The following is a 97172-nucleotide window of genomic DNA, read 5'->3' as shown; positions in this document are numbered from 1 at the left end:
GGCGGGCGGCGTTGGCCGCCGCGCTCAAGCCGTCCTGAGACGGCAGTCGTCCGGCCGGTGCCGGGGCCGGCGCACGGCGAAGGGCCCGGGAGCACGTGCTCCCGGGCCCTTCGCCGTGCGTGCGAGCCGGCTCAGACGGTCTTGACGACCTCGTCGTAGGCGAGACGCGGCAGACGCGGGAACCAGGCGTCCTCGCCCGGCTTGCCGATGTTGACGACCATCAGCAGGCTGTGGTCGCCGTCCAGGAACTCCTTCTCGATGCCCGCGGCGTCGAAGCCGGTCATCGGGCCGGCGGCCAGGCCGGCGGCGCGGACGCCGATGATGAAGTACGCGGCCTGCAGGGCGGCGTTCAGCGAGGCGGCCGACTCACGGACCGGGCGCTCGGAGAAGAACGCGTCCTTGGCCTGCGGGAAGTGCGGCAGCAGGGCCGGGAGCTCCTCGTGGAACTCGTTGTCGGCGGCCAGGATCGCGACCAGCGGGGCGGTGGAGGTCTTCGGCTGGTTGCCCTCGGCCATGTGCTTCACGAGGCGCGCGCGGGCGTCGTCGGAGCGGACCAGGACGACGCGCAGCGGCGACTGGTTGAAGGCGGTGGGGCCGTACTTGACCAGGTCGTAGATCGCCTGGACCTGCTCCTCGGAGACCGGCTCGTCGGTGAAGGTGTTGGCGGTGCGGGCCTCGCGGAAGAGGAGGTCCTGGGCAGCGGGGTCAAGAGCGAGGGACATCTTGCGAAAACCTTCCGGGACATACGGGGGATCAAGCGGTACGACGACCGTAACCGAGCGGTAGGTTAACTTTCAACTAAAACCTGCCCCGGGTGATCCACCGCACAAAGATGCGGTGGGGTTCGTGCCCGGTTGGTGACTGTCGACGAGGCCCACAACCACCGGGCCCGCCTGATTCATTCCGGCGCCGGTCCGGCTCAGCCGGCGGCGTCGCCCTGCCCCTCCGGCTGCTCCGTCCCCGGCCGGGCGAGGGCCTCGTCCAGGCGGGCGCGGGCACCCTCCAGCCAGCGCCGGCACACCTTGGCCAGCTCCTCGCCGCGCTCCCACAGCGCCAGGGACTCCTCCAGCGTCGTGCCGCCCGCCTCCAGGCGCCGCACGACCTCGATCAGCTCGTCCCGCGCCTGCTCGTACCCGAGCGTGTCCGTGGCGGCAGCCGCCGTTGTCGCGTCGTCCGTCATGTGATCCACCCTATGTGTGAGCTACGACAACAGATCCGGGCGCGCGAGCACCCGGGCGGCAGGTGCGTCATTCGGCGACCCGCACGGTGAACTCGCCCTCCGACACCCGCGCCCGCAGCTCCTCGCCGGGCGCCCCGGCATCCGCGGGGGAGCGGACCACGTGTCCGTCCGGCCGCTGCAGCACCGCGTACCCGCGCTCCAGCGTCGCCGCGGGCGACAGCGCGACCACACGCGCCCGGGTGTGGGCGAGCTCCGAGTCCGCGCGGTCCAGCAGGTGCCCCAGTACCCGGCGGCTGCGACCGATCAGGGCGTCGACCTCCGCCGCACGCTCGTCGACCATCCGCTGCGGCTGCTGCATGGCCGGCCGGCCGAGCGCATGTGCCAGTCCCCGCTCCTCACGGTCCAGCAGCCCCCGTAGGGTCCGCAGCGCGCGGTCCCGCAGCTGCTGCACCCGGTCCAGCTCCTCGCCGACATCCGGCACCACCTTCTTCGCCGCGTCCGTCGGCGTGGACGCCCGCAGATCCGCGACCAGGTCGAGCAGCGGGGAGTCCGGCTCGTGGCCGATCGCGGAGACCACCGGCGTGCGGCACCCGGCGACCGTACGGATCAGCTGCTCGTCCGAGAACGGCAGCAGGTCCTCCACGCTGCCGCCGCCGCGCGCCACGATGATCACGTCGACGTCCGGCAGCCCGTCCAGCTCCTTCACCGCCTGGACCACCTGGTTCACCGCGTGCACACCCTGCACCGCGGTGTTGCGGACCTCGAACCGCACCGCGGGCCAGCGCCGCCGCGCGTTCTCCAGGACATCACGCTCGGCCGCCGACGCACGCCCGCAGACCAGACCGATCAGCTGCGGCAGGAACGGCAGCGGCCTCTTCCGGTCCAGGGCGAAGAGTCCCTCGGCGGCCAGGGATTTCTTCAGCTGCTCCAGCCGGACCAGCAGCTCCCCGATGCCCACCGGCCGTATCTCCGTGGCCCGCAGCGACAGCTGCCCGCGGGGCGCGTACCACTCGGGCTTGGCGAGGACGACGACCCGTGCACCCTCCGTCACCACGTCCGCGATCCGGTCGAAGACCTGTCGGAAGCAGGTCACGCTCACGGAGATGTCGTGCGACGGGTCGCGCAGCGTCAGGAACACCACCCCGGCGCCCGGCCGCCGCGACAGCTGGGTGATCTGTCCCTCGACCCAGACGGCACCGAGCCGGTCGATCCATCCGCCGATGAGCCGTGACACCTCGCCGACGGGCAGCGGAGCTTCCGCGGACGTATTGAGAGCCATGCGGGCGAGCGTATCCGCCGGTACGGACAACGCGGCAGTCCGACGGCGCGCGACAGGACGCCCCTATACGACCGGGCGGCGCCCCATTTGCAACGCCAGCACCACCAACCCCACAGCGAACCAGCAGACCCCCACCACCTGCGCGCTCGCGGACGCCTCCACGATCACCGCGATCAGCACCCCCGCGCCCACCACCGGCATCAGCACATGCCGCCACCAGCTCGGCGGACCCTCCATCCGGCGTACGGCGAACCAGCCGACCACCGACGCGTGCAGCAGCACGAACGCCGTCAGCGCACCGATGTCGACCACCGACACCAGATGGTCGAGACCGTCGTCGCGTCGCGCCGCCCAGACCGCCGCCACCAGCGTCACCGCCGCGGCCGCGAGGATCGCGGCCCGCGGCACCCCGGACCGCCCGTCGACCCGGGCCAGCAGCCCGGGCAGCCGCCGCTCCCGGGCCATCGCGAACAGCAGCCGCCCCGCGGCCGCCTGCCCGGCCAGCGCCGCGAACGCCGCCCCGATCGCCTTGCTGGCCGCCACCAGATCGTGCAGCCAGCTGCCGACCGCGAAGTCCACCGTGTCGTAGAACGCAGCCCCCTGCGCGGCCGGGTGGGCGGCCAGCTCCGCCGACGGCACCGGCTCCAGCAGGGCCGCCAGATAGCCCTGCGCCACGAACAGCACACCGGTCAGCACCAGGCAGAACAGCACCGCGCGCGCCACCTTCTCCGACCCTCCCGTGACCTCCTCCGCGAACGAGGCGATGGCGTCGAAGCCCAGATACGACAGCACGGCCACCGACACCGCGCCCAGCACCGCCGACGCGGAGAAGCCGGAGTCGCCGGTGAACGGCGTCCACCAGCCGCGCTGGGCGCCGTGCCGGACGAGCACCACCACCGCCGACACCACGAACACCACCAGCACCGCGGACTCCATCGCGAGCACCGCGAACCCGACCCGGGCGGCGGCCCGCACCCCCCACAGATTGAGCAGCGTGGTGACGACCACCGCGAGCGCCGTCCACACCCAGCGCGACACCGACGGCACCAGTGCGTTCATCGCGATCCCCGAGAAGAGATAGGCGACCGCCGGGATCAGCAGGTAGTCGAGCATCGCCATCCACCCGGCGACGAACCCCGGACCCTCCCCGAGCCCCTTGCGGGCATAGGCGAAGACCGAACCGGCCAGCGGGGCGACCCGCACCATCTGCGCGTAGCTGAACGCGGTGAAGGCCATGACGGCCGTCGCCGCGACGTAGACGAGCGCCACCGCGCCGCCCGACTTCGCGTCGAGCGTCCCGAAGACCCCGACGGGCGCCATCGGGGCGATGAACAGCAGTCCGTAGACCACCAGATCCCGGAACCCGAGCGTGCGCCGCAGCGCCGCACCGCCCGTACCGCTGCCGGCCATGAACCCTCCGTCGTCCGCACGGGCACGGTCGCGCACGCGGTGTGCGTCGCGCACGGATCAGTCTGGCCACCCGGCCGATCCCGCGCCTGTTCGGTACGGCCTTACGATGGGACGCATGACTGCTACGCCCAGCCCGTCGCCCGCCACCGGCCCGAGCGCAGCCGCCGCTCACCGCGGTGACGCCCGCCGAGTCCTGCTCGCCGCGCCCCGTGGCTACTGCGCGGGCGTGGACCGTGCCGTGATCGCCGTCGAGAAGGCCCTGGAGCAGTACGGGGCCCCGATCTACGTCCGCCACGAGATCGTGCACAACAAGTACGTCGTGCAGACGCTGGAGAAGAAGGGCGCGATCTTCGTCGACGTCACCGCGGAGGTCCCCGAGGGCTCCATCGTGATGTTCTCCGCGCACGGCGTCGCACCGACCGTCCACGCCGAGGCGGCCGAGCGCAGGCTCGCCACCATCGACGCGACGTGCCCGCTGGTGACCAAGGTGCACAAGGAAGCCGTCCGGTTCGCCAAGGAGGACTACGACATCCTCCTGATCGGCCACGAGGGCCACGAGGAAGTCATCGGCACGAGCGGCGAGGCACCCGACCACATCACGCTGGTCGACGGCCCCGAGGACGTCGCCCGTGTCTCCGTGCGCGACGAGTCGAAGGTCGTCTGGCTCTCCCAGACCACCCTCTCGGTCGACGAGACGATGGAGACGGTGGACGCGCTGAAGCAGAAGTTCCCGCAGCTGCTCTCGCCGCCCAGCGACGACATCTGCTACGCCACGCAGAACCGCCAGATCGCGGTGAAGAAGCTGGCCGAGGACGCCGAGCTGGTCATCGTGGTCGGCTCCAAGAACTCCTCGAACTCCATCCGCATGGTCGAGGTCGCCCTCGACGCCGGCGCCCCCGCGGCGTACCTGGTGGACTTCGCCACCGAGATCGACGAGGCGTGGCTGGACGGCGTCACCACCGTCGGCGTCACCTCCGGCGCCTCCGTCCCCGACGTACTGGTCGACGGTGTACTGGAGTGGCTGGCCGAGCGCGGCTACGCGGACGTCGAAACGGTGAAGACGGCCGACGAGTCGATCACCTTCTCGCTGCCCAAGGAGCTCCGCCGCGACCTGCGCGCCGAGGCCGCGGCACTCTCCGCGCAGTAGCCCGCACAATCACCCGGGGCGCGGCCGGTGCCCCGGGAAGTGGCGCGCGGCGCGGCGCGGGCCCGTACCGTGGATCACATGCAGATCTTCGGCGTGGACATCGGCGGATCCGGGATCAAGGGTGCTCCCGTGGACCTGGACCGTGGAGACCTGGCGCAGGAGCGCCACAAAGTACTGACACCGCACCCGGCCACGCCCCAGGACGTGGCCGAGAGCGTGGCCGAGGTGGTCGGCCACTTCGACTGGTCGGGACCGGTCGGCATCACCTTCCCCGGCGTCGTCACCGGCGGAGTCACCCGGTCCGCGGCCAATGTGGACAAGGCGTGGGTCGACACCGACGCCCGCGCCCTGCTCGCCAACCGGCTGGGCCTCCCGGTGACCGTCCTCAACGACGCCGACGCGGCAGGCGTCGCCGAGATGAAGTTCGGCGCGGGCCGCGGCCGCAAGGGCGCCGTGATCATGCTGACCTTCGGTACGGGGATCGGCAGCGCGCTCTTCGTCGACGGGCAGCTCGTCCCCAACACCGAGCTCGGCCACCTGGAGCTGAACGGCCACGAAGCCGAGAAGCACGCCTCCACGAAGGCCAAGGAGGACGAGGACCTGAGCTGGCACCACTGGGCGCACCGGGTGCAGAAGTACCTGGCCCATGTGGAGATGCTCTTCTCGCCCGAGCTCTTCATCATCGGCGGCGGAGTCAGCCGCAAGGCGGACAAGTTCCTGCCGCTCATCGATCACGTACGGGCCGAGATGGTCCCCGCGGAGCTGCAGAACAACGCGGGCATCGTCGGCGCGGCCATGGCGGCGGCAGGCAGCTGACCCGGCGGGCCGCAGGCGCTACCCTCTCGGACGCCGGGAGGGCCGCGCCGTCTGCGCGGCCAGCAGCATCCGCCGCTGGCGCTCCCGCATCAGCCGGACCTTCCGTACGGTGGCGATCAGCCCGGCGATGAGCGTGCCGCCGTACAGCCACCCGGCGTGGACGGCGAGCGCCGTGACGACGGCCATGGTCTGCCCGCCGATGCCGCCCGTGCCGCCGGAGATCGGAATCACACCGACGGCGAACGCGATCGGCACGCTGATCGGCGCCGTCACCAGGTCCGCGGGACCCACCCACAGCGCGGTCAGCGCGCTGACCGGCAGGAACAGTGCCCCGTACACGACCGAAGAGCCGTCGAACAGCAGCCAGTCGAGGCAGGCCAGCGCGAACATGACGGCGGCGGCGAACAGCCCCGCGCCGATGCCGGTGAGCCGCGGATTGGGCAGCCTGCGCAGCGCGAGGACGGCGGGCGGCACGGGCCGCGTCCGCCCTCCGGTCGCGTTCACCACCCGGTAGACGGTGGCTCCGTCGTCGAGGGTGCCCTGCGGGGACAGCGGGGCCTGCTGCGACGGCTGCCTGCGTTGACGGGGACGTGTCCTGGGCTGCTCCACCGGGACAAGGTAGGTCGCAATGCGGCAGGAAGGATGCGTTGGACACGCCCTTTGTATGACCTTCGCAATGAGTTCGATGCCACATGGCCGAACGGGCACCCGGCCACTCCCCGGCAGGACACGTCACTGCCCGGTTGTCCCCGCCCGTAAACTGGAGAATCGGCCCACCCATCCTTACTGCAGGAAGTCGCCAACGTGTCGCTCACGATCGGAATCGTCGGTCTGCCGAATGTCGGCAAGTCGACCCTGTTCAACGCCCTGACCAAGAACGACGTGCTGGCGGCCAACTACCCGTTCGCCACGATCGAGCCGAACGTCGGTGTCGTCGGCGTACCCGACTCGCGCCTGAACACGCTCGCGGAGATCTTCAACTCCCAGAAGCTGCTGCCCGCCACCGTCGACTTCGTCGACATCGCCGGCATCGTGCGCGGTGCGAGCGAGGGCGAAGGCCTCGGCAACAAGTTCCTCGCGAACATCCGTGAGTCCGACGCGATCTGCCAGGTCATCCGCGCCTTCAAGGACGAGAACGTCGTCCACGTGGACGGCAAGGTCTCGCCCAAGGACGACATCGAGACGATCAACACCGAGCTGATCCTCGCCGACCTCCAGTCCGTCGAGAAGGCCGTCCCGCGCCTCACCAAGGAGTCCCGCCTCCAGAAGGAGAAGGTCGCGGTCCTCGCCGCGGTCGAGGAGGCCCAGAAGATCCTCGAGTCCGGCCAGACCCTCTTCGCCGCGGGCATCACCGCGGGCACCGAGAAGGGCAGGCTCCTCCACGAGCTGCACCTCCTGACCACCAAGCCCTTCCTCTACGTCTTCAACGTCGACGAGGACGAGCTGGTCGACGAGGAGTTCAAGAACGAGCAGCGCGCCCTGGTCGCCCCCGCCGAGGCGATCTTCCTCAACGCGAAGATCGAGTCCGAGCTCATCGAACTCGACGACGACGAGGCCCTCGAACTCCTCCAGTCCATGGGTCAGGAGGAGCCCGGCCTCGCCACCCTCGGCCGCGTCGGCTTCGACACCCTGGGCCTGCAGACCTACCTCACGGCAGGCCCGAAGGAAACCCGCGCCTGGACGATCAAGAAGGGCGCCACGGCCCCCGAGGCGGCCGGTGTGATCCACACCGACTTCCAGAAGGGCTTCATCAAGGCGGAGATCGTCTCCTTCGAGGACCTGGTCGAGACGGGCTCGGTCGCCGAGGCCCGCGCGAAGGGCAAGGCCCGCATGGAGGGCAAGGAGTACGTGATGCAGGACGGCGACGTGGTGGAGTTCCGCTTCAACGTGTAGCGGCTGGCGTATCACCACGTCGCTGATCTCGCAAACATGCAGGTCAGATGGGGTCCGACTCTTCGGAGTCGGGCCCTTAGTTTTTTCCCGTGCTGGGATGGTGCTGGGATGGCTGACCCCTCGTCACCTGTCGTCATCCCTGGTCATCCGTACCGTGCTGGGATTGTGCTGGGACGCGGATGCGCTGCCGGTGCTGGGATCCACACCGGTGAGTGGCTGAACTGTGGAACGGTGGCTGCTGGCTCTGGCAAAGTGATCGGCACTGTTAGACGATTCTCGTGAGGAACTTGTGAGCACGCTCGGTCGCTTCATCTGGTCGATCGCTGACCAGCTTCGGGGCCCCTATCGCCCCAACCAGTACGGGACAGTGGTCCTCCCGTTCACGATCCTGAGGCGGCTCGACTGCATCCTTAAGCCTGATCATGCGACGGTGCGAGAGCTGGCAACGAAGTTCGAGAACCCGAACCGGCTCAAGGTCGAGGTCAAGAAGGCCACAGGGCGGACCTTCTACAACACCTCCAACTACTCGTTCGCAAACTTGCTGGAGGACGCGGACGGGCTGGCGGACAACCTGGCCGACTACATCGACCGGTTCTCCGCCGACGTGGACGTGTTCGAGTACTTCGACTTCAAGAAGGAGATCCTGGCCTTGGAGAAGGCCGGGCTCCTGCGCGAGATCGTCAAGTCATTCGGCAAGGTCGATCTCCACCCAGATGTGGTGTCGAACGCCGACATGGGCGACGCCTTCGAATACATCATCCGCAAGTTCAATGAGGCAGCGAACGAGACCTCCGGCGACCACTACACACCCCGCGACGCGATCCGACTGCTGGTCGACCTGCTCTTCGCGGAGAGGGACGTCGACCTCACCGAGGGCAGCATCATCCGATCGCTGTACGACCCCACCGCCGGCACCGGCGGCATGCTCTCCCTGGCAGAGGAGCACCTGCTCGCTGGGAACCCTGACGCGAAGCTGGGCCTGTACGGCCAGGAGTACAACCCGCAGTCGTACGCCATCTGCAAGTCCGACCTGCTCGCCAAGGGCCACTACGCGACCAACATCGCCTTCGGTAACACGCTCACTGACGACGCCTTCAAGGGCCGCCAGTTCGACTACTGCATGTCCAACCCGCCCTACGGCGTGGACTGGAAGCAGTACGCCAAGGCGATCAAGGAGGAGCGCGACTCGGCCGGCCCCTACGGCCGCTTCGCACCGGGCCTCCCCGCAACGTCCGACGGGCAGATGCTCTTCCTGCTCCACCTGGCCCACAAGATGCGCGCACCCGAGGACGGCGGCGGCCGCGTCGGCATCGTCATGAACGGCTCTCCGCTCTTCAACGGCGCCGCCGAATCCGGCCCCTCCAACATCCGCCGGTGGCTGCTGAAGAACGACCTCGTCGAAGCGATCGTCGCCCTGCCGACCAACATGTTCTTCAACACTGGCATCGCCACCTACATCTGGATCCTGGACAACACCAAGCACCCCGCCCGCCAGGGCAAGGTGCAACTGATCGACGGCACGTCGTTCTGGACCAAGATGCGCAAGAACCTCGGAGCCAAGGGACGCGAGATCAGCGACGCCGACCGCGCCGAGGTCGTGCGGCTCTACGCCGACTTTGAGGACGCCGATCCCGACTTCTCCAAGGTGCTGCGCAATGACGAGTTCGGCTACTGGACGGTCACCGTCGAGCGCCCCCTGCTGGACGAGGGCGGGAATCCCGTCGTCAACCGCAAGGGTGATCCGAAGCCCGACTCGAAGAAGCGCGACACCGAGAACGTGCCCTTCACCTACGGCGGCTCGACTGCTGGCGCGGCAGCGGAGCGCGAGGTCATCCAGGCGTACTTCGACGCGGAGGTGAAGCCGCACGTTCCCGATGCCTGGATTGACTGGGCCAAGACCAAGACGGGGTACGAGATCCCCTTCACCCGCCAGTTCTACAAGTACGTACCACCCCGCCCGCTCGCCGAGATCGACGCCGACCTGGAAAAGCAGGTCGCCAAGATCCTCGACCTGTTGCGGGAGGTGGAGCAGTGACGACCAAGCCGCCGCCCGACTGGCGTGAGACAACGGTGCGGCGTGTGTTGCGACCGCTGGACCGACCTGCCCGGTCGGGGCTCGGTGTCATCACCGCCTACCGGGATGGCACGGTCACTCTGCGTTCAAACCGCCGCGAGGACGGCTACACGTTCTCGGATACCGAGAACGGCTATCAGGAGATCCGGCCCGGCGACCTGGTCTTCCACGCCCTCGACGGTTTTGCTGGCGCCGTCGGCGTCTCTGACAGTCAGGGCAACGGTTCACCCGTCTACCACGTCTGTGAGCCTGTGGCGGGCGATGATCCCGCTTACCTTGCTCGTCTGCTGCGCCTCCTAGGCACCTCCGGCTTTCTCGCAACCCAGGCGCCGAACGTCCGCGAGCGCAGCGTTGACTTCCGTAACTGGGGCACCTTCGCTCGCATGCCTCTGGTACTGCCCCCTGCCGACGAGCAGCGTTCAATCGTCGACTACCTTGACCGCGAGACGGACCGCATCGACACGCTCATCGAGGAGCAGCAGCGGCTGATCGAGTTGCTCCACGAGCGCCGCCACGCGCTTGTTGACAGAGCCTTCGATACCCGGCCGCCCAATACCCGACTACAGCACGCATGCACGGATGTCGTCGACTGCCCACATACGACGCCGGAGGTTGCGGATGATGGCGTGTACGAGGCAGTCCGAACCGCCTCGGTCAGGAATGGAAAGTTTCGGCCGGGAAACGGCCTGCCCGTCAGTGCGGAGACTTGGGAGGCCCGGAACGCTGGAGGTGCACCGTCCGTCGGCGACGTGTTGTTCACCCGTGAGGCGCCAGCCGGTGAGGCATGCATGGTGCCAAATGAGCAGATTTGCCTTGGCCAGCGGATGGTCCTGCTTCGGATCAACGACGCAGTTTGCGTAGGAGAGTTCCTGCTGTGGCAGATCTACTCGGACCGTGTACAGGACCACTTCCTGCTCTCGGCAAACGGCTCGACAGTGGCAAACGTTCGGCTTCCGATCTTGCGCACAACACCGATCTGGCTGCCGAGTCTCGCGGAGCAACGCCAGATCGTTACGTACCTCGACGAGCAAACGACCAAGATTGACGAACTCGTTTCGGAGACTGAGCAGTTCATTGAACTCGCCAGGGAGCGGCGGTCGGCGGTGATCACGGCGGCCGTGACAGGACAGATCGACGTACGAGAGGCGGCGGCGTAATGGCCGACCACAACGAGGCGGTCTTCGAGAAGGAGATTTGCGAGTACCTCGAGGCGCGCGGCTGGCTGTACTCGGTGAACGACCACGACGGCGGCGAGTACGACCGTGAGCGGGCGTTGTTCCCGTCGGATCTGTTCGAGTGGCTGAAGGACACGCAGAAACCGGCGTACGAGAAGGCGCTGAAGGCAGCGGGGTCACAGGCGAAGTTCCTCGACGTGCTGACCGCGGCGCTGGACAAGCCGCTGGAGCACGGCGGTGGGACGCTGAATATTCTCCGCAACGGGGTGCAGTACATCGGTGGCGGCCGGTTGAAGATGGCACAGTTCCGCCCCGATACCTCGCTCAACGCGACCACTACAGCGCGCTACGAGGCCATGCGGGTGCGGGTGGTGCGGCAGGTGCATTTCTCGACTGCCGACCAGCGCACCATCGATCTGGTGTTCTTCGTCAACGGGCTCCCGGTGGCCACGGTGGAGCTGAAGACCGACTTCACCCAGTCGCTGGACGAGGCGATCAACCAGTACAAGCACGACCGCAACCCGCTGACGAACGGGCGCCCGGAGCCGCTGCTGTCGTTCGGTCACCGGGCGCTGGTGCACTTCGCGGTCTCCAACGGCCTAGCGGCCATGACCACGAAGCTGGAGGGGGACAAGACCCACTTCCTGCCGTTCAACATCGGCTTCGAAAGTGGTGCCGGCAACCCGCCTGGCGTGGACGACGGGTCGGCGACGGCGTACCTATGGGAACGCGTCTGGGAGAAGCACGCGTGGCTGAACGTCATCGGGCGGCTGATGATCGTGCAGACCAAGGAGGAGTGGGACGTCACCACCGGCACCTCGGTGCGGCGTACGAGCATGCTCTTCCCGCGCTTCCACCAGTGGGAGGCCGTCACGAGCATCGTCGCCGCAGTGAAGGAGGAGGGTGTCGGACACCGGTACTTGATCGAGCACTCGGCCGGGTCAGGAAAGACGAACACCATCGCCTGGACCGCCCACGGGCTGGCCCGACTGCATGATGCCGACGACAAGAAGGTCTTCGACTCCGTCATCGTGGTCGTGGACCGTACCGTGCTCGACTCCCAGCTGCAGGATGCGATCCGGCAGATCGACGGGAACAAGAAGATTGTCGCGACGATCAGTCCCCAGGACGTCCGCAAGGCCGGCGCGAAGTCGAAGTCGGGTCTGCTGGCGCAGGCGTTGAAGAGCGGCGAGCTCATCATCGCGGTGACAGTGCAGACCTTCCCGCACGCCCTGGAAGAGATCCGGACCGACGCCAGCCTGAAGGGCAAGCGATTCGCCGTGATCGCTGATGAGGCGCATTCCTCTCAGTCGGGGCAGATCTCCTCGAAGCTGAAGCAGGTACTGACGGCCGAGGAGCTCAAGGAGATCGAGGAGGGCGGGGATGTCGATGTGGAGTCGGTGCTGGCCTCGGAGATGACCGAGCGGGCCGAATCGGAGAACATCTCCTACTTTGCGTTCACCGCGACGCCGAAGAACAAGACCCTCGAACTGTTCGGCCGCAAGGGCCCCGACGGCAAGCCGCGCGAGTTCCACCTGTACTCGATGAAGCAGGCGATCGAGGAGGGCTACATCCTCGACGTCCTCAAGGGCTACCAGTCCTACGACACCGCGCTGCAGATCGCCGGCAAGGCCGAGGTCGGTGACGGAGGCGAGGTCGAGGAGGCTGCCGCCCGCAAGGGGCTGATGAGGTGGGTTCAGCTCCACCCGACGAACGTCAGCCAGAAGGTGCAGATCGTCGTCGAGCACTTCCACGCCAACGTCGCCTACCTCCTCGAAGGCAAGGCGAAGGCCATGGTGGTGACCGACTCCCGCAAGTCCGCGGTGAAGTACAAGCTGGCGATAGACGCCTACATCGCTAAGCGCCGAGCCGAGGACGCCTCGTACAACTACCGCACCCTGGTCGCCTTTTCGGGCGGGGTGACCATGCCCGAGGACGAGACCTGGCACAGCGACTGGGGCCCGCAGCCGTCGAAGGACGATGAATTTACCGAGGCCAACATGAACCCCGGCGCCGGGGCTGATCTGGCGGCCGCGTTCAAGGGCGACACTTACAAGATCATGCTGGTCGCCAACAAGTTCCAGACCGGCTTCGACCAGCCCCTGCTCTCGGCGATGTACGTCGACAAGAAGTTGTCCGGGGTCACCGCGGTACAGACGCTCTCGCGCCTCAACCGCACCCACCGCACCGCTGGTGGGGAGCAGAAGCGCAAGACGTTCGTCATCGACTTCGCCAACAAGCCCGAGGACATCAAGACGGCCTTCGAGCCGTACTTCAAGAACGCGACTCTGGAGACCGAGACCGACCCGTATGTCGTCGTCCACCTGGCCAATAAGCTCGCCCAGGCCGGGATCTACACCGAGGACGACGTCCGCAAGGTCGCCGAACTGTGGGTGACGCGGAAGGGCAACAATGCTCTCTCCGCGGCGATCAGCCCGGCGCAGCACGACTTCCGGCGCCGCTACGCGCGGGCCATCGAAGTGGAGGACAAGGTCAAGCTCCAAGAGCTCGACCTGTTCCGCAAGGACGTCTCCACCTACGTACGGCTTTACGACTTCATGTCCCAGATCGTCGACTACGGCGATCCCTACATGGAGATGCTCTCGATCTTCCTGCGTCTGCTGGAGAAGGTGATTGCCGAGTCCGCCTGGGCGGCCGACGTAGACCTCTCCGACGTGGTGCTGGTCGGGGTCAAGCACAACAAGGCGATTCCGGTCGACATCTCACTCGTGGGTGACGGGCAGCTGAAGGGCATCAGCGCCGCCGGTACGGGAGCGAAGAAGGATCCGAAGTACGTCGCGCTTCAGGTCGTCATAGACAAGATGAACGACCTCTTCGGTGCCGAGACGTTCGCTGCTTCCCAGATCAGGGAGTTCGTACAGGGCCTCTTGCAACTGCTGCTTGCCGACCCGAACCTGGTCCGGCAAACCAAGGTGAACTCTAAGAAGCAGTTCCTGGAGTCACAGGACTTCCAAGCCGCCGTCACGGAGGCAGTCGCTGACAACCAGGACGCTCACAACACGATGGCTGACTACTTCTTCACCGACGGGCCGGCGATCAACTCGATCATCGTGGCCCTCGCGGATGCCTTCTACGAAGCAGCGGTCGAGCCCTATGCAGTCGCCGGTAGCGTGGTTGCGGTTGACGTGGCACCTCCGGCGCCTTCGGCACCGCCACGCTGCCGAGCGCATCTGACGCTCTTGGACGACAACCCCAGTGTGGGGACTCCAGTACACGTGACACTGAAGCTGGTCGCTGAGTCCCAGCATCCCTGGGCTCGCCCCGGTGAGCGGCCCGCGCTGGACATCGTGGCCGTGCCGTTGAGCGGCGCGGAGGTTGCACCAGCCACGATGGCGTACCACCCTGGAGACACCGAATCCGGGCAGTTCCGCTTCACGGCCCTGGAGCCCGGCACACACCGGATCCGGTTCACCCTGGTGCATCACGACACAGGCACCGTCTTGCAGCAGGTGGAGTCCGACCTGTCCATCACGGAGACGAAGCCCAGTGGGTCGGGAAATAGACAGCCGCGGCCACGCACGGGGAGGGCCTGACTCATGCCCCGTGAATTGACCACCCGCATTGTTCAGGACCCCAGCGACGGCTTCCGCTTCTTGCCGCACCTGACGACGGAGGCTCCCGACCTCCGCGTCAGCTTCGACGTCCTTGGCGGAGGTCGGATCCGGGCGCGGATGTCAGGATCGGCCGTTCCGGCACTCCACGGCACCGAGCATAAGGTTGACCTGCATGCCCGGCCCGATGAGGTCCATGGGGCGGCGGCCCGGCTCCGTGCCCGATGGAAATCGGAGTTCGTTGATTTCCAGCCGGTCGACGATCTGGGTCGGCCTCTACAGGGCCGACGGCGCCCGTACGCAACGAACGCGGACCTCAGTGCCGAACCTGAGGAGGAGCTGCGCCGGATAGTGGCCGATCTGGCTCGAAGCGGGGAATCACTGCTGTTTAGCACTCTGCTGCGCGGTGACGACGATCCGACCAAGATGTTCCGCAACTCCCTGCGTTCGGCCCTGTCCCAGGAGGGGCTGCGGGTGCGGTTCGACTCCGATCTACATTTGCCCTGGCCATTGCTGTGCACAACCGAAGATTCCACCGTGCCTGCAACCTTGGAGGTTCTCTTCACTCGCTTCCTCGGCCATCGGCATCAGATCGAGCACACCGGTGATGCCTACGCGTGGATCGGGCCGCCCGGAGCAGCCCACGAGCGGCCCTCGGTCAGCCTGAACCACGACGTCCGCGTGGGCAGCGCCACCCGTGCGGATGAAGTCGCGAAGGCACTGGCGTCGGGCACGGAGTACACCGTGCGAACGACTTATGAGGAGCTCGTCCGCGATCTGGGGAAGCCCGAGCTGGACGAGCAGTTGACGTACTTCTGGTGCCACGGAGAGTTCGTCGGCAACCTTCCCGAACCCCCGACTCTGGTCGTCAGGCTCACCGACGGCACCCCCTTCGACGGCCACACCGTACGTGAGCTAAGGGCAAACTACCGGCACGGTTGTTTCCGACCGCTTGTCCTACTCAACGCCTGCCACACCGGGGTCTCCGAGGCGAGTGCGGACCGAGCGTTCCTTGGGAGCATGTTCATCGAGCACGGCGCGCAGGGAGTGCTCGGGCCGCAGATCGCGATGCCGCAGGCGTTTGCTGCCGAGTACGCGCTCGAGTTCGTCACCCGCTACTTGCGCGGGTCGGCGACCGCTGGCCAGATCACTCATGAGTTGGCCCGGGACTTCGCCGCCCGATACCGAAATCCCCTGGGGTTCGCCTACGGTCTGCACTGTGGCATGGATGCTCGTCTGGATCGGACAAGTGGAGGCGAGGCATGAGCCGAGTCGGCACGGTGGAGGTCGTTGACCTGGATGCGGCGGGCTGGCTGCTCGACGCTGACACGGGTAAGCCTGTGCCCGAGGCCTGGCTGCGCCATTACTTCGCGGAGCGCCTCGCCCCGCCTGTCTGGGCGACGGACATACTCGTCTATGTCCATGGTTGGCAGACCTCGCCCGACTCCGCCTACCGCACCGCTGAGCGACTGTTGTCTCTGATGCAAGACGTCTTTGTAACAGCCCCGGCCCGGTATCCGACCCTAGCGGCCCAGGGCTTCAGCCCATGGTGTGTCGTCGTGCGCTGGCCATCATCGAGCCTGGTCACCCCCACCGGCTACCGCAGGATCCGGGACCGTGCGCACGCTATGGGCGCACGCGAAGGAGGAGGCCACGCCGCCCACATCCTGGGCCGACTCCTCGGCTATCTGGACGCCGAGCGCGCCGACCCTGAAGCAGCGCCCGTGCTCGCCAACCGAGACGGGCAGTACCTCCACCTCGTCGGGCACTCCTTCGGCTGCCGCTTCCTGTGCGAGGCGGTCCAATGGTCGGCAGACGCTCGCCTTGATGACACACTCGGCTGGAGCGTGACGGACCACTCTCCATCCCGCCCGTTTACCGCCGACAGCATGCTGCTATTCCAGATGGCGGCAAGCCGGGACGCGTTCCTCTCGCTCTTTCCGAACATTATGCCGAGCGAGGCGCATGACGGCGCTCCGATGAGGGGCCCCGTCGTCGCCACTTACTCCCGTCACGACCGGGCGACGGGGTTCTGGCACCTGCGGGCCGAGCAGCAACCCGGCATCGGACACTCCGGAATTGGTCCGGCCCCAGCGCCCATGTTCACCACACCCCTGTTGCCACTCGACGAGCGGTATCCGCACTCCGCGCTCGACCACCGTTTCGTCAACATCGACGCCTCCGATGTGTATGTTCGCGGGCGCCACCTCAATCCGGCAGGTGCCCATTCCGATCACGTGCGCGCTGAGTCGGCACACCTGCTACTCACTCTCGCGGACTACTCGCGCTGAGGAGACGGTCCAAGGTCCCCATCGCCAGAGGAGCTGCATCGTCGCGCAACTCGTGTACGCCGCCACCGCTGATCCGCTATGTCTCGCGCAGCCGACCGTGGCACCGCTCACTGAACCTCGACCCTCCCGGGCCCTTCAAAATGACCCCACGGGGTTCGTTGGGCATAGCCGCGGGATCGGAGAGACAGCGCTCGTGATCAATACACCTAGTGCGCGATCGCGAACCTGAAGCGCGTGCGGCCCTTGCTCACCAGGCGCTCCACTCAAGCGGAGACGGCCGAGTAACACTGCGCCGACCGGTTCGGGGAGGCGTGCGCACACCTCCCCGAACCGGTTCTCAGCGTTCTACGCGTGCGACCTTCCGGCCGACCACTCCGCACGACAAAGCCGCTTGACGGAATTTCGGCGTTCCTGGAATTCGCCGGAGGTGCAGAGCGCTGACGGCAGTAGCGACGGCAACGCCACGAATTACAGCGAACGAGCACGAACACCGAATCGCTGTCAACTCGCATCCTGGCAAGCGAAGTTGCAGCATCATCCCCCTTGACCGCCGGTTCGTCGCGCAGCGCCTGCAAGGCCATCAGTCCGGCGAGCGGGAGCCCAGCCGCCCCGGTGAAGTCCAGCGACTGCGGCATCTTCGCCACGCAGCGGCGAGCGCCGAGATCCGCCGGGCGGGCCGCCGCCGGGGTGTCGGCTACCGCTACCTGTTCATGCACCCCAGCGGAGCCGACCTCGAAGTACTGGCGGGCCTCGTCAACAAGGGCACCCCCAAGACCGTCACCGACCGCGTCTTCCCTTCGAGCAGATCGCCGACGCCTTCGCCTACCTGGAACGGGGTCACGCCAAGGGCAAGGTCGTCGTCCAGATGTCGTGATCCAGTCACGATCAGCAGGTGGATTCAAGATGAGTGAACGCCGAGGTCAGACGTCCTTGATCTGTACGCGGTCGCCGCACAGTTTCGACCAGTCGTCGCGATCCGAGGTCAGTACGAGGGTAGGTGCCGGGGAGCGAAGCGCCATCGCGGCGACGAGGGCATCGATGGCGTACTTGTGGCCGTGTAGACCGCCGGCGTCGCTCAGCAACTGCACCGCGGCGAGGCTGTCCGCCTGGGTGACGTCCTGGACCTGAAGGCGGGAGAGTACCCAGCGCAGCCGGGCGCTATCGGTCTTCCCGTAGACGGCCTCCACCACTGTCAGGGCCGACACGAGGACGGGCACGCCTACGCGCCGAGCGGCCTCGATCCGGGCGATCATCTGACGGTCGTTGCGCAGCAGCAGCGACAGTGCCTGGGAGTCCAGGACCAGGGTCCTGGCCGCGGGCTCTTTCATGCGGCGCTGTCGTTCGACGCGTAGGGCGCCGGTGCGTCACCAAACAGTTCGCTCTGCGCGGCCTGGACCTCGGCATCGCTCAGCGGCTCGTGCTCGGCTTCGTAGGCAGCCACGATCTCGGCGAGGCCGTCCATGGCGAGCTGATGCCGGACCGCCGCCGTCACGTATGCGGACACGCCGCGCTTACCGGTACGGGTGCGCAGGGCACCGAGGAGTTCGGAGGGCATCGACACGGAGATGTTCTCCGTGCCACCGGGGCGGGATGACTTCATGGCCACAAGTCTAGTACAGAAACTATTACAGCGTCTGGAGTGCTGTGCGGCCTGTATCCGGGGCGGGCGTTGATGCGTAGTCTTGGCGCTTCTGGAGCTTCTTGTACTTTGCAGGGAATCCCGTGCTGGGATGGTGCTGGGATGTGCCTGTATAACCGCAGGTCAGAGTAGTTGTGGTGGAGTTCAGGTTCAACGTCTGACGTTCCATCAAAGATGGCACCCGGCCCGCTTGTTGGAGGGCCGGGCGCAGGCGGCTGTCCGCGGGGAGTCCTCGTCCGGGAAGTGCTGTGGCTGACTGCCGACCTGGTCGGCGTGGCTGTTGCCGGCGCTTCAGACCTTGACGACCTCTACGGAAGGGCCGCACAGGAGCGTCAGGTCCTCGGGGTCGGAAGTGAGGACGGTGACCGGCTGGGGCGCGTTGCGGGCGATGACGGCGAAGGCGGCGTCGATGGCGTACTTGTGGCCGTGGAGGTGATGGACGCGAAGGAGGGCGGCGGCTTCGTCGGTGGCCTCTCTGGTGACGTCGTGAACGTCGACGCGGGAGAGGGCCCACTTGATGCGGGCCGGGTGGATCCGCTCGTAATCGGCCTCAAGAGTGGTCATGGCGCTGGTGGCCACGCGGATGCCTTCCTCTGATGCCGCCTGGACCAGCGCTACGACGGTGCGGTCCTTGCGGTAGAGCTTGGAGAGTCCTTCGCTGTCGAGCAGCAGGGTGCCGGGCATCAGGCGGCGGCACCGCCGACCTGTCGGTGGTCATGGCGCAGCAGCGCGCGGGCGGCCTCGACCTCCTCGCGGGTGAGCTTGTCGTTGTCGGTCTCGAAGTCGGCGACGATCTCCCGAAGCTTGTCCATGGCGACCCGTTGTTCCAGGGCTTCGGCGACGTAGGCGGAGAAGCCACCGGGTCCGACATGGGCGCGTACGGCCTCGGCAAGGTCCTCGGGCAGGCTGACGGAGTACTTTCTGCTACTGCTCATGGTGTCGATCCTACCGGCGGTCGTAACTTTGTGGGTGTGCAAGTCATGGCAGCGCGGGGGAGGCGGCTCGGGGCTCCACCCTCCGCCTTGCGGGAGGTCGCCCGGTCCGCAGACAGTCCGCAGGACGCTCGTAAGTGCTCGCCGGGGGCCAACGCAACCAAACGGCGAAATCCCAGGTCGGTGGCCTGGACGGTGCTACGCCGCAGGTCAGGATCGGCCCGCAGGCATTCCGCTTCAACGTGTAGTGGGCGCGATGCGGTACGTCACTGATCTGCAAAAGTGCAGGTCGGAAAGGGCCCGGCTCTTCGGAGTCGGGCCCCTGGGTTTTCCCCGTTCGATACATCAGGGCGCGAGGTGAAGTAAGATTCAATCTACGTAAGAATCTATCTACGTTAAATGTCCACGGGGTGCGTTGTGGAGTTTCAAGGTCGGGCCGGAGATCTTGAGCTGCTGGCTGAGCAGTACCGGACAGTGGCAGACGGGGTTGGAGCCACTCGGGGGCGGGCTGTGATCATGACGGGCCGGCGCCGAGTAGGGAAGTCGCGACTGGTCCAGGAGTTCTGCGACCGCTCGGGAGCGCCGTACGTGGTGTTTCAGGCCACCCGTGGGCGCAACCCCGTGACGGAGCGCGCCGACTTTGCCGCGACGCTCGCGCAGTCGCTACTGCCTGGGGCGGAGCTGGTCGCCGGCCTTCAGGCGCAGGACTGGAATCAGGCCCTGCGCTCGCTGGCGCTCGCGGTACCCGATGACTCACCCAGCATCGCGGTGATCGACGAGGTGCCCTGGCTGGTCGAGCAGGATCAGGAATTCGAGGGCGCACTCCAGACTGTCTGGGACCGTCACTTGTCCTCCAAGCCCGTGCTTCTGCTGCTGGTTGGCAGCGATACATCGGTGATGGAGGCACTGCAGTCGTACGGACGCCCGTTCTTCGGTCGGGCAGCGAAAATGACCGTCCACCCCCTGAACCTGGCCGACGTGCAGGCCATGACCGAACTCGACGCCGCAGGGGCTGTCGACGCCCAGTTGATCACTGGCGGATTCCCCGAGATCGTGCAGTCGTGGCGGCCGGGAATGGGGCGTACAGCCTTCTTGCAGGCGTCGGTCGCCAATCCTCTCTCGCCCCTGCTGGTGGCCGGCGAGCTGTCCCTGCTGGGAGAATTCCCCGTGGCTTCGCACTCACGGGCCGTACTGGAAGCGGTCGGCAGCGGTGAGCGCACGTTCAGTGCGATCGCAGCCCAGGCCGGCGGCGCCAGCGCTCTGCCGTCCGGCACGCTCTCCCCGCTGCTGGCCATGCTGCAGGCCAAGCGAGTCCTGGCTGCTGATCTCCCCCTGTCGGTCAAGCCGGACAGCAAGAACAAGCGCTACCGGATCGCCGACCCGTATCTGCGGTTCTGGCTGGCGTTCCTGGCACGCGCGATCCCACTCATCGAGCGAGGCCGCGGTGACTTGGCACTGGAACGCATCGAGCGGTCATGGACCAGTTGGCGCGGGCGAGCGGTCGAGCCACTGATCCGCGAGTCCTTGCTGCGTCTGATGCCCAATGATGAGTGGCCCGAGACCGAGGCCATCGGTGGTTGGTGGAACCGTCAGAACAACCCCGAGATCGACCTCATCGGTGCAGACCGCGAGCCGGTGGCCCGGCAGGTGTCCTTCGTCGGGTCAGTCAAGTGGCTGGAGACCCATCCCTTCGGCCGTCATGAGTACGACGCCTTGGTGCGCGACATGCTCGCCGTCCCCGGTACCGCCCCGGATACTCCGCTGGTCGCGGTCTCCCGCTGTGGGGTGACCGATGATCTGCCGCTCACCGCGCACTGGGGGCCGGAGGACCTCGTACGGGCGTGGCAGCCCCGATAGCCGCGAAGTCCGGGGATCTCTCACGTCGTGAGTGATCCGGCGGAGCCCCGCACAGGAGCACCGTCAGCAATGCGCTCCGACTCGCACCTTGCGAGATGAGCGCGGCGACGAGGTCTACCTCGGCCGGATCGGCCCCACTGGTTGGATCCAGCCCCGATACGTTCCGCTTGTCGGCGGGTCGGGCGATGACGGCGAAGGCGGCGTCGCCGACGTGCTCGTGGCCGTGGAGGTGATGGGCGCGAAGGAGGACGGCGGCTTCGTCGGTGGCCTCTCTGGCGACGTCGTGAACGTCGACGCGGGAGAGGACCCACTTGATGCGGGCCGGGTGGATCCGCTCGTAATCGGCCTCAAGAGTGGTCATGGCGCTGGTGGCCAGGCGGATGCCAGTCGGCGGAGCAGTCGGAGCGACCCCGTCCGCATGCCTGGCGCTCATGCTCGACGCGTTCGCGCCGGCCCGCGCGGGCCGAAGGGGCGGCGCCGGGGTGCCGTCGCCGGTCGATGACGGGCCGGCGACGAGCAGCTGTTCCGGCCGGCCGGTCAGGAAGGTGCGCCGGCGAGGACTTCCACCTTGCCGGTGTCGAGCGAGTAGTAGGCGCCGACCACGGCGAGGGCGTGCTTCGCCACGAGGGGGGCCAGGTCCCTGTTGGAGCGCAGGTCGGCCGCGGTCAGCTTCACCTGGGCGCGGGCCATGGTCTCGACCGGGTCCGCGCCGCCTTCCCGGGCCGCCTGCGCGTACGCAGGCCGCAGGGCCTTGGCGAGCGCCTCCAGGTTCCCCGGCAGCGGTTTGCCGTCCCGGATGGACTTGTATGCGGCCTCGACGGCGCCGCACCGCTGATGTCCCAGGACCACGATGAGCGGAGTGCCGCTCGTCATCGGGCCGTACTCGACGGAACCCGTGACCACCGGGCCGATGGCCTCCCCGCCGGTGCGCATCACGTAGAGGTCGCCCAGTCCGGTGTCGAAGAGGAGCTCGGGCGGGACCCGGGAGTCGATGCACGCGAGAACCGACCCGAAGGGTTCCTGTGTCTGGGCCACGATCTGACGCCGGGTCGGATCCCGGTCCGGATGCTGAAGGTCTCCGCTCACCCAGCGCGCGTTGCCGTCCATCAGTCTCGCGAACGCCGCGGCGGGCGTGGTCGGCCGCGCCTCCGGCGAGGCGCCGGCCGCCGTCGGGGCGGCGTTCGTCGATGAACACCCCGTGAGCGCGGCCGTGGCGACCGCGAGTCCGCCCGTGAGCAGGACTCTGCGATCCGGATGTCCGGTTCGGTTCATCGGTGGTTCCCCTCGGTCCGCTGAGGCTCGGGTGCACTTCTCGGCCAGAGCGATTGTTCAGCGCCACGCGGGATCCCCGCGGCAGGCACGAGCGGAGGCGGCCCGCTGTGCCACCGACGGCCCACGCTGCCGGCCGAGGGTCCGGAGCTCCTGCTCGGATCCGCGTCCGGCGCCCGTCATCCGATGGGGCCGCTTCCCGGCGGCGAGCCGTCCTGCGTGGCCCCGGTCGCGGCCAGACCGAGCATGTGGAGCATGACGGGGACGGGCAGCGCCGGATTCGTCACGGCAGCGCCCGCCGTGGCCGTGTCCCGCAGCAGCCGGATCAGGGTGCGGGCCGGCAGCCGTGGGTGTCTCGCCGCGGCATGGCGCACCGAATCCCGTGGATCGTCGAGCAGGCGCACCGCGGAGGCGGGCGACAGACGCGGGTCGGTGGCCGCCCGGTGGCGTACGTCCTGGTGGCTGTCCCGGCTGAAGCGTTCCACCAGCTCCGCCGTCGACTCCGGGTCGTCCAGGGCCAATTGGCGCATGCGCGGGTCCGGGTCCGCGGCGTGGCGCAGAAGGCTGCGGCGGGGAAAGTTCGGGTGGCCGCGCGGGCGGTCGGGGTACGTGAAGCTGCCCGACCACCATCGCCACACCTCCAGAAGCAGCTCGGCGGGCGCGTCGTCGCACGACTCGGCCAGGAAGAGGCGTACGACACGGTCCTCGTCCCGGGCGAGGAGTTCCACGACGTCCGGCGGCAGACGCCTGGCGCGGGCGGCGCCGCTGCGCAGCAGCAGATGCGACGAGGTGGCGCAGCGGCGCATCGCCTCCGGGTCGTCGTGGAGCGCCGCGATCCAGGGCAGCTCCCGGCGCATCAGGTGCGGATCGATGTCGACACGGATGGACGCCCTCTGTTCCTCGGTGAGTTCGGGGCGTACGGAGACCGCGAGCCGTACGTCGTCGTCCGGATCGCCGGCCAGGACGGCGACCAGCTCCCGCGTCAGGTGCGGATTGGCGGCGAGTGCACGACGGCGGGACGGATCCGGGTGCACGGAGAGCTGTTCGGCGAGCTCCTGGTCCAGGCAGTACGTCTGCGCCGCGTGATCGCCGTGGGGCAGTCCGTCGTAGACCGACCGGGGCATCGGGTGGTCCTCGTAGTGCCGGAACAGCGCTGCCGTGCGGACGCTGCCGTCGGGGTCGGCGAGCAGACCGTCCCGCACCCGTGGGGCGAGGTGCGGCCAGGCGTGCGGGGCGGCCGCTGACCGGACGCGGGGATCGGGGTCGGCCGCCAGGGCGGTCAGCAGCCGTTCGGGCAGGCCGGGGAAGCGGGCGGCGCTCGCTCGGTCGTGGGGGTCGGGGGAGGTGGCGAGCCGCTCGTACCCCGCGTCGGTGAGCTCGGCGCCCCGGTCCGCGGCGAGTTCGGCGAGGAGGACGCGGCGTGCACCGCCCGGCTCGTTCAGGACGAGCCGGGTCCACTGCTCCGATGTCAGCTCCGCCGGCGACTCCGCAGCCCGGGCCCGTACCTTCCGGTCGGGGTGGTTCACGGCCGCGTCGACCACCGCAGCAGGCGGCTTGCGCCAGAGCAGGTGCGTGGCTGTTCCGAGCAGCCGGATCAGCACCTCGTCGGGCGCGGCCCGGTTGTACTGCAGGCCGTCGATCCACGCCTCACGCAGCCGCTCCGGTGGCCGCGGCTGCCGGAGGAACGCCGCCCAGGCGGCCTCGCACTGATCCGAAGTCTCCTGCGCCTCCGACAGGGCCCCCTCCGCCAGCCGCTCCTTCACGCCGTCGACCGCGACGAGCCATGTCTCGTACTCCTCGGACGTCGCCCCCAGCAGGGCGACGCCGTCCACGGAGACGGTGATGAACTCGGGGCGTCCCGGACGGTCCGCGAGTACCCCGGCGAGGTCCCACCGCCCGGTGAGCCGTACCCGGGTCCACCGGCGCGGCCCGCGGCCACGGCCTGCTCCGGCGGCGGCATGGACGAGAAAGGCGCCGTCCCCGCCGATCACCCCGTGCTCGGTGGCGAGCCGGTGCCACTGCGCGTTCACTTCGGCGACGAGGTCGGGACGGTCCTCCCGTACGGCCACGGCCGGCGCCGCATCGAAAGCCGCGACCGGGCGCCAGGCGGCCGACGGCGGAACCACATCCTCGTCCCGTCCGTCCCCCACGACCTCCAGCCCCGCGCGCCTCAACAGCTCCGCGTAGCCGTCCCCCTGGTTCGTCATGGCGCCCATCCTGCCGGAGCGGCCCCGCCTCGCATCCCCTTCCCCTCGACCACTCGCACCCCGGGATTCCGCACGGCGCCCGGTCCATGCACAATCGCGCCATGAGCGATGAGTCGATACGGAACTACCTTGCGTCGGTCGAGAGCCGGCTGGCGGCCGACGGCTGCGCGCCGCACTGGGTGGACTGGGCGGGCGTCCCCGTACTCGTCGGCCGACGGGCCGACTTCCGGATGCGGTGGGCGGCCACCAACCTGCACCTGTTCACCGTGGCCGCCGCGGTGCCCGAGATCACCGTCCCGGTCGTCGACACGTTCACCACCCAGGTGCTCACGTACGCCAAGGCGAACAAGGGCGGGCTGCCCGTCGGCATGCAGACCGGCGTCGCCTGTTTCCCCGTCCTGGTCAGCGACCGTATCGACCCGGCCGCGATGGCCTGGGCGGAGGAGAAGCAGCGCAACATGTTCGCCTGCTTCGCGCGTCCGGTCGTCGTCGACGCGGCGCAGGGGTACGTCGGGATGTACAACGGGAAGCCGGCCATCGGGCGCGCCTACGCAGGGCATCTCATCGAGAAGGGAGCCCTGTACTTCCAGCCGCGGCAGCGGGGCTGAGCGGCCACCGCCGCGCCTGGGGATCCCGGTTGTCGACCGGGCCGGCGGGGAGCCCGCACGCGGCGGGTGGGGCCGGGGCGGAGGTTCGGGGGCGAGCGACGCGGTGGGGAAGAAGTGCGGCCCGTCCGGGCGGGGAGGACCGTGAGGGGGAGGGGCGCACCGGGGCACGCACGGAGACCCGGCGCCGCGGTCCGGTGGGCGACGTGCGGTGGACCGCGGGCGCTCCGGCCGACGAAGGAGGGACGCATGTCGTACCCCGAACCGGTGTATACGGAAGGTAGCGGCCGGATCAGCGCGGAGTACCGGCCCGCGAGCACGGCGCCGAACCTGCTGACCGGAAACGGCGGCAGCACCCACTACCTGGCGACGGCCGAGTCGACGCACGGCGAGTTCGGGCTGTACCGGATGAACCTGGGGCCCGGGGCCGGCGGCCCGGCCACGCATTTCCACCGGACGATCTCTGAGTCGTTCTTCATCCTCGACGGGACCGTGCGGATCTTCGACGGGGAGCGGTGGACCGACGCCACGCAGGGCGACTTCGTCCGTGTGCCGCAGGGTGGGCTGCACGCCTTCCGGAACGATGCCGACGCACCGGCGTCGATGCTTCTCCTGTTCACCCCTGGCGCGCCGCGCGAGGAGTACTTCGAGAAGCTGGTGGAGGTCGCGCAGTGGCCGGAGGAGGAGCGGGCCGAGTTCTTCATCAAGCACGACACCTACTGGACGGACTGAACCCGGCCGCGCCGACTCCCTCGACGAGCCCTGACTCAGGCGGCCAGCCCGGTCTTGAGGCCCGCGCCGCACAGCGGTACGACGATGCTCCGGTCCGTCCAGCCGCCGACCGCTGCCCAGCAGGCGACACCGGTGGTCTCGACGTAGAAGCCACGGGCCGCCAGATCTCTTTGGGCCGTGCGGATCTGACCCTCAGTCACGGTGAGGAAGGTGCCGCCCGACTCCCTCACCGCCGCCAGGATCTGGCGGGCGCGGGGCGGGCGGGGGATGGCGATGCCCTCCGCGAGCGTGGGCGCGGTCGGCGCGGGCCCGTCGGGCAGGTCGTCCGCGCCCCGGTGGAAGGCTGCGGCCAGCGGTGACACGGCCTCGGCCTGTACGGCGACGAGGGCCGGACGGGTGTCGATCAACCCCTGCGCGTGGAGCTCGGCGGTGGCCAGGGCCGCCCCGAGGAGCAGTGTGCCGTTGCCGACCGGTACGGCGATGGCGTCGGGGAGCCGCCCGCCGAGGTCCTCCCACAGCTCGTGGACATAGGTCTTCGTGCCGTGCAGGAAGTACGGGTTGAAGACGTGCGAGGCGTAGAAGGTGCCGGGGGAGTCCGCCGCGGCGCGGGCGGCCAGCGCGGTGGCCTCACGGTCGCCGGGGACGATCTCCAGTCGGGCGCCGTGGGCCCGGATCTGCTCGGTCTTCTTCGGGGACGTGCCGTGGGGGACGTACACCGTGCAGGGCAGCCCGGCCCGTGCACAGTACGCGGCGACGGCCGTTCCCGCGTTGCCGCTGCTGTCCGCGACCACGCGTGCGGGGGAGAGACGGCGAGCCAGTTCGGCGAGCATCACGGCGCCGCGGTCCTTGAAGGAGAGCGTCGGCATCAGGAAGTCGAGCTTGGCGGAGACCGTGCCGGTCAGCGGCACGAGCGGCGTGCGGCCTTCACCGAGGCTGGTCGTGGGCGAGGAGAGCGGCAGTACCTCTTCGTAGCGCCACAGTGAATTCACGCGCCTGGCGAGGGAGTTGAGCGAGAGAGGTCCGGTGGGCTCCGATTCGAGGTCCCAGGGGCCGCGGCAGACCGGACAGCACCAGGTCAGGGACGTGGTCGCGGCACGGGCGCCGTCCCGCGGGCAGAAGTAGGTGGCCATGCCGGCCAGCATGTCAGGCGTGCGGCGGATCCACGGTGACGCTGTGGTGAACCCCGTGCCGGGTGCCGGTGGGAGCACCGCGGCCGGCGGAGGAGGGTCAACTGACCGGTTCCGCTGCGGAGATACGTGGACGCGGCGCAGATGGGCGGCTGGGGGTGGTCCGTGGACGGAGGGCGGGTGTGGGTGCGCCGACGTCCCGGCGCACCCACACCCTCTCCTGCTAGCGCCTGCCCAGGCCCTGGTCGACGGCGGTCATCAGCTCGCCGTCGTCCGTGTCCCCGTCCAGCGACCAGAACATCGCACCGCCGAGACCGTGTGCGCGGATGTACGAGGTCTTGGTGCGCAGCACCTGCGGGTCGTCGTACGTCCACAGAGTGGTGCCGTCGAACAGCCAGGCGTTGCCGTTCCGCAGGTCCCGGTGGACCTTGTACGTGCCGGATTCGGCCAGCTTCTTGAGGGCCTTGTAGTCCTCGTAGCCCGCCGCCCAGGTGGCGGGAGCGGGTGCCGAGGCCGGCTGGCCGAGACCGTCGCCGCCCCCCGTCACACCGGTCCAGCCCTGGCCGTAGAACGGCATGCCCATCACCAGCTTGCGAGCCGGGGCCCCGCGCCTGATCCAGTCGCGGACGGTCTGGTCGACGCTGAAGTCACCCTTGGCGTACAGCGCGGACTGCTGCGCGGTCGTCGCCTCGCCGGATACATGGAAGTCGTAACCCTGAAGGTTCACGAAGTCGAAGTCCCGCATGATGCGCGGGACGTCGAAGCCCGCATCGATCTTGGCGGGGGCGGTCGGCACGAACGCCGACAGGTCGTAGTGCTTGGGCTTGGCGGCGTGCCCGTGGCCCCTGCCCGCCGCGGAGCTCTTCGCGTACGCGTCGAGCTGGGTGCGGAACTCGTGCACCAACGCGGCGAAGTTCTGCTTGTCCTCGGGGCGGTAGACCGTGTCCGTGTCACCGGCGGAGCCGGGCCACTCCCAGTCGATGTCGACGCCGTCGAAGAGCCCGGCGGCCGCTCCGTCGCCGCCGCGCGCCCCGTCCACCGGCAGGTTGCCCTTGATGTACAGGTCGATGCAGGAGGAGACGAACGCCTTGCGCGAGGCGGCGGTGCGGGCCGCGTCCGAGAAGTGGGTGGACCAGCTCCAGCCGCCCAGGGAGATCATCACCTTCAGGCCGGGGTGCTTGGCCTTGAGCTCGCGGAGCTGGTTGAAGTTGCCCGCGAGCGGTTGGGTGTCGGTGTCCGCGACGCCGTCCACCGACCCTGCGGCGTCCAGCGGGCGGACGTAGTCCGCCCAGGCGTCCGCCTCGCCGGGCACGTTGCCGGCCAGACACTTACCGTCCGGACCGGCGTTGCCGAAGGCGTAGTTGATGTGGGTGAGCTTGGCGGCGGCGCCACTCGTCTCCAGGTCCTTGACCTGGAAGTCGCGTCCGTAGACGCCCCATTGGGTGAAGTAGCCGACGCGCTTGTAGGCGGGGGCGGTGGCATGGGTGCCGGTGCGACGGCCGTTGCCGCCGGGTGCGCTGTGGCCGGCGGTTGCGGAGGCGGGGGCGATGCCGGCCGCCAGCGAGAGGGCGCAGGCGGCAATGGCCAGTCCGGACAGGGTTCTTCGACGCATGAGGCCCGTTCCTGTGCTTGTGCTGGTAGGTGCGAGAGCCGTGCTGTGTGCTGTGCGGTGTGCCGTGCTGTGTGGAGAGGAAGTTATTGGTCTGGACCAAAATGGGTCAAGGGGTTGGCGACGATCGGGGGTGATTCGAGGAGATCGGAGAGGATCGGAGGGGATCGGGGAACGCATATGCCCAGCACGACGCCCAATCATCACTTCGAGTGAAACTTTGGCCCGTGCTTGCGGTGCGCAACCGACGGTTGCCAGTCTGTTGCAGACTGTCAACCTGTTGGGAGTGGCCTGTGACTTTCGGTGAGCAGCCCGCCTATCTACGCGTTGCGGGCGATCTGAGGGAGAAGATCGCCAACGGTTCGCTGCCGCCGCATACGCGGCTGCCCTCGCAAGCCCGTATCCGCGAGGAGTACGGGGTCTCGGACACGGTCGCGCTGGAGGCACGCAAGGTGCTGATGGCCGAGGGGCTGGTCGAGGGACGCTCGGGATCCGGTACGTATGTGCGTGAGCGGCCTGTTCCCCGCAGCATCGCCCGCTCCGGATACCTCCCGGGCGCCGGGGCCAGTCCGTTCCGTCAGGAACAGACGGCGGACGGGGTGCGCGGAACATGGGAATCCCGCAGCGAGCAGGAGGGGGCGAGCCCGGAGATCGCCGAACGCCTCGACATCGAGCCGGGTGACCGGGTGATGCGTACGAGATACGTCTTCCGGGAGGCGGGGGAGCCGATGATGCTCTCCACCTCCTGGGAGCCCCTCGCCATCACGGGTCGCACCCCGGTGATGCTGCCGGAGGAGGGCCCGCTGGGTGGTTGCGGGGTCGTCGAGCGGATGGCCGCGATCGATGTCGTCGTGGACAACGTCGCCGAGCAGGTGGGCGCGCGCCCGGGGCTGGCGGAGGAGCTCCTGGCGCTCGGCGGCGTGCCGGGCCATGTGGTGATGGTGATCGGGCGTACGTACTACGCGTCGGGGCGGCCGGTCGAGACGGCGGATGTGGTGGTGCCGGCCGATCGCTACCGGATCGCCTACCACCTTCCTGTCAGATGACCGGCGCTCCGGTCCCTCGTCGCGGGCCGGGTCCGCCGGGGCGCCCGCCGCGTGTCGCGGCTCCGCCCGCCCGTCGGTGCCGGGTCTTCCGGCCTGATGCCGGGCTCCGGCCTCTCGGGGTCCCTGCCGGGCGGTCGGCCCAGGGGTCTGTTGCCGGGCGGCCGGGACTCCGGGCTGCTGCCGAGCAGTCGGCGCTCCGGACCGCTGCCGGGCGGCCGGAGCCCAGCACTTCCTGTCGGGCGACCGATACCCGGACGGCCTGTCCGTTGCCCGTGACGACGAGTTAACGTCCCGTCGGTTTCCTTAACCGACGGGCAACCGGCGACCACGACGCATTGTCATGTCCTGCTCGTAACTTCCGTTCGTAGCCGCACACCGGACCGACGAACGGGAAGTCACCGATGACGGACACAGCCACCCCCGCGACTGCCGGGGCCCCGGAGGCTGCCCCCGACGGGGCGCCCAGGGTCTCCGGGGCGTCGGGCGCCGCGATGCCGCCCCCGACGCGCAGCTACGCCAAGCTCGCCGCCGACGAGAGCCGGGAGGACTACTCCCTCCGCTACGCGCCGCACTCCTTCCGCCGCTGGTCGCCCTCGATGGTCGCGGGCACCGCGCTCGGTGGGATCGCGTACCTCGCCGACTTCGCGATCGGCGCCTCGATCGTCTTCACCTACGGCTTCACCAGCGGTTTCGCCTCGATCCTCACCGCCGCGACGATCATCTTCCTCACCGGGATCCCGATCGCCCGGGCCTGTGCGACATACGGCCTGGACATGGACCTGGTCACCCGCGGAGCGGGCTTCGGCTACTTCGGCTCCACGCTGACCTCGTTGATCTACGCGTCCTTCACCTTCATCTTCTTCGCCCTCGAAGGCTCGATCATGGCGCAGGCCATGCACCAGGCCGTCGGGCTGCCGGTCGAAGTCGGCTATCTGGTGACCACGTTGATCGTCATCCCGATCGTCTTCCGGGGCATGGGGGCACTCGCCAAGGTGCAGGCCTGGACGCAGCCGGTATGGATCATCGGCCTGGTCCTGCCGTTCGTCGTGCTCGCCTTCGAAGCCCCGGACGCCTGGGGCGCGTTCGGTTCCTTCGGCGGTACGGAGGGTGCCGGATCCGGCTTCTCCTGGATCGGCTTCGGGCTCGGCACGGGCGTGGCCCTCTCGCTCATCGCCCAGATCGGCGAGCAGGCCGACTATCTGCGTTTCATGCCTGCGAGGACCGAGGCCAACAAGCGACGGTGGAACCTCGCGGTGCTCGCCGCGGGCCCCGGCTGGGTCATCATCGGGGCGGCGAAACAACTCGGTGGCGCGCTGCTCGCCTTTGTCGCGCTCGATGCGGTCGGCAAGACGCACGCGCTGGAGCCCATCGCGCCACAGATCGAGGCGCTGAGGCCGTGGCTCGGCTCGTTCGCCCTGCCCGCCGCCGCGGTCTTCGTGATCGTCTCCCAGGTCAAGATCAATGTGACCAACGCCTACAGCGGCTCGCTCTCCTGGTCGAACTTCTTCTCCCGGATCACCCACAGGCACCCGGGCCGGGTCTGGTACATCTTCCTCAACCTCGCCATCGCGCTCACGCTGATGGAAATGAACATGTTCGCGGCCCTCAACAAGCTGCTGGGCTTCTACTCGAACGTGGGCATCGCGTGGATCGCCGCCGTCGCCGCCGACCTGGTCGTCAACAAGAGGATCGGACTGAGTCCGCGGTACATCGAGTTCAAGCGTGCCTATCTGTACGCCGTGAACCCGGCCGGATTCGGAGCGATGGTGATCGCCTCGACCGTCTCGATCCTCGCCTTCTTCGGGCTCTTCGGCACATACGCCGAGGCGTTCTCGACCTTCATCGCCGCAGGGCTGTCCCTGACGCTCTGCCCGTTCATCGCCTGGGTGACGAAGGGGAAGTACTACCTGGCCCGTCCGAACCCGGTGAACGGACCGGGCGTCGAGATCCAGGACATCACCGCCACCCACACCTGCTCGGTCTGCGAGACCGCCTACGAACTCCCGGACATCGCCGACTGCCCGGTCCGGTCGGGGCCGATCTGCTCGCTGTGCTGTTCGCTGGACACCGAGTGCGGGGACGTCTGCCGTAAGGAGCCGACGTCCGGCCCGGTCCTCATGCCGATGCCCACGATGCCCACGGCACAGGCGGCACCCGAGGTGGCGCCGGCGGCCGGCCCGGCCGCACACGCTCCGGAGGCGTGAGCGACAGAAGAGGGCAGAGGTGGTCGGCGGACACGAGGGGGCGCATCCGACAGGGTGCGCCCCCCTTCGTGATGGCCGGATCGGTATCTCTTTGTGTAATTACGTATTCGTTGCGTGAAGGTCAGGCGTACGCTCGGGCATATGCGTACTGCGGTTTCCTGGGGATCCTTAGAGACGTGCACGCCGTTCAGGGGAGGGGCCCAATGCTCGGGAGGGACACGATGAGCGACGGCGGTGCCGTGCTCCCTTGGCTGGTGATACGGCAGGACGACAACGGCAACCGGTACCGCGTGGGCAGGTATGCCACGCGGGACGAGGCGCAGCAGATCGCCGACAAGCTCGACGGCCGCGGACACAAGCAGCTCTACTGGGTGGAGCGCATCGGGCAGAGTGCCCGGCCCTGACCCGGGGGCCGTCGTGGGGGCGGGGGTGACCGCGGGAGGGTGGAGCAGGGACTGCCGAGGGCGTATCCGCGGGATGACGGCGATGCGCGCGCCGGCGGCGCATCGCCGAGATATCGGCGGCGTGGCGGGGGCTACGCTCCGGCGTATGAACGATCGCGTGGTGGTGGCCGGAGCCGTCTATGACCAGGGGCGCCTGCTGGCGGCGCGTCGCAGTGCCCCGCCCGAGCTGGCCGGCCGCTGGGAGTTGCCCGGCGGCAAGCTGGAACCGGGGGAGAGCGGTGAGCAGGCGCTCGTACGCGAACTCCGTGAGGAGCTCGGCGTCGAGACGGAACCACTGGAGCGCATCCCCGGCGAGTGGCCCCTCAAGCCCGGATACGTCCTCCGCGTCTGGACGGCGCGGCTGGTCTCCGGCGTGCCCGCCCCGCTCCAGGACCACGACGAGCTGCGCTGGCTCGGGCCTGGCGAGAGCGAGGCCGTCGACTGGCTGGATCAGGACAGGCCCGCAGTCGCCGAGGCGATGCGCCGACTGCCCGCCGTAGCCGCCCCCGACGCGAACCCTCCGGCCGGATCGCCCCGGCTGTAATCGATTCGGACGTGACCGCGCCGGCCGTCACCGCGCCGGCCGTCACCGCGCCGGACACGACCGCGCCGGACACGACCGCGGACGTGACCGCGCCGGACGCGGTGGTTCCGCAGGGGCCTGCACGTTCGACGCTGTGATGCACAGGATCCGCCGGACGGCGCACACCGCCGACCGCGTGCGCCCCCTCCGTGTTGGTGCGCCGCCTTGCATCCATACGCCCCAGGTATCCGTTCCGGCGATAGCTTGCCCTGATTAGCGGGTATGTGCTGATTAGTCCCTATAAACAGTGCGTTCTCGTTGCTGGTCTTGGGAAGTGATCGGCGTGATCGATACCGAAGGCGACTGCGCCGAGTGGACCTTTCCGGCTGTGCCGGGTGCCGTGCACACCGCTCGGCAAGATGTCCATGAGACGCTGCGCGGCTGGGGGCTCGACACCGCGGTCGTCGACGTGACCATCCTGCTGGTCAGTGAGCTGGTGACCAATTCCCTGCGTTATACGTCAGGCCCTATCGGCGTGAGGCTGGTGCGCCCGGCCCCCGACGGCGAAGCGCCGGGCACGCACCTCGGACTGCTGGTGGAAGTCTCCGATCCGCTTCCGGATCTGCCCACCGAACGTACTGCGGGACCCGACGACGAAGGCGGCCGGGGACTGCAGCTGGTGGCCTGTACTGCGCGCCGCTGGGGGACCCGGCGCGGAAAGAGTGGCAAGACTGTGTGGTTCGAGCTGGCTCTCCCTGGTTAGGAGTGGGGTGGGACGCACAGCGATCACCAAGGTCGGCAGAACCTGGCTGAAAGGGACTGAGACCGTGCTGTGATCGTGAACGCCGTGTCGGTAAGCGCCGTAGTGCTGAATACTGCGGGCAGGACCGGTCCGGTGTGTGAGCTGGAGGGGACGGTCGCGTGAGCGAAATACCTGGGACGGCGGGCGATGTCGTGTGGCAGAGCAGCCCGCCCGGGTCGATCTATGACCACATCAGGGTCGCCTCCTTCTCGATCGGCCCCGACGGCCTGATCGAGCAGTGGAGTCGCCGGGCCGCCGGCCTCTTCGGCATTGCCGCGCGCGAAGCGCTGGGCATGGATCCGGTCGAGACCTTCATGCCCGCCGAGCTGCGCAGCGACGGCCACCGCAGGGTCGGTGAGATCCTCGACGGCAGGGAATGGACCGGCCTCGTCCCCTTCCGGATGCCGGGCGCGGACGCGGCGCACGGGCTCGCCGAAATCTATGTGATGCCCAGTGAGACGGAGGGCGGGGAACGGGCCGCGCTCTGCATAGTCGTGGACGTACGCGCCCTGCGGCGGATCGAAACGGACCTTGCCGCATCGCAGGCCATTTTCGGCCAATCTCCCTTCGGTTTCGTGCTGTTCGGCATGGACTTCACGGTCATCCGGGCCAATCAGCGCTTCGCCACCGTCTTCGGCGGGCGGGCCGACGACCACCGAGGCCGCACGGTCCACGACTATCTCGCCCGCCCGGAGGCCGAGCGGCTCACCTCCACCCTCCAGCGAGTCCTGGAGACCGGGGACGCCGTCACCGATCTCCAACTCGTCGGCACCGCTCCCGGCGAGGCGGAGCGCCGTCACTGGTCGATGAACCTCTACCGCGTGCACAGCGGAGCCGGCCGCCCCGTCGGTGTCGCCGGGCTGGCCACCGATGTCACCCGTCGCCACATCGCCGCCCGCGAGGCCGCCAGTGCCCGCCGCAATCTCGCTCTGCTCAACGAGGCCGGCGCGCGCATAGGCAACTCCCTGGACCTGGAGACCACCGCGCGCGAACTCCTCGGCGTCGCCGTGCCCGGTTTCTGTGACCTCGCCTCGGTCGACCTCTACCAGGGGCTGCTCACCGGCGACGAGGCGGCGCCCGGAAGCTGGGGATCGCTCCACCACGAGTCGGTCGGCGGCTCCGCCGAACTGCGCCGTGTCGCCTTCGCCAGCGCAGTGTCGGACGCCCTGCCGCCGACGGTCCCGGACGGCGGTGCGACCGACGGGGACACCGACCCGCCCGCGCTGGGCGCCGTGCACCGCTACTCCTTCAACTCCCCCTGTGCCATGGCCCTGCGCACCGGTCAGGTCGAGGACGTCCCCGGTGACGACCTCGGCTTCGTCCAGTCCACTCTCGCCGTGCCGATGGTCGCCCACGACACCGTCGTCGGCCTCGTCCAGTTCTCCCGTACGAAGGGCAGCGAACCCTTCGGTGAACGCGACCGGGCTCTCGCGATCGAACTCGCCGCCCGGGCCGCCGTCTGCATCGACAACGCCCGCCTCTACCGGCGCGAGCACGAGCGCGCACTCATTCTGCAGCGCAGCCTCCTGCCACCCGGCGACCCCGAGGCCGCAGGCCTCGACATAGCCTGCCGCTATCTGCCCGGCAACACGGCGACCGAGGTCGGCGGCGACTGGTTCGACGTGATCGAGCTCCCCGGACACCGCACCGCGCTGGTGGTCGGGGACGTCATGGGCCGAGGTCTGCGGGCCGCCGTCGCCATGGGTGAACTGCGCACCGCCGTAAGGACCCTGGCCCTTCTCGATCTGGAGCCGGCCGAAGTGCTCTCCGCGCTCGACGAGGTCGCCCGCGGGCTGGGTACCCCTGGCGGCAGCAGTCCCTCCGACGGCCGCGGCGGCGGTGCCCAGTGGCCGTCACGGGCGTCCCACAAGGCCCGCGACGCGGACCTCTCCGAGGTCTACCTGGCGACCTGCGTCTACGCGGTCTACGACCCGGTCACCCGGCGGTGCACCTTCGCCAACGCCGGTCACCTCCCCCCTGTGGTGGTCGAGCCGGGTGAACCCGCTCTGCTGCTCGACGTCCCTCCCGGGATGCCGCTCGGAGTCGGCGGCGAGCCTTTCGAGGAAGTGGAGGTGGAACTGAGGGAGGGCGCCCTCCTCGCCCTCTACACCGACGGCCTCGTCGAGTCCCGCGACCACCCGCTCGACGAAGGACTTCAGGCCCTGCGCGGCGCCCTCGTCGAACCCGAGCTCCCGCTCGAGGACGTCTGTGACCATGTCCTGACCACTCTCGACACCCGGCACGGAGAGGACGACATCGCTCTGCTGATGGCCCGCATCCAGGGGCTTCCGGCTGAAGCGGTCGGCGACTGGCGGCTGCCGCGCGAACCCCGCTCCGTCGGCCGCGCCCGCGAACTGGCCCGAGGACAGCTGGTCGCATGGGAGCTCGACGACCTGGTGGACACCACCGAACTGCTCGTCAGCGAGCTGGTCACCAACGCCCTGCGGTACGGCGAGGGCGATATCCGACTCAGGCTGCTGCGTGACCGCACGCTCGTCTGCGAGGTATGGGACGCGGGTCTCGTCCAGCCGCGCCGGCGCCGGGCACGCGACACCGACGAGGGAGGACGCGGGCTCCAGCTGGTCGGGCTGTTGAGCGCGGCCTGGGGTTCGAGGCGGACTCCGCGGGGCAAGACCGTCTGGTTCGAGCTGCCGCTGCCCGACGGGGAGCCGGCCGCGGAGCGCACGGTCGAGCAGCTGCTGAGCATGTTCTGAACCACGGGGGGCGTGGGCGCGGTGGCCGCCGCGAGTGCGGTGGTCACGAGGCCGCTTTCAGGGCCGCGAGCCGGGCCTCGACCTCCGCGCTGTCGCCGAGGCTGTCCAGCTGCTCGAACTGGGCATCCAGCGATGATGCGGCGAGCTCCTGCTTTCCCACCGCCTTCGCCTCCTCGCGCCGCACCTTTTCCTCGAACCGGCTCAGCTCACTGGTCGGGTCCAGAACATTGATGTTCTTGACGGAGTCCATCATCTGGTTCTGCGCCTGCGCGGACTTGGCGCGTGCGACGAGCTCGTCCCGCTTCGACTTCAGCTCCGTCAGCTTTGCCTTCATCCGGTCCAGACCCGACTTGAGCTTGTCCACCACCTCCGTCTGCGCGGCGATCGTCGGCTCCGCGGTCTTCGCCTCCTTCTCCGACTGGAGCTGACGGCCGAGCGCGACCTTGGCCAGGTTGTCGAATTTACCGGCCTCCGCCGTCGAGCCGGCCGCCAGCAGCTCGTCGGCCTTACGACTGGCGGCGAGCGCCTTCTCACCCCACTCCTTGGCCGCGTCGACGTCCTCCCGGTGGTCCTGCTCCATCAGGCGCAGATTGCCGATGGTCGCGGCCACCGCCTGCTCGGCCTCCGAGATGTTCGACGTGTAGTCGCGGATCAGCTGGTCCAGCATCTTCTGCGGATCCTCCGCCTGGTCCAGCAGCGCGTTGATGTTGGCCTTCGCCAGCTGACTGACGCGGCCGAGGATGGTCTGCTTGGTCATGGCACCTCTCCTTGCACGGGCCACAAGGGCCGCTTCGTGGACCGGACCGGCCACCTGGGCCGTACGGGACCGGATGGCTCGTACGGAGCGCCTGAACGTTCGCGCATCCGCCCTGCCGACGGCTCAGAAACGACCGCCGCCGCTGCGCCGGCCGCGGGTGCCCCCGCCGCCGAAACTCCCGGGCCCGCCTCCCCCGACCCCGCCGCCGAATCCACCGCCGTAACCTCTGCCGCCCCCTCCGCCGCCCAGGAGTCCGCCGAGGATGATCCCGCCGAGCACCGCCCCGTTCATCCCGCCGCCCCCTCCATGTACACCGCCCGGACCGTTTCGGTTCCCGTACGCCCGCACGTCCTGTTCGGCCAGGCTCCGGGCCTGCCCGGCCAGCGAGTCGGCCTGATGCGCCTCGGCCAGAGCCCCCTGGGGATCGTCCGTGCCGGCCAGCTCCCGGGCTCGCTCCAGCCGCCTCTGAGCTTCCGCGAGCCGTGTCCGGGCCTGGCTGCCGACCGCCCCGCGGTTCGTCGTTATGTAGTCGGCGGCAGCGGCGATCGCCGAGCGCGCGGTGAGCGTCGCCTGATCGAGAAGGGACCGCGCGCGGCGGTTGCCCAGCTCCTGCTCCCGTGCTCCGGCGAGCGCCTCGTCCAGCGCCGCGTCCGCCTCCTCCACCCTGCGCAGCGCATCGATGGGGTCGTGGCGGCCGGCCCGCAGTTCGTTCCTGACCTCACCGAGCACCGACCGGGCACGGGCGATCCGGCCCCGTAGATCCGCGGTCGGCACATCCTGCGCAGTGCCTTCGAGCAACCCGCCCGCATCGGCGAGATCCGCCTCGGTCTCGGTGAGCGCGGCCGGCAGTCTGGCCGCCGCCTCCGTGAGCTCCTCGGTACGACGGTCCACGGCATCGACGAGGGTGGTCGCCTGACCGACCGCGCCCTCGGCTGCCCGTACGTACACCGCCGCTGCCGCGTTGTTGCCGCCGTCCACCGCCTGCCGGGCCCGGTTGAGACTGGATGTCGCGAAGACGAGGCGGTCCTTGGCCTGCTCGACGTCGCCCGCGACGGAGGAAGAGGCGGACTCCGCGTACCGGCTGCGCAGAGTGGCCAGAGCGGCATCGGCCGCGGAGACCCGGCCCGCGAGCACGCGGAACGCGGTCTCGGCGGTGACCACGGCCTGCGGAGCGTTGCGCTCCAGGGCACGCAGCCGGTCGAAGTCCTCCGACACCGCGTCCAGGCGCGAGTCGGCCTCCGCGCAGCGGCTGATGATCTCGTCCAGCATCCGTCGCCTTGTCGCGTCGTCCTCGGGGAAGGCGTCGTCGAGCTGCTGCCGCAACCGGAAGGCGGCCGTCAGCTCGCTCTTCGCGAAGAGCACCGTCTCGCTGAACGGCGCGGCGGCCTCTTCCCCGAACTGTGCCGTGGCGAAGCCGAGTTCCTCGTCGCTGGTGCGGACCGCGTCGTCGGTGTCGACCAGGGTCTGTTTGGCCCGGGCATCGAGTTCCGGCAGCGGAGTCGGTGGGGCGCCGTGGCGAGAACCGCCGTGGCCCCAGCCGGTCGCGCCGGGCGTGGTGCGGGTCGTGGCGCGCCTCTTCCGGCGGGTGTACGCGTAGGCGGCGACCGCTCCCGCCCCGCCGACGAGGACCACGGGCAGGATCAGGTCGCTGCTGCTCGTCCCGCCGGAATCCCCGGCCCCGGGATCGGCGGCGCCGGGCGTGATCGTGGGGGTCGGGACCGGCTTCCCGGCCACCACGGCTGCGTACCCGTCGGCCGCGCCGATCGCGGCACCGGCCCAGTCGTCCGCCTTGAGAGCCGGCTCGATGGCCGTGCGCGCCACGTCCTGGAGCTGGGCGTCGCTCAGACGGGAGCCCTGGTCGACGCTGTACGCGTACTGCCGGTCGTGGGTGGCGACGGCTAGAAGGACATCGTCGAGGCCCAGCCCGTTCTTGGACGCGGTGGCATCGGCCCAGCTCTGTGCGGAGCGGCCGGAGAAATCACGTACGTACACGACGAACAGTTGGATGCGGCGATCCGTGTAGAGCCGGTCGATGGCACCCGCCACCTCGCTCCTGCGGTCGCCGAGCGCCCCCACCTTGTCGGTGATCTGCCCGTCCCGGGACAGCGTGACGGGGTCGTCGGCGCGGGCGACGGGCGCAGCGGGGAGGGCCAGCCAGCACACCGCGATCAGCACGGCGACGAGGGCACGGCCCGGTATGAGAATCCGGGTACGGCTCACGAGCTGCATCACGTTTGCGAGGCTATGTCCCACTCCGAGGGGCCGCGACCCGGAGATCTCCGAGGCCATTGTCACGACGTCGCGCCCCAGCGGTGCCCCCGCGAGCGGATCGACGCCCTCACGTGCAGCCGCCTCCACCGCCAGGTCTGCTCCGCCGTGGCTCGCCGGGCGCGCCGATCGGGAAGGTCCCGTACGGATCGCTCTCGCACTCCACGCGACGGATGGCGGCGTCGGTGACGGGGGGAGCGGCGACGGCCGGGCGGCGGTGATGTGGTTCGCCCGACACGCACAGCCATCCGGGCATTCTTCGCCGAGTGCCGAGTGCCGAGTGCCGAGTGCCGAGTGCCGAGCGCCGAGCGCCGAGCAGCGGGCCTGGCGGTCCGGGCGGAATCGGTCTCACGGCAGGGAGAGACCAGGGCCCGGCATACTGCCACGGCACGCCGATCATCTGGGGGGACTGAAGTGCGTACGCGTATCAAGGGCATGGGCGGGGCCGTGCGGAACCGGGCCGCCCGCTTCCGCTGGAGTGGGCTGTGGCGGACCTGGCCGCGGCGGGTCGCGTTCGTCCTCGTGCTGGTGATCGCGGTGCCGGTGCTCACGGCCGGTATCGCCCTGCGGCTCAACTACTCCGGCGATCCCGGTGCAGGTACCCGCACCCGGGGCCGGGACGCGATCTGGCTCGGGCACGCCTGGGTCGACGGGCGCAAGGACGACCAGGACCTCGCCTCGTTCGCGGCCCGGGTCGGCGGGACGGGAATCAAGGACCTGTACGTCCACGCCGGGCCGCTGGAACACGACGGCACCCTGCCCGGCACCCGCTACCCGCAGGCCCGATGGCTGATCGATGCCGTGCACCGCACCTTGCCCGGCATCCGGGTCCAGGCCTGGCTCGGTGACGTTCTCGCGACCGAGGGCCCCACAGGGCTGCGCCTGGAGCGGCCGGCGTCACGCAGCGCGGTGGTCGCCTCCGCCCGGCAGGTACTCGACGCCGGCTTCGACGGTGTCCACTTCGACCTCGAACCCGTGCACTCCGAAGACCGCCACTATCTGTCGCTCCTCGACGACCTGCGGGTCCTCACCCGGGCCCGCAGGGCATCGCTCTCCGTCGCAGCCCACCAGATCGATCCGCTGCCGGCCGCCCACGGAGTCGTGGGCGCGCTGAGCGGCAGCCAGAAATGGTGGTCGCAGAAGTTCTTCGGACAGGTGGCACGCCGCGTCGACCAGATCGCCGTCATGTCGTACGACAGCTGGATGCCACTGGAAGGCATGTACGGCGGCTACGTCGCGGAACAGACTGCGCTCGCCCTCGAAGTGACGCCGCCGGGGACCGATCTGCTGATGGGGCTGCCGTTCTTCCACGAGGACGACATCGGGCACCACGAGTCGGCGGAAACGGTCGCGGCCGCGATCCGTGGCACCAGGCTGGGGCTTGGACGCACGGATCGCGGCCGGGAACGCTTCGGAGTCGCGCTCTATGTCGACTTCGCGGCGAGGGAGAGCGACTGGGCGGCGTACCGCGAGGACTGGAACTGACCCCCGGGCGCGTGGCCGCAGGTCAGATGGAGAACCGCTCCTTGGTGAGCAGCGGCCTGACCCGCGACCGGAACCCACCGGTCCGGAAGGGGCGTTGCAGCAGTCCGGGGCGGATCGCCTGAGCCAGCGCCGCGGCGATCATGCCCTGATCGAGAGCGAGCATGGAGTCACTTACCCGTCCGGTGCGGACATTGACGGAGTCCCGGAATCCGTAGCCGTCGTGGTAGGCGCCGAAGTCGCGGTCGAGCGCCCGAAGGTTGGCCACCGCCTCCACCGGTGCGTACGGCAGGGCCAGGAACGAGGCGTGCGGGGTTACCACCCCGTTGGTGAAGGCCGACGCGGGTGGCAACGGCACCCCGTCCGTGGTGTACGTGCGGTCGGTGTTGGAGGCATAGCCGTCGACCTGCATGCCGATGGCGTCGACGCCGTACTCCTGGTACCCGCCCTCGGGAACGTTGGCGGGGGAGAAGCCCCAGTATCCGTACTTCGCCTCCTCCGTGCCGTGCTCGATCTGACTCCGGACGTACCGCTGGTGGGTCAGGCCCCAGGAGCGCGGCGACCATTCCGGCTCCGGCACGAACAGCGGCACCATCAGCGCCTCGAACATGGAACCGCCCCAGCTGGGGATGATCTTCCGGCCGCGGTGGGTGTAGTGCCCCTGCCAGACCCGGACGCCGTCCATGTCCAGGTACGCGCCCTGCGGATACTGCTCCTGCTCGTTCTCGGGAAGCATCGTGCGCAGGAGGTGCCAGTAGTGGTCGGCAGGAAGTGAGCCGTCCGCTATACCCAGGTAGCTCGCCATGCGTGGCTCGGTGTTGAGGGCGCCGTAGTGATGGCCGGTGGGCTCCTCGGTGTCCGTCCAGAAGCCGCCACGCAGCTGACCGGGCCCGGTGACGGGGTCGGCCGGGTCGTAGGGCGTGTAGTAGTAGGACCAGTCGGCTGCCGCCAGCAGCCGGGCGATGCGGGGGCGCAGTGCGGGCGAGGCGGCCGCGGCGATCCGCAGCCCGGTGATCAGCCAGGCGTTGTCGACCGAGGAGAGGAACGGGCGGACCGGATCGCCGGTGCCGGGCCACTCGGTGAGGACCGAACCGTCGTGCGCGTCGTACCAGTTGAGCCAGAAGCCGTGGTGGCGCTCCAGCCTCTCGACGGCCCGCACGGTGCGCTCCAGCCTGCGGTGCATCGTGGCGTCGTCGATCACGCCGAGCCCTCCGGCGGCGACGGTCGACCAGAGACCGCAGCCGATGTTGGTGGGCGAGGTCTGGCGGGACCGGACGGGGTCTCCGGGACCGCTGACGTCGATCGCATCCGTGGCGAGACCGAGGTCGGTCGTCATTGCCTCGATCGAGCGGTACGTATCGCGGAACCAACGCAGCAGCAGCGGTGTATCAAGAGCGTGAACAGGATGCGCGGCACCATCGTGCCGAACGGAACGAACAGACGGCGCGGATGGCGCGGACGGCGCGGCGCTCGCGGAGGTTGCGGAAACGGTCCCGAGGGACAGGGCGGCAGCCCCGGTCCCCGCAGCGGTGACAAACGTGCGACGGTCCATGAAGGTTCAGCTCCCTTTGGCAGAAGGGGGATGGGGGAGGTTCGTGGCGTGCTCGATGCGGCTGCGGGCGCGCGGCCGCGGGTACGGCTGCGCCGATGGCGCAGCGTCCGGGTATGGCTGTCGGCACGTGCGAAGCCGTCGTGGGGCTTCGGACGCGCCGAACGGATCAGCACGGGAACCGGCGGCCGTCAGGTGCCGCCGGTTCCCCTACTGGACGGGGCCGTCAGGTGGCTCCCGGTTTGTGGAGCGCCGTCAGTCGGCGATGCGCGGCAGGGTGCGGCTGCGGCCCATCTCGCCCAGCCAGACGGCGGACGGCTTCGGCAGCCGCTCGAAGGTCTCCGGGTCCCAGCCGATGAGACCGAAGGTCGGCTTGTAGGAGCCCCACTCGTAGTTGTCGAGCGCGCTCCATGCCAGGTAGCCCTGGATGTTGAGGCCGTCCTGCAGCGCGGACGCCACCTCGTTCAGAGCCCCGGTGTAGTAGTCGACGCGACGGCTGTCCTGATCGGTCGCGATGCCGTTCTCGGTCACGATCAGCGGTACCTCGCTGCCGACGATCTCGGCTGTGTGGCGCAGCGCGTAGCCCACAGCGGTCGGGTAGTACTCCCACTGCGTGAGGGTGCGCTCGACACCGTCGGCCGTCGGGATCGGGCCGTCGGTGCCGATCTTGGTGCGAGTGTAGGACTGGACACCGATCCAGTCGTCGCCGCGGGCGGCCTCGATGAAGATGTCCTCGCGCGGGTAGCGGTACGCGGCGGTGACGTCCTCGGCGCCGGGGAGGGCCTGGTAGACCTGGTTGGCGATGGTCCAGCCGACCTGGATGTCGGCGTTGATCGCCTTGACCTCCTTGACGGCCGCGTGATGCGCGGCGATGACGGCCTGGGTGGTCTCGTCGTCCGGGGTCGGCAGGCCGGCCGGCGGGAAGCTGTTGTCGCCCCGCTTGGCCTGACCGGCCATCACGGCGATCATGTTGGGCTCGTTGATCGTGCAGACGTGGCTGACGTCCTGGCCGATGACCGGGGCGCAGGCCGCGGCGTAGCGGGCGAAGAGCTCGGTCGCACCCTCGGCGGTCCAACCGCCGCGCGCCTCGAACCACTGCGGCACGGTGAAGTGGTGCAGGGTGATCATCGGGCGCAGGCCGCGCTCGACGGCGCCCTCGACCATGCGACGGTAGTGGGCGAGTTCGGCACGGGAGAACTGGCCCTCGGCCGGCTCGATGCGCGCCCACTCGATGGAGAACCGGTAGTCGGTGAAGCCCAGTCCGGCGAGCACGTCCATGTCCTCGCGCCAGCGGTGGTAGCTGTCGCAGGCGTCCAGGCTGGGCTCCTGGATGTGGGTGCCCGCGGCGTGTTCCTTGACCCACCAGTCGCTGTTGGTGTTGTTGCCCTCGATCTGGTGGGCGGCGGTGGAGGCACCCCACAGGAAGCCTTCGGGGAACGGGACCTGGGTGTGAGTCATCGCAAAATGTCTTTCTGGTGCGTGAAGGGGTGTGGCCGGCGGGGATGTGGGGTGCGGCCTCGTACGTGTGCTTGGAACGGGCTACTTCATGCCCGCCGTGGCGATGCCCTGGGTGAAGTGCCGCTGCAGCGCGATGAAGAGGATCAGCACGGGCAGCACGACCAGGAAGGCTCCGGCCATCAGCATGCCGTTGGAGCCGCCGGCCTTGTTGGGGTCCGTCGCGAAGGTCGCGAGGGCCACCGGAAGGGTGTATTTGTCCGGGTCGTTGGTCGCGATCAGCGGCCAGACGAAGTTGTTCCAGGAACCCAGGAAGGTGAAGATCGAAAGCGTGGCGAGAGCGGGCTTCACGAGCGGCATCACGATCCGCCAGAAGATGTACCACTCGCCGGCGCCGTCCATCCGGGCCGCTTCCAGCAGCTCGTCCGGGATCGCCTGCATGAACTGCCGCATCAGGAAGACTCCGAAGGCTCCGGCTGCGAACGGCAGCACGAGACCCGCGTAGGAGTCGATCAGGTGGAGCTTGCTCATCAGCACGAAGAGCGGCAGCAGCATCAGGTTGCCGGGGACCATCAGCGCTCCGAGGACCACCCCGAAGATCTTGTTGCGCCCGACGAACCTCAGCTTGGCCAGGGCGTAGCCGAGCATCGAGCAGAACACCAGGTTCGAGACGGTGACCAGCACCGCCACGATGACGGAGTTCATGAAGTACAGCGGCAGATCGAGCTTGTCGAGCAGGTCCCGGAAGTTGTCCAGGGTCCACTCAGTGGGGATCCACACGGGCGGGCTGGCCGACAGCTCGCTCGACGTCTTGAAGGCCGAGAGGGCCATCCACAGGAACGGCGCCGACATGATCAGCAGGCCGGCCGAGAGCAGCACGTAGATCAGCAGCCGCTTCGGGTTCCGGTTCCCCTTCACGGCCTGGGGCCGTATCGGCTCCTTCGGCTTCGCCGTCGGGACGGCGCCGGGTGCACGGGTGGCGCTCATTTCGTGTTGTCCTTCAGCAGTCGGAGCTGGAGCACAGTGATGCCCATGATCACTACGAAGAGGACATACGCCATGGCGCTCGCATAGCCCATGTGGAAGAAGTTGAAGCCCTCGCGGTACATGTTCAGCGAGACGGTGAGAGTCGAGTCCGAGGGCCCGCCCTGCGTCATCACGAACGGTTCCTCGAAGACATTGAGGTAACCGATGGTGGTGATCACCGTCGCGTAGAGCAGTGTGGGCCGGAGCAAGGGCACGGTGATCCTGCGGAACTCGTTCCAGACACCGGCGCCGTCGAGCTTCGCGGCTTCCCGTACTTCGGTGGGAATGGCCTGCAGACCGGCGATGAACAGCACCATGACCGTGCCGAGGTTGCGCCATACCGCCATGGCGATCATCGACGGCATGGCCAGTGTCTCGGAGCCGAGGAAGTCCGGCGGCGTCAGGCCCACTTCGGTGAAGAGGCCCCCGATCAGCCCGTCGCTCGGGTCGAGCACGAAGCGCCAGACCACGGCGACCGCGACGATCGTGGTGACGACCGGGGCGTAGAAGCCGACCCGGAAGAACGTTCGTGCCCGGTCGATGCCGTTGTTCAGCAGCACCGCGACGACCAGTCCGAGGAAGATCGTCAGGGGGACGCCGATGACCACGAAGTACGCCGTGTTGAAGAGCGACTTGAGGAATGTCTCGTCGCTGAACAGATTGACGTAGTTCTCGAAGCCGATGAACTTCGCGTCCAGCGGGTGCGTGACATTGCGCAGCCCGAAGTCGGTGAAGCTCATCAGCAGCGTGGCGAGAATCGGGAACGCCATGAAGACGGTGAAGAGGACGAGGAAGGGGGTGGAGAACAGCCAGCCGGCCGTGTTCTGCACACCCATCGAAGCCCTCTTGCGACCCCGGCGACCCTGCGGCCCGGCGGCCGGGGACACATTGGTCCCCGGCCCGGCCTGCACCTTGGCCGGCTGAGCGGCCTTTCCGGTCGTGGTGCTCATGGCTCCTACTTCACGAGGCCTTCGATCTGGGACTGCGCCGTCTTCAGCGCGTCCTCGGCGGAAGCCTTGCCCTGGGTCACCTTCGCGATGGCCTGGTCGACCTTGTCGGTGATCTCGGTCCACTTGGCGAGCGAGGGCGAGGACTTGGCGGTGTCCATCTGCTTCTTGAACACCTGGAGACCGGCGTCGTCGGCGAGCGATCCGGAGGTCCAGGCCGCGGTGTTCGCGGGCAGGTCCTTGGTGCGCTTGTACCAGTCGGCCTGGCCCTTGGCGTCGGTCAGGTACTTGATGAACTCCGTGGCAGCGGCCTTGTGCTCACTGTCCTTGGAGATCACCAGGGAGGAGCCGCCCGCCATGGAGACGGAGGACTTGTCGGCGGGCACGTTGGCCACCGCCCACTTGCCCTTGATCTGCGGCTGCCCCTCGTTGAGCAGGGTGACGTGCCAGGGGCCGCCGAAGAACATGGGGACGCGGCCGTTGCCGAAGTCCTTCACGACGTCGTAGCCGGGTGCCACGGACTTGTTGGAGAGGCCCTTGTCGAAGTACGAGCCGTACTCCTTGAGCGCCCTGACCGCGGCCGGGCTGTCGATGACGGCCTCGCCCTTGTCGTTGACGATCTCGCCGCCGGCCGAGTACAGGAAGGAGTAGAAGTTCTGCACCGTGTCCAGACCGCTGGGCTGGATGGACAGGCCCCACTTGGTACCCGCCTTCTTCTGGTACGCGGTGGCGAGGTCCTGCATCTCCTTCCAATTGGTCGGAGCCTTGTCGATGCCGGCCTTCTCGGCCAGGTCCGTGCGGTAGTAGAGCACGCGGGTGTCGACGTACCACGGCACGCCGTACGCGGTGCCGTCCACCTCGCCCTGGTCCCAGCCGGAGGCGAAGAAGTCCTTCTTGTCGAAGGTCTTGGTGTCCACCGCGTCCAGGACACCGAGCTCGGAGAACTCGCCCATGTAACTGCCGCCCATCTGCGCGACGTCCGGCATGGTGCCGGCGGCGGCCGCGGAGACCAGCTTCTGGTGGGCGACGTCCCAGCCGACCGGCGTCACCTTGACGGTGATGTTCGGGTGCGACTTCTCGTAGACCTTCGCCACATCCGCGAGCTTCTCGCCCTCGGCACCCATGGCCCAGACGGTGAGCGTCTGCTTCTTGTCCGCGGCGACGTCGCTGCCACCGGAACTGCCGCACGCGGTGAGACCGAATGCAAGCGCGACTGCGATGCCGACCGAGGCCGTTCTGACGGTGCGGGACATGGAGGGCTCCTCCTTGAGCAATCCGGATGTATGCGCTGCCTGTAAGCGCATACATCACTGTGCGGCACATATTCGGGAATGCGCAAGAGGGTGCTAGGTCACACTCGTGCAACATGCAGTCATCTGAATGTTCAACTTTAAAACCGTAAACGGCGTGTTTGTGAATATGAAGCCGATGTGACCGATTCGTGCGCGATCCGGGCATGGGGAGGGAGGCCGGTATTTTCGTGATCATGTCTTCGTTCGCGCACGACTTCCCGTTCGATCCGTCCTACGGCTGCACGTCGGACGAGCTCCTGCGTGTTCCCGCGCCCGCCGCTCCGGGCGATTTCGCGGCCTTCTGGCGTGGCCGTCACGACGAGGCCCGCGGGGTCTCCACGGACCCGGAGGTCGGCCCGCTGGAGGAGGAGCGGGACGGTCTGCGGATCCACGGTGTGACATTCACCTCCGTGGGCGGGGTCCGGATCGGTGGCTGGCTCGCACTGCCCGCCGAGGGGCCCGCGGAACACGGATTCGTGATCGGTCACGGGTACGGCGGCCGGCAGGAGCCCGGGCCCGATCTACCCCTGCCGCTGCCCCGGTCGGCCGCGATCATGCCCTGCGTGCGCGGCATGGGCAGCCGCGGCCTGTGGCCGGGCATCCCAGCCGTGGCCGACGAGCATGTCCTCCACGGCATCGAGTCCCGCGACACCTATGTCATCGGCGACTGCGTGGCGGACCTGTGGTGCGCGGCGTCGGCGCTGCACGAGCTCGTCGCCGAGCCGGCCCCCGGGGGCCGGGCCGGCGGGCCGGGGCTCGGCTACCTCGGGGAGAGTTTCGGCGGCGGGCTCGGCGCGCTGGCGCTGCCGTGGGACGACCGGTTCGGGGCCGCCCAGCTGACGGTGCCCACGTTCGGCAACCACCCGTTGCGGATCACGCTGCCGTGTGTCGGCAGCGGCGAGTCGGTGCGTACGTACCGCCGGGAGCATCCCGAGGTCATGGACGCTCTGCGGTACTTCGATGCGGCGACGGCCGCCACGAGGCTGGAACTTCCCACGCTGGTCGCGGCAGCGCTGTTCGACCCGGCGGTACCGCCGCCCGGGCAGTTCGCCGTCCACAACGCGCTCGCCGGACCCCGCGAGCTGCAGGTGCTGAGTGCGGGGCACTTCGAGCACGAAGGGCTCGCCGCGGAGACGGCGGAGCTGCGGGAGAACCGGCGACGGTTCTTCGCCAGGTACCTGGTCTGACCTGGTGTCCGGCCCGGCCTGCGGGCGCCTGACCCGGCCCGCGGCTATCCGATCCGGCCCGTCCCGGACGCCGGGGGTCACCCAGGCCGCCGGGGTCCGCCCCGGCCCGCCGGTCGGCCCGGCTCCGCGGCCCGTCCCGGGCGCCGGGCCCGGGAGGCGGGCGGTCAGCCGCAGCCACGGCCGGCGCGGCGGGTGGTCAGCCGCAGCCGCAGCTGGCGCGCCGGGCCAGGGAGACCGGGAGCATGAGGGAGGCCGGAGGGCGTTCCCGGTCGCGCAGGCGCTGCACCAGCAGTTCGGCCGCCTGTTCGCCCAGCTGCCTGATCGGCTGCCGTACGGTCGTCAGCGACGGCCGCACGATCCGGCTCAGCGGGATCCCGTCGAACCCGGTCACGGCGATGTCCTCGGGTACCCGTACGCCCCGGCGCTCCAGCGCGCGCAGCGCGCCCACCGCCATCTGGTCGTTGGCGAACAGCATCGCCTGCGGGCGTTCGTGCTCGCCGAGATCCGCGGTCCGGTCCAGCAGTGCCTCCGCCGTCCTGGCGCCCTCGGCCTGCGTCATCATCTCCGCCCGCAGGTCCGGTGCGTCCGGCACCGGGAGTCCGGCGTCACGGCAGGCCTGCTGGAAGCCGCGGAACCGCGCCTCCGCGTCAGGCGATTCGACCTCGCCTCCGATGAAGGCCAGCCTGCGCAGCCCGTGGTCCTCGATCAGGTGGCGGGCCAGTTCGCGTTCACCGTCGGCGTTCGCCACGACGATGTGGTCGAGGTGATCGATCTCGCGCGGCCCGGCGAGCATCACCACCGGGAGCCGTCGCGATATCACCTCGAGGTCCTCGGTGGGCACGGTCTGTGCCAGCACCGCGAAACCGTCGACCCGGCCCGCGACCTTCGCCACGAGGCTCTCGGGACCGCCCTCCAGGGACGCGGCGATCAGCAGTGCGTACCCGTGGCGCCGGGCCGCCCGTTCCATGCCCCGGATGATCTGGTCGGAGTAGAGCATCACCGCGTCGTCGGCGTCGCTGTCCGCCGCGTCCGCCTCGGCGTCGGGATCGGCGTAGTCGGGAAAGCAGAGCCCGAGGACCCCGGTCGTCCGGCTGGCCAGCCCGCGGGCGTTGCCGCTGGGTACGTAGCCGAGCTCGCGAGCCGCTTCGAGGACCCGCTCCCGGGTCTGGGCGCGTACCGAATCCGGGGTGCGATAGACCCGCGAGACCGTCGCGATCGAGACGCCCGACCGCTCCGCGACGTCGTACACCGTTGGGGCGCTCACCCGACCGACCGTCCGCTTCTTCTTCCGTACCGATGCTTCTGTTGAAAGCGCATTCACCCTAGATCGCGGGCCGCACGCGAGCAAGGCGCCACGGAGATTGACAGGTAACCTTGCAAGATGGCCTGCGCATCTTTTACTGTGGAGGTATGCAGGAACCGACACCGACCGAAGTGGCACCGACCGAGCCGAGCGCCGAGCAGGTGGCGACGCAGCTCGCCGCCGTCGTCAGCAGACTGCTCCGGCGGCTGCGCTCCACCTCGTCGGACAGCCTGCTCACCCCCACCCAGAGCTCGGTGCTGGCCCGGCTGGACCGGGAGGGTTCCGACACCACGGCCGCGCTGGCGCGTGCCGAGCACGTGAGGCCCCAGTCCATGCGGCTGACCATCGGCGTGCTGGAGGACCAGGGGCTCGTCGAGCGGGCGCCCGACCCCGCCGACGGCCGGAAGTCGGTCATGTCCATCACCGAGGCGGGCCGCGTCATGCTCGGCGCCGTCCGGGCCGCCAAGCACAACTGGCTGGCCGAGGTCATCACCACCGAGCTCGACAGCGACGAACGCCGAACGGTCGCCGAGGCCACGGTGCTCCTCGATCGCCTGGTCGAGAAGTGACCGCCTCCGAGCCGGCTCCGCTGCGGGTGGCGGGCGACCGACCCGCACCGCAGGCGACGACCGCCGGCCCGACCGTCGGACCCGGTGCCGGCGCCACCGCCGTCACCCCCGGTTTCAGCGCGCGGCTCACCGCCCCGCTGCTCCTCGGTTCGCTGCTCAACCCGCTCAACACCACCATGATCTCCACCGCGCTGGTGGCGATCGGACACCACTTCGGCATGGGCGCAGCCGACACCGCCTGGCTCATCTCGGTTCTCTATCTCGCCAGCGCCGTCGCCCAGCCCGTTCTCGGAAAGCTCGCCGACGCCCTGGGCCCGCGCCGCGTCTTCCTCGCCGGACTGGTCGTCGTCGTCGCATCCGGTCTGGTCGGTACATTCGCGCCGACATTCGGCTGGCTCATCGTGTCCCGGCTGCTGCTCGGCATCGGTACGTCGGCCGCCTACCCGGCCGCCATGGCGGTGCTGCGTGACGAGTCCGCCCGGATCGGCCGCGCCACCCCGCGCCCCGTCCTGGCCCGGCTCTCCTTCGCCGGGCTCGGCTCCGCCGCCGTCGGACCGACGCTGGGCGGGGTACTCGTCATGGTGGTCGGCTGGCGCGGCATCTTCGCCGTGAACGTGCCCGTCGCCCTCATCGCGCTCGCCTGCGCGCTGCTGTGGATCCCCGCGGATCCTCCGCGCCGCCGCGCCGCCGACGGCCGTGCCCCCCGGCTCGACCTGGACCCGCTCGGCATCGGCCTCTTCTCCACCGCCCTGACCGTGCTGGTCTTCTTCCTGCTCGATCTCTCCCACCCGGTCTGGTGGCTGCTCGCCCCCTTTGCCGTACTGACCGCCGCGCTCGTGTGGTGGCAGCTGCGCCGCCCGCAGCCCTTCATCGACCTGCGGATGCTGGCGAGCAACGCCGCGCTCGCCCGCACCTATCTGCGACACGGACTGGGCTATCTGCTGATCTACTGCGTGATGTACGGATTCACGCAGTGGCTGGAGGAAGCACGTGGCTACTCGTCCGGACATGCCGGAGTGCTGATGCTGCCGATGTCGGTCGCGGCACTGGTCTGCTCGCTGCTCGGCGCCCGCACGAAGGGCATCCGCGGCCCGCTCACGCTGGCCTGTGTGCTGCTCACCATCGGCGCCGCCCTGCTCGGGTTCCTCTCCGGCTCCACCCCGCTCGTCGTGCTGCTGATCGCCGGGGCCTGCTTCGGCATACCGCAGGGGCTGATCGGTACGAGCAACCAGGCCGCCGTCCAGGAGTACGCGCCGGCCGAGAGCATCGGCTCCGCCGCCGGACTCCAGCGCACCGCCCAGTACATCGGGGCGATCACCGCGTCCAGCCTGATCGCCCTCGCCTACGGGCAGTCGGCGAGCGACGGCGGGCTCCACCTGATGGCGGTGGTCGCCGTCGTGCTCGGACTGCTGCTGATCGTCCTCACCGTCACCGACCGCGCCCTGCGCACCCGTACCTGAATCCCAGGCATCACCTACCCACCACCCCCCAAGAGGAGCGCCACCATGACCGCCACCACCCTCGACCCGAAGACCGCCCTGGTCGTCATCGATCTCCAGAAGGGCATCGTCGGCCTGCCCACCGCCCACCCGGCCGACGACATCGTCGCCAAGTCCGCGACCCTCGCCGAGGCGTTCCGCGCCAAGGGCCTCCCGGTCGTCCTGGTCCGTGTGACCGGCGGTGCCCCCGGTCGCGTCGACGGTTCCCCGAGCTCTCAGAAGCCCGCCGCCGACTGGGCGGACATCGTCGCCGAGGTCGGCTGGCGTGAGGGCGACATCGTGGTCACCAAGCAGCAGTGGGGTGCCTTCTACGGCACCGACCTCGACCTCCAGCTCCGTCGCAACGGTGTCACCCAGGTCGTCCTGACAGGCATCGCGACCAGCATCGGCGTCGAGTCCACCGCCCGCGGCGCCCACGAGCACGGCTACAACGTCACCGTCGTCACGGACGCGGTCACCGACATGGACGCCGAAGCGCACCGCAACAGCATCGAGAAGATCTTCCCGCGGCTGGGCGAGACGGACACCACGGAGGCGATCGTCAAGCTGCTCGGCTGAGCCCCGCTCACCCGGCAGCTGCCCGGCCGGTCCCGCTCAGCCGGCGTCCCGGCGCCGGATCCGGTTCCCGAGCCACACCAGCGGGTCGTACTTGCGGTCCACCGCCCGTTCCTTCAGCGGGATCAGGGCGTTGTCCGTGATCTTGATGTGTTCGGGGCACACCTCCGTGCAGCACTTCGTGATGTTGCAGTAGCCCAGCCCGTGCTCCTCCTGGGCCGTCGCCTTCCGGTCGAGTCCTGACTCGGCGGCGGCGTCCAGGGGGTGCATGTCCAGCTCCGCGACGCGCATCAGGAAGCGCGGTCCGGCGAATGCCGCCTTGTTCTCCTCGTGGTCGCGGACCACATGGCAGGTGTCCTGGCACAGGAAGCACTCGATGCACTTGCGGAACTCCTGCGAGCGCTCCACATCGACCTGCTGCATCCGGTAGTCGCCCGCCTTCACCCCTTCCGGGGGCACGAAGGCGGGCACTTCCCGTGCCTTGGTGTAGTTGAACGTCACGTCCGTCACCAGATCGCGGACGACCGGGAACGCCCGCAGCGGAGTGACGGTGATCGTCTCGTCCCGGCCGAACACCGACATGCGCGTCATGCACATCAGCCGCGGCCGCCCGTTGATCTCCGCGCTGCACGATCCGCACTTTCCCGCCTTGCAGTTCCAGCGCACCGCCAGATCGCCGGCCCGGGTGGACTGGATGCGGTGGATGATGTCGAGGACGACCTCGCCGTCGTTCACCTCGACCGTGAAGTCCTGCAGGTCACCGCCGTCGGCGTCGCCGCGCCACACCCTGAACCGGGCTTCGTAGCCGCTCACTCGTACAGCTCCTCTTCGGCGAGGTACTTGACCAGCTCCTCCTTCTCGAAGAGGGAGAGCAGGTCCGGTCGGATGGGTTCGGTCGTCTTCCGTTCGAGTTCGATCCGGCCGCCCGGCTTCACGGTTCCGTCCCCGGCCGGCCGGCACAGCAGATTGACCGGCCGCCAGGAGCGCTCCATCGTGGGGCAGTCCTCCCGGGTGTGACCGCCGCGGCTCTCCGTGCGCTCCAGCGCGGCCCGGGCGATGCACTCACTGACCAGCAGCATGTTCCGCAGGTCCAGAGCGAGGTGCCAGCCGGGGTTGAACTGCCGGTGCCCCTCGACCCCGGCGCGGCTAGCCCGTTCCCGCAGCCCGGCGAGCCTGTCCAGCGCCTGTTCCATCTCGGGCGCCCGCCGGATGATGCCGACCAGGTCGTTCATCGTCTGCTGCAGTTCCTGGTGGAGGGTGTACGGATTCTCCGTGGGCCCCCCGGTGGCGTCGGTGTCCCCGGCGCTGAACGGACGCAGTGCCTCCGCCGCTGCCGCGTCGATCTGCTCCTGGTCCACCACCGGTGGCGTGCCGGCGCCGCCCGCGTACGCGGCGGCGTGCTGTCCGGCGCGCCTGCCGAAGACCAGCAGATCGGAGAGGGAATTCCCGCCGAGCCGGTTGGAGCCGTGCATTCCGCCGGCCACCTCGCCTGCCGCGAAGAGACCGGGTACACCGACGGTCGCCGCGGTGTCCGAGTCGACGGCGATTCCGCCCATCACGTAGTGACAGGTCGGCCCGACCTCCATCGCCTCCGCCGTGATGTCGACATCCGCCAGTTCCTTGAACTGGTGGTACATCGACGGCAGCCGCCGCCGGATCGTCTCGGCCGGCATCCGGGTGGACACGTCCAGGAAGACGCCGCCGTGCGGGGAGCCGCGCCCCGCCTTCACCTCGGAATTGATGGCGCGGGCGACCTCGTCGCGCGGCAGCAGTTCGGGCGGGCGGCGGTTGTGGTCCGGGTCCTCGTACCAGCGGTCGCCCTCCTCCTCCGACTGCGCGTACTTCTCCTTGAACACATCGGGGACGTAGTCGAACATGAACCGCTTGCCCTCGGAGTTGCGCAGCACCCCACCGTCCCCGCGCACCGACTCGGTGACGAGGATCCCCTTCACCGACGGCGGCCAGACCATGCCGGTGGGGTGGAACTGCACGAACTCCATGTTCAGCAGCGGCGCGCCCGCGAGCAGCGCGAGGGCGTGCCCGTCACCGGTGTACTCCCAGGAGTTCGACGTGACCTTGAAGGACTTCCCGATGCCGCCGGTGGCCAGGACGACCGCGGGGGCCTCCAGGACGAAGAAGCGGCCGGACTCGCGCTCGTAGCAGAAGGTCCCGGCGACCCGCCCTCCGGGCTCCCGGCCGGGAGGCACCTCGGTCCCGCTCCGCTCGGCCTCCACGAGCACCCGTGTGACGGTGCACTCCTGGAAGACCTTCAGCCGGGCTTCGTAGTGGCCGTGCTCGCGGTAGTCCTCCTGCTGCAGCTGGACGATCTTCTGCTGGAGGGTGCGGATCAGTTCGAGGCCGGTACGGTCCCCGACGTGTGCGAGCCGCGGGTACTCATGGCCGCCGAAGTTGCGCTGGGAGATTTTCCCGTCCGGCGTCCGGTCGAAGAGCGCACCCCAGGTCTCCAGCTCCCAGACCCGGTCCGGCGCCTCCTTGGCGTGCAGCTCCGCCATCCGCCACTGGTTGAGGAACTTCCCGCCGCGCATGGTGTCGCGGAAGTGCACCTGCCAGTTGTCCCCGGAGTTCACATTGCCCATGGAGGCGGCGATCCCGCCCTCCGCCATGACCGTGTGCGCCTTGCCGAAGAGCGATTTGCAGATGACCGCGGTACGGGCTCCGCGCTCCCGCGCCTCGATGGCGGCGCGCAGCCCGGCGCCTCCGGCACCGACCACGACGACGTCCCACTGCTGTCGTTCGAGCTCTGTCATTCAGAAAAACCTCGGATCGTCGAAGGCGCCGGAGGCGACGAGGTACACGTAGAAGTCGGCGAGCGCCACGCTGATCAGGGAGGCCCAGGCGAGCAGCATGTGCCGGGCGTTCAGCCGGCCCACCCAGCCCCAGAGCCGGTAGCGCACGGGGTGCTTGGAGAAGTGCCGCAGCCGGCCGCCGATGATGTGCCGACAGGAGTGGCAGGAGAGGGTGTACGCCCAGATCAGCGTGATGTTGGCCAGGAAGATCAGGGAGCCGAGGCCCATGTGGCCCCAGGCGTAGTGCTCGTCGCGGAAGGAGAGCACGGTGTCGTACGTGAGGATCCCGGCGACCGGCACCGCGGCGTAGAAGAAGTACCGGTGGATGTTCTGCATGATCAGCGGGAAGCGGGTCTCGCCGGTGTACGCCGTATGAGGTTCGGCGACCGCGCAGGCGGGGGGCGATGCCCAGAAGCCCCGGTAGTAGGCCTTGCGGTAGTAGTAGCAGGTCAGCCGGAAGCCGAGCGGGAAGATCAGGATCAGCAGGGCGGGGGAGAGGCCCCACCAGCTGCCGAAGAGTTCCCAGTTCGGACCGTGCCGCATGGGGGCGCAGTTGTCGGCCAGACAGGGCGAGTAGAACGGCGACACGTACGGGGCGGCGTAGTAGTCGGCGTTCGAAAAGGCCCGCCACGTCGAGTAGACGATGAAGGCGAGGAGCCCGCCCGCGGTCGCCGCCGGGGCGAGCCACCAGCGGTCGGTGCGCAGATGGCGGGCGGCGATGGCGGCCCGCGACGCCTCGTGCACACCGGACGGGCGGGCGCGAGCGCCGCGCCGTCCCGGTTCACCGCGCCGGACTGGTTCCGTATCTGGTTCCGTACCGGTGGCCAAGGAACCCTCCTAGGGGGCATGCCTGCCGCGGACGCCCAGACCCTCGTCGTCGGAGTCCGTCCACAGGGTGGCGTCGTACGGCGCCTCGGTGATCGTGATGACGCCGTCGACGGGGTCGGTACCGCAGGCAGCTCCGGGCGGATGCGGAGCGGCTTCGGCCGCGCGCAGGTGCGCAAGGCTCCGCTCCAGCCGGCCGACGGTACGGGCCAGCTCGTCGATACAGCGCTGAACAGCGGTCAACTCGTCCTGCAATGACATGACTTGCTCTCACCTCCGCGGTCGCGGGCGGCAATGCTCATGCGCATGCGAGTGTCGCGCGTCACATCCCCTTTGGGAAGGGAGCGGACCGCCCGGCTTCGTCCGCGGCTGCTCCGCGCGGGTGAGGTTCGGGGCCCGTACGTCGTGTCGGCGCCGTCTCTCGCGCGTGAGCGCCTTCAGTGGGGGAGCGGAATCAGTGTGATCAACTGCAAATGCCACTAAAGATGCATCATCCAGTCCATTCCACTACGGGTGGACCGGGCCGGCCCCGGAGGTATCAGCCATGTCCCACGTCGGCGTCCCGCGCGGGACGATCCGAAAGCACCGCTCCCTCGCGCTCCTGGTCACGGGTGTGCTCACGGTTCCCGTGCTCGCCGGGTGCAGCAGTTCGGACAAGGCGGCCACCGGCGCCACCGTCGTCCCGCAGGACATCGCCCCCGCGGGCCGGAGCCAGGTCACCGAGGGCGGCACGGTCAACTGGGCGATCGACGCGATGCCGGTCACCTTCAACGCCTTCCAGGCGGACTCCGACGCGGCCACCACGCGTATCACCGGTGCCCTGCTGCCGACGCTCTTCCCGCTCGACGCCACGGGCACCCCGCGGATGAACCCGGACTATCTGGAGTCCGCGAAGATCGTCGAGCGGGAGCCCAAGCAGGTCGTCGTCTACCGGCTCAACCAGCAGGCGGTCTGGAGCGACGGCCGGGAGATCGGGGCCCCCGACTTCGTCGCCCAGTGGCGTGCGCTCAGCGGCAAGGACTCGGCCTTCTGGACTGCCCGCAACGCCGGCTACGAGCGGATCGAGCGGATCGAGCGCGGCGCCGACGACCTGGAGGTCCGGGTCACCTTCGCCAAGCCCTACGCGGACTGGCGCTCCCTCTTCTCCCCGCTGTACCCCAAGGAGATGACCAGTTCCCCGGACGCCTTCAACGACGCCGCGCGGACCACGCTCAAAGCCACCGCGGGACCGTTCCGGCTGCGCAGCGTGGACAAGTCGGCGGGCACCGTCACGCTGGTCCGCAACCCGCGCTGGTGGGGCAGCGCGGCCAAACTCGACTCGCTCGTCTTCCGGGCGGTCAAGCCGCAGGACCGGGCCACGGCGCTGGTCGAGGGCAAGGTCGACGTCGCCGACATCGACGCGGCGGCGGCCCGGCGGATCGTGGCCGCGGGGCGCGACCTCCCGGGCGGCGGTCAGTCGCTGACCGGCGGCCCGGGCTCCGAGGCCGGGCCGGCCGCCGCGCTGCGTTCCTGGGCCCTGGCGCACGGCTCCGACGAGAAGGCGGCCGCAGCCGCCCGGGTGGCCAGGGAGAAGATCCGGGCCGCCGCCGAGACGTACGCGGTCCAGCAGGACAAGCTGCGCGCCTACGCCGTACGCAAATCACTGGAGCCCGCCTACACCCAGCTGGCGCTGAACGGCGAGTCCGGGCCGCTCGCCGACGACCGGGTACGCCGCGCCGTCGCCCGCGCGCTGAACCGCAGGGAGCTCGCCGATGCCGTGCTGAGCCCGCTCGGCCTGCCCGCCGACCCGCTCGGCAGCCACCTGGCGCTGGCAGGTCAGCCCGGTTACCAGGACAGCAGCGGGGCGCTGGGCGACCAGGACACCGGGGAGGCGGAGGCGTTGCTGGCCGATGCCGGCTGGACGCGGGACGGAGCGCTGAAGAAGCGCGACGGCACGAAGGCGGGCAGCGAGGGCGAGAAGAAGAAGGACACGAAGGCCGACAAGGCGGAGAAGCCCGAGAAGGAGGAGAAGGCGAAGAAGGCGGAGGAGGCCGCGAGGGCCGACCGGAGCGACGGCAAGCCGGGCGACGACAGCGAGCCGGTCGTCGTCGAGGGCGAAAGCCCCGCCGTCCACGTCCTCGCCCCCGCCCCGGCCGCCGCGGTCCAGAGCGCCGCCCTGCTGCGCCAGGCCGGAAACTTCGAGGACGCCCGCGCGGTGGCGAGGAACGCCGCCGAGGCGGAGGGCGGTACCGCCGCTCTCCAGGGAGTCCGCGCGAAGATCACCGCCCAGGACCGCGGGCCGGGCGGCGTCGCCGGTGCCTACGCCCCCGCGGGCACCGCCGCCCCGGCCGCCCCGGCCGGCGCCGCCGAGCCCGTCCGCGGCCCCCTCGGTAAGGACGGCAAGGCGCTGACCTTGCGCTTTGTCCTTCCGTCCGGTCCCGGCTCGGAGTCGCTGCGGACCGTCGGGGACAAGATTTCGGCCATGCTCGACTCGATCGGCATCCGCACGGAGATCACCAAGGTCCCCGACGCCGGTTACTTCAAGGACTACGTCGCCTCCGGCAACTACGACCTGGCGCTGTACTCCTGGCCCGCCACCGCCTACCCGGCGACCGACGACCGTCCGATCTTCGCCAAGCCGGTGCCCGCCACGGACGGCTCGCTGCTCGTCGAGCAGAACTACACCCGCGTCGGCACGGACCACATCGACCAGCTCTTCGACCAGGCGGCCTCCGAGCTCGACGAGGGTACGGCCCGTGACCTGATGCGCCAGGCGGACGCCCGGATCTGGGCCGCCGCCGGATCGATTCCGCTGTATCAGCGCCCGCAGCTGGTGGCCACCGACAGGAAGCTCGTGAACGTCGGTGCCTTCGGCTTCGGCGCCCCGCAATACCAGGACATCGGCTTCAAGAAGCCGCAAGCGGCCGGTTCTCCGGCCAATCGTAAGAAGTAGCAGGTCAGAACCTCAGAGGAAGCTCAGAAAAGGCTCAACCCCCTTGCCCGCCGGGACCCCCGGCGGGCAAGGTCGTGATCACCCGTCGACCCGGGTAGCCGCTCTCCCTCACCGATCCCCGGCCGCTTGTTCCCTCCCCTCTCTGAGCCTCATCCGGAGCCCCAACTCCGCGGGCCTCACTCGGAGCCCCAACTCCGAGCCCCCACCTCGGGGCCCTGTCTCAGAGCCGCAGCTTCGGAGCCCCACCTCTGAAGCTGTTCGGAACCGTGCAGGAGCCCTCCCTTCCGGGGGAGGGTGATCACGGCTCCCGTGAACCTCGTCGGAAGAGATGGCCACGAGGACGGAAACACCGGGCGGACCGCGCGTACGGCGTCCGCGACGCGGCCCGCGTGTGGGGTACAGCACCCCCCGGCCGGCCGGGACGGGCCGGCCACCGCTCCCGCACGGGTACGGCGAAGGGCGGGTGCACCGTCGGACATGTCATGAACTGGAGTGCTTCGGACCACCGAGCCGCCCGTGGGTGAAGGGTTCTCCCGGGCGCGGGCGTGCCTCCGGCGCGGGCCGCGCAGCGCCGCCGCGGCAGCCTGCGAGCGGCCGGTAACACTTGCCCGGGAAGCCGCCCCGGCGCCAGCCCCGTACCATGGGGAGTAGCCGTGGCGCGTCCGCCCGGCGGGCGTACGAGGACTTGAGACCGACTAAGACGCCTGATCCCACGATCCGAGAGAAGCGCAAGCCACCCATGCCCACGCGCCACGACATCCGTAACGTAGCCATCGTCGCCCACGTCGACCACGGCAAGACCACGCTGGTCGACGCCATGCTCAAGCAGGCCGGCGCCTTCGCCGCGCACGCCGCCGAGCACCTCGACGACCGCATGATGGACTCGAACGACCTGGAGCGTGAGAAGGGCATCACGATCCTCGCCAAGAACACGGCGGTGAAGTATCACCCCAAGGACGGCGGGGACCCGATCACGATCAACATCATCGACACCCCCGGCCACGCCGACTTCGGCGGCGAGGTCGAGCGCGGTCTGTCGATGGTGGACGCGGTCGTGCTGCTCGTCGACGCTTCCGAGGGCCCGCTCCCGCAGACCCGCTTCGTGCTGCGCAAGGCGCTCGCCGCGAAGATGCCGGTCATCCTCTGCATCAACAAGACGGACCGCCCGGACTCCCGGATCGCCGAGGTCGTCGACGAGACGTACGACCTGTTCCTGGACCTGGACGCGGACGAGGACCAGATCGAGTTCCCGATCGTCTACGCCTGCGCCCGTGACGGCGTCGCCTCGCTGACCAAGCCCGAGGACGGCACCGTCCCGGCCGACAGCGAGAACCTGGAGCCGTTCTTCAACACGATCCTGTCGCACGTCCCGGCCCCGGAGTACGACGACGAGGCGCCGCTGCAGGCCCACGTCACCAACCTGGACGCCGACAACTTCCTCGGTCGTATCGCGCTCTGCCGCGTCGAGCAGGGTGAGCTGCGCAAGGGCCAGACCGTCACCTGGATCAAGCGTGACGGCACGATGTCCAGTGTCCGCATCACCGAGCTCCTGATGACCGAGGCGCTCACCCGCAAGCCGGCCGAGAAGGCGGGCCCGGGCGACATCTGCGCGATCGCCGGTATCCCGGACATCATGATCGGCGAGACGCTGGCCGACCCCGAGAACCCGATCGCGCTGCCGCTGATCACGGTCGACGAGCCGGCCATCTCGATGACCATCGGTACGAACACCTCGCCGCTGGTCGGCAAGGGCGGCAAGGGCCACAAGGTCACCGCCCGCCAGGTGAAGGACCGTCTGGACCGCGAGCTGATCGGTAACGTCTCGCTGCGCGTGCTGGACACCGAGCGTCCCGACGCCTGGGAGGTCCAGGGCCGCGGTGAGCTCGCGCTCGCCATCCTCGTCGAGCAGATGCGCCGTGAGGGCTTCGAGCTCACGGTCGGCAAGCCGGAGGTCGTCACCAAGCAGATCGACGGCAAGACGCACGAGCCGATCGAGCGCATGACGATCGACTCCCCCGAGGAGCACCTCGGTGCGATCACGCAGCTGATGGCGACCCGCAAGGGCCGCATGGAGACGATGACGAACCACGGTTCGGGCTGGGTCCGCATGGAGTGGATCGTCCCGTCCCGCGGCCTCATCGGCTTCCGTACGGAGTTCCTGACGCAGACCCGCGGTACGGGCATCGCGCACTCCATCTTCGAGGGCCACGAGCCGTGGTTCGGCGAGCTGCGCACCCGTCACAACGGTTCGCTGGTCGCGGACCGCGCGGGTTCGGTGACCCCGTTCGCGATGGTCAACCTCCAGGAGCGCGGTGTCATCTTCACCGAGGCCGGCACCGAGGTCTACGAGGGCATGATCGTCGGCGAGAACTCCCGCGCCGACGACATGGACGTGAACATCACCAAGGAGAAGAAGCTCACCAACATGCGTGCCGCCTCCGCGGACACCACGGAGAACGTGGTGCCGGCCCGGAAGCTGTCGCTCGAGCAGTCCCTCGAGTTCTGCCGTGAGGACGAGTGCATCGAGGTGACCCCGGCGACCGTGCGTATCCGCAAGGTCGTCCTGGACCAGAAGGAGCGCGGCCGCGCCGCGTCGCGCGCCAAGCGCTGACCTCGTACGACCCATTGACACAGGGCCCGGGCCCCCGCAGACACTGTGGGGGCCCGGGCCTTTTCGTCAACCCGGTTTTCTGTCCGGGGTGTCCGGATATCGGATGTCGCTCTCCGGAACATGTGTTAACGGTCCGTTTCGGGGGTGTCTGTCTGGGATCACTTTGTCCGGATTTCGGTCAACCACGCCCAGCTGATGTTGTCAAACCGAGACCCTTTAAGTGTGGTTTACAGCCCGGGCGTACTTAATAGTTGGCTCCATTGAGCTCGGGTCAATGGGTCACGCACTGTGGGGAGTGCCGACTCACGAGCACACTAGGGGCACTGAAACGATCACCGTCAGGGGTGTCGGTGGATCACTCCAGTGCCCTTCTTGTAGTCAAAAGTGGACTCATGAGGAGGAAACCCATGCGTGGTGCCAAGAGCGCCAAGTGGGTCGCGGGAGCGGCATTCATCGCCCTGGCCGCGACGGCTTGTGGTGGCGGTAACGACAACAATTCGGGCAGCGACGACGCCGGTCAGAAGTGGGACCCGAAGGGCATCGTCACGATGGCCTCCGGCGAACCGCAGAACGCCCTGCAGCCCGCCAACGTCATGGAGTCGTACGGCTCCGACGTCATCAAGTCGGTCTTCGCCCAGCTCGTCGACTACGACGCCAGCGGCAAGATCGTGATGGAGAACGCCGAGTCCGTCACCACGTCCGACTCGAAGACGTTCACCGTCAAGCTCAAGGACGGCTGGACCTTCCACGACGGCACCCCGGTGACCGCCAAGTCCTACGTCGACGCGTGGAACTGGGACGCCAACACCAAGAACGCCCAGCAGAACGCCTCCTGGTTCTCGGACATCAAGGGTTACTCCGATGTCCACCCGGAGAAGGGCGCGGCGAAGGCCGAGACCATGTCCGGTCTGAAGGTCGTCGACGACACCACCTTCACCATCGAGCTCACCAGCACGCTGCCGTACTTCGAGTACAAGCTGGCGTACACGGTCTTCTCGCCGCTCCCGGCGTCCTTCTACAAGGACCCGAAGGCCGCGGGCGAGCACCCGATCGGCAACGGCGCCTACAAGTTCGTCAAGTGGGAGCACAAGAAGCAGATCGAGGTCGCCAAGTACGACAAGTACAAGGGTGACAACGCCGCGCAGAACGGTGGCGTGATCTTCAAGAACTACACCACCCCCGAGGCGTCCTACGCGGACCTGCGCTCGGACAAGCTGGACGTGGTCGACCAGATCCCGACCGCCTCGCTGCCCAACTTCCAGCAGGACCTGGGCGACCGCGCCGTCAACAAGCCGTACTCGGCCATCACGACGATCGGTATCGCCTACTACTCGAAGCAGTGGAAGGACGTCGACCCCAAGGTCATCCAGGGTCTGTCCATGGCGATCGACCGTGCCACGATCACCAAGACGGTCCTCAACGGCCTGCGCACCCCGGCCACCGGCTGGGTCGCCAAGGGCGTCCTGGGTTACCAGGACGGCGCGGCCGGCGACGTGACGAAGTTCGACCCGGCGAAGGCCAAGGCCCTCATCAAGGAGGGTGGCGGCGTCCCGGGTAACAAGATCTCCATCCAGTACAACACCGACGGTGGTCACAAGGACTGGGTCGACGCGGTCTGCAACAGCATCCGCCAGGCCACCGGTGTCGACTGCGTCGGCGACGCCAAGGTCGACTTCCAGGCCGACCTGAAGGCGCGTGACGCCAAGCAGGTCAAGTCCATCTACCGTTCCGGTTGGGTGCTCGACTACCCGGTCAACGCCAACTTCCTCCGTGACCTGTACGGCACGGGTGCGGCGGGCAACCAGGGTGGCTACTCCAACAAGGACTTCGACGCCCTGACGAAGAAGGCCGACTCGGCCAAGACGCTGGACGAGTCCGTGAAGCTGTACCAGGACGCCGAGAAGTCCCTGGTCAACTCCATGCCGTCGATCCCGCTCTGGTACTACAACGTCAACGGTGGCCACTCCAACAACGTGAGCACGGTGGAGTTCGGCCAGGACGGTTCGCCGATCTACAACACCATCAAGGTCAAGGCGACCAAGTAACCACTCGGGACTGTTTCGGGTAGGCGCCGCCCGCGGCGGCGCCACCCTGGAGCGTCAGCAGCCGGCGGGGGCGGGCCTCGGACTCGTGGATGAGTCCGGGACGTCACCGTCGGCTGCGTCTGCGATTTACATGGAGGCATGATGGGGCGTTATGTCGCACGACGACTGCTCCAAATGATCCCGGTATTCCTGGGAACCACCTTTCTCATCTTCTACATGGTGTATGCCCTGCCCGGCGATCCCATCAGGGCACTGTGGGGAGAGAAGGCAGCCGACCCGGCGCAGGTAGCTGCCCTGCGTCATCAGTACGGGCTCGATCTGCCGCTGTGGCACCAGTACTGGAACTACCTGGTCAACCTGGTCCACTTCAACTTCGGTACCACCTACACCGGGCGTGCGGTCAGCGACTCGATGTCCATCGCCTTCCCGGCGACCCTGCGCCTGACCACGGTGGCGTTCGCCATCGAGGTCGTGCTCGGCATCGGTCTGGGTGTGCTCGCCGGCCTGCGCGCGAAGCGCCTCGTCGACACCCTGGTGATGGTCTTCACCCTGCTCGTCATCTCGGTTCCGGTCTTCGTGCTCGCCTACGTCCTTCGGGAGACGTTCGCGACGGGCCTGGGCTGGGTGACCCCCTCGGTCCAGGACGACACCGACTTCACCCAGCTCCTGCTGCCCGGTTTCGTGCTGGCGTCACTGTCCCTCGCGTACGTGGCGCGACTGTCCCGGACCTCGATCGTGGAGAACCTGCGCGCCGACTACATGCGCACCGCCGTCGCCAAGGGCCTGCCCCGGCGCCGCGTGGTGGGCGTGCACCTGATGCGCAACTCCCTCATCCCCGTCGTCACGTTCCTCGGCACCGACCTGGGCACGCTGATGGGCGGCGCGATCGTCACCGAGGGCATCTTCAATGTGCAGGGCGTCGGCAATCTGCTCTACCAGGGACTGTCCCGCCGTGAGGGCGCGACCGTCGTCGGTGTAGTGACCGTGATTGTCCTCGTCTTCCTCATCACCAGCCTGCTCGTCGACCTGCTGTACGCGGTCCTGGACCCGAGGATCCGGTATGCCTGACACTCTCACCGCGCCCGAGGCCGCCCCGGAGGACGTCGACAAGACACCGAAGGCGCAGAAGGCGGAGCGCGCCGGCAGCCTGTGGTCGGACGCCTGGCGGGACCTGCGGCACAACCCGCTCTTCGTGATCTCGTCCGTGCTGATCCTGCTGATCCTGGTCGTCGTGGCGGCCCCCGGCCTCCTCACCGAGGTCTCTCCGCGCGACGGCGACCTGACGCACCACTTCCTGACGCCGCCGAACTACTCGCACTTCTTCCAGGCGGACTGGTTCGGCTACGACAACCAGGGCCGCAGCGTCTACACCCGTGTGGTCTACGGCGCTCGCGCCTCGGTCACCGTCGGTGTCTCCGTGACGCTGCTGACCGCGGTCTTCGGTGGTCTGGTCGGCATGGTGGCCGGTTACTTCGGCGGCTGGATGGACGCGCTGCTCTCGCGCATCGTCGACATCTTCTTCGGCATCCCCTTCCTGCTCGGCAGCATGGTCGTCCTGAACGCCTTCACCGAGCGCAAGGTCTGGGTCGTCGTGCTGTCGATGGTCTTCCTCGGCTGGACGCAGTCGGCCCGCATCATGCGCGGTTCCGTCATCTCCATCCGCTCGGCCGACTACATCCAGGCGGCCCGGGCGCTCGGCGCGGGAACCTGGCGGATCCTGATGCGGCACGTGCTGCCCAACTCGCTGGCACCGCTGCTCGTCGTCTCGATGATCGCGCTCGGCGGCTACATCGGAGCCGAGGCCACCCTGTCCTACCTGGGTATCGGTCTTCAGGACCCGACGATCTCCTGGGGCATCGACATCTCGACCGCCTCGGGTGTTATCCGCAACGATCCGCACGTGCTGTTCTTCCCCGCAGCCGCTCTGAGCATCACCGTGCTGGCGTTCATCATGCTCGGCGACGCGGTGCGCGACGCCCTTGACCCCAAGCTGCGCTGAGGGAGACGTACGTGAGCACCATCGATACCAAGCCGGTCGTCCCTGGCCAGCGTGGCGAGGACGACCACACCGGGCCTCTGCTCGAAGTCCGCGACCTGCACGTGGAGTTCCACACCCAGGAGGGCATCGCCAAGGCGGTCAACGGGGTCAACTACTCCGTGAACGCCGGTGAGACCCTCGCCGTGCTCGGCGAGTCCGGCTCCGGCAAGTCCGTGACCGCTCAGGCGATCATGGGCATCCTCGACATGCCGCCCGGCAGCATCCCGCAGGGCGAGATCCTCTTCCGCGGCCAGGACATGCTCAAGATGTCCAACGAGGAGCGCCGGCAGATCCGCGGCCAGAAGATCGCGATGATCTTCCAGGACGCGCTCTCCTCACTGAACCCCGTCCTCTCCGTCGGCTACCAGCTCGGCGAGATGTTCCGGGTGCATCAGGGGCTCTCCAAGAAGGACGCCCGGATCAAGTCCATCGAGCTGATGGACCGGGTGCGGATCCCGGCCGCCAAGGCGCGCGTCGGCGACTACCCGCACCAGTTCTCCGGCGGTATGCGCCAGCGCATCATGATCGCCATGGCGCTGGCCCTGGAGCCGGACCTGATCATCGCGGACGAGCCGACCACCGCGCTCGACGTGACCGTCCAGGCCCAGGTGATGGACCTCCTCGCGGAGCTCCAGCGCGAGTACAACATGGGCCTCATCCTGATCACGCACGACCTCGGTGTCGTCGCCGACGTCGCGGACAAGATCGCCGTGATGTACGCGGGCCGGATCGTCGAGACCGCCCCGGTCCACGAGATCTACAAGCGCCCGGCACACCCGTACACCAAGGGTCTGCTGGCGTCGATCCCGCGGCTGGACCAGAAGGGCCAGGAGCTCTTCGCGATCAAGGGTCTGCCGCCCAACCTGCTCCACGTGCCGACGGGTTGTGCGTTCAACCCGCGCTGCACGATGGCGCAGGACATCTGCCGTACGGACACCCCGGCCCTGCGCCCGGTGACCGAGCAGGACGGCACCGAGCTGGTCGGCCGCGGCAGCGCCTGCCACTTCTGGAAGGAGACGATCCATGGCTGACATCAGCAAGAAGACCGTGGACGCCACCCCGAACGTCACCGAAGTGGAGACGGTCGACGCCGTCACCGAGGCGGATGCCGTTGCCGCCATCGAGGCGCCGGTGCAGCAGGGCGAACCGATTCTTCAGGTCCGCAACCTGGTCAAGCACTTCCCGCTGACCCAGGGCATCCTGTTCAAGAAGCAGATCGGCGCGGTCAAGGCCGTGGACGGCATCTCGTTCGACCTGTTCCAGGGCGAGACGCTCGGCATCGTGGGCGAGTCCGGCTGTGGCAAGTCCACCGTCGCCAAGCTCCTGATGACGCTGGAGCAGGCCACGGCCGGCGAGGTCTTCTTCAAGGGCCAGGACATCACCAAGCTGTCCGGCCGGGCGTTGAAGGCGGTCCGCCGCAACATCCAGATGGTGTTCCAGGACCCGTACACCTCGCTGAACCCGCGGATGACGGTCGGCGACATCATCGGGGAGCCCTACGACATCCACCCCGAGGTGGCCCCGAAGGGCGACCGGCGCCGCAAGGTGCAGGACCTGCTCGATGTCGTGGGTCTGAACCCGGAGTACATCAACCGGTATCCGCACCAGTTCTCCGGCGGTCAGCGCCAGCGCATCGGCATCGCCCGCGGCCTCGCGCTCAACCCCGAGATCATCATCTGCGACGAGCCGGTCTCCGCGCTCGACGTGTCGGTGCAGGCGCAGGTCATCAACCTGATGGAGAAGCTGCAGGACGAGTTCAACCTCTCCTACCTCTTCATCGCGCACGACCTGTCGATCGTCCGGCACATCTCGGACCGGGTCGGCGTCATGTACCTCGGCAAGATGGCCGAGATCGGTACGGACACGCAGATCTACGAGCACCCGACGCACCCCTACACCCAGGCGCTGCTGTCGGCGGTCCCCGTTCCGGACCCGGATGCCCGTGAGCGCCGCGAGCGGATCATCCTCACCGGTGACGTCCCCTCGCCGGCGAACCCGCCGTCGGGCTGCCGCTTCCGCACCCGCTGCTGGAAGGCCGAGGACAAGTGCGCCACGGAGGTTCCGCTGCTCGCGGTCCCCGAGCGCTTCAAGTCCGTTGACACCCCGGCGGCGCACGAGTCGGCGTGCCACTTCGCCGAGGAGAAGGACGTGGTCGGCGCGGCCTGATGCCCCGCTGAACGCTCCGATCGTTTCGGACCCCGTGGAAGCCTGTTCGGGCTTCCACGGGGTCCGTTGCGTGCGCGCCCGAACAGGGCGGGTGCGCGCCGAACGCCCCCGCCCGGAGCCCGGCGGGGACGTTCGGCGTCGGCGGCCCGAACACCCGGCACCCGGATGGGTGGGGCAGACGTGCACAAGATGGTTCAAACGGTGATATTTGACTCCAAGTAAGTCGTGGCATTACGAGGAGGCATTCCATGCGCGGAGCCACACAGGCCAAATGGGCCGCATGCGCGATGGCCGTGGCCCTGGCGGCGACGGCCTGCGGCGGTGGGGGCGGCAGCGGCGGTGGTGGTGGCGCCGATGGGATCGTGAGCTCCTCCTGGGGGGACCCGCAGAACCCCCTGGAGCCCGCCAACACCAACGAGGTCCAGGGCGGCAAGGTCCTCGACATGGTCTTCCGGGGCCTCAAGAAGTACGACCCGAAGACCGGCGCGGCCACGAACATGCTCGCCGACAAGATCGAATCGACCGACTCGCAGAACTTCACCGTCACGGTGAAGGACGGCTGGACCTTCAGCAACGGCGAGAAGATCACCGCGAAGTCCTTCGTGGACGCCTGGAACTACGGCGCCCTGCTGAAGAACAATCAGAAGAACGCCTACTTCTTCGGGTACATCGACGGCTACGACAAGGTCCACCCCTCGTCCGGCAAGGCCACCGCGGGGACACTCTCCGGGCTCAAGGTCGTCGATCCCATGACCTTCACGGTGAAGCTGTCGCAGAAGTTCTCGCTCTGGCCCGACACCCTGGGCTACCCGGCCTTCGCCCCGCTGCCGCAGTCCTTCTTCACCGACCACGCGGGCTGGCTCTCCAAGCCCGTCGGCAACGGCCCGTACACCATCGACAAGTACACCAAGGGCTCCTCGATGAGCCTGCGCAAGTGGGACAAGTACCCCGGTGACGACAAGGCCCAGAACGGCGGCATCGACCTCAAGGTCTACACCGACAACAACACGGCCTACACCGACCTCATCGCGGGCAACCTCGACCTCGTCGACGACGTACCGGCCTCGCAGCTCAAGAACGTCAAGGCCGACCTCGGCGACCGGTACATCAACACCCCGGCCGGCATCATCCAGACCCTCGCCTTCCCCTTCTACGACAAGAAGTGGGACACCCCCGGCGGGATCAAGGTCCGGCAGGGCCTGTCGATGGCGATCAACCGCGCCCAGATCACCGACCAGATCTTCCAGAAGACCCGCACCCCCGCATCGGACTGGACCTCCCCGGTCCTCGGCGCGGACGGCGGCTTCAAGGAGGGGCTGTGCGGCTCCCCGTGCGAATACGACGCGGCGGGCGCCAAGAAGCTGATCCAGGAGGGCGGCGGCATCCCCGGCGGCCAGCTGAAGATCTCGTACAACGCGGACAGCGGCTCGCACAAGGAGTGGGTCGACGCCGTCTGCAACAGCATCAACAAGGTGATGGGGAACAACAAGGCCTGCGTCGGCTCCCCGGTCGGCACCTTCGCCGACTTCCGCAGCCAGGTCTCCCAGCAGAAGCTCACCGGTGCCTGGCGCGCGGGCTGGCAGATGGACTACCCGCTGATCCAGAACTTCCTGCAGCCCCTCTACTACACCGACGCCTCGTCCAACGACGGCAAGTGGAGCAGCAAGAAGTTCGACTCCCTGATCGACAAGGCGAACGCCGAGTCCGACCGGGCCAAGGCCGTCACCACCTTCCAGGACTCGGAGAAGGTCCTCGCCGACCAGATGCCCGTCATCCCGCTCTGGTACCAGAACGGCAGCGCCGGCTACTCGGACCGGATCACCGACGTCGCGCTGAACCAGTTCAGCGTCCCGGTGTACGAGCAGATCAAGGTCAAGTAACCCCTCCGGCCGGGTGGCGGGTGCGCCGAGCCGCACCGGTCACCCGGCTTCCCCATCCCCGGGCAACCGACCCCCGAGACCACGGAGTCCTCATGGGACGTTATGTGATCCGGCGCCTGCTGCAGATGATCCCGGTCTTCTTCGGCACCACGCTGCTGATCTTCCTCATGGTGAACGTGATGGGTGACCCCATCGCGGGTCTCTGCGGCGACCGCCAGTGCGATCCGGCGACCGCCGCCCAGCTCCGCTCGGAGTTCGGCCTCGATAAGCCGGTCCTGCAGCAGTACGGCACCTACATGGTCAATGTCTTCACCGGCAACTTCGGCACCGCGTTCAACGGCCAGAAGGTCACCGAACTGATGGCCACCGCCTTCCCCATCACCATCCGGCTCACCATCATCGCCATCGTCTTCGAGATCGTCATCGGCATCACCCTCGGCGTCGTCACCGGGCTGCGACGCGGCAGGCCCGTCGACACCACCGTGCTGATCCTGACCCTGGTCGTCATCTCCATCCCGACCTTCGTCACCGGCCTGCTGCTCCAGCTCCTCCTCGGTGTGAAGTGGGGAGTCATCCAGCCGTCCGTCTCCCCGGAGGCACCGTTCCAGGAACTCCTCGTCCCCGGGCTGGTGCTCGCCTCCGTCTCCCTGGCGTACGTCACCCGGCTCACCCGGACCTCGATCGCCGAGAACGCCCGCGCCGACTACGTCCGCACCGCCACCGCCAAGGGCCTCCCCAGACGCCGGGTCGTCATCCGGCATCTGCTGCGCAACTCGCTGATCCCCGTCGTCACCTTCATCGGTACGGACGTGGGCGCCCTGATGGGCGGGGCGATCGTCACCGAGCGCATCTTCAACATCCACGGGGTCGGCTACCAGCTCTACCAGGGCATCCTGCGCCAGAACTCCCAGACGGTCGTCGGTTTCGTCACCGTCCTGGTCCTGGTCTTCCTGGCGGCCAACCTGATCGTCGACATCCTGTACGCCGTACTCGACCCGAGGATCCGCTATGCCTGAGCAGACGCCGGACGAAGCGATCTCCGCGGGCGGAGCAGGAGCGGGCATGGACCTCGCCATCGAGGAAGGGGAGTCGCTGGAGCGGACTCCGGGCGGCCCCGAAGGGACCGGGCCGGCCGAGCGGCCCCGCAGTCTCTGGTCCGACGCCTGGCGCGACCTGCGCCGCAACCCGGTCTTCATCATCTCCGCCCTGGTCATCCTCTTCCTGGTGGTCATCTCGATCTGGCCGTCACTCATCACGGACCAGGACCCCCTCAGCTGCGACCTGGCCAAGGCCCAGGAGAGCTCCCAGCCCGGCCACCCGTTCGGCTTCGACGGGCAGGGCTGCGACGTCTACACCCGTACCGTCTACGGGGCCAGAGCGTCGGTCACCGTGGGCGTCTGCTCCACCATCGGGGTATCGATCCTCGGCGGCATCCTGGGCGGGCTGGCCGGCTTCTTCGGCGGCTGGTGGGATTCGATCCTCTCCCGCCTCACCGACGTGTTCTTCGGCATCCCGGTCGTCCTCGGCGGCCTGGTCTTCCTCTCCGTGGTGGTCAGCTCCACCGTCTGGCCGGTGATCGGCTTCATCGTGCTGCTGGGCTGGCCGCAGATCGCCCGCATCGCGCGCGGCTCGGTCATCACCGCCAAACAGAACGACTACGTACAGGCGGCCCGCGCGCTCGGCGCGTCCAACTCCCGGATCATGCTGCGCCACATCACGCCCAACGCGGTCGCCCCCGTGATCGTCGTCACGACCATCGCGCTGGGTACGTACATCTCGCTGGAAGCGACCCTCTCGTTCCTCGGCGTCGGCCTGAAGCCGCCGGCCGTCTCCTGGGGCATCGACATCTCCGCCGCGGCCAACTACGTCCGCAACGCCCCGCACATGCTGCTCTGGCCCGCCGGCGCGCTGGCGATCACCGTGCTCGCGTTCATCATGCTCGGCGACGCGGTGCGCGACGCCCTCGACCCCAAGCTGCGCTGAGGAGCCCGCTGCCATGTTGCTCGAAGTGCGCGATCTGCATGTGGAGTTCCACACCCGGGACGGGGTGGCCAAAGCCGTCAACGGGGTCAACTACTCGGTCGCCGAGGGCGAGACGCTCGCCGTCCTCGGCGAGTCCGGCTCCGGGAAGTCGGTGACGGCGCAGGCGATCATGGGCATCCTCGACATGCCGCCGGGGAAGATCAGCGGCGGCGAGATCGTCTTCAAGGGCCGCGATCTGCTGACGCTGAAGAAGGAGGAGCGCCGGAAGGTCCGCGGCCAGGAGATGGCCATGATCTTTCAGGACGCACTCTCGTCGCTCAACCCCGTGCTCAGCGTGGGGGACCAGCTCGGCGAGATGTTCGTCGTGCACCGCGGGATGTCCCGCAAGGACGCCAGGCGCAAGGCCATCGAGCTGATGGACCGGGTCCGCATCCCGGCCGCGAAGGAACGCATCGGGAACTACCCGCACCAGTTCTCCGGCGGCATGCGCCAGCGCATCATGATCGCCATGGCGATGGCGCTGGAACCCTCGCTGATCATCGCGGACGAGCCCACCACCGCCCTCGACGTGACCGTCCAGGCCCAGGTGATGGACCTGCTGGCCGAGCTCCAGCGCGAACTCAACATGGGGCTCATCCTGATCACCCACGACCTCGGCGTGGTCGCGGACGTGGCCGACTACATCGCCGTGATGTACGCGGGCCGGATCGTCGAGACGGCCCCCGTCCACGAGATCTACAAGGCCCCCGCCCACCCGTACACCAGGGGCCTCCTCCAGTCGATCCCGCGGCTGGACCAGAAGGGCCAGGAGCTGTACGCGATCAAGGGGCTGCCGCCCAACCTGCTGCACATCCCGCCCGGCTGCGCCTTCAACCCGCGCTGCCCGATGGCCCAGGACATCTGCCGCGGCGAGGTACCGCCCCTGTTCGAGGTGGCCGCACACCGCGAGAGCGCCTGCTACTTCTGGAAGGAGACGCTCGATGCGCGCTGAACAGGGGAGCACTCGCGCGGGCGGCGAACCCATTCTGGAGGTCCGCGATCTCGTCAAGCACTATCCGCTGACCCAGGGCATCCTCTTCAAGAAGCAGGTCGGTGCGGTCAAGGCGGTCGACGGCGTCTCCTTCGAACTGGCCGCGGGCGAGACCCTCGGCATCGTGGGGGAGTCCGGCTGCGGAAAGTCGACCGTCGCCAAGCTGCTCGTCCATCTGGAACAGCCGACGGCCGGATCGATCAAGTACAAGGGCGAGGAGATCACCCAGTTGTCCGGCCGGGCGCTGAAGGCGGTCCGCCGCAACATCCAGATGGTGTTCCAGGACCCGTACACCTCGCTGAACCCGCGGATGACGGTCGGCGACATCATCGGGGAGCCCTACGACATCCACCCCGAGGTGGCCCCGAAGAGCGACCGGCGCCGCAGGGTGCAGGACCTGCTCGATGTCGTGGGTCTGAACCCGGAGTACATCAACCGGTATCCGCACCAGTTCTCCGGCGGTCAGCGCCAGCGCATCGGCATCGCCCGCGGCCTCGCGCTCAACCCCGAGATCATCGTCGCGGACGAGCCGGTCTCGGCCCTCGACGTCTCCGTCCAGGCACAGGTCATCAACCTGCTCGACCGGCTGCAGGCGGAGTTCAATCTGAGTTACGTCTTCATCGCGCACGACCTCTCGATCGTCCGGCACATCTCCGACCGGGTCGGCGTGATGTATCTGGGCCGGCTCGCCGAGATCGGCACGGACGCGCAGATCTACGACCACCCCACGCACCCCTACACCCAGGCGCTGCTGTCCGCCGTGCCGGTGCCCGACCCGATGGCGCGCGAGCACCGCGAGCGGATCATCCTCACCGGTGACGTCCCCTCGCCGGCGAACCCGCCGTCCGGCTGCCGTTTCCGCACCCGTTGCTGGAAGGCCCAGGAGCGGTGCGAACTGGAGGTGCCCCTGCTCGCGGTCCCGGCGGTCTTCCGGCTGACGGACACCCCGGCCCGGCACGAGTCGGCGTGCCACTTCGCCGAGGAGAAACAAGTGGTCCCGCCGGAGCAGCTGTTGGCGCCGCCCCCTGGCACCCCGGGTGAGCAGGGCGAACCGCCGGGAGGACCGGAGCAGCCGGAGTCGCCGGACACCGCAGCGGGCAGGGAAGAGGAACCGCCGCCCCCGCCCGGAGGGAGCCCGGCCGGCTGAGCGGCACCGGGACCCGGCCCCGGGCTCGTTTACGCACGGGCAACCCGGCCGTCGCACGTCCGATATACGAACGGGCCAGCATGGACGACGTACGGCCGTGCGGGTGCCGTGAACCGGCCGGGGGGCTGTCCATGTCCCCCCGGCCGGTTACCCGTTCCTCCGCAGTCCCGGCGCACCTCTTGTCGGGCGGCCCGCCCCGGTGGATTATCGCAACCGTGATACTCACGCGCGGAGCAAGAGTCACCGGTGCCGCCCTGTGTGCTGTGCTCGCGGTGATCGTCGCGGGCTGGCTCGTACGCGATCTCGGATCCGTCGGCGATCCGGCCGAACTGTGGCGGTACTGGGCCGGCTACGCGGAGGCGCGGCCGAAGCTGATGCCGGCCACATCGCCGGTCGACGCGGCGATGCTCGTGGTGTACGTCGTCGCCGGTGTCGCCGCGCTGCGCTCGTCGGTTGCCGCCGCCGCTCTGGCGGCCGCCGGAGTGACCACCCTCGCGCTGCGTGTGCCCGGGCTCTGGAACACGGTCGGCTCCGGGGCGGCCGCCCGATTCCCCGACGAGCTCCGCACCAGGGCCCTGATCTGCACCTTCGTGGCACTCGCGGCCGCGATCGCGCTTCTGGTCACCGCGGGGGCGGGCCGCCGGCCGCCGCGCGACTTCTCCGAGCGGACACCGTCCCGGCCGGGTCGGGGCGCCGCCGCCGTGTCGTTCCTGTTGCTGGGCGCCTCGGCCGCCGTGGTGATCGCCTGGGAGGTCCGCCAGGCCGTCAAGTACCCGTCCCTGTACCCCGACTGGTACGTGGGCGGGGACTCCCTCGCTCTTCCGCTGACCGATCCCCCGCCGGGGTGGAGCAGTGCGGTGGTGGCGTTCCTCTGCCTCTTCGCGGGGATCAGCGCCCTCCCCCGCGCCGCGCACGCCCGGCCGTTCGGCATGACGGCCGCCGCGCTGCTGCTGCCCGGCGGGATCCTCGGGATCGCCCGCACGCTGCACTACGAGATGCTCGGCCACTTCGGACAGCTGCCGACCGAGGGTCAACTCACCGTACTGACCTGGATCTTCGAGACGCTCGCCGCGGTGGTGGTGCTGCTGGCCCTGGCCCGCAGAGGCTTCGCCGACAACAACGCCCCCACCTTCACCGCCCCACAGAACCAGGGCTACGGCTACGGGTACCCGCAGGGCGGCGCTTTCGGCCCTCCGCCGCCCTCCGAGCCCCCACCGGGGTGGTAGGACCCCCGGATCTAACCGCCCAGCCCCAGCGACCGCTTCAGGAAGTCCACCTGCAGCAGGAGCAGATTCTCCGCGACCTGCTCCTGCGGAGTCATGTGCGTCACCCCGCTCAACGGGAGCACCTCGTGCGGCCGCCCGGCCGAGAGCAGCGCCGACGACAGCCGCAGCGAGTGCGCGACCACCACGTTGTCGTCCCCCAGGCCATGGATGATCATCATCGGCCGGACCTGGTCCGCGGCCTCGGACAGCCCCTCGTCGGTGAGGAGCGAGTTGTGCGCGTACACCTCCGGCTGCTCGGCGGGGTCGCCGAGATAGCGCTCGGTGTAGTGGGTGTCGTACAGCCGCAGGTCGGTCACCGGCGCACCCACGACAGCGGCGTGGAACACGTCGGGCCGTCGCAGCACCGCCATCGCCGAAAGATAACCGCCGTACGACCAGCCGCGGATGGCCACCTTGGAGAGATCCAGCGGGAACCGTTCCCGGAGCGCGTGCAACGCCTCCACCTGGTCGTCGAGGGTGAGGGTCAGGTCGTTCTTGACCGCCTTCTCCCAGCCGGGGGAGCGCCCCGGTGTGCCCCGGCCGTCCGCGACGACGACCGCGAAGCCCTGGTCGGCGAACCACTGCGACGTCAGATGCGGATTGTGCGCGGCGAGGACCCGCCGTCCGTGCGGCCCGCCGTACGGATCCATCAGGACCGGAAGGAGGCCGTCCGATTCCTGGTACCCGGTGGGGAGCAGCACGGCGCACGGAATCCGCCGTGCGCCCCCCTCGGTGAGCTGCACGCGGGCCGAGAGGACCGGCTGCTGCGCATGGGAGGCGACCGTGGCGATCTGCTTGCCGTCCCGCAGCACCCGCACCTCGGCGCCGGGCCGCTCCAGCGAGGCAGAGACCAGCACGGTCACCTCGCCCGAGCGGACCGCCGAGTGCACCCCGGGCTCCTCGGAGACCCGTTCCACGCCCAGTTCGTTGACCCGGTACACATGGCTCTCCCCGATCTCCGGCTCGGCCGCGTCCTCGCCCGCCGACGCCGACACCAGGACGTCCGACGCACCGATGTCCAGCACCGCCTGGATCTGCAACTGAGCGCCGGTCAGCGGCCGGTCGCCGACCGCGAGGACCCGCGCCCCGCCCTCGTCCGCGATCCGTACGAGCCGCCCGTCCGGCGCCCACGCGGGCACCCCGGGGAACAGCTCCAGCCACACCGGGTCCTCGTCGGCATGGACCGTCCGCGTCGTGCCGCTCTCCGGGTCCACCGCGAGGAACAGCTGGCTGCGCTGGTCACGGGCCTGCACGAGGATCAGCGGGGCGCCCTGCGACGACCAGCTCACCTGCGCCAGATACGGGTACCGCGCCCGGTCCCACACCACTTCGGTACGGGTGCCGTCGAGGCCCATCACCAGCAGCCGCACCTCCGCGTTGGGCGTCCCCGCCGCCGGGTACGCGACCTCGGCGGGCCGGCGGTCCGGGTGGGCGGGGTCGGCGATCCACCACCGCCGCACCGCACTGTCGTCGACCCGTGCGACCAGCAGCCGGTCCGACTCCGGTGACCACCAGAAGCCGCGCGAGCGCTGCATCTCCTCGGCCGCGACGAACTCCGCCAGACCGTAGGAGACGTGCGGGTCCTCCGGCTCGGCGAGCGCCCGGTCCCCGTCGCCCTCCGCCCCCACCACGCGCAGCGCGCCCTTCGCCACATACGCGACGTGGCGCCCGTCGGGCGACGGCCGCGGGTCGAGCGCCGGGCCCGGCACCGGCAGCGCGCGCGCCGTACCGGCTCGCAACTCGGCGACGTACACCTTCCCGGAGAGCGTGAACGCCGCCAACTCGGCCGCGGTGTCGACCGCGTAGCCGATGATCCCCGCGGACCCCTCGCGGCTCCGCTCGCGCCGCGCCTGCTCCTGCGCCGACAGCCTCTCCGCCGAACCGCCCAGCAGCGCCGCGGGATCGGCGACGACCCGCTCCCGCGGCGCGGTGCCGTCCGCCACGTCCAGGACCCAGAGCCGGTTGGACCGGTCGGTGCCGGAAGCCGACCTCAGAAAGATCACCCGCTCCCCGTCGGGCGAGACGGTGAACGCACGGGGGGCGCCGAGGGTGAACCGCTGTGTCCTGGCGTGCTGACGGGGGAACGAGGGCTTCTGCGAGGTCATAACCCCGAACCCTAGGGCCTGACCGGGGAGATGGAAGTGGAACCGGACATAGCGCCCGACCGTCCGGTCGTGCGCCCCTCGTGCTGCTGTGCCCCGATCAATGCGGTGGCACGGATAGTTATGATCCGTAGCGCTGGGTGGGTATGAACCTGCTGGCTCCGTGGGTGCTGCTCCGACCCGACCCGACCGTACTGATGGAGGTGAACCGCCGTGGCACTCTCGATTTCGGCGGTGGTGCTGCTGGCGATCGTCGTCTTCCTGCTGATCCGGAAATCCGGACTGAAGGGCGGACATGCGGCGGTCTGCATGCTGCTCGGTTTCTATCTCGCCAGTTCGTCCATCGCGCCCAGTATTTCGGAGCTGACCACCAACGTGGCCGGCGTGATCGGAGGCATCAAGTTCTGACGTCGCCCCCTCCGCGGTCGGCCCGCGGGGTGGCCGGCTCGTAGGGTGGGTCCCATGACGGACCTTCCCGCCCGTCGTCTGCTCCTGGTGCACGCGCACCCCGACGACGAGTCGATCAACAACGGCGCCACCATGGCCCTGTACGCGGCGCAGGGCGCCCAGGTCACCCTGGTGACCTGCACGCTCGGCGAGGAGGGCGAGGTCATCCCGCCCGGCCTCGCCCATCTCACAGCCGACCGGGACGACACCCTGGGCGCCCACCGCATCGGCGAACTCGCCGCCGCGATGAAGGAGCTCGGGGTCACCGACCACCGCTTCCTCGGCGGGCCCGGCCGGTTCCGTGACTCCGGGATGATGGGCGCCGAGCAGAACCACCGCCCCGGCGCCTTCTGGAACACGGACGTGGACGACGCCGCCGGGTACCTCGTGGAGGTGATCCGCTCGGTACGCCCGCAGGTCCTCGTCACGTACGACCCCGAGGGCGGCTACGGGCACCCCGACCACATCCAGGCGCACCGCGTCGCGATGCGCGGAGCGGAGCTGGCCGCCGACCCCGCGTACCGTGCCGGGCTCGGCGCCCCGCACACCGTCGAGAAGATCTACTGGAACCGGGTGCCGCGCTCCGTCGCCGAGCAGGCTTTCGCACGGCTGCGCGCCACGGCCCCCGACGCCTTCCCCGGGATCGCCGAGATCGGCGACGTGCCGGGTGTGGTGAACGACACGCGGATCACCGCGGAGGTCGACGGCGCGGCGCACGCGGCGGCCAAGACGGCGGCGATGCGGGCCCACGTCACCCAGATCGCCGTGGACGGTCCGTTCTTCGCCCTCTCGAACGACCTGGGACAGCCCGTCTTCACCACCGAGTACTACGAGTTGGTCCGCGGAACCTCCGGATCGCCCGAGGGTGAACGGGAACACGATCTGTTCGCGGGCGTGGCCGGGGCGGGGGTACGGTCATGAGCGGCGGCAAGCAGCGTCCGCCCCGGACCGGCGCACCGGTCCGGGAACCCGCGCCCACCGGTCTCGCCGCGCCCCTGAACCCCGGCCGGATCGGCGCCTACCTGGGGCTCGCGGTCCTCGGCGGGCTCGTCGGGCTCGCGGGGGCGCTCGTCCAAGCCGCCCTGTTCCCCGGCGGTTTGCTGCTCGCGCTGGCCGCCTGCGCCGGACTGTTCTACGGTGGCCGGCTGCTGATCCGCACCCAGATCGGCGCCCTGGCCCCTGCGGCGGGGTGGCTGATTTCGGTCATCGTCCTGCTCGGTGGCCGTCCGGAGGGCGACTACGTCTTCGGTGACGAGCTGGGTCTCACCCTCTTCATGCTGGGCGGGATGGCTGTCGCTGTGATGTGTGCCACCATGTCGCGGTCGCCTCAACAAGGTGCCGACAACGGCCGACCTGGCAAGTAATGTGCCACGTCCGATCCCGTAATGCCCCCTGTCCGTCCGGGGGGCACACCGGGGTATCCCCCGGTCGCGGGGTGTCTGCCGGCGGCGGCCAGTATGGTGGTTCGCGCGCCGAGCCGTCCCCTGGCCTGCGGCACGGGGGAAGTACGGGCGGCGGAGCCAATCGGGAGAACCTGCTTTGAGTCGTGAAACTGACAGTTCGTCCTCCGGGCCCCAGGGGCGCGGGGGAGCCGCGTACCCCTCGGGTACGCCGCCGTACGGATCACGCCAGTATCCGTCGTTGCACCCGCAGGACGCCCCGGAGGAGTCTCCGGAGCCTGCGGATGCGCCTCAGTCCGAAGAGCCGAGGACCGAGACGACGCTGACGACGCGTATCCGGATCAACATCCCCGGCTCGCGTCCCATCCCGCCGGTCGTCATGCGTACGCCGATGAGCGACGTGGACGCGGACGCCTCGCGCGAGCGCACGGGCAGTACTCCGCGCCCGGGTTCCGTGTCCGGCGACGGGGCGGGCGGACCGGCCGCGGAGCCGCGGGACGGGTCGGCGGCCGCCGACCCCGCAGCCGAGAAGCCGGCCAGGGAGAAGAGCGGCAGCGACTGGTTCGCTCCGCGCAAGGCCCCGACGAGCACGTCGGTGGCCGACGGCGCGGGCAGCCCGGCCGGTGGCGCCGGAGCGGGCGCGGACGGATCCGCCGTGCCCGGCGGCTCCGGTGCGCCCACGCCGCCGCGTACCGATCTGCCGTACTTCGCGGACGGCCCGCAGCGCTCGGGCGGCCAGGGGGCACCCCGCCCCGGCGGTGGAGCCGACGAGTTCGGCGGCCCGCGCGCCACCCCGAACCTCGGCGTGCGCACACCCGGCCCGTCCGGGGCCACCACCGGCCCGGTCACCGGCAATTCGTCCCTGACCCCGAACCCGGGCGGTGCGGACGGATCAGGCCGCCCCGGCGCCGACCCGTCCCGGTCCGGTCGCCCCTCCGCTCCTGGTGCCCCCGGCGGGGTACCTCCGCGGATGAGCGACGACACGGCCGTCCTGACGCCGCAGTTCGCCGCGCCGGGCCCCGGTGCCGGTGGCCATGTCTCCGGGGACACGCTCAACAGCGGTATCCCCGTCGTCCCGCCGGAGCACCGTTCGCCGTCCTCCCCGTCGCCCTTCGCGAACGCGGGCGGTCCGGACGGCGCGGCACCCCGCTTCCCGGCCGGCCCGATGGGCACCGGACCCGCGGGAGCGGTCGGCCCCATGGGCACCGGACCGGCAGGGCCCGGTGGCGTCACCGCCCAGGTACCCGGCCCGGCCCCGGCCGCCGTCCGGCCCGCCGCGGCCCCCGTGAAGAAGAAGGGCCGTTCGAAGCTGGTCCTCCTCTGTGCGGGCCTCGTCGGACTGGCCGGTGTCGCGTACGGCGCCGGACTGCTGATGAACCACTCCGAGGTCCCCAAGGGCACCACGGTCCTCGGCGTCGACATCGGCGGCGGCACGAAGGAAGAGGCCGTCGCCAAGCTGGACGCGGCCCTCGGTGAGCGCGCCAAGGCCCCGCTTCAGCTGTCCGTCGACGGGAAGAGCGCCAAGCTCGCCCCGGAGAAGGCCGGTCTCGTGCTCGACAGCGCGGAGACCGTGCGCGGCGCCGCGGGCAGCGACTACAACCCGGTCTCGGTGATCGGCTCCCTCTTCGGCGCGGAGCGCCAGGCCGATCCGGTGATCCCGGTCGACGAGGAGAAGCTCGGGGTCGCGCTGACCGATCTGGCGGGCGCCTCCGGCTCCGCCAACGACGGCACGATCAAGTTCTTGCCGGGCAAGGCCGTTGAGGTCCCCGGCAAGGCCGGCAAGGCACTGGACGTCAACCAGTCCATGATCTCGGTGCGGGACGCGTACCGAACCCAGGTGCAGACGGGCCGGGCGGCCACCGTCCAACTGCCTGTCACCGTCCGCAAGCCCACCATCGGCCAGGCCGAACTCGACCGGGCGATGAAGGACTTCGCGACGCCCGCGATGTCCGACCTGGTCACGATCAAGGCCGGTGCCAAGAAGATCCAGTTCGGACCGGCGAAGTCGCTGCCGCAGATCCTCTCCATGAAGCCCGTCGACGGCCGGCTGGTCGAGGTCTACAACAAGACGGCGATCGACACCCTCTGTGACGGCGTCTTCGACGGCATCATGATCACCAAGGGCGACGGTACGAAGCACCAGCTCAGCGCGGACGACGTGGCGCACGCCATGCAGACGGCACTGCTCGGCACCACCCCCGCCGAACGCACCGCCACCATCGCCCTCGACGGCAACGGATAGCACGCACCGAGTGACGTATCCCGGTGACGCCGCCCCCATCCCGGGGGCGGCGTCACGCGTAGGACATGACATCTGTCATCCCCGATTCACGACCAGCGGCCCTGCCGGGCGGGCGCCCCCCTCCGACAAGCTGGACGCATGACAACGACAGCCACCGAAGCCACCACCACGCAAGCAGCCGTGGTCAGCTTCGATCAGGTCAGCAAGGCGTACGGAGAAGTACGCGCGGTCGACGCGCTCACCCTCGACCTGCATCCCGGAGAGACCGTCGCGCTCCTCGGCCCCAACGGCGCCGGCAAGTCCTCCACCCTCGACCTGCTCCTCGGCCTGCGTACCGCCGACTCCGGCACGGTCCGGCTCTTCGGCACCACCCCGCAGCAGGCGATCGCCAAGGGCCGGGTCGGCGCGATGCTGCAGACCGGCGGCCTGATGGAGGACGTCACGGTCGGGGAGATCGTCCGGCTCGTCTGTGATCTGCACCCCCGTCCGTACCCGGTCGACGAGGTGCTCGCCCGCGCGGGCGTCACGTCGATCGCCGACCGGATGGTCAACAAGCTCTCCGGCGGCCAGGAGCAGCGCGTTCGGTTCGCGCTCGCCACCGCCGGCGCCAACGACCTCATCGTTCTCGACGAGCCGACCACCGGCATGGACGTCACCGCCCGCCAGGCGTTCTGGGCCACCATGCGCGAGCAGGCCGAGCAGGGCCGCACCGTCCTGTTCGCCACCCACTACCTCGAGGAGGCCGACGCGATCGCCGACCGCGTCCTCGTCCTCCACAAGGGCCGGCTCCTCGCCGACGGAACCGCGGCCGAGATCAAGGCGAAGGCCGGAGCGCGCCGGATCTCCTTCGAGCTGGAGGGCGAGATCGACGAAGCCGCCCTGCGCGGCCTGCCGTTCCTCTCCGTGCTCGACATCAGCGGCAACCGGGTACGCATCCAGTCGCACAACGCCGACGCGACCGTCCACGCGGTCTACGGGCTCGGCCTCTACCCGCGCGCCCTCGAAGTCGCCGGACTCGGCCTGGAGCAGGCCTTCGTCGCCATCACCGAGGCCGAGGAGGCCAGGACCGCATGAACACCCTCATCAGGCTCGAAGTGACCCGCACCCTGCGGAACAAGAAGTTCATGTTCTTCTCGATCATCTATCCGTCGTTCATCTACCTGCTGATCTCCGGCACCCAGAACACCACCGACAAGGTCCCGCACACCGATCTGACCCTGCAGGCGTTCTTCATGGTCTCGATGGCGTCCTTCGGTGCGCTGACCGCCGTCCTGATGGGCAACAGCGAGCGCATCGCCAAGGAGCGCGAGAAGGGCTGGGTCCGCCAGCTCCGCCTGACCGCGCTGCCCAGCCGCGGCTATGTCCTGGCGAAGATCGCCAGCGCCGCGGTGATCACTCTGCCGTGCATCGTGGTCGTGTTCCTGGTCGCCGCCGTCGTCAAGCACGTACGGATGGACACCTGGCAGTGGTTCGCGCTGATCGGGGTCATCTGGGCCGGCTCCCTGGTCTTCGCCGCGCTCGGGGTCGCCATCGGTTACCTCGCCAGCGGTGACGCGGTCCGGCCGATCACCATGATCATCTACTTCGGGCTGTCGATCCTGGGAGGTCTGTGGATGCCGAGCGCGACCTTCCCGCAGTGGCTCCAGAACATCTCCGAGTGGCTCCCCACCCACGCGTACGCCGGCCTCGGCCAGGCCGTCGAGATGGGCGGCTCGCCGCACGCCAAGGACGTCGCGATCCTCTGCGCCTACTTCGTGATCTTCGCGGGCGGCGCGGCCTGGCTCTACCGGAAGGACACTCTGAAGGCGTGAACGACGACGAGACGTTCGTGGGCATCGGACGCCCGCCGGCCAACCGCCGCCAGGTGGGCATCAAGCTGCTCTGGATCGGCATCTGGCTCGCGTTCATGAGCGCCCCGGTCAAGGACCTCATCGACGGGACCCACGCCCCGTGGGCCACCGCGCTGGGCGCCCTGGCGCTGGCGGCCTTCGTCGGGACGTACTCGGTCCTCGTCTTCCGGCAGACGTCGAAGGCGCCGGCCCGCTACCGGGTCGGCGTGACCGTCGCCCTGCTCGGCGCCCTGGCCGTCGTCCTCTCCCTGACGCTGGGCACCCCGTGGCTGGTCCTGTTCGTCTACGTCTGCGTCACGGTCGGCGCCACCCTGCCCCTGCGGACCGCCGGCTGGCTGATCCCTGTCTTCACCGCCGTTCTCGTCGCCATCGGCCTGACCGCCGACCACCCCCGCGAGATCGTCCCCGCCCTCGTCGTCCCCGCGCTGCTCGGCGGGTTCGCGATGTCCGGCGTACAGCAGATGATCCGTACCACCGTCGAGCTGCGCGAGGCCCGGGCCACCGTCGCCCAGCTCGCCGCCAACGAGGAGCGGCTGCGGCTCGCCCGGGACCTGCACGACCTGCTCGGCCACTCGCTCTCCCTGATCACGCTCAAGAGCGAGCTGGCCGGGCGGATGCTGCCCGGCCACCCCGACCAGGCGGCGCTCCAGGTCGCCGACATCGAACAGGTCAGCCGGCAGGCCCTGGTGGACGTACGCAGCGCGGTCAGCGGCTACCGGAGGCCCACGCTCCCCGGCGAGCTGGCCGGAGCCCGCACCGCACTCGCCGCCGCGGGCGTGGCCGCCGACGTCCCGGCCGACGCCCCCGACGATCTCCCCGAGAAGGCCGAGGAGGTCCTGGCCTGGGCCCTGCGGGAGGCCGTCACCAACGTCGTACGCCACAGCGGCGCCCGCCGTTGCACGGTCACCCTCACCCCCCGTCAGACCCTCGGCGGCAGGCTCCTCGAACTCACCGTGGCGGACGACGGCCGCGGCGGATCGGGCGTGAAGCCGGGCAACGGCCTCACCGGCATCACCGAACGTCTCGCCACCGTCGGCGGCACGCTGACCACCCGTCCCACCGACCCCGGTTCCGGTAAAGGCTTCACCCTCACCCTCGGCGTTCCCTCGGATCGGACCTAGGATCCGGGGAATGAGCCCGATCAGACTCCTCCTCGCCGAGGACCAGTCCATGGTGCGCGAGGCCCTCGCGGCGCTGCTCGGCCTGGAACCCGACATCGAGGTGGTGGCGCAGGTCGCACGCGGTGACGAGGTCGTGGCCGCGGCACGCGAACACGCCGTCGACGTCGCGCTGCTCGACATCGAGATGCCCGGCATGACCGGCATCGAGGCGGCAGGGCTGCTCCGCCGCGAACTCCCCGCCGTGAAGGTCGTCGTCGTCACGACCTTCGGACGCCCGGGCTATCTGCGCCGGGCCATGGAGTCGGGAGCGGCCGCGTTCCTGGTGAAGGACGCCCCGGCGTCCCAGCTCGCGGCGGCGGTCAGGAAGGTGCTCGCCGGAGAACGCGTCATCGACCCGACCCTGGCGGCGGCCGCGCTGGCCGACGGCGCCAGTCCGCTGACCGAACGCGAGCGCGACGTGCTGCGCACGGCGGCCGGCGGCTCCACCAACGCGGAGATCGCCACGGTCCTTCATCTCTCCCAGGGCACGGTGCGCAACTACCTCTCCATGGCGATCCAGAAGATGGCGGCCCGGAACAGGGCGGAAGCGGTGCGGATCGCCAGCGAGAAGGGCTGGCTGTAGCGGAACGGACGGACCCGGCGCGGCCCGGCCAGGGCCCTGCGCTCTCCGCCCCGCCCGGTGAAGAGCCGCCCGCGCTCCGGTTTCCGTCGACGGCGGGGCCGTCGGGATCCCGGCACGTCGGGATCCCGACGACGCGCCTGCCGTCATGTCGGCGGGGCGCGGGCGGGGACCGTGCGGTGGGTTCAGTTGCTCTTCACCCCGTCGAGATGGGCGAACACCACCACGTTGTCCTCGTAGTCCTTGGCCTTCCTGTCGTAGGTGCCTCCGCACGTGATCAGGCGGAGCTGTGCGGTCGTGGTGTCGGCGTACACCCGCTTGTTGGGGAAGCGCGCCTTGCTGAACTTCTCGACGGAGTCGACCTTGAACTCGGCGATGGTGCCGTCCGCCCGGGTGATGTCGACCGTCGAACCGGGCTTCAGGAACTGGAGCTGCAGGAACACCGCCGGGCCGGTCTTCGTGTCGACATGGCCCGCGACGATCGCCGAGCCGCGCTCACCGGGCGTCGCTCCGTCCTTGAACCAGCCGACCAGGTTCTTGTCATTGGGGGGAGGGGCGTCGAGCTGCCCGGTGGGGCCGATGGCCAGCGACGTGAAGGGGGCGTCGACGGCGATGGTGGGGATACGGATCCGCTTCGGCTGGGACCGGGGCATGGCCGGCCCCTGCAGGGGGACGGAGGGCGACGGGGCAGCGGACGTGGCGGGAGCGCCGGGAAGGGCGGGCGCGCCGACATCGGGCCCGGGGAGGGCGGGCTCGCCGACATCGGGCCCGGGAAGGGCGGGCGCGAGCACCGCGGGAGTGGTGGTCGGCTTGTTGTCCTCCGACGCGCCGAACGAGTTGTAGATCAGAAGCATGCCCAGCCCCGCCGCTGCTGCGGGCCAGAGCAGGGCGCGAAGGGGGCCCTGGCCCGGCCGGGAGGGGGTTGGATCGGACGACTGCGGGGCGGCCATGGGAGCGTGCCTTTCTTCTGTTCTTCCGTGTGGCAGGGGTCGGTCGGTGGATCGATCGGTCAGCGGAACCGGGGAAACGCAGCCGCCGCGACCGCTGCCCCTCAGGGACAGCGACCGCGACAGCTGCGCGACCCGCCGGCGGTTCAGTCGGTTCAGGCCACCGCTCCGCCCATGGCCTGACGGCGGCGCATCTTGTACGCACCGACGCCGAGCCCACCGATGAGCAGCGCCGAACCGGCGGCCAGGCTGTTACCGGTCATCGCCATTCCGCCGCCACCGGTGTGCACGCCACCGCGGGGCTTGTCGCCGCCCTTGTCGCCGTAGCCGCCGCCGTAGCCGCCGCCGTCGTCGCCGTAGCCACCGTCGTCGTCGCCGCCGTAGCCACCCTCGCCGCCGTAGCCACCCTCGTCGCCGTAGCTGCCGCCGCCGTCGCCGCCGTAGCCGCCCTTGCCGCCCTTCTTCTCGTCGTCCTTGCCGGGCTGCCACTCCTTGGCCACGCTCATCGCCATGGCGCCGCCGCCGGTGTGCACGCCACCGTGCGGCCGGTGACCCTTGCCGCCGTGGCCGCCGCCGTAGCCGCCGCCGTCGTCGCCGTAGCCGCCGTCGTCGTCGCCGCCGTAGCCACCGTAGCCACCGTCGTCGCCGTAGCTGCCGCCGTCGTCGCCGCCGTAGCCGCCCTTGCCGCCCTTCTTCTCGTCGTCCTTGCCGGGCTGCCACTCCTTGGCCACGACCATGGCCATGGCGCCGCCGCCGGTGTGCACGCCACCGTGCGGCTTGCCACCGTGGTGGCCGTGGCGGCCCTCGTGACCCTTGCTTCCGTGGTCACCCTTGCCTGACTTCTCGTGACCCCTGTCGCCACGGTCGTTGCCGTGGGAGTCGTTCTGGCCGACCACCGTCATGGCCATGGCGCCGCCGCCGGTGTGGACGCCACCGTGCGGCCGGTGACCCTTGCCGCCGTGGCCGCCGCCGTAGCCGCCGCCGTCGTCGTCGCCGTAGCCGCCGTCGTCGTCCCCGTAGTCGTCTCCGTAGCCGCCGTCGTCGCCACGGTCGTAGCCGCTGTCGCCACGGTCGGACTTCCCACCGTGGTCGCCGCTGCTGGAGGAGCCGCCGCCCCAGTCCGCCACGGACATGGCGTAGGCGGCAGGGGTGGTGATGGCGAGGACCGCGGTGATCGCGGCTGAAGCGAACAAGGTGCGGGCAGAGCGCATCTGAACACATCCCTTTCGGCGCGACTGCGGCGAGTGACTGGCTGCCGACTCAAGGTGACGCAGTGGCCTCGTGATCCACCGTCAATGCGAATGCCGTTCCGCGCCATCGGGGAGCCGCGCATCAGGGGTACGGTGTGCGCCCTTCGGGTGGCGAACGGCCGTTTATCACCCGTTGGACTGCACCCCTCGGCGTACCGAGGTTTGAATTCGCCGGTCACCCGTTCGCTGACGGCGCCTCATGGTGATGGACCGTCCGGTGGGACGTCGAAGAGCGAGACCTGATTGCCCGAACTCACCTCTAAAAACGGCGAGTTGGTATGGCGGTGGGAGATTGTGGGCTCCGTCGGATTCCGGGGTGCTTCCCCCGGTGTCACCCGGAAAGACCTACCGCGATCGGCACGAGGAGTGCGAACAGATGACCTCAGGCAGCGTTCCGCCCGCACCCGCCCACGACTCGTCAGCCGGACCGGCTCCGGCACCCAGGGTCCGGGTGGCGGCGTACGTGATCCGGCGCCGAGCCACCCCCGAACTGCTCGTCTTCGACCATGCCGGTGCGCCGGAGGCGGGCACCCAGGTCCCGGCAGGCGGCGTCCGCCCCGGGGAGGGGTTCGTCGAGGCCGTGCTCCGGGAAGTGGCCGAGGAAACCGGACTGACCGATGCCGCCGTGGTCCGCCGGATCGCCCTGGACGACAGCCCGCACCCCACGACCGGACGGCCCCGCCGCACCACGTTCTTCCACCTGGAGGCCGGGCACGGGGCCCCGGACGCCTGGACGCACACCGTCCGGGGTGAGGGCGACGACAACGGCATGGAGTTCGCCTGCCGCTTCGTTCCGCTGCCGCTCGCCGGGCCGCTGGCGGACGGTCAGGACATCTGGATCTCCCGGATGGATCTCCGGTCATAAACGAGTTGTCCGTCGGACCGGCCGTCTGCTGTAATCCCGGGTCAGCTGATCACCCATCAATTCAGGAGACGGTCATGCGCGGAACTCACGTGTTCGTTCGGACGGGAATTGCCACCGATCTTGAGGACATGAAGCTTCGTGCACACATTGAACCTGGGAATTCTGGCGCATGTCGACGCCGGTAAGACAAGCCTGACCGAGCGGTTGCTCCACACCGCCGGAGTCATCGACGAGATCGGCAGCGTCGACGACGGGAACACCCGGACCGACTCCCTGGCGCTGGAACGGCAGCGCGGCATCACCATCAAGTCCGCCGTCGTCTCGTTCACCATCGAGGACATCACGGTCAATCTGATCGACACCCCCGGTCACCCGGACTTCATCGCCGAGGTGGAAAGGGTGTTGAGCGTGCTCGACGGTGCGGTGCTGGTCGTCTCCGCCGTGGAGGGCGTCCAGGCTCAGACCCGCGTGCTGATGCGGACCCTGCAACGGCTGCGCATTCCGACACTCGTCTTCGTGAACAAGATCGACCGTGGTGGTGCGCAGGACACGTCCACCCTGCGGGCCCTCTCGGAGAAGCTGACCCCGGCAGTCGTCGCGATGGGGTCGGTCGACGGGCTGGGGACGCGCGGCGCCCGCTGCGTGCCGTACGCGGAATCCGACCCCGGCTTCACCACCCGGCTCACCGAGTTGCTCGCCGACCGCGACGACGCGCTCCTCGCCGCCTACGTCGACGGCGGCGCACCACTCCCGTACCACAGGCTCCGCGAGGCACTGGTCGCGCAGACCGGGCAGGCGCTCGTGCATCCGGTGTTCTTCGGGTCGGCCGTCACCGGGGCCGGTGTGGACGCCCTGATCGGCGGAATCGGAGAACTGCTGCCCACCGCCGGGGGCGATGCCGACGGGCCGGTATCGGGCACGGTGTTCAAGGTCGAGCGCGGTGCGGGCGGCGAGAAGATCGCGTACGTCCGGATGTTCTCGGGGACGGTGCGTACCCGGGACCGGCTGCCGTTCGGCTGCGATCACACGCGCGGCGAAGGCAAGGTCACCGCTGTCGGTGTCTTCGACCACGGGGCGGCGGTCGGCGCCGCGTCGGTCGGTGCGGGCCGGATCGGGAAGCTGTGGGGGCTCGGTGACATCCGGATCGGCGACGCGGTCGGCGCGACGGACGGCGTCACGGCCGAGCATTTCTTCGCGCCGCCGACGCTGGAATCCGTCGTGGTGCCCAGCCCTCCGGCCGGCCGGGGCGAATTGCATTTCGCGCTCTCACAACTTGCCGAGCAGGACCCGCTCATCAATCTGCGTCAGGACGACATCCGGAAGGAGGTGTCCGTTTCGCTCTACGGTGAGGTGCAGAAGGAAGTCATCCAGGCGACCCTGGCACAGGAATTCGGTATCGACGTCACGTTCCGGCAGACCACGACCATCTGTCTGGAGCGGCCGGCCGGCACCGGATGCGCTTTCGAGGTGGGGGACAAGGACCCCAATCCTTTTCTGGCGACGATCGGTCTGCGCGTCGATCCCGCCCCCATCGGCAGCGGAGTCGCCTACCGGATCGAGGTGGAACTCGGGTCGATGCCGTTCTCGCTGATGAGGGCGGTCGAGGAAACGGTCGGTGAGACGCTACGGCAGGGAATTCACGGCTGGCCGGTCACCGACTGCGTGGTCACGCTGACCCACTCCGGTTACTGGCCCCGGCAGAGTCATTCCCATGCCGTGTTCGACAAGTCGATGTCGAGTACGGCCGGGGACTTCCGCAATCTGACGCCGCTGGTCCTGATGACCGCTCTGAAGCGGGCCGGGACCACGGTGTACGAGCCGATGCACCGGTTCCGTCTGGAGCTCCCGGCGGACACGCTCGGCCCCACCCTGCCCGTACTCGCACGGCTGCGGGCCGTGCCGCGGGCACCGTCCGTGCAGGGCGCGTCAGGCGTACTGGAGGGCGAGATTCCGGCCGCGCGGGTCCACGAGCTGCAACAGCAGCTCCCGGCACTCACCCGCGGCGAGGGGGTCCTGGAGACCGGATTCGACTCCTACCGGGCCGTCGTCGGCCCCGTCCCGGCACGTCCGCGCACAGACCACAACCCGCTCAACCGCAAGGAGTACCTGCTGCACACGGTGCGGCGGATCACTGGGTGAGGGAACGTGTGGTGGCACTCGCCCAATGGGCTGAGTAAGGCTCGGTCGGGCGATAGGCCGGTTGCGTAAGCCGTGGCGGCTGGTGGCGTGACGACCCGACGGGTAATGGGCACACACCCTCGCGCCTACCGAATTTATTGTCATCTTATGTTCCTATGAGTCCGCATTTGGGGAACGGTGAGTGACCATTCATCACCGTCCGATGAACCTCCTGCGGTCTCCCGCTCCAGCGGACCCGGTGGCTCAGGTGGACGTTCGTCCACCTGAGAAGCACTGGCTACGGGTCGGCAGCCGCAATCCCACCTCGACATAGGAAGGCCACCTTCAATGGCTGTGGCTGCCACTCCGTCTGCTTTCCCGGAAGACGGGCGCAAGCAAGTCCGACGCAGGCGTATCTGGCGCAGGGCGACTTTCGCCGTGCTGTCCGGTGTGACTCTGCTGAGCACGACCACGTTCCTCGCCACCGCCGCGTATGCGGCGGACGCTCCGGTGGGGCTGGGGACCGACATCAGTTACGCCGTGCTGGCCGGCTCAACGGTCACCAACACAGTCACGCCCACCATCATCAACGGAGACCTCGGGCTCAGCCCGGGGACTTCGGTGACGAACTTCCCGCCCGGTATCGTCAACGGCGTTCAGAACGTAGCCAACGCTCCCGCTCTCCAAGCGAAGAACGACCTGGTCACTGCCTACAACGACGCGGCCGGCCGGGCTCCGACCGCGAGTGTGGCGGGCGACCTCACCGGACTGACGCTCTTCCCCGGCGTCTACAACTCCACAAGCTCACTGGGCCTCACCGGGACCCTGACCCTCGACGCGCAGGGGGACCCGGACGCCGTCTTCATCTTCCAGATGGCATCGACCCTGATCACGGGTTCGGCCAGCAACGTCAGCCTCGTCAACGGGGCTCAGGCGTGCAACGTGTTCTGGCAGGTGGGAAGCTCCGCCACGATCGGGACCAACTCCTTCTTCAAGGGCAGCATCCTGGCCCTGGAGTCCATCGCGGTACAGACCGGCACGGCGATCGAGGGCCGGGCCCTGGCGCGTAATGGCGCGGTCACCCTGGACAACAACACCATCACCAGGGCGTCCTGCATCGCCGGACCGACCGGGCCCACGGGCCCGACGGGTGGTACCGGGCCCACGGGTCCGACGGGTGGTACAGGTCCGACGGGTGGCACGGGTCCGACGGGTGGCACGGGTCCGACGGGTGGCACGGGTCCGACGGGTGGTACAGGTCCGACGGGTGGCACGGGTCCGACGGGTGGCACGGGTCCGACGGGTGGCACGGGTCCGACGGGTGGTACAGGTCCGACGGGTGGCACGGGTCCGACCGGTGGTACCGGGGCTACTGGGGCGACAGGACCGGCTGGACCCGCGGGACCGGCTGGACCGGCTGGACCGGCTGGACCGGCAGGACCGGCAGGACCGGCTGGACCGACGGGACCTGCTGGTGGTGGCGGGCACGGTGGCGGTGGCCACGGTGGCGGCGGGCACGGTGGCGGTGGCCACGGTGGCGGTGGCCACGGTGGCGGTGGCCACGGTGGTGGCGGGCACGGTGGCGGTGGCCACGGTGGTGGCGGCCACGGTGGTGGTGGTGAGTACGGCGGCGGCCACGGTGGTGGCGGCGAATACGGTGGCGGTGGCCACGGTGGTGGCGGCGAATACGGTGGTGGCGGCCACGGTGGTGGCGGCGAATACGGTGGCGGTGCCGGTCATGGTGGCGGTGGTAGCCAAGGCGGTGGTGGCGGCGCCGGTCACGGCGGTGAGTACGGCGGTGGCGGTGCCGGTCACGGTGGTGGCGGCAGCCAAGGCGGTGGTGGCGGCGCCGGTCACGGCGGTGAGTACGGCGGTGGCGGTGGTAGCCAAGGCGGTGGTGGCGGCGCCGGTCACGGCGGTGAGTACGGCGGTGGGGGTGCCGGTCACGGTGGCGGTGGCAGCCAAGGTGGCGGCGGTGGTGCCGGTCACGGTGGCGGTGGCAGCCAAGGCGGCGGCGGTGGTGCCGGTCACGGCGGTGAGTACGGCGGTGGCGGTGGCAGCCACGCTGGCGGTGGTAGCCAAGGCGGTGGCGGTGGTGCCGGTCACGGCGGTGAGTACGGCGGTGGCGGTGGCAGCCACGGTGGCGGCGGTGCCGACTACGGCAGTGGCGAGCACGGCCGTGGCAGTGTCGGTCAAGGTGGTTCCAACCATGGCGAATACATGGGTCCCCACCTCGCCGACACGGGGTCCACGGCTGAACTGGCCGCCATGGCAGGTACGGCGCTTGCGCTCACCCTCGGCGGCTCCGCCATCATCGTCCTGAAGAGGCGCCGTTCACGGTCCACCAACTAGGCAGGTACAGGTAGTCCTGCTGTCCACGATCGAATCGGTCGCAACCGCCTCCGTGCGCGTTGTCGGCCGATTCGGTCGTTGTGGACTGCCGGGCAATGCTCCGGACACCGCGGCCCGGAGCGGTGCAGCGCAGCCGCCCCGCCCTGAGCGTTCGAGACGGGCGAACCGGTCCGTCAGGGGATCGCGAGCCTGACCCGTTCCGTCACGACCGCCAGGTCCTCCTCGATCGCGGCAGCCGCCGAGAGCAGCGCGGGCAGCACCGCGCGCCGCACATCGTCCGGTGTGCCGCGGCTGGCGTGGGTGGAGACGTTCACGGCGGCGACCACCCGGCCGGTGCGGTCGTGCACCGGCACCGCGATCGACCGCAGGCCCTCCTCCAGCTCCTGGTCCACCAGGGCGTGGCCGTCACGCCGGGCCCGCGCCACGGCCTCGGCGAGAGCGGCGGCGTCGACCAGGGTGAACGGCGTCAGCGGCCGGACCGGGGCGCGTTCCAGCCGCTCGTCCGCCTCCTGCCCGGGCAGACCGGCCAGCAGCACCCGGCCCATGGAGGTGGCGTACGCCGGGAAGCGGGTGCCGACCGTGATGTTGACGCTCATGATGCGCACGGTGTGCACCCGGGCGACGTACACGATGTCGTCGTCGGCCAGGACCGCGACGGACGCCGAGTCGTGCACCTTCTCGACGAGCCGGGCCAGATGGGGCTGCGCCTCGAAGGTGGTGGGTTTTCGGGCGCGTACGGGCACGCCGCTCCGCGGGTCGGGGCAGGGTGGGGCGTACCGGGCGGAGCGCGGGCATGCTCCGTACGGCGCCGAGGGCGAAGAAGACAAGGAAGGCGGAGAAGGAGCGAGAAGATGACGGCGGTGAGGGCGCAGCCGGCCCGCGTGCCGCGTGCGGATGCGCCGCGTGCGGGCACACCGGACGGCCCAGGCGGCGATCCGCTCCGGGCGCATCAGGTCTGCGGGGAAGGGTGGGCGAGATGGCGTGCGGACGTGATCGCGACGGCCGTCAGCGCCCCGGGCATCAGGCCGCACCCGGCGGCCGGGGCCGGGTCCGGCGGCGCGCTGCGGCCGGGGCGGAGCTCAGTTCAGCAGCGCCCGCGCCGCCCGCGCCCGCCCCTTGATCATCTCCGCGGCCGCCGGTTCCACCGTCCGCACCAGCTCCGCGTACTCCTCCATCTCCGCAGCCCCGCGCAGAAACTCCCCGCTCTGTACGAGCAGCTGCGCCCGCTCGTACCGCAGCCGCGCCGGATGCGAGGGCAGCAGCAGCGACAGGTCCACCGCCCACAGCGCCACCCGCGTGCACTCGGGCCGGGCCGCCGCCCATGCCCTGACGTTGTTCAGGATCCGCAGCACGATCTCCAGCGGCCGGGCCGGGACCAGCATCGACGGCTCCAGCGGCGCCCCGGTGGCCCCCGTCACCAGCAGCTCCGCGTCCTGCCCTGTCATCGGACGGCCACCGGCGAACGGGTCGGCCAGCACCCGTTCCGCCGGATCTCCGAACCCGACGACGAAATGACCCGGCAGCGCCACTCCGTACACCGGGGCTCCCGCGCGCCGCGCCACCTCGATCCACACCACCGACAGCAGGATCGGCAGCCCGCGACGGCGCCGCAGCACCTCGTGCAGGAGCGACGAATGCAGGCGCTCGTAATCCGTCGACGAGCCCTCGAACCCCAGCCGCTCACCGAGCAGTTCGGCCAGCGCCGAAGCCCAGGCGGGTCCGCCGCGCACCCCGTACGGGAGCAGCCCGGCCAGCCGGTCCAGTTCGATCTGTGCCGCGTCGATCCCGTCGGTGTCCAGCGCGGGATCGGCCTCCGCGGCCAGCAGGAGGCAGAGCAGCGCCAGGTCGGGCCGCTCGGCGCGTGCCTCCTCGGCGAACTGCCGTCGGAGCTCGTCCCGCTCGGGGTCCGGTCGGTTCATGGGCGACATGCCGTTGCCTCCGCTAGACGGACCGGAAGTGGTGGTAGAGGTGATGGGTCACGAACCCCATCCGGTCGTACAGCGCACGTGCGCCCTCATTGTCCGCCTCCACCTGCAGCCACGCCGCCGACGCCCCCTCGTCGAGCGCCTGCCGGGCCAGGGCGGCCATGACCGCCGTGGCGAGTCCCCGCCGCCGGTGTCCGGGGCCGACCTCGACGGCCATGAAGCCCACCCAGCGCCCGTCCACCACGCACCGCCCGATCGCGGCGGGCGCGTCGCCCTCCGCATCACCCGGAACGGACGCGAACCACACCGAGGGGCCGCTGCCCAGCACCTTCCGTACGTGCGGCCCCGGGGTGTCGAAGCGGTGGTACCGGGACAGCCACGCCTCGTCGGTCCCGCGGCTCAGCCGCACCTGCGAGACGTCGGCGTCCAGGTCGCCGATCGGGGCCAGCGCCGCGATCCGCACCTCCGCCGTCACCTCTCGGTGCCACCCGTGCCGCTCCAGCTCCGCGCACAGCTCCTCCTGCGCACCCTCGGCGCCGGTCGCGGTCTGGATGTACGCGGGCAGACCTCGGTCCCCGTACCACCGCTCGACCCGCGCGAGCGCCTCGTCGAGGGGCACCCCCGGAGCTCCGAGAGGCAGTACGGAGTTGGCGCGCCGGGTGAACCCCTGCGCGGCGCGCAGCGTCCAGTCGCCGAGCGGTTCGCTCTCCACCGGCTGCCAGGCGCGGGCGCAGACGGGGGCGAGCTCGGCAAAGGTGGCGGCCGGGCCCCTGCGGCGGGCCGGCGCGGAAGGGACGACCTTGGCGGCCACCAGTGAGGATTCCGCGATATGGACGGATTCCCCGCTCCTGGGTGTGACCGACAGCACATCGTCGTTCCATGATGTGAGAACACCGACCGTGTCGGTGAATTTCGGGCCCGCCGCGCCGTCCTCCGAAAGACGCCGGACTGATACCCGTTTGCCCACGTCAGCGGGTGTAATTCGGACCTCGGCCCGTCCGCCGATGGTGAATTCCACAGCTCTCTCCGCCCCTCATGTTCGGTTCGTGCCCGGGAACGGAGATACTAGGTGCGGGCATCGACGACGCCGCGCTCCCGCGCGAGAGCCAACGCCCTACCGAGGAGGAACGACAGCGTGACCTACGTCATCGCGCAGCCTTGTGTCGACGTGAAGGACAAGGCCTGCATCGAAGAGTGCCCCGTCGACTGCATCTACGAGGGCCAGCGGTCCTTGTACATCCACCCGGACGAATGCGTCGACTGTGGAGCCTGTGAGCCGGTATGCCCGGTCGAGGCGATCTTCTACGAGGACGACACCCCGGAGGAGTGGAAGGACTACTACAAGGCGAACGTCGAGTTCTTCGACGACCTCGGGTCGCCCGGTGGTGCCTCCAAGCTGGGCCTGATCGAGCGCGACCACGCGTTCATCGCAGCACTGCCGCCGCAGAACCAGTAAGCAGCGGCCAGCACGTGCGCCGCCCCGGTCCCGTACGGCTCGTCACCGTGCGGGACCGAGGTGTTTCCCGGGCCGGGCCGGCGGTGGCTGCCGTCGGCGCCGTACCACCCGAACCACCCTCGTAACCCCTGTACGAGAAAGCAGAGACCCGTGTCCGCAGCACTCTCCTCCCGTCTCCCGGACTTCCCCTGGGACAAGCTCGCGCCCTACAAGTCGACCGCTGCGGCCCACCCGGACGGCATCGTCGACCTGTCCGTCGGGACCCCCGTCGACCCGGTGCCCGAACTGATCCGGCGTGCGCTCGTCGCCGCCGCGGACAGCCCCGGTTACCCGACGGTGTGGGGGACCGCCGAACTCCGGGACGCGCTCACCGGCTGGGTGGAGCGACGCCTCGGAGCGGTCTCCGTGGCGCACGAGAACGTGCTCCCGGTGGTCGGCTCCAAGGAGCTCGTGGCCTGGCTGCCGACCCAGCTCGGCCTCGGCCCGGGCGACAAGGTGGCGTACCCGCGGCTCGCCTACCCGACGTACGAGGTGGGCGCCCGGCTCTGCGGCGCCGAGCCCGTCGTCTACGACGACCCGACCGAGCTCGACCCGGCCGGACTCAAGCTGCTCTGGCTCAACTCGCCGTCCAACCCGACCGGCCGCGTCCTGTCCAAGGAGGAGCTGACCCGGATCGTCGCCTGGGCGCGCGAGCACGACGTGCTGGTCTTCAGCGACGAGTGCTACCTGGAGCTGGGCTGGGAGGCCGAACCGGTCTCCGTGCTCCACTCCGAGGTCTGCGGCGGTACGTACGAGGGCATCGTCGCCGTCCACTCGCTCTCCAAGCGCTCCAACCTCGCGGGGTACCGGGCCGCCTTCATCGCGGGCGACGCGGACGTCCTCGGCGAGCTGCTGCTGATCCGCAAGCACGGCGGCATGATGACGCCCGCCCCGGTCCAGGCGGCCACCGTCGCGGCGCTCGGTGACGACACGCACGTCGCCGAGCAGCGGACCCGGTACGCGGACCGCCGCACGGCCCTGCGGGCGGCGCTGGAGGCCCACGGCTTCCGGATCGAGCACAGCGAGGCCAGCCTCTACCTGTGGGCGACGCGCGACGAACCGTGCTGGGACACCGTCGCGTACCTCGCCGAGCTCGGCATCCTGGTGGCGCCGGGCGACTTCTACGGGCCGGCGGGCGACCGCTTCGTACGGGTGGCGCTCACGGCGACGGACGAGCGTGTGGACTCCGCGGTCAAGCGACTGTCCTGACCCGCACACGAACCGCGCGAGGGCCTCGGGAGTAGGCACTCCCGTGGCCCTCGCGCAGGTGTGGGA

Annotated in this window: 80 protein-coding genes and 3 pseudogenes; 51 read left to right on the top strand and 32 right to left on the bottom strand. The window is 69.4% G+C overall.

All coding sequences use genetic code 11. The features are described 5' to 3' along the window. Window positions 1-131: 131 nt before the first annotated feature. From ACFVXE_RS18990 to ACFVXE_RS18975, 4 genes are all read right to left on the bottom strand, one after another. A complete protein-coding gene (locus tag ACFVXE_RS18990) occupies window positions 132-722 on the bottom strand; it encodes a malonic semialdehyde reductase (protein ID WP_389672344.1) in 591 nt (196 codons plus the stop codon). Between the two features lie 197 nt (window positions 723-919). After that, the gene (locus ACFVXE_RS18985; RefSeq protein WP_389672343.1) at window positions 920-1180 is read right to left on the bottom strand and encodes an exodeoxyribonuclease VII small subunit; all 261 of its coding nucleotides are present in this window, start codon (window positions 1178-1180) and stop codon (window positions 920-922) included. A 67-nt stretch (window positions 1181-1247) separates the two neighbouring features. Next, the gene (xseA, locus tag ACFVXE_RS18980; RefSeq protein ID WP_389672341.1) at window positions 1248-2459 is read right to left on the bottom strand and encodes an exodeoxyribonuclease VII large subunit; all 1212 of its coding nucleotides are present in this window, start codon (window positions 2457-2459) and stop codon (window positions 1248-1250) included. Between the two features lie 63 nt (window positions 2460-2522). Next, on the bottom strand, window positions 2523-3869 hold the full coding sequence (locus ACFVXE_RS18975) for an APC family permease (protein ID WP_389672353.1): 1347 nt from the start codon (window positions 3867-3869) through the stop codon (window positions 2523-2525). A 106-nt stretch (window positions 3870-3975) separates the two neighbouring features. On the opposite strand from ACFVXE_RS18975, the gene ACFVXE_RS18970 reads away from it, so the two are divergent. Both ACFVXE_RS18970 and ppgK read left to right on the top strand, forming a co-directional pair. After that, window positions 3976-5016, top strand: coding sequence for a 4-hydroxy-3-methylbut-2-enyl diphosphate reductase (locus ACFVXE_RS18970; protein ID WP_389672340.1), 1041 nt, complete (start codon window positions 3976-3978; stop codon window positions 5014-5016). A gap of 78 nt (window positions 5017-5094) precedes the next feature. After that, on the top strand, window positions 5095-5832 hold the full coding sequence (gene ppgK, locus ACFVXE_RS18965; protein WP_389672338.1) for a polyphosphate--glucose phosphotransferase: 738 nt from the start codon (window positions 5095-5097) through the stop codon (window positions 5830-5832). Window positions 5833-5850: 18 nt separating this feature from the next. Here ppgK and ACFVXE_RS18960 read toward each other — a convergent pair whose 3' ends face one another. Further along, window positions 5851-6441: a DUF6542 domain-containing protein gene (locus tag ACFVXE_RS18960; RefSeq protein WP_389672336.1), complete on the bottom strand. Its 591-nt coding sequence runs from the start codon at window positions 6439-6441 to the stop codon at window positions 5851-5853. A 195-nt stretch (window positions 6442-6636) separates the two neighbouring features. Here ACFVXE_RS18960 and ychF point away from each other — a divergent pair, with 195 nt between their 5' ends. The 7 genes and pseudogenes from ychF to ACFVXE_RS18925 form a co-directional block, all read left to right on the top strand. Beyond that, window positions 6637-7725: a redox-regulated ATPase YchF gene (gene ychF / locus ACFVXE_RS18955; protein WP_389672334.1), complete on the top strand. Its 1089-nt coding sequence runs from the start codon at window positions 6637-6639 to the stop codon at window positions 7723-7725. Between the two features lie 289 nt (window positions 7726-8014). Next, window positions 8015-9760 carry an N-6 DNA methylase gene (locus ACFVXE_RS18950; RefSeq protein WP_389672332.1) on the top strand — a complete coding sequence of 582 codons (1746 nt, stop codon included), beginning with the start codon at window positions 8015-8017 and terminating at the stop codon, window positions 9758-9760. Then, window positions 9757-10956, top strand: coding sequence for a restriction endonuclease subunit S (locus tag ACFVXE_RS18945; protein WP_389672330.1), 1200 nt, complete (start codon window positions 9757-9759; stop codon window positions 10954-10956). The genes ACFVXE_RS18950 and ACFVXE_RS18945 overlap by 4 nt, the downstream gene beginning before the upstream one ends. Continuing rightward, window positions 10956-14528 carry a type I restriction endonuclease subunit R gene (locus tag ACFVXE_RS18940; protein WP_389672329.1) on the top strand — a complete coding sequence of 1191 codons (3573 nt, stop codon included), beginning with the start codon at window positions 10956-10958 and terminating at the stop codon, window positions 14526-14528. Before ACFVXE_RS18945 ends, ACFVXE_RS18940 begins: the two co-directional genes overlap by 1 nt. Before the next feature lie 3 nt (window positions 14529-14531). Further along, the gene (locus ACFVXE_RS18935; protein WP_389672327.1) at window positions 14532-15812 is read left to right on the top strand and encodes a CHAT domain-containing protein; all 1281 of its coding nucleotides are present in this window, start codon (window positions 14532-14534) and stop codon (window positions 15810-15812) included. After that, on the top strand, window positions 15809-16837 hold the full coding sequence (locus tag ACFVXE_RS18930) for a hypothetical protein (RefSeq protein WP_389672325.1): 1029 nt from the start codon (window positions 15809-15811) through the stop codon (window positions 16835-16837). The genes ACFVXE_RS18935 and ACFVXE_RS18930 overlap by 4 nt, the downstream gene beginning before the upstream one ends. Before the next feature lie 796 nt (window positions 16838-17633). Further along, window positions 17634-17711, top strand: a pseudogene (locus ACFVXE_RS18925) (zinc-binding dehydrogenase); the annotation flags it as partial. A 46-nt stretch (window positions 17712-17757) separates the two neighbouring features. On the opposite strand, the gene ACFVXE_RS18920 reads toward ACFVXE_RS18925, so the two are convergent. The 4 genes from ACFVXE_RS18920 to ACFVXE_RS18905 all read right to left on the bottom strand — a co-directional run bounded on the left by ACFVXE_RS18920 (window position 17758) and on the right by ACFVXE_RS18905 (window position 19411). Beyond that, a complete protein-coding gene (locus ACFVXE_RS18920; RefSeq protein WP_389504924.1) occupies window positions 17758-18165 on the bottom strand; it encodes a DNA-binding protein in 408 nt (135 codons plus the stop codon). Next, on the bottom strand, window positions 18162-18437 hold the full coding sequence (locus ACFVXE_RS18915; RefSeq protein WP_388382656.1) for a hypothetical protein: 276 nt from the start codon (window positions 18435-18437) through the stop codon (window positions 18162-18164). Before ACFVXE_RS18915 ends, ACFVXE_RS18920 begins: the two co-directional genes overlap by 4 nt. 330 nt (window positions 18438-18767) lie before the next feature. Beyond that, window positions 18768-19160 (bottom strand): DNA-binding protein, encoded by a 393-nt coding sequence (locus ACFVXE_RS18910; RefSeq protein WP_389672323.1) that lies wholly within the window; start codon window positions 19158-19160, stop codon window positions 18768-18770. Further along, window positions 19160-19411, bottom strand: coding sequence for a hypothetical protein (locus tag ACFVXE_RS18905; RefSeq protein ID WP_389672321.1), 252 nt, complete (start codon window positions 19409-19411; stop codon window positions 19160-19162). The genes ACFVXE_RS18910 and ACFVXE_RS18905 overlap by 1 nt, the downstream gene beginning before the upstream one ends. A gap of 414 nt (window positions 19412-19825) precedes the next feature. On the opposite strand from ACFVXE_RS18905, the gene ACFVXE_RS18900 reads away from it, so the two are divergent. Next, entirely contained in the window at window positions 19826-21265 is a 1440-nt protein-coding gene (locus tag ACFVXE_RS18900; protein WP_389672319.1) for an ATP-binding protein, read from the top strand. A gap of 166 nt (window positions 21266-21431) precedes the next feature. On the opposite strand, the pseudogene ACFVXE_RS18895 reads toward ACFVXE_RS18900, so the two are convergent. From ACFVXE_RS18895 to ACFVXE_RS18885, 3 genes and pseudogenes are all read right to left on the bottom strand, one after another. Continuing rightward, a pseudogene (locus ACFVXE_RS18895) lies at window positions 21432-21656 on the bottom strand (DNA-binding protein); the annotation flags it as partial. Window positions 21657-21802: 146 nt separating this feature from the next. Then, the gene (locus ACFVXE_RS18890) at window positions 21803-22537 is read right to left on the bottom strand and encodes a carbonic anhydrase (protein ID WP_389672317.1); all 735 of its coding nucleotides are present in this window, start codon (window positions 22535-22537) and stop codon (window positions 21803-21805) included. A gap of 176 nt (window positions 22538-22713) precedes the next feature. After that, window positions 22714-24741, bottom strand: coding sequence for a PE-PGRS family protein (locus tag ACFVXE_RS18885; RefSeq protein ID WP_389672316.1), 2028 nt, complete (start codon window positions 24739-24741; stop codon window positions 22714-22716). Between the two features lie 101 nt (window positions 24742-24842). On the opposite strand from ACFVXE_RS18885, the gene ACFVXE_RS18880 reads away from it, so the two are divergent. Both ACFVXE_RS18880 and ACFVXE_RS18875 read left to right on the top strand, forming a co-directional pair. Next, a complete protein-coding gene (locus tag ACFVXE_RS18880; protein ID WP_389672314.1) occupies window positions 24843-25349 on the top strand; it encodes a levansucrase in 507 nt (168 codons plus the stop codon). 246 nt (window positions 25350-25595) lie between these two features. Continuing rightward, window positions 25596-26078, top strand: a complete 483-nt coding sequence (locus ACFVXE_RS18875) for a cupin domain-containing protein (RefSeq protein WP_389672312.1) — start codon at window positions 25596-25598, stop codon at window positions 26076-26078. A 35-nt stretch (window positions 26079-26113) separates the two neighbouring features. Here the strand turns inward: ACFVXE_RS18875 and ACFVXE_RS18870 are convergent, their stop codons facing one another. After that, complete coding sequence (locus ACFVXE_RS18870) at window positions 26114-27208, bottom strand: threonine synthase (protein WP_389672310.1); 1095 nt, start codon at window positions 27206-27208, stop codon at window positions 26114-26116. Between the two features lie 220 nt (window positions 27209-27428). After that, on the bottom strand, window positions 27429-28817 hold the full coding sequence (locus ACFVXE_RS18865) for a glycoside hydrolase family 18 protein (RefSeq protein WP_389672309.1): 1389 nt from the start codon (window positions 28815-28817) through the stop codon (window positions 27429-27431). Between the two features lie 290 nt (window positions 28818-29107). Between ACFVXE_RS18865 and ACFVXE_RS18860 the strand changes: the two genes are divergently transcribed. From ACFVXE_RS18860 to ACFVXE_RS18830, 7 genes are all read left to right on the top strand, one after another. Then, window positions 29108-29860: a GntR family transcriptional regulator gene (locus tag ACFVXE_RS18860; RefSeq protein WP_389672307.1), complete on the top strand. Its 753-nt coding sequence runs from the start codon at window positions 29108-29110 to the stop codon at window positions 29858-29860. A 401-nt stretch (window positions 29861-30261) separates the two neighbouring features. Further along, on the top strand, window positions 30262-32064 hold the full coding sequence (locus ACFVXE_RS18855; protein WP_389672306.1) for a purine-cytosine permease family protein: 1803 nt from the start codon (window positions 30262-30264) through the stop codon (window positions 32062-32064). 221 nt (window positions 32065-32285) lie between these two features. Continuing rightward, complete coding sequence (locus tag ACFVXE_RS18850) at window positions 32286-32468, top strand: SPOR domain-containing protein (protein ID WP_389672304.1); 183 nt, start codon at window positions 32286-32288, stop codon at window positions 32466-32468. 145 nt (window positions 32469-32613) lie between these two features. After that, a complete protein-coding gene (locus tag ACFVXE_RS18845; RefSeq protein WP_389672302.1) occupies window positions 32614-33051 on the top strand; it encodes a (deoxy)nucleoside triphosphate pyrophosphohydrolase in 438 nt (145 codons plus the stop codon). Window positions 33052-33062: 11 nt separating this feature from the next. Next, complete coding sequence (locus ACFVXE_RS18840) at window positions 33063-33188, top strand: hypothetical protein (RefSeq protein ID WP_389672300.1); 126 nt, start codon at window positions 33063-33065, stop codon at window positions 33186-33188. A gap of 176 nt (window positions 33189-33364) precedes the next feature. Continuing rightward, a complete protein-coding gene (locus tag ACFVXE_RS18835) occupies window positions 33365-33793 on the top strand; it encodes an ATP-binding protein (RefSeq protein WP_389672298.1) in 429 nt (142 codons plus the stop codon). A 191-nt stretch (window positions 33794-33984) separates the two neighbouring features. Continuing rightward, window positions 33985-36546: a SpoIIE family protein phosphatase gene (locus tag ACFVXE_RS18830; RefSeq protein WP_389672351.1), complete on the top strand. Its 2562-nt coding sequence runs from the start codon at window positions 33985-33987 to the stop codon at window positions 36544-36546. 43 nt (window positions 36547-36589) lie between these two features. Here ACFVXE_RS18830 and ACFVXE_RS18825 read toward each other — a convergent pair whose 3' ends face one another. Together ACFVXE_RS18825 and ACFVXE_RS18820 are read right to left on the bottom strand one after the other, a co-directional pair. Beyond that, window positions 36590-37303: a PspA/IM30 family protein gene (locus ACFVXE_RS18825; RefSeq protein ID WP_389672296.1), complete on the bottom strand. Its 714-nt coding sequence runs from the start codon at window positions 37301-37303 to the stop codon at window positions 36590-36592. Between the two features lie 123 nt (window positions 37304-37426). Further along, a complete protein-coding gene (locus ACFVXE_RS18820) occupies window positions 37427-39532 on the bottom strand; it encodes a TPM domain-containing protein (protein ID WP_389672350.1) in 2106 nt (701 codons plus the stop codon). Window positions 39533-40006: 474 nt separating this feature from the next. On the opposite strand from ACFVXE_RS18820, the gene ACFVXE_RS18815 reads away from it, so the two are divergent. Next, a complete protein-coding gene (locus tag ACFVXE_RS18815; RefSeq protein WP_389672349.1) occupies window positions 40007-41056 on the top strand; it encodes a glycoside hydrolase family 18 protein in 1050 nt (349 codons plus the stop codon). A gap of 22 nt (window positions 41057-41078) precedes the next feature. Here the strand turns inward: ACFVXE_RS18815 and ACFVXE_RS18810 are convergent, their stop codons facing one another. The 5 genes from ACFVXE_RS18810 to ACFVXE_RS18790 form a co-directional block, all read right to left on the bottom strand. Beyond that, window positions 41079-42605 carry a glucoamylase family protein gene (locus tag ACFVXE_RS18810; protein ID WP_389672294.1) on the bottom strand — a complete coding sequence of 509 codons (1527 nt, stop codon included), beginning with the start codon at window positions 42603-42605 and terminating at the stop codon, window positions 41079-41081. 252 nt (window positions 42606-42857) lie between these two features. Beyond that, complete coding sequence (locus ACFVXE_RS18805; RefSeq protein WP_389672292.1) at window positions 42858-44060, bottom strand: glycoside hydrolase family 1 protein; 1203 nt, start codon at window positions 44058-44060, stop codon at window positions 42858-42860. Window positions 44061-44141: 81 nt separating this feature from the next. After that, window positions 44142-45044: a carbohydrate ABC transporter permease gene (locus tag ACFVXE_RS18800; protein ID WP_389672290.1), complete on the bottom strand. Its 903-nt coding sequence runs from the start codon at window positions 45042-45044 to the stop codon at window positions 44142-44144. After that, window positions 45041-46033 (bottom strand): carbohydrate ABC transporter permease, encoded by a 993-nt coding sequence (locus ACFVXE_RS18795; RefSeq protein WP_389672288.1) that lies wholly within the window; start codon window positions 46031-46033, stop codon window positions 45041-45043. The genes ACFVXE_RS18800 and ACFVXE_RS18795 overlap by 4 nt, the downstream gene beginning before the upstream one ends. Window positions 46034-46038: 5 nt before the next feature. Continuing rightward, complete coding sequence (locus ACFVXE_RS18790; protein WP_389672286.1) at window positions 46039-47283, bottom strand: sugar ABC transporter substrate-binding protein; 1245 nt, start codon at window positions 47281-47283, stop codon at window positions 46039-46041. 233 nt (window positions 47284-47516) lie between these two features. Between ACFVXE_RS18790 and ACFVXE_RS18785 the strand changes: the two genes are divergently transcribed. Next, window positions 47517-48509 (top strand): acetylxylan esterase, encoded by a 993-nt coding sequence (locus ACFVXE_RS18785; RefSeq protein WP_389672285.1) that lies wholly within the window; start codon window positions 47517-47519, stop codon window positions 48507-48509. Between the two features lie 196 nt (window positions 48510-48705). Here ACFVXE_RS18785 and ACFVXE_RS18780 read toward each other — a convergent pair whose 3' ends face one another. Further along, complete coding sequence (locus tag ACFVXE_RS18780; protein WP_389672283.1) at window positions 48706-49773, bottom strand: LacI family DNA-binding transcriptional regulator; 1068 nt, start codon at window positions 49771-49773, stop codon at window positions 48706-48708. A 146-nt stretch (window positions 49774-49919) separates the two neighbouring features. On the opposite strand from ACFVXE_RS18780, the gene ACFVXE_RS18775 reads away from it, so the two are divergent. From ACFVXE_RS18775 to ACFVXE_RS18765, 3 genes are read left to right on the top strand one after another with little or no spacing between them, the layout of a single operon-like run. Beyond that, window positions 49920-50381: a MarR family winged helix-turn-helix transcriptional regulator gene (locus tag ACFVXE_RS18775; RefSeq protein ID WP_389672281.1), complete on the top strand. Its 462-nt coding sequence runs from the start codon at window positions 49920-49922 to the stop codon at window positions 50379-50381. A gap of 26 nt (window positions 50382-50407) precedes the next feature. After that, window positions 50408-51841, top strand: coding sequence for an MFS transporter (locus ACFVXE_RS18770; protein WP_389672347.1), 1434 nt, complete (start codon window positions 50408-50410; stop codon window positions 51839-51841). Between the two features lie 45 nt (window positions 51842-51886). Next, a complete protein-coding gene (locus ACFVXE_RS18765) occupies window positions 51887-52438 on the top strand; it encodes an isochorismatase family protein (protein ID WP_389672280.1) in 552 nt (183 codons plus the stop codon). 36 nt (window positions 52439-52474) lie between these two features. On the opposite strand, the gene ACFVXE_RS18760 is transcribed toward ACFVXE_RS18765, so the two are convergent. From ACFVXE_RS18760 to ACFVXE_RS18745, 4 genes are read right to left on the bottom strand one after another with little or no spacing between them, the layout of a single operon-like run. Continuing rightward, window positions 52475-53248 carry a succinate dehydrogenase/fumarate reductase iron-sulfur subunit gene (locus tag ACFVXE_RS18760; protein ID WP_389672278.1) on the bottom strand — a complete coding sequence of 258 codons (774 nt, stop codon included), beginning with the start codon at window positions 53246-53248 and terminating at the stop codon, window positions 52475-52477. Continuing rightward, complete coding sequence (locus tag ACFVXE_RS18755; protein WP_389672276.1) at window positions 53245-55203, bottom strand: fumarate reductase/succinate dehydrogenase flavoprotein subunit; 1959 nt, start codon at window positions 55201-55203, stop codon at window positions 53245-53247. Before ACFVXE_RS18755 ends, ACFVXE_RS18760 begins: the two co-directional genes overlap by 4 nt. Next, on the bottom strand, window positions 55204-56070 hold the full coding sequence (locus ACFVXE_RS18750) for a hypothetical protein (protein ID WP_389672275.1): 867 nt from the start codon (window positions 56068-56070) through the stop codon (window positions 55204-55206). It lies immediately after the preceding gene. Between the two features lie 9 nt (window positions 56071-56079). Next, window positions 56080-56328, bottom strand: coding sequence for a hypothetical protein (locus ACFVXE_RS18745; RefSeq protein ID WP_389672273.1), 249 nt, complete (start codon window positions 56326-56328; stop codon window positions 56080-56082). 283 nt (window positions 56329-56611) lie between these two features. On the opposite strand from ACFVXE_RS18745, the gene ACFVXE_RS18740 reads away from it, so the two are divergent. From ACFVXE_RS18740 to ACFVXE_RS18680, 13 genes are all read left to right on the top strand, one after another. After that, the gene (locus tag ACFVXE_RS18740) at window positions 56612-58999 is read left to right on the top strand and encodes an ABC transporter family substrate-binding protein (protein WP_389672272.1); all 2388 of its coding nucleotides are present in this window, start codon (window positions 56612-56614) and stop codon (window positions 58997-58999) included. A 739-nt stretch (window positions 59000-59738) separates the two neighbouring features. Continuing rightward, entirely contained in the window at window positions 59739-61610 is a 1872-nt protein-coding gene (typA, locus tag ACFVXE_RS18735; RefSeq protein WP_389672270.1) for a translational GTPase TypA, read from the top strand. Window positions 61611-62017: 407 nt separating this feature from the next. Beyond that, complete coding sequence (locus tag ACFVXE_RS18730; protein WP_389672268.1) at window positions 62018-63655, top strand: ABC transporter substrate-binding protein; 1638 nt, start codon at window positions 62018-62020, stop codon at window positions 63653-63655. A gap of 141 nt (window positions 63656-63796) precedes the next feature. Further along, window positions 63797-64723: an ABC transporter permease gene (locus tag ACFVXE_RS18725; protein WP_389672346.1), complete on the top strand. Its 927-nt coding sequence runs from the start codon at window positions 63797-63799 to the stop codon at window positions 64721-64723. Then, window positions 64716-65654 (top strand): ABC transporter permease, encoded by a 939-nt coding sequence (locus ACFVXE_RS18720; RefSeq protein ID WP_389672266.1) that lies wholly within the window; start codon window positions 64716-64718, stop codon window positions 65652-65654. Before ACFVXE_RS18725 ends, ACFVXE_RS18720 begins: the two co-directional genes overlap by 8 nt. An 11-nt stretch (window positions 65655-65665) precedes the next feature. Then, on the top strand, window positions 65666-66724 hold the full coding sequence (locus ACFVXE_RS18715) for an ABC transporter ATP-binding protein (protein WP_389672264.1): 1059 nt from the start codon (window positions 65666-65668) through the stop codon (window positions 66722-66724). After that, on the top strand, window positions 66717-67859 hold the full coding sequence (locus tag ACFVXE_RS18710) for an ABC transporter ATP-binding protein (RefSeq protein WP_389672262.1): 1143 nt from the start codon (window positions 66717-66719) through the stop codon (window positions 67857-67859). The genes ACFVXE_RS18715 and ACFVXE_RS18710 overlap by 8 nt, the downstream gene beginning before the upstream one ends. 248 nt (window positions 67860-68107) lie before the next feature. After that, a complete protein-coding gene (locus ACFVXE_RS18705) occupies window positions 68108-69739 on the top strand; it encodes an ABC transporter substrate-binding protein (protein ID WP_389672260.1) in 1632 nt (543 codons plus the stop codon). Window positions 69740-69831: 92 nt separating this feature from the next. Beyond that, window positions 69832-70755 (top strand): ABC transporter permease, encoded by a 924-nt coding sequence (locus ACFVXE_RS18700; RefSeq protein WP_389672258.1) that lies wholly within the window; start codon window positions 69832-69834, stop codon window positions 70753-70755. Continuing rightward, window positions 70748-71722, top strand: coding sequence for an ABC transporter permease (locus tag ACFVXE_RS18695; RefSeq protein WP_389672256.1), 975 nt, complete (start codon window positions 70748-70750; stop codon window positions 71720-71722). Before ACFVXE_RS18700 ends, ACFVXE_RS18695 begins: the two co-directional genes overlap by 8 nt. A 13-nt stretch (window positions 71723-71735) precedes the next feature. After that, window positions 71736-72713, top strand: a complete 978-nt coding sequence (locus ACFVXE_RS18690) for an ABC transporter ATP-binding protein (RefSeq protein WP_389672254.1) — start codon at window positions 71736-71738, stop codon at window positions 72711-72713. Further along, on the top strand, window positions 72703-73899 hold the full coding sequence (locus ACFVXE_RS18685) for an ABC transporter ATP-binding protein (protein WP_389672253.1): 1197 nt from the start codon (window positions 72703-72705) through the stop codon (window positions 73897-73899). The genes ACFVXE_RS18690 and ACFVXE_RS18685 overlap by 11 nt, the downstream gene beginning before the upstream one ends. Before the next feature lie 215 nt (window positions 73900-74114). Continuing rightward, complete coding sequence (locus tag ACFVXE_RS18680; protein WP_389672251.1) at window positions 74115-75125, top strand: hypothetical protein; 1011 nt, start codon at window positions 74115-74117, stop codon at window positions 75123-75125. 11 nt (window positions 75126-75136) lie between these two features. Here ACFVXE_RS18680 and ACFVXE_RS18675 read toward each other — a convergent pair whose 3' ends face one another. Beyond that, complete coding sequence (locus ACFVXE_RS18675; RefSeq protein WP_389672250.1) at window positions 75137-77269, bottom strand: alpha/beta fold hydrolase; 2133 nt, start codon at window positions 77267-77269, stop codon at window positions 75137-75139. A 210-nt stretch (window positions 77270-77479) separates the two neighbouring features. Between ACFVXE_RS18675 and ACFVXE_RS18670 the strand changes: the two genes are divergently transcribed. From ACFVXE_RS18670 to ACFVXE_RS18635, 8 genes are all read left to right on the top strand, one after another. Then, the gene (locus ACFVXE_RS18670; protein ID WP_389672248.1) at window positions 77480-77674 is read left to right on the top strand and encodes a hypothetical protein; all 195 of its coding nucleotides are present in this window, start codon (window positions 77480-77482) and stop codon (window positions 77672-77674) included. 54 nt (window positions 77675-77728) lie between these two features. Then, window positions 77729-78634, top strand: coding sequence for an N-acetyl-1-D-myo-inositol-2-amino-2-deoxy-alpha-D-glucopyranoside deacetylase (gene mshB / locus ACFVXE_RS18665; protein ID WP_389672246.1), 906 nt, complete (start codon window positions 77729-77731; stop codon window positions 78632-78634). Beyond that, window positions 78631-79077, top strand: a complete 447-nt coding sequence (locus ACFVXE_RS18660; protein ID WP_389672245.1) for a DUF6113 family protein — start codon at window positions 78631-78633, stop codon at window positions 79075-79077. Before mshB ends, ACFVXE_RS18660 begins: the two co-directional genes overlap by 4 nt. Before the next feature lie 175 nt (window positions 79078-79252). Continuing rightward, entirely contained in the window at window positions 79253-81355 is a 2103-nt protein-coding gene (locus ACFVXE_RS18655; RefSeq protein ID WP_389672244.1) for a hypothetical protein, read from the top strand. 138 nt (window positions 81356-81493) lie between these two features. Then, the gene (locus tag ACFVXE_RS18650) at window positions 81494-82429 is read left to right on the top strand and encodes an ABC transporter ATP-binding protein (RefSeq protein WP_389672242.1); all 936 of its coding nucleotides are present in this window, start codon (window positions 81494-81496) and stop codon (window positions 82427-82429) included. Next, window positions 82426-83166 (top strand): ABC transporter permease, encoded by a 741-nt coding sequence (locus ACFVXE_RS18645; RefSeq protein ID WP_389672240.1) that lies wholly within the window; start codon window positions 82426-82428, stop codon window positions 83164-83166. Before ACFVXE_RS18650 ends, ACFVXE_RS18645 begins: the two co-directional genes overlap by 4 nt. Next, a complete protein-coding gene (locus ACFVXE_RS18640; protein WP_389672239.1) occupies window positions 83163-84326 on the top strand; it encodes a sensor histidine kinase in 1164 nt (387 codons plus the stop codon). The genes ACFVXE_RS18645 and ACFVXE_RS18640 overlap by 4 nt, the downstream gene beginning before the upstream one ends. Window positions 84327-84336: 10 nt before the next feature. Then, window positions 84337-84948 carry a response regulator gene (locus ACFVXE_RS18635; RefSeq protein WP_389672237.1) on the top strand — a complete coding sequence of 204 codons (612 nt, stop codon included), beginning with the start codon at window positions 84337-84339 and terminating at the stop codon, window positions 84946-84948. 182 nt (window positions 84949-85130) lie between these two features. Here ACFVXE_RS18635 and ACFVXE_RS18630 read toward each other — a convergent pair whose 3' ends face one another. Then, window positions 85131-85895: a class F sortase gene (locus tag ACFVXE_RS18630; RefSeq protein WP_389672235.1), complete on the bottom strand. Its 765-nt coding sequence runs from the start codon at window positions 85893-85895 to the stop codon at window positions 85131-85133. A gap of 152 nt (window positions 85896-86047) precedes the next feature. Further along, the gene (locus ACFVXE_RS18625; protein WP_389672233.1) at window positions 86048-87103 is read right to left on the bottom strand and encodes a hypothetical protein; all 1056 of its coding nucleotides are present in this window, start codon (window positions 87101-87103) and stop codon (window positions 86048-86050) included. Window positions 87104-87518: 415 nt separating this feature from the next. Between ACFVXE_RS18625 and ACFVXE_RS18620 the strand changes: the two genes are divergently transcribed. The 4 genes and pseudogenes from ACFVXE_RS18620 to ACFVXE_RS18605 all read left to right on the top strand — a co-directional run bounded on the left by ACFVXE_RS18620 (window position 87519) and on the right by ACFVXE_RS18605 (window position 92448). Further along, entirely contained in the window at window positions 87519-88007 is a 489-nt protein-coding gene (locus ACFVXE_RS18620; RefSeq protein WP_389672232.1) for an NUDIX domain-containing protein, read from the top strand. Between the two features lie 138 nt (window positions 88008-88145). Beyond that, window positions 88146-90146 (top strand): GTP-binding protein, encoded by a 2001-nt coding sequence (locus tag ACFVXE_RS18615; RefSeq protein WP_389672230.1) that lies wholly within the window; start codon window positions 88146-88148, stop codon window positions 90144-90146. Window positions 90147-90473: 327 nt separating this feature from the next. After that, window positions 90474-91169: pseudogene (locus ACFVXE_RS18610) on the top strand (ice-binding family protein); the annotation flags it as partial. Window positions 91170-91464: 295 nt separating this feature from the next. Beyond that, the gene (locus tag ACFVXE_RS18605) at window positions 91465-92448 is read left to right on the top strand and encodes a hypothetical protein (protein WP_389672354.1); all 984 of its coding nucleotides are present in this window, start codon (window positions 91465-91467) and stop codon (window positions 92446-92448) included. Between the two features lie 202 nt (window positions 92449-92650). Here ACFVXE_RS18605 and ACFVXE_RS18600 read toward each other — a convergent pair whose 3' ends face one another. The 3 genes from ACFVXE_RS18600 to ACFVXE_RS18590 form a co-directional block, all read right to left on the bottom strand. Next, on the bottom strand, window positions 92651-93220 hold the full coding sequence (locus ACFVXE_RS18600) for an IclR family transcriptional regulator C-terminal domain-containing protein (RefSeq protein WP_389672228.1): 570 nt from the start codon (window positions 93218-93220) through the stop codon (window positions 92651-92653). Between the two features lie 336 nt (window positions 93221-93556). Then, window positions 93557-94396 carry a tetratricopeptide repeat protein gene (locus tag ACFVXE_RS18595; RefSeq protein WP_389672227.1) on the bottom strand — a complete coding sequence of 280 codons (840 nt, stop codon included), beginning with the start codon at window positions 94394-94396 and terminating at the stop codon, window positions 93557-93559. A 22-nt stretch (window positions 94397-94418) separates the two neighbouring features. Then, window positions 94419-95420 carry a GNAT family N-acetyltransferase gene (locus ACFVXE_RS18590; RefSeq protein WP_389672226.1) on the bottom strand — a complete coding sequence of 334 codons (1002 nt, stop codon included), beginning with the start codon at window positions 95418-95420 and terminating at the stop codon, window positions 94419-94421. A gap of 117 nt (window positions 95421-95537) precedes the next feature. Between ACFVXE_RS18590 and fdxA the strand changes: the two genes are divergently transcribed. Next, the gene (fdxA, locus tag ACFVXE_RS18585; protein ID WP_018956287.1) at window positions 95538-95858 is read left to right on the top strand and encodes a ferredoxin; all 321 of its coding nucleotides are present in this window, start codon (window positions 95538-95540) and stop codon (window positions 95856-95858) included. A 150-nt stretch (window positions 95859-96008) separates the two neighbouring features. Further along, entirely contained in the window at window positions 96009-97106 is a 1098-nt protein-coding gene (dapC, locus tag ACFVXE_RS18580; RefSeq protein WP_389672225.1) for a succinyldiaminopimelate transaminase, read from the top strand. Window positions 97107-97172: the final 66 nt, after the last annotated feature.

Source organism: Streptomyces sp. NPDC058231, from assembly GCF_042882275.1.
GTDB lineage: Bacteria > Actinomycetota > Actinomycetes > Streptomycetales > Streptomycetaceae > Streptomyces.
Note: the sequence above shows the minus strand (reverse complement) of the source record. Positions and strands in the feature narration are given on the sequence as shown.

Coding starts and splice junctions, on each gene's coding strand:
- ACFVXE_RS18990 (WP_389672344.1), bottom strand. CDS start 722: ATGTCCCTCGCTCTTGACCCCGCTGCCCAGGACCTCCTCTTCCGCGAG.
- ACFVXE_RS18985 (WP_389672343.1), bottom strand. CDS start 1,180: ATGACGGACGACGCGACAACGGCGGCTGCCGCCACGGACACGCTCGGG.
- xseA (WP_389672341.1), bottom strand. CDS start 2,459: ATGGCTCTCAATACGTCCGCGGAAGCTCCGCTGCCCGTCGGCGAGGTG.
- ACFVXE_RS18975 (WP_389672353.1), bottom strand. CDS start 3,869: ATGGCCGGCAGCGGTACGGGCGGTGCGGCGCTGCGGCGCACGCTCGGG.
- ACFVXE_RS18970 (WP_389672340.1), top strand. CDS start 3,976: ATGGGACGCATGACTGCTACGCCCAGCCCGTCGCCCGCCACCGGCCCG.
- ppgK (WP_389672338.1), top strand. CDS start 5,095: ATGCAGATCTTCGGCGTGGACATCGGCGGATCCGGGATCAAGGGTGCT.
- ACFVXE_RS18940 (WP_389672329.1), top strand. CDS start 10,956: ATGGCCGACCACAACGAGGCGGTCTTCGAGAAGGAGATTTGCGAGTAC.
- ACFVXE_RS18935 (WP_389672327.1), top strand. CDS start 14,532: ATGCCCCGTGAATTGACCACCCGCATTGTTCAGGACCCCAGCGACGGC.
- ACFVXE_RS18930 (WP_389672325.1), top strand. CDS start 15,809: ATGAGCCGAGTCGGCACGGTGGAGGTCGTTGACCTGGATGCGGCGGGC.
- ACFVXE_RS18920 (WP_389504924.1), bottom strand. CDS start 18,165: ATGAAAGAGCCCGCGGCCAGGACCCTGGTCCTGGACTCCCAGGCACTG.
- ACFVXE_RS18915 (WP_388382656.1), bottom strand. CDS start 18,437: ATGAAGTCATCCCGCCCCGGTGGCACGGAGAACATCTCCGTGTCGATG.
- ACFVXE_RS18910 (WP_389672323.1), bottom strand. CDS start 19,160: ATGCCCGGCACCCTGCTGCTCGACAGCGAAGGACTCTCCAAGCTCTAC.
- ACFVXE_RS18905 (WP_389672321.1), bottom strand. CDS start 19,411: ATGAGCAGTAGCAGAAAGTACTCCGTCAGCCTGCCCGAGGACCTTGCC.
- ACFVXE_RS18890 (WP_389672317.1), bottom strand. CDS start 22,537: ATGAACCGAACCGGACATCCGGATCGCAGAGTCCTGCTCACGGGCGGA.
- ACFVXE_RS18885 (WP_389672316.1), bottom strand. CDS start 24,741: ATGACGAACCAGGGGGACGGCTACGCGGAGCTGTTGAGGCGCGCGGGG.
- ACFVXE_RS18880 (WP_389672314.1), top strand. CDS start 24,843: ATGAGCGATGAGTCGATACGGAACTACCTTGCGTCGGTCGAGAGCCGG.
- ACFVXE_RS18875 (WP_389672312.1), top strand. CDS start 25,596: ATGTCGTACCCCGAACCGGTGTATACGGAAGGTAGCGGCCGGATCAGC.
- ACFVXE_RS18870 (WP_389672310.1), bottom strand. CDS start 27,208: ATGGCCACCTACTTCTGCCCGCGGGACGGCGCCCGTGCCGCGACCACG.
- ACFVXE_RS18865 (WP_389672309.1), bottom strand. CDS start 28,817: ATGCGTCGAAGAACCCTGTCCGGACTGGCCATTGCCGCCTGCGCCCTC.
- ACFVXE_RS18855 (WP_389672306.1), top strand. CDS start 30,262: ATGACGGACACAGCCACCCCCGCGACTGCCGGGGCCCCGGAGGCTGCC.
- ACFVXE_RS18850 (WP_389672304.1), top strand. CDS start 32,286: ATGAGCGACGGCGGTGCCGTGCTCCCTTGGCTGGTGATACGGCAGGAC.
- ACFVXE_RS18845 (WP_389672302.1), top strand. CDS start 32,614: ATGAACGATCGCGTGGTGGTGGCCGGAGCCGTCTATGACCAGGGGCGC.
- ACFVXE_RS18825 (WP_389672296.1), bottom strand. CDS start 37,303: ATGACCAAGCAGACCATCCTCGGCCGCGTCAGTCAGCTGGCGAAGGCC.
- ACFVXE_RS18820 (WP_389672350.1), bottom strand. CDS start 39,532: ATGCAGCTCGTGAGCCGTACCCGGATTCTCATACCGGGCCGTGCCCTC.
- ACFVXE_RS18815 (WP_389672349.1), top strand. CDS start 40,007: ATGGGCGGGGCCGTGCGGAACCGGGCCGCCCGCTTCCGCTGGAGTGGG.
- ACFVXE_RS18810 (WP_389672294.1), bottom strand. CDS start 42,605: ATGGACCGTCGCACGTTTGTCACCGCTGCGGGGACCGGGGCTGCCGCC.
- ACFVXE_RS18805 (WP_389672292.1), bottom strand. CDS start 44,060: ATGACTCACACCCAGGTCCCGTTCCCCGAAGGCTTCCTGTGGGGTGCC.
- ACFVXE_RS18800 (WP_389672290.1), bottom strand. CDS start 45,044: ATGAGCGCCACCCGTGCACCCGGCGCCGTCCCGACGGCGAAGCCGAAG.
- ACFVXE_RS18795 (WP_389672288.1), bottom strand. CDS start 46,033: ATGAGCACCACGACCGGAAAGGCCGCTCAGCCGGCCAAGGTGCAGGCC.
- ACFVXE_RS18790 (WP_389672286.1), bottom strand. CDS start 47,283: ATGTCCCGCACCGTCAGAACGGCCTCGGTCGGCATCGCAGTCGCGCTT.
- ACFVXE_RS18785 (WP_389672285.1), top strand. CDS start 47,517: ATGTCTTCGTTCGCGCACGACTTCCCGTTCGATCCGTCCTACGGCTGC.
- ACFVXE_RS18775 (WP_389672281.1), top strand. CDS start 49,920: ATGCAGGAACCGACACCGACCGAAGTGGCACCGACCGAGCCGAGCGCC.
- ACFVXE_RS18765 (WP_389672280.1), top strand. CDS start 51,887: ATGACCGCCACCACCCTCGACCCGAAGACCGCCCTGGTCGTCATCGAT.
- ACFVXE_RS18755 (WP_389672276.1), bottom strand. CDS start 55,203: ATGACAGAGCTCGAACGACAGCAGTGGGACGTCGTCGTGGTCGGTGCC.
- ACFVXE_RS18745 (WP_389672273.1), bottom strand. CDS start 56,328: ATGTCATTGCAGGACGAGTTGACCGCTGTTCAGCGCTGTATCGACGAG.
- ACFVXE_RS18740 (WP_389672272.1), top strand. CDS start 56,612: ATGTCCCACGTCGGCGTCCCGCGCGGGACGATCCGAAAGCACCGCTCC.
- typA (WP_389672270.1), top strand. CDS start 59,739: ATGCCCACGCGCCACGACATCCGTAACGTAGCCATCGTCGCCCACGTC.
- ACFVXE_RS18730 (WP_389672268.1), top strand. CDS start 62,018: ATGCGTGGTGCCAAGAGCGCCAAGTGGGTCGCGGGAGCGGCATTCATC.
- ACFVXE_RS18725 (WP_389672346.1), top strand. CDS start 63,797: ATGGGGCGTTATGTCGCACGACGACTGCTCCAAATGATCCCGGTATTC.
- ACFVXE_RS18720 (WP_389672266.1), top strand. CDS start 64,716: ATGCCTGACACTCTCACCGCGCCCGAGGCCGCCCCGGAGGACGTCGAC.
- ACFVXE_RS18710 (WP_389672262.1), top strand. CDS start 66,717: ATGGCTGACATCAGCAAGAAGACCGTGGACGCCACCCCGAACGTCACC.
- ACFVXE_RS18705 (WP_389672260.1), top strand. CDS start 68,108: ATGCGCGGAGCCACACAGGCCAAATGGGCCGCATGCGCGATGGCCGTG.
- ACFVXE_RS18700 (WP_389672258.1), top strand. CDS start 69,832: ATGGGACGTTATGTGATCCGGCGCCTGCTGCAGATGATCCCGGTCTTC.
- ACFVXE_RS18695 (WP_389672256.1), top strand. CDS start 70,748: ATGCCTGAGCAGACGCCGGACGAAGCGATCTCCGCGGGCGGAGCAGGA.
- ACFVXE_RS18690 (WP_389672254.1), top strand. CDS start 71,736: ATGTTGCTCGAAGTGCGCGATCTGCATGTGGAGTTCCACACCCGGGAC.
- ACFVXE_RS18685 (WP_389672253.1), top strand. CDS start 72,703: ATGCGCGCTGAACAGGGGAGCACTCGCGCGGGCGGCGAACCCATTCTG.
- ACFVXE_RS18675 (WP_389672250.1), bottom strand. CDS start 77,269: ATGACCTCGCAGAAGCCCTCGTTCCCCCGTCAGCACGCCAGGACACAG.
- mshB (WP_389672246.1), top strand. CDS start 77,729: ATGACGGACCTTCCCGCCCGTCGTCTGCTCCTGGTGCACGCGCACCCC.
- ACFVXE_RS18660 (WP_389672245.1), top strand. CDS start 78,631: ATGAGCGGCGGCAAGCAGCGTCCGCCCCGGACCGGCGCACCGGTCCGG.
- ACFVXE_RS18650 (WP_389672242.1), top strand. CDS start 81,494: ATGACAACGACAGCCACCGAAGCCACCACCACGCAAGCAGCCGTGGTC.
- ACFVXE_RS18645 (WP_389672240.1), top strand. CDS start 82,426: ATGAACACCCTCATCAGGCTCGAAGTGACCCGCACCCTGCGGAACAAG.
- ACFVXE_RS18635 (WP_389672237.1), top strand. CDS start 84,337: ATGAGCCCGATCAGACTCCTCCTCGCCGAGGACCAGTCCATGGTGCGC.
- ACFVXE_RS18630 (WP_389672235.1), bottom strand. CDS start 85,895: ATGGCCGCCCCGCAGTCGTCCGATCCAACCCCCTCCCGGCCGGGCCAG.
- ACFVXE_RS18625 (WP_389672233.1), bottom strand. CDS start 87,103: ATGCGCTCTGCCCGCACCTTGTTCGCTTCAGCCGCGATCACCGCGGTC.
- ACFVXE_RS18620 (WP_389672232.1), top strand. CDS start 87,519: ATGACCTCAGGCAGCGTTCCGCCCGCACCCGCCCACGACTCGTCAGCC.
- ACFVXE_RS18595 (WP_389672227.1), bottom strand. CDS start 94,396: ATGAACCGACCGGACCCCGAGCGGGACGAGCTCCGACGGCAGTTCGCC.